The organism is Amycolatopsis sp. NPDC114484 (assembly GCF_055633755.1).
The window spans coordinates 168472-282783 of the sequence record NZ_JBVKDQ010000010.1 but is presented as its reverse complement, the minus strand read 5'-3'; the positions used below and the strand labels follow the sequence as shown (position 1 = coordinate 282783).

At 69.6% G+C, this 114312-nt stretch carries 103 protein-coding genes (1 of these 103 only partly in view); 44 read left to right on the top strand and 59 right to left on the bottom strand.

Going from position 1 to position 114312, the window contains the following annotated elements:
* Positions 1 to 315 precede the first annotated feature (315 nt).
* The gene (locus tag ACZ7SW_RS25210) at positions 316 to 729 is read right to left on the bottom strand and encodes a DUF2000 family protein (RefSeq protein ID WP_470232810.1); all 414 of its coding nucleotides are present in this window, start codon (positions 727 to 729) and stop codon (positions 316 to 318) included.
* A 50-nt stretch (positions 730 to 779) separates the two neighbouring features.
* Here ACZ7SW_RS25210 and ACZ7SW_RS25205 point away from each other — a divergent pair, with 50 nt between their 5' ends.
* Complete coding sequence (locus ACZ7SW_RS25205; RefSeq protein ID WP_470232809.1) at positions 780 to 1541, top strand: AraC family transcriptional regulator; 762 nt, start codon at positions 780 to 782, stop codon at positions 1539 to 1541.
* Between the two features lie 28 nt (positions 1542 to 1569).
* Complete coding sequence (locus ACZ7SW_RS25200) at positions 1570 to 2151, top strand: HhH-GPD-type base excision DNA repair protein (protein ID WP_470232808.1); 582 nt, start codon at positions 1570 to 1572, stop codon at positions 2149 to 2151.
* A gap of 1 nt (position 2152) precedes the next feature.
* Here the strand turns inward: ACZ7SW_RS25200 and ACZ7SW_RS25195 are convergent, their stop codons facing one another.
* Positions 2153 to 2797 (bottom strand): spermine/spermidine synthase domain-containing protein, encoded by a 645-nt coding sequence (locus ACZ7SW_RS25195; RefSeq protein ID WP_470232807.1) that lies wholly within the window; start codon positions 2795 to 2797, stop codon positions 2153 to 2155.
* Positions 2798 to 2810: 13 nt separating this feature from the next.
* A complete protein-coding gene (locus ACZ7SW_RS25190; RefSeq protein ID WP_470232806.1) occupies positions 2811 to 4010 on the bottom strand; it encodes an MFS transporter in 1200 nt (399 codons plus the stop codon).
* Between the two features lie 109 nt (positions 4011 to 4119).
* Between ACZ7SW_RS25190 and ACZ7SW_RS25185 the strand changes: the two genes are divergently transcribed.
* Positions 4120 to 4443, top strand: coding sequence for an ArsR/SmtB family transcription factor (locus ACZ7SW_RS25185; protein ID WP_470232805.1), 324 nt, complete (start codon positions 4120 to 4122; stop codon positions 4441 to 4443).
* 185 nt (positions 4444 to 4628) lie between these two features.
* The gene (locus tag ACZ7SW_RS25180) at positions 4629 to 5807 is read left to right on the top strand and encodes an MFS transporter (RefSeq protein ID WP_470232804.1); all 1179 of its coding nucleotides are present in this window, start codon (positions 4629 to 4631) and stop codon (positions 5805 to 5807) included.
* Between the two features lie 9 nt (positions 5808 to 5816).
* Here ACZ7SW_RS25180 and ACZ7SW_RS25175 read toward each other — a convergent pair whose 3' ends face one another.
* Both ACZ7SW_RS25175 and ACZ7SW_RS25170 read right to left on the bottom strand, forming a co-directional pair.
* Positions 5817 to 6128, bottom strand: coding sequence for a DUF3017 domain-containing protein (locus tag ACZ7SW_RS25175; protein ID WP_470232803.1), 312 nt, complete (start codon positions 6126 to 6128; stop codon positions 5817 to 5819).
* Positions 6128 to 6982 carry a bifunctional methylenetetrahydrofolate dehydrogenase/methenyltetrahydrofolate cyclohydrolase gene (locus tag ACZ7SW_RS25170; protein ID WP_470232802.1) on the bottom strand — a complete coding sequence of 285 codons (855 nt, stop codon included), beginning with the start codon at positions 6980 to 6982 and terminating at the stop codon, positions 6128 to 6130. The genes ACZ7SW_RS25175 and ACZ7SW_RS25170 overlap by 1 nt, the downstream gene beginning before the upstream one ends.
* Before the next feature lie 274 nt (positions 6983 to 7256).
* Between ACZ7SW_RS25170 and ACZ7SW_RS25165 the strand changes: the two genes are divergently transcribed.
* On the top strand, positions 7257 to 11858 hold the full coding sequence (locus ACZ7SW_RS25165) for a glycohydrolase toxin TNT-related protein (protein WP_470232801.1): 4602 nt from the start codon (positions 7257 to 7259) through the stop codon (positions 11856 to 11858).
* A 59-nt stretch (positions 11859 to 11917) separates the two neighbouring features.
* On the opposite strand, the gene ACZ7SW_RS25160 is transcribed toward ACZ7SW_RS25165, so the two are convergent.
* From ACZ7SW_RS25160 to ACZ7SW_RS25145, 4 genes are all read right to left on the bottom strand, one after another.
* Entirely contained in the window at positions 11918 to 12505 is a 588-nt protein-coding gene (locus ACZ7SW_RS25160) for a pentapeptide repeat-containing protein (RefSeq protein WP_470232800.1), read from the bottom strand.
* Positions 12506 to 12595: 90 nt separating this feature from the next.
* Complete coding sequence (locus ACZ7SW_RS25155; protein WP_470232799.1) at positions 12596 to 15928, bottom strand: error-prone DNA polymerase; 3333 nt, start codon at positions 15926 to 15928, stop codon at positions 12596 to 12598.
* A gap of 177 nt (positions 15929 to 16105) precedes the next feature.
* Positions 16106 to 17692 carry a DNA polymerase Y family protein gene (locus ACZ7SW_RS25150; RefSeq protein WP_470232866.1) on the bottom strand — a complete coding sequence of 529 codons (1587 nt, stop codon included), beginning with the start codon at positions 17690 to 17692 and terminating at the stop codon, positions 16106 to 16108.
* 50 nt (positions 17693 to 17742) lie between these two features.
* Positions 17743 to 18336 carry a hypothetical protein gene (locus ACZ7SW_RS25145; protein ID WP_470232865.1) on the bottom strand — a complete coding sequence of 198 codons (594 nt, stop codon included), beginning with the start codon at positions 18334 to 18336 and terminating at the stop codon, positions 17743 to 17745.
* Positions 18337 to 19929: 1593 nt separating this feature from the next.
* Here ACZ7SW_RS25145 and ACZ7SW_RS25140 point away from each other — a divergent pair.
* The gene (locus ACZ7SW_RS25140) at positions 19930 to 20442 is read left to right on the top strand and encodes a GNAT family N-acetyltransferase (protein ID WP_470232798.1); all 513 of its coding nucleotides are present in this window, start codon (positions 19930 to 19932) and stop codon (positions 20440 to 20442) included.
* A 44-nt stretch (positions 20443 to 20486) separates the two neighbouring features.
* Here the strand turns inward: ACZ7SW_RS25140 and purH are convergent, their stop codons facing one another.
* From purH to sucC, 6 genes are all read right to left on the bottom strand, one after another.
* The gene (purH, locus tag ACZ7SW_RS25135) at positions 20487 to 22049 is read right to left on the bottom strand and encodes a bifunctional phosphoribosylaminoimidazolecarboxamide formyltransferase/IMP cyclohydrolase (RefSeq protein ID WP_470232797.1); all 1563 of its coding nucleotides are present in this window, start codon (positions 22047 to 22049) and stop codon (positions 20487 to 20489) included.
* Positions 22046 to 22663: a phosphoribosylglycinamide formyltransferase gene (purN, locus tag ACZ7SW_RS25130; protein ID WP_470232796.1), complete on the bottom strand. Its 618-nt coding sequence runs from the start codon at positions 22661 to 22663 to the stop codon at positions 22046 to 22048. The genes purH and purN overlap by 4 nt, the downstream gene beginning before the upstream one ends.
* Before the next feature lie 74 nt (positions 22664 to 22737).
* On the bottom strand, positions 22738 to 24294 hold the full coding sequence (locus ACZ7SW_RS25125) for a cell division protein PerM (protein ID WP_470232795.1): 1557 nt from the start codon (positions 24292 to 24294) through the stop codon (positions 22738 to 22740).
* A gap of 143 nt (positions 24295 to 24437) precedes the next feature.
* The gene (locus ACZ7SW_RS25120; protein WP_470232794.1) at positions 24438 to 25154 is read right to left on the bottom strand and encodes a DUF5336 domain-containing protein; all 717 of its coding nucleotides are present in this window, start codon (positions 25152 to 25154) and stop codon (positions 24438 to 24440) included.
* Between the two features lie 216 nt (positions 25155 to 25370).
* Complete coding sequence (sucD, locus tag ACZ7SW_RS25115; RefSeq protein WP_470232793.1) at positions 25371 to 26261, bottom strand: succinate--CoA ligase subunit alpha; 891 nt, start codon at positions 26259 to 26261, stop codon at positions 25371 to 25373.
* A gap of 1 nt (position 26262) precedes the next feature.
* On the bottom strand, positions 26263 to 27432 hold the full coding sequence (sucC, locus tag ACZ7SW_RS25110) for an ADP-forming succinate--CoA ligase subunit beta (RefSeq protein WP_182894576.1): 1170 nt from the start codon (positions 27430 to 27432) through the stop codon (positions 26263 to 26265).
* A 151-nt stretch (positions 27433 to 27583) separates the two neighbouring features.
* Here sucC and ACZ7SW_RS25105 point away from each other — a divergent pair, with 151 nt between their 5' ends.
* Positions 27584 to 27850, top strand: coding sequence for a hypothetical protein (locus ACZ7SW_RS25105; protein ID WP_470232792.1), 267 nt, complete (start codon positions 27584 to 27586; stop codon positions 27848 to 27850).
* Positions 27851 to 27867: 17 nt separating this feature from the next.
* On the opposite strand, the gene ACZ7SW_RS25100 is transcribed toward ACZ7SW_RS25105, so the two are convergent.
* Positions 27868 to 29409: a hypothetical protein gene (locus ACZ7SW_RS25100; RefSeq protein WP_470232791.1), complete on the bottom strand. Its 1542-nt coding sequence runs from the start codon at positions 29407 to 29409 to the stop codon at positions 27868 to 27870.
* A 2457-nt stretch (positions 29410 to 31866) separates the two neighbouring features.
* Here ACZ7SW_RS25100 and ACZ7SW_RS25095 point away from each other — a divergent pair.
* The gene (locus ACZ7SW_RS25095; protein ID WP_370940578.1) at positions 31867 to 32556 is read left to right on the top strand and encodes a M23 family metallopeptidase; all 690 of its coding nucleotides are present in this window, start codon (positions 31867 to 31869) and stop codon (positions 32554 to 32556) included.
* A 1495-nt stretch (positions 32557 to 34051) separates the two neighbouring features.
* On the opposite strand, the gene pcrA is transcribed toward ACZ7SW_RS25095, so the two are convergent.
* Positions 34052 to 36463, bottom strand: a complete 2412-nt coding sequence (gene pcrA, locus ACZ7SW_RS25090) for a DNA helicase PcrA (RefSeq protein ID WP_470232790.1) — start codon at positions 36461 to 36463, stop codon at positions 34052 to 34054.
* Between the two features lie 134 nt (positions 36464 to 36597).
* Between pcrA and ACZ7SW_RS25085 the strand changes: the two genes are divergently transcribed.
* From ACZ7SW_RS25085 to ACZ7SW_RS25055, 7 genes are all read left to right on the top strand, one after another.
* The gene (locus ACZ7SW_RS25085) at positions 36598 to 37032 is read left to right on the top strand and encodes a DUF1707 SHOCT-like domain-containing protein (protein ID WP_470232789.1); all 435 of its coding nucleotides are present in this window, start codon (positions 36598 to 36600) and stop codon (positions 37030 to 37032) included.
* A gap of 164 nt (positions 37033 to 37196) precedes the next feature.
* Entirely contained in the window at positions 37197 to 37493 is a 297-nt protein-coding gene (locus ACZ7SW_RS25080; protein ID WP_009072470.1) for a chorismate mutase, read from the top strand.
* Between the two features lie 57 nt (positions 37494 to 37550).
* Complete coding sequence (locus tag ACZ7SW_RS25075; protein WP_470232788.1) at positions 37551 to 37856, top strand: hypothetical protein; 306 nt, start codon at positions 37551 to 37553, stop codon at positions 37854 to 37856.
* Positions 37857 to 38203: 347 nt separating this feature from the next.
* Positions 38204 to 39952, top strand: coding sequence for a hypothetical protein (locus tag ACZ7SW_RS25070; RefSeq protein ID WP_470232787.1), 1749 nt, complete (start codon positions 38204 to 38206; stop codon positions 39950 to 39952).
* A 254-nt stretch (positions 39953 to 40206) separates the two neighbouring features.
* Positions 40207 to 41106, top strand: coding sequence for a hypothetical protein (locus ACZ7SW_RS25065; RefSeq protein ID WP_470232786.1), 900 nt, complete (start codon positions 40207 to 40209; stop codon positions 41104 to 41106).
* Between the two features lie 212 nt (positions 41107 to 41318).
* Positions 41319 to 42956 carry a serine/threonine-protein kinase gene (locus ACZ7SW_RS25060; protein ID WP_470232785.1) on the top strand — a complete coding sequence of 546 codons (1638 nt, stop codon included), beginning with the start codon at positions 41319 to 41321 and terminating at the stop codon, positions 42954 to 42956.
* A 17-nt stretch (positions 42957 to 42973) separates the two neighbouring features.
* Positions 42974 to 44140: a serine/threonine-protein kinase gene (locus ACZ7SW_RS25055; RefSeq protein ID WP_470232784.1), complete on the top strand. Its 1167-nt coding sequence runs from the start codon at positions 42974 to 42976 to the stop codon at positions 44138 to 44140.
* 7 nt (positions 44141 to 44147) lie between these two features.
* Here the strand turns inward: ACZ7SW_RS25055 and ACZ7SW_RS25050 are convergent, their stop codons facing one another.
* Positions 44148 to 45050: a LysR family transcriptional regulator gene (locus ACZ7SW_RS25050; protein ID WP_116206532.1), complete on the bottom strand. Its 903-nt coding sequence runs from the start codon at positions 45048 to 45050 to the stop codon at positions 44148 to 44150.
* Positions 45051 to 45155: 105 nt separating this feature from the next.
* On the opposite strand from ACZ7SW_RS25050, the gene ACZ7SW_RS25045 reads away from it, so the two are divergent.
* On the top strand, positions 45156 to 46064 hold the full coding sequence (locus ACZ7SW_RS25045) for a DMT family transporter (protein WP_470232783.1): 909 nt from the start codon (positions 45156 to 45158) through the stop codon (positions 46062 to 46064).
* Here the strand turns inward: ACZ7SW_RS25045 and ACZ7SW_RS25040 are convergent.
* Together ACZ7SW_RS25040 and ACZ7SW_RS25035 are read right to left on the bottom strand one after the other, a co-directional pair.
* Positions 46061 to 46729 carry a response regulator gene (locus ACZ7SW_RS25040; RefSeq protein WP_370932133.1) on the bottom strand — a complete coding sequence of 223 codons (669 nt, stop codon included), beginning with the start codon at positions 46727 to 46729 and terminating at the stop codon, positions 46061 to 46063. The genes ACZ7SW_RS25045 and ACZ7SW_RS25040 overlap by 4 nt on opposite strands.
* 44 nt (positions 46730 to 46773) lie before the next feature.
* Positions 46774 to 48048 carry an ATP-binding protein gene (locus ACZ7SW_RS25035; protein ID WP_470232864.1) on the bottom strand — a complete coding sequence of 425 codons (1275 nt, stop codon included), beginning with the start codon at positions 48046 to 48048 and terminating at the stop codon, positions 46774 to 46776.
* 239 nt (positions 48049 to 48287) lie between these two features.
* Here ACZ7SW_RS25035 and ACZ7SW_RS25030 point away from each other — a divergent pair, with 239 nt between their 5' ends.
* The 6 genes from ACZ7SW_RS25030 to ACZ7SW_RS25005 all read left to right on the top strand — a co-directional run bounded on the left by ACZ7SW_RS25030 (position 48288) and on the right by ACZ7SW_RS25005 (position 53684).
* Positions 48288 to 49745, top strand: a complete 1458-nt coding sequence (locus ACZ7SW_RS25030; RefSeq protein ID WP_470232782.1) for a hypothetical protein — start codon at positions 48288 to 48290, stop codon at positions 49743 to 49745.
* Positions 49746 to 49785: 40 nt separating this feature from the next.
* Positions 49786 to 50277, top strand: a complete 492-nt coding sequence (locus ACZ7SW_RS25025; RefSeq protein ID WP_470232781.1) for a hypothetical protein — start codon at positions 49786 to 49788, stop codon at positions 50275 to 50277.
* A gap of 50 nt (positions 50278 to 50327) precedes the next feature.
* On the top strand, positions 50328 to 50834 hold the full coding sequence (locus ACZ7SW_RS25020; RefSeq protein ID WP_470232780.1) for a hypothetical protein: 507 nt from the start codon (positions 50328 to 50330) through the stop codon (positions 50832 to 50834).
* A gap of 233 nt (positions 50835 to 51067) precedes the next feature.
* Positions 51068 to 51550, top strand: a complete 483-nt coding sequence (locus ACZ7SW_RS25015) for a DUF3558 family protein (protein WP_470232779.1) — start codon at positions 51068 to 51070, stop codon at positions 51548 to 51550.
* Between the two features lie 618 nt (positions 51551 to 52168).
* A complete protein-coding gene (locus ACZ7SW_RS25010; RefSeq protein ID WP_470232778.1) occupies positions 52169 to 53461 on the top strand; it encodes a PspC domain-containing protein in 1293 nt (430 codons plus the stop codon).
* The gene (locus tag ACZ7SW_RS25005; RefSeq protein WP_344270437.1) at positions 53454 to 53684 is read left to right on the top strand and encodes a hypothetical protein; all 231 of its coding nucleotides are present in this window, start codon (positions 53454 to 53456) and stop codon (positions 53682 to 53684) included. The genes ACZ7SW_RS25010 and ACZ7SW_RS25005 overlap by 8 nt, the downstream gene beginning before the upstream one ends.
* A 44-nt stretch (positions 53685 to 53728) precedes the next feature.
* On the opposite strand, the gene guaA is transcribed toward ACZ7SW_RS25005, so the two are convergent.
* Entirely contained in the window at positions 53729 to 55285 is a 1557-nt protein-coding gene (gene guaA, locus ACZ7SW_RS25000) for a glutamine-hydrolyzing GMP synthase (protein WP_470232777.1), read from the bottom strand.
* 119 nt (positions 55286 to 55404) lie between these two features.
* Between guaA and ACZ7SW_RS24995 the strand changes: the two genes are divergently transcribed.
* Positions 55405 to 55950 carry a DinB family protein gene (locus ACZ7SW_RS24995; RefSeq protein WP_470232776.1) on the top strand — a complete coding sequence of 182 codons (546 nt, stop codon included), beginning with the start codon at positions 55405 to 55407 and terminating at the stop codon, positions 55948 to 55950.
* Here the strand turns inward: ACZ7SW_RS24995 and ACZ7SW_RS24990 are convergent.
* Complete coding sequence (locus ACZ7SW_RS24990; protein ID WP_470232775.1) at positions 55883 to 56530, bottom strand: rhomboid family intramembrane serine protease; 648 nt, start codon at positions 56528 to 56530, stop codon at positions 55883 to 55885. The genes ACZ7SW_RS24995 and ACZ7SW_RS24990 overlap by 68 nt on opposite strands.
* 128 nt (positions 56531 to 56658) lie before the next feature.
* Between ACZ7SW_RS24990 and ACZ7SW_RS24985 the strand changes: the two genes are divergently transcribed.
* Positions 56659 to 58104, top strand: coding sequence for an aldehyde dehydrogenase family protein (locus ACZ7SW_RS24985; RefSeq protein WP_470232774.1), 1446 nt, complete (start codon positions 56659 to 56661; stop codon positions 58102 to 58104).
* A gap of 5 nt (positions 58105 to 58109) precedes the next feature.
* Positions 58110 to 58562, top strand: coding sequence for a GNAT family N-acetyltransferase (locus ACZ7SW_RS24980; RefSeq protein ID WP_470232773.1), 453 nt, complete (start codon positions 58110 to 58112; stop codon positions 58560 to 58562).
* Here the strand turns inward: ACZ7SW_RS24980 and ACZ7SW_RS24975 are convergent.
* On the bottom strand, positions 58550 to 60013 hold the full coding sequence (locus ACZ7SW_RS24975) for an FAD-binding oxidoreductase (RefSeq protein ID WP_470232772.1): 1464 nt from the start codon (positions 60011 to 60013) through the stop codon (positions 58550 to 58552). The genes ACZ7SW_RS24980 and ACZ7SW_RS24975 overlap by 13 nt on opposite strands.
* Positions 60010 to 60654 carry a TetR/AcrR family transcriptional regulator C-terminal domain-containing protein gene (locus ACZ7SW_RS24970; protein WP_470232771.1) on the bottom strand — a complete coding sequence of 215 codons (645 nt, stop codon included), beginning with the start codon at positions 60652 to 60654 and terminating at the stop codon, positions 60010 to 60012. Before ACZ7SW_RS24970 ends, ACZ7SW_RS24975 begins: the two co-directional genes overlap by 4 nt.
* 75 nt (positions 60655 to 60729) lie before the next feature.
* On the opposite strand from ACZ7SW_RS24970, the gene ACZ7SW_RS24965 reads away from it, so the two are divergent.
* Complete coding sequence (locus tag ACZ7SW_RS24965) at positions 60730 to 61176, top strand: ester cyclase (protein ID WP_470232770.1); 447 nt, start codon at positions 60730 to 60732, stop codon at positions 61174 to 61176.
* Between the two features lie 2 nt (positions 61177 to 61178).
* On the opposite strand, the gene ACZ7SW_RS24960 is transcribed toward ACZ7SW_RS24965, so the two are convergent.
* From ACZ7SW_RS24960 to ACZ7SW_RS24945, 4 genes are all read right to left on the bottom strand, one after another.
* Positions 61179 to 61868 (bottom strand): maleylpyruvate isomerase N-terminal domain-containing protein, encoded by a 690-nt coding sequence (locus tag ACZ7SW_RS24960; protein WP_470232769.1) that lies wholly within the window; start codon positions 61866 to 61868, stop codon positions 61179 to 61181.
* A gap of 14 nt (positions 61869 to 61882) precedes the next feature.
* Entirely contained in the window at positions 61883 to 63589 is a 1707-nt protein-coding gene (locus tag ACZ7SW_RS24955; protein WP_470232768.1) for a GMC family oxidoreductase N-terminal domain-containing protein, read from the bottom strand.
* A gap of 60 nt (positions 63590 to 63649) precedes the next feature.
* The gene (locus ACZ7SW_RS24950) at positions 63650 to 63832 is read right to left on the bottom strand and encodes a hypothetical protein (RefSeq protein WP_470232767.1); all 183 of its coding nucleotides are present in this window, start codon (positions 63830 to 63832) and stop codon (positions 63650 to 63652) included.
* A gap of 157 nt (positions 63833 to 63989) precedes the next feature.
* Positions 63990 to 65129 (bottom strand): GuaB3 family IMP dehydrogenase-related protein, encoded by a 1140-nt coding sequence (locus ACZ7SW_RS24945; protein WP_470232863.1) that lies wholly within the window; start codon positions 65127 to 65129, stop codon positions 63990 to 63992.
* A 171-nt stretch (positions 65130 to 65300) separates the two neighbouring features.
* Between ACZ7SW_RS24945 and ACZ7SW_RS24940 the strand changes: the two genes are divergently transcribed.
* Positions 65301 to 66536 carry an MFS transporter gene (locus tag ACZ7SW_RS24940; RefSeq protein WP_470232766.1) on the top strand — a complete coding sequence of 412 codons (1236 nt, stop codon included), beginning with the start codon at positions 65301 to 65303 and terminating at the stop codon, positions 66534 to 66536.
* On the opposite strand, the gene ACZ7SW_RS24935 is transcribed toward ACZ7SW_RS24940, so the two are convergent.
* Both ACZ7SW_RS24935 and guaB read right to left on the bottom strand, forming a co-directional pair.
* Positions 66488 to 66907 (bottom strand): DUF3574 domain-containing protein, encoded by a 420-nt coding sequence (locus ACZ7SW_RS24935; protein ID WP_470232765.1) that lies wholly within the window; start codon positions 66905 to 66907, stop codon positions 66488 to 66490. The genes ACZ7SW_RS24940 and ACZ7SW_RS24935 overlap by 49 nt on opposite strands.
* Positions 66908 to 66986: 79 nt before the next feature.
* On the bottom strand, positions 66987 to 68498 hold the full coding sequence (gene guaB, locus ACZ7SW_RS24930) for an IMP dehydrogenase (RefSeq protein WP_470232764.1): 1512 nt from the start codon (positions 68496 to 68498) through the stop codon (positions 66987 to 66989).
* A gap of 139 nt (positions 68499 to 68637) precedes the next feature.
* Between guaB and ACZ7SW_RS24925 the strand changes: the two genes are divergently transcribed.
* Positions 68638 to 69033, top strand: a complete 396-nt coding sequence (locus tag ACZ7SW_RS24925; protein WP_020662715.1) for a DUF5319 domain-containing protein — start codon at positions 68638 to 68640, stop codon at positions 69031 to 69033.
* A gap of 133 nt (positions 69034 to 69166) precedes the next feature.
* Here the strand turns inward: ACZ7SW_RS24925 and ACZ7SW_RS24920 are convergent, their stop codons facing one another.
* The 6 genes from ACZ7SW_RS24920 to ACZ7SW_RS24895 all read right to left on the bottom strand — a co-directional run bounded on the left by ACZ7SW_RS24920 (position 69167) and on the right by ACZ7SW_RS24895 (position 74300).
* Positions 69167 to 69460: a hypothetical protein gene (locus tag ACZ7SW_RS24920; RefSeq protein WP_470232763.1), complete on the bottom strand. Its 294-nt coding sequence runs from the start codon at positions 69458 to 69460 to the stop codon at positions 69167 to 69169.
* A gap of 63 nt (positions 69461 to 69523) precedes the next feature.
* The gene (locus ACZ7SW_RS24915) at positions 69524 to 70465 is read right to left on the bottom strand and encodes an anti-sigma-D factor RsdA (protein WP_470232762.1); all 942 of its coding nucleotides are present in this window, start codon (positions 70463 to 70465) and stop codon (positions 69524 to 69526) included.
* Positions 70466 to 71038: a sigma-70 family RNA polymerase sigma factor gene (locus tag ACZ7SW_RS24910; RefSeq protein ID WP_101435961.1), complete on the bottom strand. Its 573-nt coding sequence runs from the start codon at positions 71036 to 71038 to the stop codon at positions 70466 to 70468.
* Positions 71039 to 71361: 323 nt separating this feature from the next.
* Positions 71362 to 71958 carry a response regulator transcription factor gene (locus tag ACZ7SW_RS24905; protein WP_020662719.1) on the bottom strand — a complete coding sequence of 199 codons (597 nt, stop codon included), beginning with the start codon at positions 71956 to 71958 and terminating at the stop codon, positions 71362 to 71364.
* A 131-nt stretch (positions 71959 to 72089) separates the two neighbouring features.
* A complete protein-coding gene (locus tag ACZ7SW_RS24900) occupies positions 72090 to 72470 on the bottom strand; it encodes a hypothetical protein (RefSeq protein ID WP_470232761.1) in 381 nt (126 codons plus the stop codon).
* A 930-nt stretch (positions 72471 to 73400) separates the two neighbouring features.
* The gene (locus ACZ7SW_RS24895; protein WP_470232760.1) at positions 73401 to 74300 is read right to left on the bottom strand and encodes a MerR family transcriptional regulator; all 900 of its coding nucleotides are present in this window, start codon (positions 74298 to 74300) and stop codon (positions 73401 to 73403) included.
* 247 nt (positions 74301 to 74547) lie between these two features.
* On the opposite strand from ACZ7SW_RS24895, the gene ACZ7SW_RS24890 reads away from it, so the two are divergent.
* Positions 74548 to 74850, top strand: coding sequence for a WhiB family transcriptional regulator (locus ACZ7SW_RS24890; protein ID WP_037716465.1), 303 nt, complete (start codon positions 74548 to 74550; stop codon positions 74848 to 74850).
* A 6-nt stretch (positions 74851 to 74856) separates the two neighbouring features.
* On the opposite strand, the gene ACZ7SW_RS24885 is transcribed toward ACZ7SW_RS24890, so the two are convergent.
* On the bottom strand, positions 74857 to 75516 hold the full coding sequence (locus tag ACZ7SW_RS24885; protein ID WP_470232759.1) for a TetR/AcrR family transcriptional regulator: 660 nt from the start codon (positions 75514 to 75516) through the stop codon (positions 74857 to 74859).
* A 94-nt stretch (positions 75517 to 75610) separates the two neighbouring features.
* On the opposite strand from ACZ7SW_RS24885, the gene ACZ7SW_RS24880 reads away from it, so the two are divergent.
* Positions 75611 to 76351, top strand: coding sequence for an SDR family NAD(P)-dependent oxidoreductase (locus ACZ7SW_RS24880; RefSeq protein WP_470232758.1), 741 nt, complete (start codon positions 75611 to 75613; stop codon positions 76349 to 76351).
* A 117-nt stretch (positions 76352 to 76468) separates the two neighbouring features.
* On the opposite strand, the gene groL is transcribed toward ACZ7SW_RS24880, so the two are convergent.
* Both groL and groES read right to left on the bottom strand, forming a co-directional pair.
* Positions 76469 to 78085 carry a chaperonin GroEL gene (gene groL, locus ACZ7SW_RS24875; protein ID WP_470232757.1) on the bottom strand — a complete coding sequence of 539 codons (1617 nt, stop codon included), beginning with the start codon at positions 78083 to 78085 and terminating at the stop codon, positions 76469 to 76471.
* 98 nt (positions 78086 to 78183) lie between these two features.
* Positions 78184 to 78477 carry a co-chaperone GroES gene (gene groES, locus ACZ7SW_RS24870; RefSeq protein WP_009072407.1) on the bottom strand — a complete coding sequence of 98 codons (294 nt, stop codon included), beginning with the start codon at positions 78475 to 78477 and terminating at the stop codon, positions 78184 to 78186.
* A gap of 379 nt (positions 78478 to 78856) precedes the next feature.
* Between groES and ACZ7SW_RS24865 the strand changes: the two genes are divergently transcribed.
* Entirely contained in the window at positions 78857 to 80779 is a 1923-nt protein-coding gene (locus ACZ7SW_RS24865) for an N-acetylmuramoyl-L-alanine amidase (RefSeq protein WP_470232756.1), read from the top strand.
* A gap of 46 nt (positions 80780 to 80825) precedes the next feature.
* Here ACZ7SW_RS24865 and ACZ7SW_RS24860 read toward each other — a convergent pair whose 3' ends face one another.
* Positions 80826 to 82154, bottom strand: coding sequence for a glycosyltransferase family 2 protein (locus ACZ7SW_RS24860; RefSeq protein ID WP_470232862.1), 1329 nt, complete (start codon positions 82152 to 82154; stop codon positions 80826 to 80828).
* Positions 82155 to 82207: 53 nt separating this feature from the next.
* A complete protein-coding gene (gene xrtP, locus ACZ7SW_RS24855) occupies positions 82208 to 82714 on the bottom strand; it encodes an exosortase P (protein WP_470232861.1) in 507 nt (168 codons plus the stop codon).
* A 377-nt stretch (positions 82715 to 83091) separates the two neighbouring features.
* On the opposite strand from xrtP, the gene ACZ7SW_RS24850 reads away from it, so the two are divergent.
* From ACZ7SW_RS24850 to wecB, 3 genes are all read left to right on the top strand, one after another.
* A complete protein-coding gene (locus ACZ7SW_RS24850) occupies positions 83092 to 83859 on the top strand; it encodes a choice-of-anchor P family protein (protein ID WP_470232755.1) in 768 nt (255 codons plus the stop codon).
* 20 nt (positions 83860 to 83879) lie between these two features.
* Complete coding sequence (locus ACZ7SW_RS24845; RefSeq protein ID WP_344270349.1) at positions 83880 to 84059, top strand: LPXTG cell wall anchor domain-containing protein; 180 nt, start codon at positions 83880 to 83882, stop codon at positions 84057 to 84059.
* A gap of 69 nt (positions 84060 to 84128) precedes the next feature.
* Positions 84129 to 85292: a non-hydrolyzing UDP-N-acetylglucosamine 2-epimerase gene (wecB, locus tag ACZ7SW_RS24840; protein ID WP_470232860.1), complete on the top strand. Its 1164-nt coding sequence runs from the start codon at positions 84129 to 84131 to the stop codon at positions 85290 to 85292.
* On the opposite strand, the gene tsaD is transcribed toward wecB, so the two are convergent.
* The 3 genes from tsaD to tsaB are packed head-to-tail and all read right to left on the bottom strand — an operon-like array spanning position 85273 to position 87463.
* Positions 85273 to 86319 (bottom strand): tRNA (adenosine(37)-N6)-threonylcarbamoyltransferase complex transferase subunit TsaD, encoded by a 1047-nt coding sequence (gene tsaD, locus ACZ7SW_RS24835; RefSeq protein ID WP_470232754.1) that lies wholly within the window; start codon positions 86317 to 86319, stop codon positions 85273 to 85275. The genes wecB and tsaD overlap by 20 nt on opposite strands.
* On the bottom strand, positions 86319 to 86801 hold the full coding sequence (rimI, locus tag ACZ7SW_RS24830) for a ribosomal protein S18-alanine N-acetyltransferase (protein ID WP_470232753.1): 483 nt from the start codon (positions 86799 to 86801) through the stop codon (positions 86319 to 86321). The genes tsaD and rimI overlap by 1 nt, the downstream gene beginning before the upstream one ends.
* Complete coding sequence (gene tsaB / locus ACZ7SW_RS24825; protein WP_470232752.1) at positions 86798 to 87463, bottom strand: tRNA (adenosine(37)-N6)-threonylcarbamoyltransferase complex dimerization subunit type 1 TsaB; 666 nt, start codon at positions 87461 to 87463, stop codon at positions 86798 to 86800. Before tsaB ends, rimI begins: the two co-directional genes overlap by 4 nt.
* 246 nt (positions 87464 to 87709) lie before the next feature.
* Here tsaB and ACZ7SW_RS24820 point away from each other — a divergent pair, with 246 nt between their 5' ends.
* The 7 genes from ACZ7SW_RS24820 to ACZ7SW_RS24790 all read left to right on the top strand — a co-directional run bounded on the left by ACZ7SW_RS24820 (position 87710) and on the right by ACZ7SW_RS24790 (position 95518).
* The gene (locus tag ACZ7SW_RS24820) at positions 87710 to 88201 is read left to right on the top strand and encodes a hypothetical protein (protein ID WP_470232751.1); all 492 of its coding nucleotides are present in this window, start codon (positions 87710 to 87712) and stop codon (positions 88199 to 88201) included.
* Between the two features lie 4 nt (positions 88202 to 88205).
* Positions 88206 to 88802: a DUF3558 domain-containing protein gene (locus ACZ7SW_RS24815; protein WP_470232750.1), complete on the top strand. Its 597-nt coding sequence runs from the start codon at positions 88206 to 88208 to the stop codon at positions 88800 to 88802.
* Positions 88802 to 90124 carry a WXG100 family type VII secretion target gene (locus ACZ7SW_RS24810; protein WP_470232749.1) on the top strand — a complete coding sequence of 441 codons (1323 nt, stop codon included), beginning with the start codon at positions 88802 to 88804 and terminating at the stop codon, positions 90122 to 90124. Before ACZ7SW_RS24815 ends, ACZ7SW_RS24810 begins: the two co-directional genes overlap by 1 nt.
* 4 nt (positions 90125 to 90128) lie before the next feature.
* Complete coding sequence (locus ACZ7SW_RS24805; RefSeq protein ID WP_470232748.1) at positions 90129 to 90875, top strand: ESX secretion-associated protein EspG; 747 nt, start codon at positions 90129 to 90131, stop codon at positions 90873 to 90875.
* A gap of 109 nt (positions 90876 to 90984) precedes the next feature.
* A complete protein-coding gene (locus ACZ7SW_RS24800; RefSeq protein WP_470232747.1) occupies positions 90985 to 92406 on the top strand; it encodes an acyl-CoA synthetase in 1422 nt (473 codons plus the stop codon).
* Positions 92403 to 93719, top strand: a complete 1317-nt coding sequence (locus ACZ7SW_RS24795) for a carboxyl transferase domain-containing protein (protein ID WP_470232746.1) — start codon at positions 92403 to 92405, stop codon at positions 93717 to 93719. The genes ACZ7SW_RS24800 and ACZ7SW_RS24795 overlap by 4 nt, the downstream gene beginning before the upstream one ends.
* Before the next feature lie 389 nt (positions 93720 to 94108).
* Positions 94109 to 95518 carry an MFS transporter gene (locus ACZ7SW_RS24790; protein ID WP_470232745.1) on the top strand — a complete coding sequence of 470 codons (1410 nt, stop codon included), beginning with the start codon at positions 94109 to 94111 and terminating at the stop codon, positions 95516 to 95518.
* A 75-nt stretch (positions 95519 to 95593) separates the two neighbouring features.
* Here ACZ7SW_RS24790 and tsaE read toward each other — a convergent pair whose 3' ends face one another.
* From tsaE to glmS, 8 genes are all read right to left on the bottom strand, one after another.
* Positions 95594 to 96049 (bottom strand): tRNA (adenosine(37)-N6)-threonylcarbamoyltransferase complex ATPase subunit type 1 TsaE, encoded by a 456-nt coding sequence (gene tsaE / locus ACZ7SW_RS24785; protein ID WP_470232744.1) that lies wholly within the window; start codon positions 96047 to 96049, stop codon positions 95594 to 95596.
* Positions 96046 to 97134, bottom strand: coding sequence for an alpha/beta fold hydrolase (locus ACZ7SW_RS24780; protein WP_470232743.1), 1089 nt, complete (start codon positions 97132 to 97134; stop codon positions 96046 to 96048). Before ACZ7SW_RS24780 ends, tsaE begins: the two co-directional genes overlap by 4 nt.
* Positions 97131 to 98252 (bottom strand): alanine racemase, encoded by a 1122-nt coding sequence (gene alr, locus ACZ7SW_RS24775; RefSeq protein WP_470232742.1) that lies wholly within the window; start codon positions 98250 to 98252, stop codon positions 97131 to 97133. Before alr ends, ACZ7SW_RS24780 begins: the two co-directional genes overlap by 4 nt.
* A 29-nt stretch (positions 98253 to 98281) precedes the next feature.
* Complete coding sequence (locus tag ACZ7SW_RS24770; RefSeq protein ID WP_470232741.1) at positions 98282 to 99382, bottom strand: ABC transporter ATP-binding protein; 1101 nt, start codon at positions 99380 to 99382, stop codon at positions 98282 to 98284.
* A gap of 3 nt (positions 99383 to 99385) precedes the next feature.
* Entirely contained in the window at positions 99386 to 100819 is a 1434-nt protein-coding gene (xylB, locus tag ACZ7SW_RS24765; protein ID WP_470232740.1) for a xylulokinase, read from the bottom strand.
* Positions 100809 to 101633, bottom strand: coding sequence for a DeoR/GlpR family DNA-binding transcription regulator (locus ACZ7SW_RS24760; protein WP_470232739.1), 825 nt, complete (start codon positions 101631 to 101633; stop codon positions 100809 to 100811). The genes xylB and ACZ7SW_RS24760 overlap by 11 nt, the downstream gene beginning before the upstream one ends.
* Positions 101634 to 101858: 225 nt before the next feature.
* A complete protein-coding gene (locus ACZ7SW_RS24755; RefSeq protein ID WP_470232738.1) occupies positions 101859 to 103304 on the bottom strand; it encodes an NAD(P)H-hydrate dehydratase in 1446 nt (481 codons plus the stop codon).
* A 12-nt stretch (positions 103305 to 103316) separates the two neighbouring features.
* Positions 103317 to 105179 (bottom strand): glutamine--fructose-6-phosphate transaminase (isomerizing), encoded by a 1863-nt coding sequence (glmS, locus tag ACZ7SW_RS24750; RefSeq protein WP_470232737.1) that lies wholly within the window; start codon positions 105177 to 105179, stop codon positions 103317 to 103319.
* Positions 105180 to 105373: 194 nt separating this feature from the next.
* Here glmS and ACZ7SW_RS24745 point away from each other — a divergent pair, with 194 nt between their 5' ends.
* Complete coding sequence (locus tag ACZ7SW_RS24745) at positions 105374 to 106210, top strand: dienelactone hydrolase family protein (protein ID WP_470232736.1); 837 nt, start codon at positions 105374 to 105376, stop codon at positions 106208 to 106210.
* Between the two features lie 14 nt (positions 106211 to 106224).
* Here the strand turns inward: ACZ7SW_RS24745 and ACZ7SW_RS24740 are convergent, their stop codons facing one another.
* The 6 genes from ACZ7SW_RS24740 to rplM all read right to left on the bottom strand — a co-directional run bounded on the left by ACZ7SW_RS24740 (position 106225) and on the right by rplM (position 112293).
* Entirely contained in the window at positions 106225 to 106677 is a 453-nt protein-coding gene (locus ACZ7SW_RS24740; protein ID WP_470232735.1) for a hypothetical protein, read from the bottom strand.
* Between the two features lie 16 nt (positions 106678 to 106693).
* On the bottom strand, positions 106694 to 109354 hold the full coding sequence (locus ACZ7SW_RS24735; RefSeq protein WP_470232734.1) for a WXG100 family type VII secretion target: 2661 nt from the start codon (positions 109352 to 109354) through the stop codon (positions 106694 to 106696).
* Entirely contained in the window at positions 109354 to 109668 is a 315-nt protein-coding gene (locus ACZ7SW_RS24730; RefSeq protein WP_354748171.1) for a hypothetical protein, read from the bottom strand. The genes ACZ7SW_RS24735 and ACZ7SW_RS24730 overlap by 1 nt, the downstream gene beginning before the upstream one ends.
* A gap of 128 nt (positions 109669 to 109796) precedes the next feature.
* Complete coding sequence (gene glmM, locus ACZ7SW_RS24725; protein ID WP_470232733.1) at positions 109797 to 111134, bottom strand: phosphoglucosamine mutase; 1338 nt, start codon at positions 111132 to 111134, stop codon at positions 109797 to 109799.
* Positions 111135 to 111340: 206 nt separating this feature from the next.
* Positions 111341 to 111829, bottom strand: coding sequence for a 30S ribosomal protein S9 (gene rpsI / locus ACZ7SW_RS24720; RefSeq protein WP_037816243.1), 489 nt, complete (start codon positions 111827 to 111829; stop codon positions 111341 to 111343).
* Between the two features lie 11 nt (positions 111830 to 111840).
* Positions 111841 to 112293, bottom strand: coding sequence for a 50S ribosomal protein L13 (gene rplM, locus ACZ7SW_RS24715; protein ID WP_009072361.1), 453 nt, complete (start codon positions 112291 to 112293; stop codon positions 111841 to 111843).
* Positions 112294 to 112545: 252 nt separating this feature from the next.
* On the opposite strand from rplM, the gene ACZ7SW_RS24710 reads away from it, so the two are divergent.
* Complete coding sequence (locus tag ACZ7SW_RS24710) at positions 112546 to 113451, top strand: hypothetical protein (protein ID WP_470232732.1); 906 nt, start codon at positions 112546 to 112548, stop codon at positions 113449 to 113451.
* A gap of 52 nt (positions 113452 to 113503) precedes the next feature.
* Positions 113504 to 114205: a DUF4333 domain-containing protein gene (locus ACZ7SW_RS24705; RefSeq protein ID WP_470232731.1), complete on the top strand. Its 702-nt coding sequence runs from the start codon at positions 113504 to 113506 to the stop codon at positions 114203 to 114205.
* Positions 114206 to 114287: 82 nt separating this feature from the next.
* On the opposite strand, the gene ACZ7SW_RS24700 is transcribed toward ACZ7SW_RS24705, so the two are convergent.
* On the bottom strand, positions 114288 to 114312 hold the final stretch of the coding sequence (locus tag ACZ7SW_RS24700; protein WP_406640596.1) for a WXG100 family type VII secretion target. Its footprint extends 266 nt past the window's final position; only the last 25 of its 291 coding nucleotides appear in the window; its start codon lies off the right edge, out of view; it ends in the stop codon at positions 114288 to 114290.

Below are 114312 nucleotides of genomic sequence, written 5' to 3'. Positions count from 1 at the left end.
GGTCACGGTGAAGTCGGCGGTCGAACCCGGCTCGGCGCAGGCGCCCGTGCCACCCGCCCGGGTCCCGCGAAACGCGATGAAGCCGGGCGTCGCGAGCTGCGGCCGCCGAGCTCCAGCCGGACCCAATCCCAGCCGTCAGCCGACTCGGCGTCCACCTTCGCCGCGTCGCCGTACTCCCACGCCGTGACCTCGCCCGCACCCCACGAAGCACTGCCTTCGAACGGGTACGCGCCGGCTTCCGCAGGTGCAGCTGAACCCGATCTGGTCGGCGTGCGCGACCGAGGATTCCCTGCGCTGCGGCGAAAAATCCCCCGTTCAGCCGTGTAGCCGCGCGCCCTTGAGGATCTTGTCCACCGCGTTCTTCGGCCCATGCACAGCCATCCCGGCCAACGCCAGCTTCTCCTGCGGCACCGCCCGCACCGCTGCGCGATTGTCGACGTCATTGCCGGTCTGGAACAGCTCGTCGGTGAAGATCGAGAACCGCAGACCTCGCGTGAGCGCCCGGCGGTGCGCCAGCGCGAGCGTCTCGGCGGTGCCCGCGAACACGAGTACCGGCTGGCGGAACATCGGCAGGTACTCGGTGTCGTCGGCGTCGAGGTAGGGCTCGCCGATCAGTTCGGGCGTCGTGTGGGCCACGCCGCTCACCAGGAACGCCGTGACGTTCAGCCGTTGCCACGAGGCCAGGTCGTCCCGCAGCAGCACGGCGATCTTCGTGTCGAATCGGTTCATGCGAGCCAGCATCGGCGCGGTGCCGCGTGCGGGTCTTGTACGTTTTGAACATGACGGTGTCGGCCTGGCGCCCTTCGGTGCCTGGAATCGCCGAGGCGTTCCACGCCCGGTTCACCGACCACGCCTACCCCGCGCACACGCACGACACCTGGACGCTGCTGATCGTCGACGACGGCGCGATCAGCTACGACCTCGACCGCCACCACCACGGCGCACTCGGCACGGCCGTCACGCTGCTGCCGCCGAACGTCGCGCACGACGGTCGCGCCGCGACCAGCCAAGGCTTCCGCAAACGCGTGCTCTACCTCGACGCCGACGTACTCGGCGACGACCTGATCGGAGCCGCCGTCGATCAGCCGAGCCTGCCGGATCCGTTGCTGCGCACCAGAATCCACCAGCTGCACCAGTCGCTCGCCGAACCGCTGGAAGCCGAAAGCCGCCTCGTCCTGGTCGCGCAGCGGCTGCGCAGCCACCTCGGCCGCCCGGACGTCGCGCCACCCGATCGCACCCTCGCCGACGACCTGCGCGACCTCCTGGACGAACGCTTACCCGATTCGCTGACCCTCGCCGACGCCTCCGAGGTACTGGGCGCGCACCCGGTCCACCTCGTCCGCGCCTTCGGCCGCCGCTTCGGACTGCCGCCGCACCGGTACGTCACCGGCCGCCGCGTCGACCACGCCCGCCGCCTCCTGCTCGACGGCACCCCGCCCGCCGCCGTCGCCACGACCGCCGGGTTCACCGACCAGGCACACCTGACCCGCCACTTCCGCCGCTACCTCGGCACCACCCCGGCCCGCTTCGCACGCGGCTGACCGGGCGGTTTGTGCGAAGATGACCCCCATGCTGCGCGAACTGCACCTGACCGGCGACCCGGCGGCCGACAAGCTGCTCAACGACGACCCGTTCGCCCTGCTCACCGGGATGCTCCTGGACCAGCAGTACCCGATGGAGCACGCCTTCGCGGGCCCGCGGAAGATCGCCGACCGGATGGACGGGTTCTCGCTGCAGAAGATCGCCGCCACCGACGTCGAGGCATTCGTCGAGATGTGCGTCGTATCGCCCGCGATCCACCGCTACGGCGGTTCGATGGCCCGTCGCGTGCACGCGCTCGCGCTGCACATCATCGAGAACTACGACGGCCGCACCGAAGGCATCTGGCTAGACGGCCGCCCCAAGCCGGACGGCGAAGAGGTGCTGAAGCGGCTCAAGGCACTGCCCGGTTTCGGCGAGCAGAAGGCGAAGATCTTCCTGGCTCTGCTGGGCAAACAGCGCGGCGTGGCCCCGAAGGGTTGGCGAGAAGCCGCAGGCGCGTACGGAGATCGCGGCTCCCGTCGGTCCATTGCGGACGTGACGGACGCGAAGACGCTCGGCGAGGTGCGCGCGTTCAAGAAGGCCGCGAAGGCTGCCGCCAAGGCGAACTGACTCAGCCCCGCGCGAACCAAACCACGTCCGGTTCCCCGCGCGGCACCGGAATCTCCACCACGTCCACCTCGGCGAACCGTTCCCGCAACCGAGCCGTGAACCCCGGTGCCGCGCCCGCGCTCCACACCGCCAGCACCCCGCCCGGACGCAGCAGCTGAGACAACCGGGCCAGGCCGGAAGCCGCGTACAGCGAGGCATTCCCCTCGGTGACTGTCCACTCTGGACCATTGTCGATATCCAGGCACAGCGCGTCGAACGTCTCGCCGGTCGTCCGCAGCCACTCCAGCAGATCCGCCTCGACCACCGTCACGCGCGGATCGTCCAGCGCCGCACCGTGGACCTCGCGCAGCGGGCCGGTGCGGTTCCAGGCGATCACCGCCGGTTCCCGTTCCACCACAACCACAGAACCGACCGCACCGTGATCCAGCGCGGCGCGCAGCGAGAACCCGACGCCGAGGCCGCCGATCAGCACTCGCGCGCCGGGCGCGAGCCGGTCGGCCGCTCCGGTCACGAGCAGCCGCTCCGACTCGCCGTTTCGGGTGTCCATCAGGAACATCCCGTTTTCGATCACCTCGAACTCGGCGCCGTCGCGCCGCAGCACCAGTTCTCCGCCGTGCCCGGGCACGGTCTCCAGTACCTCCGCCACGCCCGGCAGCTTCTCAGACCGCGACCTCCTCGCGGACCTCAACCCGCTTCCTCGTGCCCCAGAAGAACACGACCACCAGCGCCGCCGCGGCGGCGAGGATCGCGGCGATCTCCGGCAGGACTGTCGCCCCGGCCGAGGTCAGCACCGCGCCGCCGACGACGCCGGACAGGCCGACGCCCAGGTAGATCGCCGACGCGTTGAGCGACAGCGCGAGACCGGCGTGCCCCGGCGACAGCTCGATGAGCCGGTGCTGCAGCGGCGGGCTGAACGACCAGTTCGCCAAGCCCCACACGAACAACGTGATCCCGGCCCCGACCACAGTCGTCGCGGTGAACGGCAGCAGCACCATCACCGCGGTGAATCCGATGAGCACGATCAGCAGCGGCTTCCGCGCGCCCCACCGGTCGGCCGCGCGGCCACCGGCGAAGTTGCCGATCGCGCCGCCGATGCCGTAGCAGAACAGCAGCACCGTGATCGTCCCGCCGGAAACGCCCGCGGTGGCGGTGAGGACCGGCGACACCAGGGTGTAGACCATGAACGCGGCGAGGCAGGCGAGCGTGGTGGTGACCAGCAGCGCGACGACCCGCTTGTCCCGCGCGACCGCGAACCGCTCGGCGAGCCCGACCACCGGCGGCGGCGCGACCTTCGGCAACGCGACCCGCACCCCGAGCGCGCCGAGCGCGGAGAGCGCGGAGAGGATGCCGACGAACAGGAACGCGCCCTCGTAGCCGAACTGCTGGGAGATCACGCTGCCCAGCGGAACGCCGAAGATCAGCGCGATGGTGAGTCCCCCGAACACCAGCGAAACGGCTCGGCCGCGACGTTCCGGCGTGGTCAGCTCCGCGGCGACGGCGGTGGCGGCCGGGGTGTAGACGGCGGCCCCGACCGCCGTGACGACCCGCGCGATCAGCAACGTCGTGTACCCCGGCGCGACGGCCGCGAAGATGTTCCCGACCGCGGCCACCGCGAGCGCGGCGACCAGCAGCGTCCGCCGTTCCCACCGGCCGGTGGCGGCGGCGAAGAGCGGCGAGCCCACCGCGTATGCGATGGCGAACGAAGTGACGAGCTGCGCCGCGGCCGTCGCGGAGATGTGCAGCTCAGAAGTCAGTGCCGGCAGCAACCCGGCCACGATGTAGCCGCTGGTGCCGACGCCGAAGGCCCCGAACGCGAGCACCGAGTTCCGGGCCGCCGCCGAGGACGAGACGCTGGACATGAATGTCCCCCCAATGAGACCTGAACGGATAGTTCGACGAACGTCGTAGTTCGATGACGACCGTACACGGCGCGGGCGACAATTTCGACAGCCGTCGTACTATGGACTCATGCCCGCCTCTGTGCCCCTGCCGCCGCTCGCCTATCCGGACCGCGACGAGATCACGGTCGAAGCGGTGCTGCGCGCGCTGGCGGACCCGGTCCGCCTGGCGATGGTCCGGCAGCTGGCGAACTCCGGAACGGAGATCTCGTGCAGCGGTTTCGAGGTGCCGGTGACCAAGTCCACACTCACCCATCACCTCGCGACCCTGCGCCAGGCCGGGGTGATCGTCGGCCGCCAGGAAGGCACCACCCGGTACAACTCCTTGCGCCGCAACGATCTCGACGCGCTGTTCCCCGGCCTGCTCGACGGCGTGCTGGCCGCGCCGCGCTGAGCGGTCGCGCTACGTGGCGGGCCTCACCCGAATACCGGGATGACAAGGCCGCCCTCCATCGGTTCAACTAGAGCGAGACAGCACGACGACGTCGGGGCTGTCTAGTTTTTTGCCCTCGTTCTAAAGCGCTTCAGAAGCCTGTGACCCAGGCGCTGAGCAATCGATTTCTCCAGGAAGGGAGAGCCGTGCCCGTCGCGTTGCTCGCGCTCGCCGTCGGTGCCTTCGGCATCGGTACCACCGAGTTCGTGATGATGGGTGTGCTGCCCCTGACCGCCGCGGACTTCCACATCGACATCCCGTCCGCGGGCTACTTCATCTCCGCCTACGCGCTCGGCGTGGTGATCGGCGCGCCGCTGCTCACCGCGCTGGCCGTCCGGTTGCCGCGCAAAACGATGCTGCTGGCGATGATGGGCCTGTTCACAGTCGGCAACGCGCTGTTCGCGCTGTCGCCGAACCAGGACTTCGGCATCGCGTTCCGGTTCCTCGCCGGCCTGCCGCACGGCGCGTTCTTCGGCGCGGGCGCGGTCGTCGCGTCCAGCCTCTCGCAGCCCGGCCAGCGCGCGAAGGCCGTGTCGATGATGTTCATGGGCCTCACGCTGGCGAACGTCATCGGCGTTCCGCTCGGCACGCTGCTCGGCCAGCAAGTCGGCTGGCGCGCGACGTTCGGCGTCGTCGCGGTGATCGGCCTGCTCGCCATCGCCGCCATCGCGAAACTGGTGCCGCACCAGGGCCGCCCGGACGACCCGTCGCTCCGCGGCGAACTCGGCGCGTTCCGCCGGCCGCAGGTATGGCTGGCGCTGGCGATCGTGATGTTCGGACTCGGCGGTGTGTTCGCCTGCATGTCCTACATCGCGCCGATGCTGACCGATGTCGCCGGATACTCGCCCGCCAACGTCACGGTGCTGCTCTCGCTGGCCGGCGTCGGCATGACGATCGGCAACTACCTCGGCGGACGGCTCGCGGACAAGAAGCTGATGCCGAGCCTGTACGTCGCGCTGCTCTCGCTGGCGACCGTGCTCGCGATCTTCACCGTGACCGCGCAGGGCAAGGTCGGCGCGGCGGTCACGATCTTCTTCGTGGGAGTCGCGGGCTTCATGATCGGCCCGATGATGCAGGCGCGGATCATGGAGAAGGCGGGCGGCACGCCGTCGCTGGTCTCGGCCGCGGTGCAGTCCGCGTTCAACATCGCCAACTCGATCGGCGCGTACCTCGGCGGCCTGGTCATCGCGGGCGGGCTCGGCCTGCTGGCCCCGAACTGGGTCGGCGCGCTGCTGGCCGTGCTCGGGGTGTCGATCGCGGCGGTGTCCGGACTGCTGGACCGGCGCGAGGCGCGGGTCCAGAAGGAACTCGCGCTCGCGTCCTGACTGGCCCCGTTAGGAGGAGGCGTCGAACGGGCCGCCGACGATCGACAGCGAGATGTAGAGCACCGCGGCGCACAACGCGCCGTAGGTGAGGATGTCGACGGCCTTGCCGCGAATCGCGAGCAGCCCGACGCGCTCCTCCGGCAGCACCGCGCGCAGCACACCGGCCACGAACAGGGCCACGCCGACCAGCGCCGCGCCCTCGCGCCAGTGGTACTGAAGGGCGCGTACCACTGCCGCCGCCAGCAGCAGCATGATCACCGCGAACGGCACGTGAACGAGCCAGGGACGATCGCCGCGCTGCCGTTGACCGGTCATCGCCATCAGCGGACGGCCGCGCGTTCCGCGGCCTCGACGACGTTGGTGACCAGCATCGCCCGCGTCATCGGGCCGACGCCGCCGGGGTTCGGCGACAGCCAGCCGGCCACCTCGGCGACCGCCGGGTCGACGTCGCCGGTGAGCTTGCCGTCCACATGCGAGACGCCGACGTCCAGCACTGCCGCGCCGGGTTTGACCATGTCCGGCTTGATGATCCCGGGCACGCCCGCCGCGGCGACCACGATGTCCGCGCGGCGCACCTCGGCGGCGAGGTCACGGGTGCCGGTGTGGCAAAGCGTGACAGTGGAGTTCTCGCTGCGGCGGGTGAGCAGCAGGCCGAGCGTGCGGCCGACGGTGATGCCGCGGCCGACCACGGTGACCTGCGCGCCGTTCAGCTCGACGCCGTGCCGCTTGAGCAGCTCGATGATCCCGTACGGCGTGCACGGCAGCGCGCCCTGTTCGCCGAGCACCAGCCGGCCGAGGCTGATCGGCGCGAGACCGTCGGCGTCCTTCTCCGGGTCGATGCGCTCCAGCACGCGGTTCGCGTCGAGGTGCTTCGGCAGCGGCAGCTGGACCAGATAGCCGTGGCAGGCCGGGTCGGCGTTCAGCTCGTCGATGACGGCTTCGAGCTTCTCCTGCGAGATGTCCGCGGGGAGGTCGCGGCGGATCGAGTTGACGCCGATCTTCGCGCTGTCCGCGTGCTTCATCTTCACGTAGGAGTGGGAACCGGGGTCGTCGCCGACCAGCACCGTGCCCAGCCCAGGGGTGATCCCCTGCTCCGCGAGCGCGGCCACTCGCGGGCGCAGCTCCGCGAAAATGGCGTTCTTCGTGGCCTTGCCGTCGAGAATCTTCGCCGTCACGGCGGCCATTGTCGCAGAGCCGCCGCGGGCTGCCGGTCAGGAGTGGGTTCTGCACTCTGTGTGTCCGCGACACCACCCGATCGGCCCGCGCGTCTTCCGTCGAATCAGCCGTCCCGGGTCTTAAGCTGGAGAGGCTCCACCGCATCACCCACCCTGGCGTGTGACCCGTGCCATATCGCGTCCGCCGAGGTCAGCGGGCTCGTCTACCGGCCCGAGGGTGGCAAAAGCCCTATGCGGGGTGCGTTCGCGCGCGCGAACAGTCAAAATGTTCTCTGTGGCACAACCGACGACGCAGCTGAACGCGACGGAGCAGGACACTCTGGTCAAGCAGATCGGACTGGCACTGCTTCGCGCCGCCCCGCGCGACTGGCGCAAAGTCTCCGCGGAGTACCGAGCCGTCGGCAGGTACCACGAGCTGACCGGCGAGATCGTGCTCGAAGACGGATCCGCCCAGGAATGGATCGCGACGCACGACATCGCGACCCTCTTCGGCAGGCTCCGCGCGGGCATGTACCGAGACGGCCGCGGCACCTGGTTCAACGCGCGGTACCAGCTGGACCACCCCTCCAGCTACAACCTCGAGTACAACCGCGACGAGCCGCACTGGCACCTCGCCCCGCCGCCCCAGGCGTACTCCGACGAGCTGCGGATGTTCCCGCGCACCGAGGAGAACGTGCCCGAGTGGCTGATCCGCCGGATGTCCGGCCTAGGCCCGGAACAGCCCGGACCGCACTTCCGCATCGCCCGGATCTTCGACACCATCGGCCCGGCCGGCCGCCCGGTCATCAACCGTCCTGATCTGGACGTCGACGAGCAGGACCGGCTGCTGGAGTACCTGGACCACGCACCCGTCGTGGTCCAGGACCGCGGCTACGACATCGACCGGCTGGCCCAGACTCCGGAAGCGACGGTGCCGGTCGCCTTCCACAGCGACGGCCACTGGATCTGGCCCGCCGCGGTGAACTTCTACCTCCGCACGTACGGCGTCTCGCCGGAAGCGGACCTGATCGAGCACATCCGGGCCAACGGGTTCCAGCTTCCGCAAGTGGACGAGCTGACCCTGCAAGGGGCGGCGGGGTATCTGACTCGCGGGAGCCAGACTCCCCAGCAGCGGCCCGCTCCTGGGGCTGGTGGGCCTGGCGCTGGTGGGCCGGGCGGGGCCGGTGGACCTGGCTCCGGCGGACCTCTCGCTGGCGGCGCCGGTGGTCCTGGTGGACCTGGTTCCGGTGGACCTGGCGGTCCTGGTGGACCTCTCGCTGGCGGAGCCGGTGGGCCTGGCGCTGGCGGACCGGGCGGGCCCGGAGGTGCTGGGGCGCCGGGCGGTCCTGGCGGGCCGAACGGCCCCGGCGGAGCGGGTAATCCCGGCGGCGCAGGCGGACCGAATGGCGTTAGCGGACCCGGCGGATTCGATTCCCACGGGCCTGGTTCCGAGGGACCGGGTGCTGACGGCCCCGGTTCCGGCGGCGCTGGTTCCGGCGGACCCGGTGGCCTGGGCGCAGCCGGAGTCGGCGCAGCCGCGGCCGGACTCGGCGCGGCCGGTCTGGGCGCAGCCGCGCTCGGTGCGGCCGGTGGAAGGGGCGGCAGCCCCGACAACTTCCACCCGGCCGACGACTTCGGCGCTCCCGATTCCGGCAGGCCCGGCACCACCAACCGACCCGACGGTCCCGACAACTTCCGCCCAGCCGACGACTTCGGTGCCGCCGAGCCCGGCAGGCCCGGCGGCTCAGGTTCCGAAAGGCGCGGCCCAGCCGACGAATTCGACAACCGCAACTCCGGCAGGCCCGACGACTTCCACGCAGCCGAGGACTTCGCCGGTCCCGGCAGGCCAGCTGGCCCCGACAGCTACGACTCGGCAAACGAGTTCGGCGCCCCGGGTTCCCGCAGGCCCGGCGCAGCCAACGACCCCCGCGAGGCAAGCGGCCCGGACGATTTCGGTCACGACGGTCACGGTCACGACGGTCTCGGCGCGGCCAACGAGTTCGACGCCCCCGATTCCGGGAGGCCCGGCACGGCAGGCGGCCCAGAAGGTCTCAACCAAGCCAATGAATTCGGCCGCCCCGGAACAGCCGGCCGACCGGACGGGCCTGACGGGTTCAGCCGAGCCGACGAATTCGGCAGGCCCGGCGAACCCGGCGCGATGGACGAATCCGGTTTCAACGACCACGGCGGCCCCAGCGCACGTGGCGCGATGGACGAACCCGGTTTCAACGACCGCGGCGGTCCCGGCGCACGTGGCGCGATGGACGAATCCGGTTTCAACGACCGGAGCGGTCCCGGCGCACGTGGCGGTTCGGAGGATCCCTTCGAGCCCAACGGGCCAGCCGCACGCGGTTCGGACAGGCGCGACCGGCCTGGTCCGCAAGGCCCGGGCGGGCAGGACGGTCCCGGCGCGTCGAGCGATCCGCAGGGCACGCGAGTGTCCGGGCCGGACAGTCCCGGCGGGTCACACGGACTGGGCGTAGCCGCTGCGGCGGGAGTCGCCGGTGCGGCAGGAGCTGCCGGGTTCGTCGGCTCGCGCGGAGCTGACGAGCAGGCCGACCCCCGCGACGCCGACGGCTACGACCAGCACGGTCAGACCGGCGGTTACGACCAGCCCGGCCACGCCGAGGGCTACGACCAGCACGACCAGGGTTACGACGAGTCCGGCCACGCCGGTTACCGCGACTCCGCCTCCCACGGCGACTACGACGAATCCGCACCGCACGACGGCCGCGGATACGACGCCGAACCGCACGGGTACGACGAGCACGAGAGCGGTTACTCCGACCAGCACGGGTACGAGGACGCCGCATCCCACGAGCAGTACGCCGAGCCGCACGGATACGACGAAGCCGCCGGTCAGCACGGTCACGACGAAGCGGCTTACGACGAGCCCGCGCGCCACGGCGACGCGGCAAGCGGCTACGACGACGCCCACGGGTACGACGAGCACCTCGACGCGCACGGGAGCAAGGTCCCCAGCGCGTTCGAGCAGCCTGCCGCTCCGCACGCGGAGGACGGGCTTGTCGGCGCGGATGGCCTCATCGGTGCCGACGGGCTCATCGGCGCGGACAGCTCCGCCGACGAACCCGCTGCCTCGAACCGGCACGACGCCGAGCCGGACACAGGCCGTCGCGGTGCGGTGCCGGAGGAGGGTCGCCCCGGTGACCAGGAGGGTGGCCGTCGGCGGGCCCAGCCGGATGCCGAGTCGGACGACAGCCGTCGGGAAGACGTGCGGCTGAACGCCGAGGACGGCGGACGGCGCGGCGCGGAACCCGACAGTCAGGCCGAACCGGCGGACGAGCACGGCAGTCACGTCGGCGCGGCCGCGGCCGGGATCGCCGCGGCCGGCGGCTTGGCCGCGGCGGGGATCGCCGCCGCGCGCGGCCGGGGTCGCGAGAAGGAGGCCGAGGGTCGCCACGGCACCGCGCCGGAGCATCCCGCGGAGCCGCCGTTCGAGCAGGACTTCGACGGCGCGCAGTACGACCGCTACGACGACGGTCATTACGACGACGAGGACCACACCGACGTCCACCACGACCTCGTCCCCGGTCGCAACGGCACCGGTCCGGGACACCCGGACGACGACGAGGACCAGACCGACGTTCACCAGCCGGTCGACGCCGGGCACGACGAACCGGTGCTCTTCACGCACGGCAACGAACCGTCCCGCGACGACGACGAGCAGCGGGCCGAACTGTTCACGCACTCCAGCGCGTACGAGGACGACAACCGCCACGAGGCCGAGTACGACTCGGGCCCGCCGACCGCGATGATCATGCCGGGGGCGGAGATCCCCGGCGGGCTTCCGGTGCCGGAGATGCCGATGCCCGCGCCGTCCGGCGGGCGGCGCGCGGCACGGGAGCAGGCCGAACCGGCTCCGGTGGCGCGGCGGGAGCAGCCGGCCGAACCGGAGCTGGCCGAGCTGCAGGCGAAGCTCGACGAGCTGGACGTGCCCGAGGCCGCGTACCGGCTCGGCGGCCCCACCGAACGCGGATGGAGCGTCGAGCAGGTAGGCGAAGGGTGGCGCGTCGGCTGGTACGACGGCGAGCTGATCAACCCGGCGGTGTTCGGCGACGCGGAGGACGCCGCGGCGTTCATGCTCGGCAAGGTGCTGCTGTACCCCGACGGGTATGTCGCGCCGGAAGCCCCGGCACCGGCTGAGCCAGTCGCGGACGCGCCGAAGCCGCCGGTGGTGGCGACGTTGTCGCCGGAGATCGCGACGGGCTCCTTCCCGGTGCGGCCCCGCGAGAACGTGCCGCCGCAGGAGCAGACCGCGTTCACGCCTGCCGATCAGCTGCTGGCCGACGACGAACCGCCGGTCCGGCAGTCCCCGCCGCCGGCTCCGCCGACGCAGATCGCGGCACCCGTGAGCCCGCCGACCCAGGTGGCCCCTCCGGTCAGTGCCCCGCCGACGCAGGTCGCCTCGCCGGTCAGCGCTCCGCCCGCCCAGGTCGCGCAGCCGGTCAGCCCGCCGCCGCGGCGGGAACCGCCGGTGCGGCGCGAGGAACCGGTGCGCGCCAACGGAACCGGCGGCAGCGGGCAGTGGCCGATCGTGCCGCTGTCCGGGGAACCGCCGCTGACCCTGTTCCGAGGCAAGGAACTGCGCGAACTGCCCGCGGGCAGCGAACTGGACCGCTTCGGCGGCCCGAACGGCAACCTGACCTACGCGGCGGGCACCCCGTTCGAGGAGCGTTCGCTGGTGCCGGAGTGGGTGAACCGGCCGTACCACGTGTACCGCGTGCAGCGGCCGCTCGAAACCCTTGCCGGGGTGGCGATCCCGTGGTTCAACCAGCCGGGCGGCGGGTCGGCGTACCTGCTTCCGGCGAGCATCGAAGAGCTGCTCGCCGAGGGCGACCTGATCGAACTCGACCCGGGCGAACCGCCGATCGACTGAGGACGCGGAGAAGGGGCGGGGCCTGCGGGCTTCGCCCCTTTTTCGTGCCTGGAAGCGAGCTACTTGACGACCAGGCCGTGAGCCGCGGCGAACGACACTGCCAGTTCGACGTCCACGTACGCGCCGCGCAGATCTGCCTGCACCAGCCCGTTCGCATCGACGACCGCGCCGCGCAGGTCGGCTCCGGGAAGTTTCGCGCCGATCATCCGGGCCCCGGACAGATCCGTGCCCCGCAGATCGGAATCCGTCAGATCCGTCTCGTTGAGGTTCACTTCCCGCATCCGCAGACCCGACAGGTCCAGTTTCCGCAACCGGCCGCGCGCGAACGACGCCAGCGACAGGTCGCATTCGGTGAGCGCGATCCCGGTGTACCGACAGTCCACAAAGGACGAACCAAGCAGCGAGCACGACGACCAGCGACTGTCGGCGAGCACTGTCCGGTCGAACGTGCACGAGCGGAACGCCGACGCGTCGTGCCGCGAGCCCGCGAGGTCGACCTTGGTGAAGTCGCAGTTGTCGAAGGTGCAGCCGCGGGTGCGCAGGTCGCGCAGGTCCGCCTCGGTGAAGTCGCAACCCACGAACTGGCGTTTTTCCCACCACTGGCCGGAAAGTCGTGCTTCGGTGTAGTCCTCGCCGGTCTCCGTCACCCCGACAGGATGACATCAGCCCCGGCGCCGCCTCGTCGACGGGGTGGCTGCGAGCCGCCGGAAGGCGTGTGTCCACGAGCTGCCCGCCGGTCATCGGAAGTCCCGCGATCTCGTGGGAATCCGCAGCGTCAGCTGCTCGAGTTTCTGCGCGCGCACGCTCGCCACGCCATCCGCTTTTTCGAGCACTCCGTGCACCAGCAGCGCCGCGCTGCCCCGCGCGATCCGGTGGAACCGTTGCCACAGCCCGAGTGTGCAGATCACGTTCACCATGCCGGTTTCGTCCTCGAGGTTCAGGAACGTGACCCCACCGGCCGTCGCCGGACGCTGGCGGTGCGTGACCGCTCCCCCGACGAGCACCCGTTCCCCGTCGTCCCGGTCCAGCAGCTTGTCGGCGGTGAGCACCCCGAGCGCGTCGAGCCGGTCGCGGATGAACTCCGTCGGGTAGCTGTCCGGCGAGATCCCGGTGGCCCACACGTCGGCGGCGGCGAGGTCGAGCCCGTCCATCCCGGGCAGCATCGGCGCGTCCACGCCGACTCCGGTGCCGGGCAGTTTCTCCGGCCGGTCCTGCGCGACCGCGCCCGCGGACCACAACGCCTGCCTCCGGTCCGGGCCGAACGCGCTGAACGCGCCCGCGGTGGCCAGCGCCTCCAGTTGCGGCGTGGTGAGCCGGACACGCCTGCCGAGGTCGGACATGCTCTCGTACCGGCCGTTCGCCTGCCGTTCCGCCACGATCTCCTCGGCCAGCGTTTCGCCGATCATCCGGACCGTGCTGAGCCCGCCGCGCACCGCGTGGAGTTTTCCGTTGTCCGGCAACGCTTCCAACGTCGCGTGCGGGAGACTCCGGTTGATGTCCGGACCGAGCGTGGTGACGCCGTGCCGGCGCGCGTCCGCCACCAGCGACTGCGGCGAGTAGAACCCCATCGGTTGCGCCCGCAGCAGGCCCGCGCAAAACGCGTCCGGGTGGTAGTGCTTGAAGTACGCGCTCGCGAACACGAGATGCGCGAAGCTCAGCGCGTGGCTTTCCGGGAAGCCGAAGTTGGCGAACGCCTTGAGCTTCTGGAAGATCTTCTCCGCCAGCTCCGCGTCCAACTTGTTGGCGATGGCTCCGTCGAGGAACCGTTTGTGCAGCCGTTCCATTTTCCGCTGCGACCGTTTCGACCCCATCGCGTGCCGCAGCTGGTCGGCCTCGGCCGGGGTGAAATTCGCGACGTCCAGGGCGATCTGCATCATCTGCTCCTGGAACAGCGGCACCCCCAGCGTTTTCTCCAGGGCCTTCTCCAGCAGCGGATGGTCGTACTCCCACTCCTCCCGCCCCTGTTTGCGGCGGATGTACGGGTGCACCGAACCGCCCTGGATCGGGCCGGGGCGGATCAGCGCGACTTCCACGGCCAGGTCGTAGAACTTCTTCGGCCGCAACCGCGGCAACGTCGCCAGCTGGGCCCGGCTCTCCACTTGGAACACGCCGATCGCGTCGGCGCGGCAGAGCATTTCGTAGATGTCCTCGTCGTTGAGGTCCAGCTCGGCGAGATCGATCACCTCGCCCTTGTATTCTTCGACCAGGTCGAGCATGTAGTGCAGCGCGGAGAGCATGCCGAGCCCGAGCAGGTCGAACTTCACCAGCCCCGCCGCCGCGCAATCCTCCTTCTCCCACTGCAGCACGCTGCGGTTCTCCATCCGCGCCCATTCGACCGGGCACACCTGGCTCACCGGTTCCCGGCACATCACCATGCCGCCGGAATGGATGCCGAGGTGCCGCGGGAAGTCTTCGAGCGCGAAGGCGAGTTGCACGACATCGCGCGGGATGTCGTGGTCGTGGTCTTTTTCCGTGCTTTGCAAGGCACCCCAGCGGTCGATCTGCTTGCTCCACGCATCTTGCTGGCCGGGTGAGTAGCCGAGCGCCCGGGCGGCGTCGCGGATCGCGGAGCGGGCGCGGTAGGTGATCACGTTCGCGACCTGTGCGGCGTTGAGCCTGCCGTGTTTGCCGTAGACGTACTGGATCGCCTCCTCGCGCCGGCCGGACTCGATGTCGATGTCGATGTCCGGGTAACCGTCGCGGTCGGGCGCGAGGAACCGTTCGAAGAGCAGCTGGTACTCGATGGGATCGACCTTGGTGATCCCGAGCGCGTAGCACACCGCCGAGTTGGCCGCGGAACCCCTTCCCTGGCACAGGATTGCGCTTTCCCGGCAGAACCGGACGATGTCCCAGACGATCAGGAAGTACCCGGGGAACCCGAGCTCCTCGATCACCTCCATCTCGTGCTGGATCTGCTGCCAAGCCTTGTCTTCGTGGGCCTTGCCCGAGTAGCGCTCTTCGAAGCCAGCCTTGACGAGGTTTCGCAGGTGCGTGGTCTCGGTCTCGCCGTCCGGGACGTCGAACGGCGGCAGCTCCGGCGCGAGAAGCTCAAGCGGGAAGGCGCATTCCATGCCCAGCAGTGCCGACCGCTGCACCGCGCCCGGGTACCGCTGGAAGACTTCCGCCATTTCGTTGCCAGAGCGCAAGAACGCGGTGGCGTCGCCGGGCAGCCAGCCTTCGAGGTCGTCGATGCCGCGCCGGGCGCGGATGGCGGCCAGCGCGTCCGCGAGGCGGCCGCGTTCCGGGCGGGCGTAGTGCGCGGCAGTGGTGGCGACGGTGGGCAGGTTGAGTTCGCCGGCCATCTCGGCGAGCAGATCGTTGTGCACGCTGTCGAGCGGCTGGCCGTGGTCGATCAGTTCGACGTACACCTGGGTTTGGCCGAAGAGGTCGACCAGCCGGCGCAGTTCGGCGATCGCGGCGTCCGGGCCTTCGCGCACCAACGCCGAACGCACGGATCCCTTGCGACAGCCGGTAAGCACCGCGCATTTCCCCGCGACTTCCTCCGCCACCGCGGACAAGTCGTAGATCGGACGGCCTTTTTCGGCCCGCTCCGCTTTTTTGTCGTCGTGGCCGCGCAGCTGTCCGGCGGTAATCGCGCGGCACAGGCTGCGGTAGCCGTCGTCACCGCGAGCCAGCAGGAGGAGGTGTTCGCCTTCGGGGTCGGCGACGCCGTTCTGCGGCCCGGACAGCCCGAAGCTCAGCTCAGTGCCGAATACCGTTGCGACGCCTAGCTCCTTGGCCGCTTCGGCGAAGCGGACCACACCGTACATGCCGTCGTGGTCGGTGAGCGCGATCGCGTCGAGCCGCAGCCGCGCGGCTTCCTCCACCAACTCCTCGGGATGGCTGGCACCGTCGAGAAAGCTGAAGTTGGAGTGGCAGTGCAGTTCGGCGTACGCCACTCGCGGCCCGGATTCCAGGTCGCTGCGCGGCGGCGGGATGTCGGCGGGGCGGCGATACGCCTCGCGTTTGCGGCCCCACGCGGGACTGTCGCCGTGATCGCCGGGCGGCATCCCGCCCGACAACGCCCGCGCGAGGTCCTTCCACGGAACCGGCGGGTTGTTCCAGCCCATCGTCAGTCCACCCGGTTCTCAGGCGATCTGCGGGGTTGCGGGATCAGCAGCGCGACCGGCACCGGGTCGAACGGGCACGGCGGCTCCGCTGGGACGCGGGGCGTCGGCAGGTCGTGGTTCATCAGTTTCCTTTCACTGTAACAAAATATTTACGAGCAGGTGCAGATCCTTGCCTCGTCAGTCGTAACTTCCCTCCACTGTCCACACTGGATTTTCAGTTCCGGAGCAGAGGACGAGCACCGCCTCCGGCGCCTCGTTTTCCCCTGCCGCGAGCAACAGTTGCAGCCGGGCTTGCTGCGGCCCGGTCGAACGACGACCCGACGTGACCGGCCACGGACCGGCCCATCCGGTGATCGGCCGCGGCGGCCCGCCTGCGACGCGAAGTCCGTGCGGCGGCGCGGTCAACCGTTTGCGCGCGGTGAGGCCGACCGGCCGCCCCTGATCGTCGACGACCTGGACTGGCAACGGTTGTTCCAGCACCGTCGCCGGGGACGGGGAGGGCAGCCGGGCAGGCCACGTGGCGTCCGGCGGCCCGACGGGTTCCCGCGGATCGCCCCACGGAATGAGCCGGACCCGGCTCGCCGGATCGCGTCCGCCGTCGAGCAGCGGTGTGACCACGCCTTCCGGGCCGAGCAGACCTTGCACCCGCACGAACGCGCGGCCAGCCCGTTCGGCGGCCAATTCCTCGTCCTCGCCGGGGCCGGCGCCGGGATCGCTCCCCCGCCACAGCCCCAGCTGCAATGACCTCCCTTCGACAGTCTCTTCCGGTTCGAGCCGCAACCGCGCGACCCCGGCCGTGGGCCGTTCGCCGGGCGCGGCCTTGAGCCAGCCCTCGAACTGCCACCGAACCCGGTCCGCGACCCCTTGCGGCGTAAGTGGTTCCGCACAACGCCAGACGCGACCGAGCTGCTCGCCGTTCTCAGTGGTCGCGTATATACCCAATCGAGTGCACGCGAGCCCGCGATCAGCGAGCGCGGCATGGAACCGTGCGCCGAGTTTTTTGGCCATGAACGCGGCGACATCCACCCGGGCAAGCACCGGATCGAACGACTCGGCGAGCGACAGCTCCGGCGGCGGGCTGCGGCGCAACGGCGGCCGGTCGGACAGCCCCCGGGCCAGTCGATGCGCGAGCACCCCGGTGCGCCCGAACCGAGCGGCGACGTCCCGCTCGCCGAGTCCGGCGAAGGCACCGAGCGTGCGCAACCCGAGCCGGACGAGCAGGCCGACCAGATCCGCCCGCTCAGAGCCTGGCTGGTCCAGTTCAATCACCGGCAACGGGGCGAGGAATTCGGCTGTCCGCCCAGGTTCGACCAACGCCCCCTGCCGCGCGGCGAGGGTCGCCGCGAACAATCCCTCCGCCACACCGACCTGACATTCGACCCCGGCCGCCGCGGCCGCCTGGTCCACCAGTTTCTCCGCGAGCTGCGGTTCGCCGCCGAAGTACCCGGCCGCACCCGCGACGGGAACCGCGAGGAGCCCCGGCCGCACCACTTCCAGGCCGACGACCAGCTCCTCCACCGCCGCCGCGACATTCTCGAACAACCGCGCGTCCCGAGCGTCGTCCACGCCGAACACCGCCAGGTCCGGGCATTGGGATTCCGCTTCTCGCCGCCGCATGCCGCGCCGGATGTTCCGCGTCCGCGCGACCGCGGTGCACGCGACGACCCGGTTGGCGTGGAACACCGCCGCCGGCCGGGTAAGCACGCTCCCCGCCGCGGCGACGGCAGCGACCGCGGGCCAGTCCGGGCACCACAGGACCAGCATCCGCGTCGGATGACGGCGTGGATCTGCTTGTCCTTTGTGGACGTTCCCGGTCACCCGACTGCCTCTTCCCGCGCTGCGAGGTGCTTCTCGCCCCGGGAAACCCGCCCGTCCGGGCCGGGCAGAAACACCGACGCCGACCGAGGCCGAGCCGCTGCGCCACGTCCGCGAGCGTGCACCTCGACCGGGCGGGAACGGAGGTGTCCGGCACCGTGTTCTCCCACCCCGGTCCAGGTGCCGGGGGTGCAGTGCAATTCGACGTCGGCGGAAGGCCAGGGCCCCAACGAAAGCAGCACCGCCCCGCGATGCCTCGCCCGCGCCGCGAGCCGACGTGCGACATCCGGGCGGACTGAACGAGGCTCGGTGACAACGAGGTCGACGCCGTCGAGCAAAGCGGCCATCACTGCCTGGTATTCGGCCCCTGGCTGAGAAACCAACGCGAGCCGCGAAACGGCGACCCCGTGCTCAGCCGCCGCGACAATCCCCAGCGACGGAGCACCGACCACCGCGGCCCACGCCCCGGCGACGGTCGCCTCCGCGAGCAACGCGAACAGCAACGAGGTGGAGTGGTGGACCGCGATGATGCTTCCGCGGCGCAACCCAGCCTCGGGGAGGAGATCGGCCAGGGCGGGGGCCACGGGGAGCAGCCGCCCAGCGGCACGGCCCCAATCGGCCCGGGAAGCCCGCTCGGCCGCGACGGTGCTGGCAGTGCTGACGCCGGGGAGAGCGGTCAGTTTGGCCAGCGGGTGCGACGGATCCGCGGGATCGGGCGAGGGCGGGTCGGCGGGGTGGAGCCGGGTTGGAGGGCGGAGTTTCGGGGGGTCGGGAGTTTCTGAGGCGGATGGGGGTGCCGGGCCGGATGGGGTTGCTGAATCGGGTGGAGTTTCTGAGTCGGGTGGGGTTGCGAGGTTGAGCGGAGTCGCAGGGTGCAGCTGGGTTGGAGGGGTGGGCGGGGTTGTCGGCTCAGGCGAAGTTTCCGGGTCTGAGCTGGCTGAGACCAGTGAGTGAAGAGGAGTTGGCGGCTCAAGCGCAGTCTCCGGATGAACAGCTGAGCCAACCCGAGCCGACGGCTGTTGGGTCGCCGGTTTGAGCGGAGTCGGTGAATCAGACCCGCTGGAGACGCGCACGTCAGCAGACGCGGCAGCACTGGGAAAAAGTTCACGACCGGACTCGGCTGACGGACCTGACCGTGCCTGCGAACGAAGCCCCGTCGAGTCGTCTCCTGCCGTCCCGCCGGAGCTGGCTGGCATCCATGGTTCGAACGCCACGTCCGGAGAACTCAGCCGGGATCCGTTCTCTCCCCACGAGAACATCGACCTCGGCGAACCCGCGGACATCGCGGCGACCGGCGTTCGTTCCTTCGCCAACGCTTCGATCGCCGACCACGGCACCGATACTTCCCACGAGCGTGCCGGCCGCGCCTCCGGCACGCTCGTGGGGGCGGAAGCCGCGACTTCCGCGTCGGAGAAGTTCTTCCGCGACGACCGGGCGGGCTTCTTCTTCGCTGAAATCCCCGCAATGCCAAGGAGATCAGTCGGGGCAGAGCTAGCAGGCAGCATCGGCACGTCTTGGCCCTCGGCCATTGCCGAAGAACCGCCTGTCCCGGGGACGGCCTCGGTCAGAGGCCAAACGCCGTCCACCCCAGCCGGAGCACCCCGCGTCCCCGAAGCCCCCACAGCCAGAGCCCAAGTGCCGCTTACCCCCACAGCTTCCCCAGCCGAAACGCCCCACGCCCCGGAAACCCCCGAGGCCATCCCCGCCAGAGCCGAAGCATCCCCCGCTCCGGAAAAACCAGCCGCGACCGAACCGTCCGCAGGAGTCCCCCCGGCCTCAAAGGCCCCCGCAGCCCCTGAAGCTCCCGTCCCTCCCGCGATCTCCGAAACAGCCCCCGAACAAGCGAGCTCCGAAGAAGCAGCCCCCGAAGCCACTCCGGTCGTCACCGGTTCCCTCCTTCCTCCGTGATCGGCCGACAGTCCGCCCCGGAGCAAGGTCGTCAAACCAAGCCGGGACGGACGTCGGCACACCGCGGGGAAGGCGGTTCCGCATCCTCAGCCGTGCGGAATCCGCACGGTCACCCAACAATCGCACCCAAAAACACATCACTGCGCCGAACAGTATCGAACACCCGTTCGACTTCACTCAGTTTCACTCGCCCCCTCCCCAGCTGTCAAGCGCGGACGGAGAAAGAACCCGGAAGATCACCGGACACCAGGAAAACGGCTCTTTACACTGGAACCCTGATGAAGACAGGACACATCGCCCTGCGGGGTTTCGCCGAAGCTGACCTGCCGGTGCTCGACCGGTTCTCCACGGACCCGGACGGCGCCGGGACCTTCCAGTGGACGAGGTTCACCGGACCGCAGGCACGGCGCCGGTTCGCCGAGGACGGGTTCCTCAGCCCGGCCTCGAGCGCGGTCGCCGTGACAGTCGACTCGGCCGTCGCCGGGATGGCGACCTGGGAGGCGGCCGACCGGGGCGGGCCCGCCGGCGGGTGCTTCCGGGTCGGCGTCGCGTTGCTGCCCGACTACCGCGGCCACGGCACCGCCGCGAAGGCGTACCAGCTGCTCGTCGACCAGCTCTTCCGGCACACCCGCGCGCACCGGCTCGAAGCCTTCGTCGACAGCGAGGACGTCGCCGGGCAGCACACGCTGGAGAAGACCGGTTTCCACCGCGAAGGGCTGCTGTGCCAGGTCACCTGGCGCGACGGCGGCTACCGCGACGAGGTCGTCTACGCGATCCTGCGCGAGGGATGAAAAAACCGGCCGGGACCCGAAAGTCCCGGCCGGCTACCAAAAAATCAGTGCGCGAAGTGGCGCGTACCGGTGAGGTACAGCGTGATCCCGGCGGCCTCGGCGGCGGCGATCACCTCGGCGTCGCGGATGGACCCGCCGGGCTGCACGACAGCGCGCACGCCGGCCTCGATCAGCACCTCGAGTCCGTCCGGGAACGGGAAGAACGCGTCCGACGCGCCGACCGAGCCCTTCGCCCGGTCGCCCGCCCGCGAGACCGCCAGCCGCGACGAGTCGACGCGGTTGACCTGGCCCATGCCGACCCCGACGGTCGCCTGCTCGTGTGCCAGCAGGATCGCGTTGGACTTCACCGCGCGCAGGGCCCGCCACGCGAATTCCAGGTCCGCCAGGGTCTGCTCGTCGGCGGGCGAGCCGGTGGCCAGCTCCCAGTTCGCCGGGTTGTCGCCGGGGGCGTCGATCGCGTCGGCGGTCTGCACGAGCACGCCGCCGGAGATCGGCCGGAACTCCACCGGGGCCGCGTTTTCGATCGCGGGGAGCTTCAGCAGCCGCACGTTCTTCTTGCGCTGCAGGATCTCCAGCGCTTCCGGCTCGAAGTCGGGGGCGAGCACGACCTCGGTGAAGACCTCGGCGATCTGCTCCGCCGCCGCGACGCTCACCGGACGGTTCGTGGCGATCACGCCGCCGTACGCGGACACCGGGTCGCAGGCGTGCGCCTTACGGTGCGCTTCGGCGATGTCCGTGCCGACAGCGATCCCGCACGGGTTGGCGTGCTTGATGATCGCGACGGCCGGCTCGGAGAAGTCGAAGGCGGCCCGACGCGCGGCGTCAGTGTCGACGTAGTTGTTGTACGACATCGCCTTGCCGTGAAGCTGCTCCGCGTGCGCGAGGCCCGGCTGCGCGCTGCGGTACAGCGCTGCCTTCTGGTGCGGGTTCTCGCCGTAGCGCAGTACGTCCGCACGGTCCCACGTCGCGCCGAGGAAGTCCGGGAAGCCGCTGTCGTCCGAAGGCGCGTACGCGTTGGCGAACCAGGAAGCGACGGCAGTGTCGTACGCAGCCGTGTGCGCGTACGCCTGCGCAGCGAGCCGCTTGCGGTCCGAGAGTTCGAAGCCGCCCGCGGAGACCTGCTCGAGCACCCACGCGTACCGCGCCGGGTCCACGACGACAGCGACGCTGCCGTGGTTCTTCGCGGCCGCGCGCACCATCGCGGGACCGCCGATGTCGATGTTCTCGACGCAGTCCTCGGGGCTCGCGCCGGACGCGACAGTCGCCTGGAACGGGTACAGGTTCACCACGAGCAGGTCGAACGCCGCGATGTCGAGCTGCTTGAGCTGTGCGACGTGGTCCTCGTTGCCCTGGTCGGCGAGCAGTCCGGCGTGCACGCGCGGGTGCAGCGTCTTGACCCGGCCGTCGAACGATTCGGGGAACCCGGTGACCTGCTCGACCGGCGTGACCGGAACACCGGCGTTCGCGATGACCTTCGCCGTGCCGCCGGTCGACACGATCTCCACGCCGGCCGCGTGCAGGCCGGTCGCGAGCTCGAGCAGGCCGGCCTTGTCCGAGACGCCGATCAGCGCGCGCCGGACCGGGCGCCGCCCCTGTGCTGTGCTCACGAAAACCTCACCTTTCGTCCGTCCACGGTGCACCCACCACGGCCGAGTCGCTCGATCGTTTCAACCAGCAGCCTGCGCTCCACGGCTTTGATCCGCTCGTGCAGGACGTCTTCGGTGTCGTCGGTCTCCACCAGCACCGCCTCCTGGGCGATGACCGGGCCAGTGTCCACCCCGGCGTCGACGAAATGCACCGTCGATCCGGTGACGCGCACGCCCGCGGCCAGCGCGTCGGCGACCGCGTGCATCCCGGGGAACGACGGCAGCAGCGCGGGGTGGGTGTTGATCACGCGGCCCGCGAACCGCGACAGGAACTCCGCTCCGAGGATCTTCATGAAGCCCGCGGACACCACGAGGTCGGGCTGGTAAGCCGCGACGGCCTCGGCGAGCGCGCGGTCCCACGCGGCCCGGTCCGGATGGTCGGCGACGCGCACGGTGAACGACGGCACGTCGGCCCGTTCCGCCCGCGCGAGCGCCTCGATTCCGGTGCGGTCGGCTCCGACTGCGACGACGGAAGCCGGGAACCCGGGCTGCCCGACCGCGTCGAGCACAGCTTGCAGCAGCGTGCCGGAACCGGACGCGAGCACGACGATCTTCACCGGAGTGGGCAGTTCCAAGCGGCTGGCCAGAACGGGCTCCTTGCACGGCGGTACGCCTCGGGCGCACGGCGCTTCACCAGGTCGCCCCAACCCTAACGGTCGTCCTCGGCGGGCTTCGCGTCGCCGGAGTCCTCGGTGGACTCGGTCACAGCGTCCGGCTCCTCGGCGGGGGTTTCCGACTTGTCTTCGGGCTTCTCTTCGTGCTTGTCTTCCGCGGTTTCCGGCTCGTCCTCGGGCAGGTCGAGGCCCAGTTCCGCGTCGGCCTCCGCGTCGAAGTCCTCGTCTTCTGGCGAGTCTTCGGCCAGGTCCGAGTCTGCCTCGGCGTTCTCGTCCGCGACGTCCTCATCGGACTCGGGCTCCTCCGACTCAGCGTCCTCAGCCTCATCCGACGCGGACTCGGTCTCGGATTCCGGCTCAGCCTCGCCCTCGTCTTCCACCTCAAGCGAGCCGACCGGCCGCATCGGAGAGTGCGCCCCCGCGAAGAACGCCACGAACCCAGCAGGAATCACGATCCAGCAGAACGCGACGATCGACGCCACCCCGACCGGCACGCTGACCGGGTCGAACGGACCGTCGCCCAGTCGTCCGCCAGCGAGCGTGCCGAGCAGCACGCAGCCGAACCCGACGACCGCGCCCGCGACGACCACGGCCCGCAGCCGCGCCGCTGGATCGTCGTCCACCGCGCGGACCGACCAGCCGACCAGCACTCCGACCGCCAGCGGCAGCACCAGCAGCACCGGCCACCACGACGCGGCGTGCTCCGGAATGCCGCCGAGCAGCGGAACCCCGGGCACGGAACCGCCGCGGTAGCCGACGAGGTGCACGTCGAGACTGCCGATGCTGAAGCCGGGCCCGCTCACGAACGACATCGCGGCGACCACGGCGTTCGGCAGGTACAACACGGAAAGCAGGAACAGGCCGAAGCTGCCGCCGAACGACGGCTCGAACAGGCTGGACACCGTGCGCGCGGACAGCGCTGTGGCGGCGGTCAGCGTCAGAGCGCCGGCCGCCAGCAGCGCGAACAGCCCGAGCAAGCCTGCCCGCAAACCGCGAAGAGCCAACGGGTCGAGCCGTTCGGCGAGCACCTGCGGCATCCCAAAACGCCGAAGCACCCCACCGGTGGCCGCGAGTCCGGAAATCACCGCAGGCACCACCGCGGCGAGCCAGAAGTTCGCCCGTACCGGTTCTCCGATCGACAGCAGCGAAATCAGCACGCCGAACAGCAAATGCGCGCTGAAAATCGCGGCGATCAAGGGGACCGCGTGCCGCAGCCGGGCGCAGCGAAGCCGTCGCACGGCCTTCGCCGCCGCTCGCGCGATCAGCAGCACCACGCCGATCGTCGGCAGCAGCGGCAGCATCCCGAGCGGATGGCCGCCGATCCCGAGTTCGACCTGGTAGGCGGCCAGCCAGCCGGGTCCCGCGGACAGCAGCACCCCGCCCGCGGAGAAGATCGCGTGCTGCGCGGTCAGCGTGACGAGCGCGAGCAGGGTGGCGACCACCGCGTAGCCGGTGACGATCGGGCCGAGGGCCGCGACGAGCAACACCCGCAACCGGGGTGCCTGCGGGACATCCTGGCCAAGGGAGTCGCCCACCGGCTCGTCGCCCGCGGGGCGTCCGGGACTGGTGAGCACCTGCATGTCCTCGACCATGACATCCGCGCTCGGCCGTCCGGGTGAGGCACGCCGCCCGGCGGACGTGGCGAATCCAACGCCCACCCGGTCGTGGCACGAGGGCAATAAAAACACCCGCTGTGACACGGAGAGTCACAGCGGGTGGGTAATGCGAAGGGGTATCAGCCTTGCTGTCCGAAACCTCCGGGCGGCGTGCCCGGTTTGTTCTGATCGGCCGGCGGCTGGAAGAACTGGCCCTGCTGCGGCGCGTACGTCGTGGCCTGTCCGCCCGGAGGCGGCGTCGCCGGCGGCTGCTGCCCCGGAGCAGGCGGCTGCTGACCCTGCTGCCCGGGAGCCGGCTGGTACTGCGTCGGCTGGTACTGGCCCTGCTGACTGTAGGGCTGCTGGTACGCCGGGGCGGACGGCTGCGGAGCCGGCGGCTTGAGCACGCCGTACTCGAACAGCAGCACGGCGACCGACGCCGCCATCTGCAGCAGACCGAGGATCAGCACCACGATCACGATGGCGGACGACCGCCCGGAGATGACACTGTCGAGCGCGCCCAGCCCGCCGAGCACGCTGAACAGCGCGGCGAACGGCAGCGTCTTCGGTCCCTTGGGCAGCAGGTTCATCGCCGACAGCAGACCGCCGACGAGCAGGAACAGAATGGCCTGTCCGGCGGTGCCCGCTTCGGCGGCGAAGCCGAGGAAGTACTGCACCAGCCCGAGTCCGGCGACGCCGAGGGACAGCAGCAGCGGAAGGTTCGGCGGCGTTCCGGCACCCGCGGCAGGCGGGCCCTGCTGCGGCTGGGGCTGCTGCGGGAACCCGCCCGACGGGGGCGGTCCCTGGGACGGCTGGCCCTGCTGGGGGTAGCCGGGCCCGCCACTGGGGAAGGTCATCGGAAGGTCTCCTGTCTCATCGACCGGCGGTTCGAGATCCTGCGGTGCCCGGGCGCGCCGGCGGCGTCCCCCGCTCACGAGTGACTGCACGCTAGCGCATTCGCCCTCGGCGTCCGCGACGTTGGACGCACCGAGCGCCGGATCGGTTGCGGGCGGAAACGACGAAGGCCGGGCACCGTGTCGGTGCCCGGCCTCCGCCAGTGGAGTCGCTGCTGGTCAGCCGAGGCTGTTGTACAGCTCGCGAGCGAGAACCGCGGTCTCGCTCGGGGTCTTGCCGACCTTGACGCCCGCGGCCTCGAGGGCCTCCTTCTTCGCCGCGGCGGTGCCGGACGATCCGGAGACGATCGCGCCCGCGTGGCCCATCGTCTTGCCCTCGGGGGCGGTGAAGCCCGCGACGTAGCCGACGACCGGCTTGGTCACGTTCTCCTTGATGTAGGCCGCGGCGCGCTCTTCGGCGTCGCCGCCGATCTCGCCGATCATCACGATGACCTTGGTGTCGGCGTCCTTCTCGAACGCCTCGAGGGCGTCGATGTGGGTGGTGCCGATGACCGGGTCGCCGCCGATGCCGACAGCGGTCGAGAAACCGATGTCGCGCAGCTCGTACATCATCTGGTAGGTCAGCGTGCCCGACTTCGACACGAGGCCGATCGGGCCCGCGCCGGTGATGTCGGCCGGGATGATGCCCGCGTTCGACTTGCCGGGGCTGATCACGCCGGGGCAGTTCGGCCCGATGATCCGGGTCTTGTTGCCGGTCGCGACCGCGTGCGCCCAGAAGTAGGCCGAGTCGTGCACCGGGATGCCCTCGGTGATGACGACGGCCAGCGGGATCTCGGCGTCGATCGCCTCGATGACCGCGTCCTTGGCGAACTTCGGCGGCACGAAGATGACCGACACGTCGGCGCCGGTCTCCTTGATGGCCTCCTCGACCGTGCCGAACACGGTGAGGTCCTTGCCCTCGATGGTGACCGTCTGGCCGGCCTTGCGGGCGTTGACGCCGCCCACGATGTCGGTGCCGGACTTCAGCATCTTGGTCGCGTGCTTCATGCCCTCGGAGCCGGTGAGCCCCTGGACGATGACCTTGCTGTTCTCGTTGATCAGGATCGACATCTCACGCACCTGCCGCGGCGAGCTCGGCAGCCTTGTCGGCCGCGTTGTCCATTGTGTCCACCACGGTGACCAGCGGGTGGTTCGCGTCGGCCAGGATCTGGCGACCCTCGACGACGTTGTTGCCGTCCAGGCGGACGACCAGCGGCTTGGTGGCCTCGTCGCCCAGGATCTTCAGCGCCTCGACGATGCCGTTCGCGACCGCGTCGCACGCGGTGATGCCGCCGAAGACGTTCACGAACACGCTCTTCACGTCGGTGTCGTTGAGGATGACGTCCAGACCGGCCGCCATGACCTCCGCCGACGCGCCGCCGCCGATGTCGAGGAAGTTGGCGGGCTTCACGCCGCCGTGCTTCTCGCCCGCGTACGCCACGACGTCCAAAGTGGACATCACGAGGCCCGCGCCGTTGCCGATGATGCCGACCTCGCCCTCGAGCTTGACGTAGTTGAGGTTCTTGGCCTTGGCCTTCGCCTCGAGCGGGTTCTCGGCCTGCTTGTCGACGAGTTCCTCGTGCGCCGGGTGGCGGAAGGAGGCGTTCTCGTCGAGGGTGACCTTGCCGTCGAGGGCGATGATCTTGTCCTGCGGGTCGCGGACCAGCGGGTTGACCTCGACCAGGGTGGCGTCCTCGGAGACGAAGGTCTCCCACAGCTTCACCACGACGTCGGCGGCCTCGTCGATGATCTCGGCCGGGAAGTTGCCGGCCTTCAGGATCTCGAGCGCCGTCGCCTTGTCGACGCCCTTGATCGCGTCGACCGGGATCTTGGCGAGCGCGTCCGGGCGCTCGACCGCGAGCTGCTCGATCTCCATGCCGCCCTCGGACGACGCCATCGCGAGGAAAGTGCGGTTGGCGCGGTCGAGCAGGAAGGAGAAGTAGTACTCGGACGCGATGTCCGAGGCTTCCGCCACCAGCACGCGGTGCGTGATGTGGCCCTTGATGTCGAGGCCGAGGATGGCTTCCGCCTTCTCCTTCGCCTCGTCGGGCGTCTGGGCCAGCTTGACGCCGCCCGCCTTGCCCCGGCCGCCGACCTTCACCTGCGCCTTGACGACGACCTGGGTGCCGATCTGCTCCGCGGCGGCCTTGGCTTCTTCCGGGGTGCTTGCCACGGCGCCCGGCAGAACCGGTACTCCGTGGGCGGCGAAGAGATCCCTCGCCTGGTACTCGTAGAGGTCCACTACTCCAGTCTCCTGACGACACGCCACTGTGGTGGTCCGTTTTCCGGACCGCGCTGTCGGACCAGTCGAGGTTAGCGACCAGCGCAGACGCAGGGGACGCCGCACCTGGTGAAGTCGGTCACCGTGCGCGGTCAGAGGGTGTGCCGAGGGTGTGAGACCGCCCACCGACAAGCATTTCGGCGGCCTTTTCCGGGCTTTCGGAGCCCAGTTCGACCACTTCGGTGCCGGGAAGCGCTTCAGCGACGCCTTCGGGGACGGGACCGCCGAGGAGGCCCAGAATGTCTGGATCCTCCTGTTCGGTGGTGCGCACGATCTTTTCCGTCGTGTCGAGGTGTCCTACGTGGACGACTTCGAGACCGGCGTCGCGGAGCATTCGCGCCAACGGAATCGCGGCGGTTTCTCCGGCCAGCTCAACTAGGACGACGCGCCGCGGACTCACTTCTTCGCACTCTTCGCACCGGCGGCCGCAGTGGCGACAGCGATCACTGCCGCCACGACCGCGGCGAGCCCAAGCCAGAATCCCGCGCCCGGCTTCGCGCTGGAGAACAGGGAACTGACCAGTGGAATCTCGGCGACGTGCAACGCGAGAAGCACCGCCGCTCCAGTCAGCCCCGCCGCCGCGGCACCGGGCCGCGAACGCACGCTCAATCCGAGCGTCCCGAGAACGACGAGCAGCGCGGCGAGCAATCCCCACGACGGAGTGTCGAAATCGGACCAAAGACCGGGCGTCGAGTAATCCTGCGCGGTGAAAACCGGTGTGCCGAACGTCGCGATGGCCAGCACCGCGGTGATTACTGCCGGAATCAGAACTGGGGATCGCGGCCCTTCGGTACCGGTGTCATCGCGTTCCACGACGCCGGTCACCACTGCGGCCAATCCGGCAAGCCCGGCGAGACCGAGCGCGATCGCGGTGAAAACGGCTCCCGCGCCGAGGTGGTAATTGATCGCGCCGCCGAGTCCGCCGAGTCCAGTCGCTTCGGAGGCGGTGATGGCCGTGCTGAGCACAGCCGTTCCGGCGAGAACGACACCGGCCCACAACACCGCGAGCACCCCGCGCGCGAACGGCGCGGTACGGCGCGACAGAAGGAAAGGTGCTGGCAACACAACAAGAATTGCCGCGATCAGCAGTTGCGAGCGGGCCGGGCTATCGGTGCTGTCCGTGCTGTTGCCGAGTTGCGGAGCGTACGCGCCGATCGCCGCCGCGATTCCGGTCAGCAATGCGAGCAGAGCGGTGAGCGTGCGCCAGATGGTGAGCCCCGGGACGCGGGCCTCGCCGGCCAGGTCGGTGCGTTCGGTTTGCGTCTGCTGCGGTGTCGCAAGTGGAGTGAGGACGAGGACCATCACCATCGGCACGACTGCGAGATACGCGCCCGTCGAGACTTCCAGCCCCGACACGGCCAGCCCAGCAACGAACGTCGGCAGCGCGACGGCCAGCACCGCCGCGACGACCCCGCCGAGCGTCCCCCGGGCGACGCCGTCGGATCCGGCGGAAACCCCGAGCACCGCGGCTACTGGCAGCGCGCCAGCGAGGAGGAGGTAACCGGCGAGCGCCAGGCCGGGTCCCTCGAATGCCGACCGGGCAAGGAGAAACGGATCGTCCGAGAGGACCGGGGTCATCAGCAGTCCGACCGCGGCGACTACCGCGAGCAGCGGAATGATCAGCCGCCAGCGGCGTTTGTCGTTCCCTCCGGCGATCTCGTTGCGCTCGCGCACGACCTGCGCGGCCACGATCCCGGCGACGAGCGTGAGCACGTGCCCGGCGATCAGCAACCAGAACCCGACGCCTACGCCACTGCGGTCGAGCAGGCGGTCCGGGAGGTACAGCTCGGGGCGGATGGTTTTGGAGCCGTTGACGAGGAATTGGAGATCGAGGACCAGCCGCCCCGGCGCGAGAGCGGCGAGGCCGGTGACGAGACCGGCGGCCAGGCCGTGCCGCCCGCTGCGAGCCGCCGCGAACGCGATCCCGGCCGGGACCACGGCGAGGATGACGAGGAGCGGCCAGGAGAGATAGCCGGGCCCGGCGTCGGGCGAGACCGGGGCGATGGCTCCGGCGGCGAGGGCTAGGGCGGCGAGACCGAGGAGGGCGGTGGCGGCTCGGAGCCTTGGGGAGGGGGTTTGGTCGGTGAGGTCTAGGAGGGGTGGGGCCTCGCGACCGCTTGGGTCTCGGCGGCTCGAGTCTTGGCGGCTCGAGTCTTGGCGGCTCGAGTCTTGGCGGCTCGAGTCTTGGCGGCTCGAGTCTTGGCGGCTCGAGTCTTGGCCGCCGGAGTCTTGGCGGCCTGAGTCTCGGCGGCCTGAGTCTCGGCCGCTTGAGTCTCGACCGCCGGAGTCTTGGCGGCTTGGGATGGTGCGGGGTGCCGACCTCCGCTCGCCCGGGTCAGCGTCGGGGTTTTGGCGGCTGGTCACGCCTGCCTCGTCGCGAGGGCGTTCGGAGGTCTCAGGTGACGAGGCGGACGCATCTCCTCGACCGGGTGGGACGGCCGGGCCACCCGCTGCCCCCGGCTCCTCGCGACCGGACGAGTCAGCCGGACTCCCAGCGGAAGCCTTTCCACGGCGACGGGATGCGTCGGCGGGGCTGTCGGCGGAGTCCGATGGGTCCGATTTCGCGCGACCGGCGTCGCGGCGGGCTCGGGCGCGGGCGGCGGCCTTGCGCTCGGCGAGGCTGGGACGCCGGGATCCGGCGGGAGGGCCTGGGGTGTCCGGGGCGGAGTCGCCGTCGGGAGGCTCTGGGGTCGGCGGAGTCATCGCTCGCGACGCTAGCAAGGACCGGTCCCGGCAGGCGGACGGCAGGGCCGCCTCGACCAGGCCGGAACGCACTTCCAGGTGAATTCCGCGTCGGATGAACCTCGGGCCGTGCCCGCGCGTCTGACAGGTGCGAAGAAAAAATCCCCGATTCGCGTAAGAGGGGCGCGGACCGGAGGTCTCGACGGCAGAGGGACCGAACCGTGCCGGAGGGAGCGTCGGGAAAAAACTTCGGGGAAGTCGCGTAAGGGAGTGGCGTTCGGGGCGTCACTCCGGCGCGGGACGAAGCACGGGGACACATCGCGGGGGCGATGGACGAGGTCGGATACCTGTTCGTGGCAGGTGCCCGACCAGGTCGCGGAGGGGAGCCGCGACGGGTGCCGGCAGGTCGTGGGGACGGCTTGCCGGGACTGAGGTGGAGAGGGCCGAGATCTGCCGGGGAGGGCAGGTGACGGCCACGTCGCGGAGGGGAGCCGCGAGCTCCGTCCCTGTCAGGCCGGGGAGGACCTGACAGGGACGGAGACGGCCAGGGCTTGCCGGAGGGCAGGCACCGGCCGGGGTCGCGGAGGGAGTCGCGACAGGCACTGGCAGATCGTGGGGACGATCGGCCGGGGACGGGGGTGGCCGGGACCTGCCGGGGAGGGCAGGTGACCGGCCGCATCTCTCAGGGGACGACCGCATCTCCGAGGCAAGTTGTGAGGGGCTCCGCCTGGCCGGGGTGCCGTGAGGGGCTTCGCCTGGTCGGAGCATCCTGAAGAGACTCCGCCTAGCCGGGGTGTCACGAGGAGCTTCGCCTGGCCGGAGCGTCCTGAAGAGACTCCGCCTGGCCGGGGTGTCACGAGGGGGCTCCGCCTGATCGGGGTAACAGGTCCGCAGGGAATGGCCTGGACCTGCCGGTGGCGCGTAGCCCAGCTACATCTCCGAGCAGAGCCGCGAAAGAAACCCCCAGGCAGAGCCGCGAAAGGCACCGCCCAGGCAGGGTGACGGCTCGCGAGTGGGCGGCCCGGGCCTGCCGGGAGCGCGTAACCCAGCAGCATCCAGGACCCAACAGCCTCCAGGGCTCTGACGGACCCGGTCTCGGCCTGCGGTCCAGGCGGCTCTGGGCGGGAAAGATCCATCGCCGGAGAGTGGGCGCGGAGTGTCGCGAGACGAAGCCGTCGAAGAGTGACTGCGGGCCCAGCGTGAGTGAGCGTCATCACAATACTCGGCGTGAAACTGCTTCAACGCGCCCGGGCAGCCGGTTATTTCGTCCGCCAGGCCGCCAGGAGGGCCCCGACGGCGCTGGGCCATCCGAACGTATGTGACTCAGGCCACATCTAGTGAAGTAGTTCCCGATTAACTTTGGGTAGTTTCCACAGCTAGAAGCTCGATGCGCGCCACTCGTTCGGCCGAAAGCCCGGTCGCGTCTTGCTCATTGAGGCGCCGCTTCGTTACTGTCCTGCGGTCCCCATTACAGTCAGGTCACGAAGCAGAACGCTGAGCGAATCACCCCCGAGGTTCGTTCACGGGATCCCCCGCCCGAGTTCGCTTCCGCCCGACTCCCCGACGATGGAAGGCTCTGTCTTGGCTTCACACCGCTCCCCCGGCGGCCAAGCCCCTTCCCCGGCGCTGAAAGACGCACTGGACGGTGCAGTCATCCGCGTCCGGGGACAGCACCGCATCGCCCCGCCCTCCTCCGCCCTTCGCGGGCGGGTCGTGGTCGCCGCCGTCGCGGCCGGCGCGTTCGCCGCAGCCGCCGCCGGGCAGACCCTCAAGTCCACCAGCGGCGGAGACTCCGACGCCGCGGTCACCCCGCTCGCCAACGCACAGAACGCGAGCGCCTCGTTCACCCTCGGCAGCGCGGGCTCCGGGGGAGCTCCCGAACTGCTGCCGACCGGCCACGCCGTCGACGCCTCCGCCGAAGCCGCGAAGATGGCCGACAGCGCCAAGGTCACCAAGGCCCGCGTGCAGGCGGAAACCGAAGCCGCGCGCCAGGCCGCCGAAGAGGCTGCCCGTCCGAAGACCTGCATGCCCGCTCACGGCACGTTCACCTCCGGCTTCGGCGCCCGCTGGGGCACGAGCCACCTCGGCATCGACATCGCCAACTCGATCGGCACCCCGATCTACGCCGCCTCCGACGGCACCGTCATCCAGGCCGGCCCCGCCAGCGGTTTCGGCCTCTGGGTACGCGTCCAGCTCGACGACGGCACCATCCAGGTCTACGGCCACATGAACAGCTTCTCCGTCCGCGAGGGCCAGAAGGTCAAGTGCGGCGAGCAGATCGCCGAGATCGGCAACCGCGGCGAGAGCACCGGCCCGCACCTGCACTTCGAGGTGTGGCAGGACGGCAGCAAGAAGATCGACCCGCGCCCGTGGCTCGCCGCCCGCGGTGTGAACGTCAGCTGACCTGCACATTCTCGCTCGCCGGGCAACCAGTGCAGTGACAACCTGCTTCTGCACGGCGGTCGCCACCTGAGGCTGAACCGCAGGTCTCGCTGGGTCAGGCAACTGGTGCACCTAGCACCTGCCACCGCACGACGATCGCCGTCCGAGCTCGGCCTGCACGCCTCGCCGGTCAGACATCGCTGCGCTCGCATCTGCTGCCGCACGACGGTCACCGCCGGGGCTTGAATCGCACGTTTCGCTTGCTAGGCAACCGGTGCAGTGACAACTGCCGCGGCACGGCCGTCGCCGTCTGAGCTTGAACTGCACGGGTCACCCTGGCGAGTAGCAGCGGAATCTGCTTAGCACGCAGGAAATCTGTGGGCGCTGAGCCGTACCGCGTGTACGCAGTCCGCGTGGCGCAGCAGAAAATCGGTCAATCGGGCCTGCTTTCGTCGTAGTGCACCGTGTGGAAGCCGCTCCGCGACCCGGCCGCAAGGAAGCTGCGGCGGACCATGCGTAAACGTCTGAGCTGACCTAAGGCGTCAGGTGTGAGCGATGCTGATCGACGGGCATCACGGATCGCTGCCGGGAAGGCGGCGAACGAAATAGGCGACGGCTACCTGCCATACCGTGCACAGATCCGCGCGTCTTCGCCACGGCATCCATCGCGCGATCCCCTCGTCGGCGCGCGACACTCCTCCGCAGACGACACATCTGCCGTCTGGTCCCAATGCGTGCTGCCTCAGCAACGCACGCCACGCCGCGGCCAGCCGTGCCACATCCCCTGGCACGTCCCGAGCTGGCCGGGTCGCCGTCCCCACAGCAACCGTCCCCGCGACTCTCCTCAAGTACTCCTGTACCCCAGCGGCAAATACCCCAAACAGCACCGCGTCCATCCCCCTACGCCCCTTCCACAGCATACCGCACTTCATCGAACTTGTGTTCGATATAGCCAAGTATGCCGGAGGGGACCGACAAGATCGGGCGGACCGCTGGGGAGTTCACTCGGTCCGGCGAAAAATGTCCAGAACGGAGGCGGGACAAGGCATCGGGCGCGGACGGCTTGTGTGCGCTGGGAGCGCTCGCGCGCTAGAAGTTCAAGGGTTAGCGCTCAGAGAGACATCCAGTATCGGCGCTACGGCACCGCGCGGAAGCAGAAGGGCAGACCGGGGCTGTGCCGGTTATCGGCGCAGCAAGTCGCTGCCGAGGTGAACCGCCTTGGAGCAAACCCGCGGAGTAGTCGTGGCACGGGTACGAGATTGGCGAGCGCAGCGGGCGGGCTCTGGAAGCTCGGCCCCGGCTTGTTCTGCCCGCCCTGCTGGCGAACAGGATCGGAAATCCGGCCCAGGCGACGGGGCTCGCTAACAAGAAGCCAGATCGAACGGCACCCCGGCACCCCGGCACCCCGGCACCCCGGCACCCCGGCACCCCGGCACCCCGGCACCCCGGCACCCCGGCACCCCGGCACCCCGGCACCCCGGCACGGAGGATCACACCTCCGAAACCGCGGCAGCCGTCAGAGTTTCACCATGGGCACGCTGCCGATCAGCATCAGCCGGACCTTGCCCGAAGCTCCGAAGTCGATCGTTGCCGTCGCGCGCGGGCCGATGCCGTCGCAGGAGATGACTGTGCCCAGGCCGTACTTGTCGTGACTCACCCGGTCTCCGACGTCCAGCTTCAGTGCCACCGTCTCCTTCCAGCCCTTCCCGAACGGCGAGCTCGAAGACGTCGACGTCGAGGACCGGCGACCCCACGTCGTCGCGGCTCGGGGGCCGGAGGAGGAACCAGAAGAGGAGCCGAAGTTTCCGAAGCCGGGCGAGGACGGTTCGAGACGACGCCAGTCGACGAGGTCCGGGGGCAGCTCGTCCAGGAAGCGGGAAGCCGGGTTCATCTGCGGCTGTCCCCAAGCCGACCGGGTGAGGGCCCGCGACACGTAAAGCCGTTGCCGCGCACGGGTGATCGCCACGTAGGCCAGTCGGCGTTCTTCGGCCAGCTCCGCGGGATCGCCCAGGGCGCGCATGTGCGGGAAGACTCCGTCTTCCCATCCGGTGCAGAAGACGACCGGGTACTCCAGGCCCTTGGCGGTGTGCACGGTCATCAGCGTGACCACGCCCGCACCGCCGTCGCCTTCCTCGCCGCCGTCTGAGGCGGGGATCGAGTCGGCGTCCGCGACCAAGGAAACCCGTTCCAGGAAAGCCGGGAGGGAACCGGGAGCGGGGACGCCGTCGTCCAGGACCAGTTCCGCGTTCTCGTCGTTGGTGACCTCGGCGGTGAACTCCGCGAATTCACGCGCCACCGTCACCAGTTCGGTGAGGTTTTCGACGCGCGACGCGTCCTGCGGGTCGTCCGATTCCTCGAGCTCCGCGCGGTAGCCGGTGCGCTCCAGGACCGCTTCGAGCAGGTCGTGCACCTCGGTGCCGGACGACGCCATCTCCTGCAGTTCGTCCATCAGCGTCACGAATCCGGTGATCGCCTTGGCCGAGCGCGGGTTCAACAGCGCCACCTTGTCCTCGACCGCGTCACGCAGCGCGGCCCAGAACGAGATCCGCTCCCGTTCCGCGTGGGTGGCCACGACTGCCTCGGCACGGTCGCCGATGCCGCGCTTGGGAACGTTGAGAATCCGCCGCAGGCTGACCGTGTCGTCCGGGTTCGCGAGGACGCGCAGGTACGCGATCATGTCCCGCACTTCGCGCCGCTCGTAGAACCGCACCCCGCCGACGACCTTGTACGGCAGGCCCAGCCGGATGAAGATTTCCTCGAACACTCGCGACTGGTTGTTGGTGCGGTAGAACACCGCGACGTCGGAGTAGTCCGCCTCGCCCTTCTCCGCCAGCGAGTCGATCTCCCCGGCGACGAACGCGGCCTCGTCGTGGTCGTTGTCCGACACGTAGCCGACGATCTTCTCGCCGTCGCCCGAATCGGTCCACAGCCGCTTGGCCCGCCGGTTGGGGTTGCGCGCGATCACCGCGTTGGCCGCGGACAGGATCGTTTGCGTGGAACGGTAGTTCTGCTCCAGCAGAATCGTGTGCGCGTTCGGGAAGTCGCGTTCGAATTCCTCGATGTTGCGGATGGTCGCGCCGCGGAAGGCGTAGATGGACTGGTCCGCGTCGCCGACCACGCACAATTCGGCGGGCTCGATGCCGGTGTCCGTCGCTTCGGTGCCGGCCAGCACGCGCACCAGGGTGTACTGCGCGTGGTTGGTGTCCTGGTACTCGTCGACCAAAACGTGCCGGAAGCGCCGCCGGTAGTACTCAGCGACGTCCGGGAACGCTTGCAGCAACGACACCGTCCGCATGATCAGGTCGTCGAAGTCGAACGCGTTCGCGCTCGCCAGCCTGCGCTGGTACTCGGTGTAGACCTCGGCGACCCGGCGTTCCAGATCGTTGGCCGCCTTCGAGGCCGCCTCGTCCGGATCGACCAGCTCGTTCTTCAGGTTCGAGATGTGCACCGCGAGCGTGCGCGCGGCGTACTTCTTCGGGTCGATGTCGAGATCGCGCGCCACGAGCGTGATGAGCCGCTTCGTGTCGTCCGAGTCGTAGATGGAGAAACTCGACGACATGTCGAGCGTTTTCGCCTCGCGGCGCAGGATTCGCACGCACATCGAGTGGAACGTGGACACCCACATCGCGTTCGCGCGTTTGCCGACGAGCGCCGCGACGCGTTCGCGCATCTCGGCGGCGGCCTTGTTGGTGAACGTGATCGCCATGATCTCGCCCGGATGCACGCCGCGCTGGCCGAGCAGGTAGGCGATCCGGCGCGTGAGCACACGTGTCTTGCCCGATCCGGCTCCCGCGACGACCAGCAGCGGACCTCCGGCGTGCGTCACCGCCTCGCGCTGGGCGGGGTTGAGGTCCTCGAGCAGGTCTGCGGTTCCCGGCCGGGCAGCGCGGGCGGGCGGGTCTGCGGGGAGATCGAAGAGGGTGTCCATCGTCTGTCAACGCTACCCCGGGGGTACGACAGTCCCGGAACAGCCACGGGGTCGGCCTGCGCTTCCGGACGTACGCCGCAGTGTCGCCTCGCGTCCGACGCGCGAGGCCGTCGCGACGCGGAGCATCGAACGGTATGGACGACAAGATTCCCGCCCGGCTGAGGGCTTCCGACGGCGACCGCGAGCGCGTCGCCGAGACCATCCAGGCCGCCGGTTCCGAAGGACGGCTCACTCTCGAAGAGGTGGAGGAGCGGCTGCGCGCGGTCTACGCCGTCCGCTACACCGACGAACTCGGCGAACTCACCTCCGACCTTCCCCGCGCGGAGCCAGTACGACCGCGCGGCGGCGGCTGGCCGCTCACCCGGGCCGCCCTGCGCGAACATCCGGCGTTGCGCGTCCATCTCGGGATCGTCGCGGTGCTCGCGACCTTGCTGATCGTGCGATGGGCGATCGGCGGCGCGCTGTTCTTCTGGCCGGCGATGCCGTTGTTCTGGCTGTTCATCAGCCTTGTGCTGCACGCGCGGGTGCGGGCGTTCCGGCGGCGACCGGGCGCGCCTGTGCCATACTGAACCCGTGCGGCACAGCAGCGAGCGATTTTTTTACGGGACCCGGACTCCGGCTCCCGTGATCGCGTAGTGCCCCACCCGCCATCACCCGCAGCCCCGGAGTCCACTGGACCCGGGGCTTTCGCCGTCCCTGGGCCACAGGGAGTCCGGACTTCAGAGAGGTCCCGATGAACGCGCAGACGCAGAACGCCGACGGACAGCCCGCCGAGCACACCCCGGCGGGCGAGGACATCTCTTCGCTTCGCGAGGAGATCGACTGGCTCGACTCCGAAATCCTCCGGCTCGTGAAGCGCCGGGTAGAGGTGTCGAAGACCATCGGCGCGGCCCGGATGGCCGCGGGCGGCACGAAAATCGTCTACAACCGCGAGATGGACGTGCTGGCGCGCTACCGCGAACTGGGTCCGGAGGGCCGTCAGCTGGCGATGCTGCTGCTGAACCTCGGCCGCGGCAGGCTGGGCCGCTGACCCGGTATCCGGGGCATCCCCGATTCGCTCCGCACGGAAACCGGGCAGACTGGACACATGATTAACCTCATCGCCGTCATCATCGCGATCGCGAGCGTGCTGGCGTCCCTCGGCCACGTCGGCTACCTGGCAATGCTGAACAACGCGGCGGGCAAACGGGCGGGCGGGGCTCCGGTGGCGCAGTACGTGCGCGGCCGCTGGGCGCTGGCCGGCGGTGCGACCGCGGCCTCGCTGTTCGCCTGGCTGCTCACTTCGGGCAACGTCGTGCTGGACATCCTCGCCATCGTCATCGCGGTCGGTAGCGGCGCGACGTCGGTGAAGGCCCTCCAGTCGACGCAGGCGAAGTACCGCAGCGGCGGCTGATTAGCCCCCGAACTGGGGAAATACCGGGCGTCCTGCTGCGCTGCGTGACGTGCCGCCCGTTCGGGCGCGCCCGGTCGAGTGAAACCGGTGCAAGTTGCAGGATGGGTGAAGACATTCGCCTGCCGGTTTCCTACTGTGAAGTCCGTGAGGACCCTGGCGTCTATGCCGGGCTATGCCCGGAGGACGCGCGGGAGCTGCGGCTCCGCGCGCCGTTCTCCGCGTGCGCGTGCATTTGCTCGGGAGTTCGCAAGTGTGGACGCAAGCGCCGTTCTCCGGATCCCTGCTCCGTTCGGGTTGACGATCGCCCCGGTGCCGTCACGCCCCTCTCGCGGAGGGGTCGGACCGGCATGACGGGAAACACGATGGGCGGTTCGCGGCACGCTGACCGTCCCGGCGCGGTGTCGGACGCCGAGGTCACCGTCCCCGGACGGCACCGCGTTCGCGCCGACGGCACTTGGACTCCCGTGGTGCCGCCTCGCGCCGCCGGGCATCACCGGCACCGCACCGGCCCGGCCGCTCCGGCGCAGCGGCAGCGAGGCAGCGAGAATCCGCAGCAGCGCGGCGCACCGGCTCCGCGCGCGAACCGGGTGCCCGATGACGGCAACCGCCCGGCCCCGAACCAGCCGGCTTTCCCCACCGCGAGCGGCACGTTGCCGATCGGCGAGCCCCCGCTGCCGCAGCCGCAGCGCCGCCGGGCACCGGTCGAGCCGCAGGGCCGCCGGATGCCAGTCGAACTGCAAGGTCGCCGAGCGCCGGTCGAGCCGCAAGGTCGCCGGATGCCAGTCGAGCTGCAAGGCCGCCGAGCCCCCGTCGAGCTGCAGGACCGCCGAGCGTCCGTCGAACCCGCACGCCGCCAGGCCGCCGTCCCGGATCGGCTGGCCGAACCCCGTCAGACCGTCGTTTCCCCTGGCCGGCCAACCGAATCGCAGAGCCGCCGAGCCGCTCCGACGGCCCGGCAGGCGGAATCCCCGAGCCGCCGGACCGAATCCCGCGCCGCCTTCGCGCCCCCGCAGGACCAGATCCCCGAGGAGCACCGCGCCTTCGCCCCGTCGGCGAGCGCGCTCCCCCAGCCGACCCGACGCACCCGCCAGGAACGAGTCGCCACCACCTCCGCCGCGCTGGCCAACCGGCCGGACAGCCCCCGCGAACGCGTCGAGCTGAACGCGGTCGCGGAAGAGCCGCCCCGGCGCCAGCGCGTCACCCTCGGCGAGCCCGCCGTCTCGACGCAGGAGAAAGAAGAGCAGCAGGACGACGAGGTGCGCGTGTACGCCGCGCCGCTGCTGGACGGCCTCGGCACGTTCGATCTCGGCTCGGTGCCCGCGTCGGTCACTCCGCCGAAGACCTGGCGCAAGGCCGCGTGGTTCGCCACCGGCGCGTCCGGCGCGGTGGTCGTCGGACTGCTGTTCGCCGGAACGTTCCTGGTCGGCGGGCCCACCACCACGACGACCGACGCGGTCGGCGGCGGCGGCTGGCCCGGCAGGCAGAACGGCGGCAACCCGAACCTCAGCGCGCTCATCCCGAACGGGCAGCACGGCGGCGTCGGCGGCTCCGGCCCGCGCGACGGCACCAGCACCAGCCCGGACGGCGTCACCTCGGACAACGGTACGTACCCGCAGCAGGGCACCGGTCCGAGCAGCTCCGCGAGCAGCAGTTCCGCCGACGTGACCACGTCGCCTGGACCCGGCACCGGCAGCAGGACGTCCGCGCCGACCACCACGGACTCGCCCTCGTCCAGCGAGCCGCCGCAGAAGCCTCCGGTCACGCCCGCTCAGCGGGAAACGAAGGACCCTTATTTCACGGCCGCCGATCCGAACACGATGGGCAACAACTCGGAGAAGTTCTTCAACAACGTCACCACCGACCCGTCGGAGGCCTCGTCGGTCACGTCCGGCGACCTCAAGCAAGAGGGTCCGCAGGGCCTGCGCAAGCGCTACGCCAACGTCGCGTACTTCGAGGTCAAGAAGGTCACCATCGACCCGCAGCACGGCACCACGGTGAACACCGTCGAGGTCACGCACCAGGACGGCAGCAAGAGCACCGAGGAGCGCACGCTCGCCTTCGACGACAACGGCAAGATCACCGACGACGGCCACTGACCAGCACACTGTCTGCAAATGCCGATGCACGTGCGGAGCGGTGAGCGGTTGTTCCCTCGTCCGGTTGGGTGACATAAGCTGCCGTTCGTCGTACGACGGCGGCATTCCGGCGACGGAGTCTGGCGGCCGACTGTCGGCACAGGGTTACCTGGCGACTACCAGGTTCGGCGCCGACCACGAATCGGCTGTCCGGGCCGCCCGGGGACACCGCCACCGTGTCGGGTCCCGCCCCGAACCCCAGAGCGAGGATTTTCGTGCTTGAACGGCAGCGAACCCGGCGAGAACCCGACGCCGTGCGCGTCGAGGACGTGATCCCGCCGGAACTGCTCGAGGACGTGGCCGAAGCCGACCGCGAGTATCTCGAGCAGGTGTTCCGCGAACCGCAGAAATACCTGCCGCCGCGCACCCACCGCCCGGTCGTCCGGTCCGAGGAACCCGTCGAAGAGCCCGAAAGCAAGCTCGCCCGCCGCGCGAAGCTGGCCGGGCTCGTCGGGGCGGGCGCGCTCGTCGCCGGTGCCGTCGTCACCGCCTCGCTGCTCAGCGGCGGACCGCGGCCCACAGTTCCGATCGCCAAGGAAACCGCGATGCCGGCCGGGTTCAGCGGCGCGGCAGCGCTCGGCGGCCAAGCCGTGCCGCAGCAACGCAAGAGCCACTCGTCCGGCGGCACGACGTCGGGGCAGAGCGAAAGCACGACGCAGTCCAAGCACACCGACTCCGCGGCGACTACGCCGTCGAATTCGGGCACCACGACTCCGCAGACCACCTCCGGCACCTCGTCGTCTTCTTCGCCGAGCGCCCCGTCCTCTTCGGAGTCGCACAACAAGTCCGCCACCTCGTCGGCGGCCGCGCCGGGTCCGGTGAAGCTCGAAGCGGTGCGCAAGTTCTACGCCTCGATCGACCACCACCCGGAGAACGCGCTTTCGCTGCTCACGCCGAGCGTCGCGCGCGGCGAAACCGGCGACCTGGTCCGCGCGTGGAGCGGCGCCGACTCGATCGACGTCCAGGAATTGCACGTCCAGGACGACGGTTCGGTCTTCGCCGTGGCGCTGGTCCACCAGGCCGACGGCACCCTGGTGCGCGTGACCCAATTGTTCGACGTCGTCGAGCAGGATGTGATCTCCCAGGCCCGCGTCCTGTCCGCGGTCTACTCCTGACCTGCGCGAACGTGGTTATGCCGGGTCGTCGGAAGTGTGCCGCGTGCGTGTGCGCAGAGTGAGCGCCTAGCCTTGTCACGGGTCGGTCTCGGCAAAACCGGCGCACGGTCCACAGCAGGTGCCTACGCTCCGGTGCTGCGGCGGGTTCGAACTCACCCCTTTGGGGTAGACAAGTCCCGCCCCGGGAAGTCGGAGCCCCAAAGGGAGGTCGCGTGAGCGACGAGGGTCGTCTGGTCGCCGACCGGTACCGGATCGTCGGAAAGATCGGTTCCGGCGCGATGGGGGCCGTCTGGCGCGCCCACGACGAGGTGCTGGGCCGCACGGTCGCCATCAAGCAGCTTCTTCTCCAGCCCGGGCTTGAGAACCACGAGGCGGAGGACGCCCGGCAGCGCACCATGCGCGAGGGCCGGATCGCCGCCCGGCTGCACCACCCGAACGCGATCTCCGTGTTCGACGTCGTCACCGACGACAACGGCCAGCCCTGCCTGATCATGGAATACCTGGCTTCCACCAGTCTGGCGCAGGTGCTGCAGGAAAAGGGCACCCTGCCGCCGATCGAGGTCGCGCGGATCGGCGCGCAGATCGCCGCCGCCCTTCGCGAGGCGCACGCGGTCGGCATCGTGCACCGCGACATCAAGCCGGGCAACATCCTGCTCGCCGGCAACGGCACCGTGAAGATCACCGACTTCGGCATCTCGCGCGCCAAGGACGACGTCACGGTCACCAAGACCGGGATGATCGCGGGCACCCCCGCTTACCTGGCCCCCGAGGTCGCGATCGGCGGCGACCCCGGCCCCGAGTCAGACGTCTTCTCCCTCGGCTCCACGCTGTACGCCGCTTGCGAGGGACAGCCGCCGTTCGGCCTGTCCGAGAACACGCTGAGCCTGCTGCACGCGGTCGCGGCCGGGCAGATCAACCCGCCGCGTCAATCCGGTCCGCTGGCGAGCGTGCTCGCGGTGCTGCTGCACCCGGAGACCCAGCACCGGCCCACCGCCGACGAATGCGAGGAGCTGCTGTCCGCCGTCGCGCGCGGCGAGACCCCGCTCGGCGGCCCGGCCGGCGAGACGATGCTGGCCTCGTCCTCGGGCACCCTCGGCTCGGCTGCGCTCGGTGCGGCGGGCGGCGCGGCGGCGGCCGGTCTGCTGCACCCCGACGACGAGCAGGCCAGCCACTCCGGCACGTTGCTCGACGACCCGGGCGTCACGCAGCAGTACGACCCGAGCGCGCAGCAGTACTACGGCGAGGACCCGTACCCGCCGGGCTCCGGTTACCCGGAGGACGACTACGACGACCGCGGCTACCAGCAGGACGGCTACCAGGAGCCGCCGCTCTACGGCGACCCGAGCCGCAACGGCCTCGCCGCCACGCGCGCGGTCCCGGTGCCGGAGCACTACGAGGACAACCCGTACGACGAGGAACCCGCACCTCGGACCCGGGTACAGACCGCGCCCGAGGACGACGATGACGAGAAGCCCGGCGCTTGGAAGAAGCCCGCGCTGATCGGCGGCGTCGTGGTGGTCGGCCTGGTCGCGCTCGGCGTGTGGCTGCTGACTCCGGGCAATCCGCCGGACGCCTCGCAGCCGGCCCCGCCTGTTTCGTCCTCCGCGGTCGCGCCGACTTCCGTCACACAGCCGCCTTCGGAAGCAACCACTACGTCCCCGCCTACGTCTTTCCGGGAAAGCGCGACCCGCGAGACCCAGTCGACGCGGCACTCGAAGCGGTCAACTACGGCGGAGGACACTCCGACGCAGGAACCGTCTCAGACTCGGGTGTCTCAGACCAAGCAGTCGCAGACCAAGCCGCCGCAGTCGGAGACCTCGGCGACAGCGCCGCCGACAGCGACCAGCTAAGCGATCCAGGGACAGCATTGAGTTCAGAAGGCAGCATCGTCGGCGAGCGGTACCGGCTCGACCAGCCGATCGGACGCGGCCGCGCGGGCATCGTGTGGCTCGCGTTCGACACGCGGCTGTTCCGGACCGTCGCCGTCAAACGCATGTACCTGCCCGTCGGCCTGCCGCCGGAGCGCGCCGAACAGGCCCGCGCGATGGCGATGGAAGAGGGTAAGGCCGCGGCCCGGATCGACCATCCGTGCGCGATCACGGTGTACGACGTGCTGCCCGACGGCCAGGACGTGTGGCTGGTGATGGAGTACATCCCTTCGCGCGGGATGTCGGTGTTCCTCGCCGAGCACGGCCGCCTCACCCCGGAGCAGGCCGCGTTCCTGGGCATTCAGCTCGGCGACGCGATGGCGTCGATCCACTCGGCGGGCATCGTCCACCGCACGCTCGAACCGAACACTGTCCTGCTCGCGGACGACGGCAGCGTCAAGCTGACCGACATCGGCATCACCGGCGGCGGCCCGCACGCCGCTTACCGGGCTCCTGAGGTCACCCGTGGCGCTCCCCCGTCGGCAGCTGCAGACGTGTTCTCCCTTGGCGCGACGCTGTACACGGCGGTCGAGGGGGTGCCGCCGTTCGGCGACGACGGCCAGTCTCCGGAACGGCCTGCCGAGAACGCTGGCCCGCTCGCCGGGGCGTTGCAGAAGATGCTGCGCCCCGACCCGTCGGCCCGGCCGACCATGGACGACACCGTGCACGCGCTGAAGGCGATCACCGTCGGGCGCGAGCAGACCGCGTTCATCCCGCCGACCGCGCCCGCGCTGCCGCCCGTTCCGACGTCGCGGCCGGTGCCGGCGCAGCAGCCCAATCCGGCCGAAGCCACGCAGCAGATCCAGCCGGACGCCACCCAGCGGATCCTGCCGCCGCAGCAGCCGATGCCCGCGCAGCAACCGGCTCCGCTCATGCAGCTTCCGGTCCAGCAGGTGCCGCAGGCTCCCGCACCGGCGCAGCCGATGCAGCAAGCGATGCAGCAGCCGACCGCCCGCTACATGCCCACCCCGGCGCAGCAGGCCGCGTCCGCTCAGGCCGCTGCTCGCGAGAAGGCGGCCGCACGACGGCGGATCATCCTCACCGTCGCGGCGATCCTGTGCGCGATCCTGATCGGGATCGGCGTCTCGCAGCTGCTTTTCGTCTGAGCCTGTGTCAGGCGACGTTCTCGGTCGCCTCTTGCATGGCTTCGAGGAATGTCTGCACGGCCGGGCTGCCCGCGACCCGTGCGGCCACCGCGGCGTGAATGTGCCTGCTCGGCTGCGGATTGCGGACGCGGCGCACCACCACGCCCGGATGCGGCGTGCCCAGCCCCAGCTCCGGAACCAGCCCGACGCCGAGCCCGGCGGCGATGAACCCTTGCGCCGACGGATAGTCCTCGGACTCGACCACGACGTTCGGGTGGAAACCGGCCGACGCGCAGGCACCTTCCAGGATCGCCCGGCACGCGCCGGGGATCGGATCGACGCCGACCCACGGTTCGTCGGCGAGGTCGGTCAAGTCGAGCACGCGTTTGCGGGCCAGCCGGTGCGCACGCGGCAGCACCGCGCGGTACGGATCGTCCAGCAGCGGCACCAGCTCGATGCCCCGGCCCGGCTCCGAGGGCCGCGGGTACACGATGATCGCCAGGTCAGCGCGGCCTTCTTCGACCTCGGTGAGCGGGTCGCCCGGGTCGATGAGCTTGAGATCGAGCCACACGCCAGGGTGTTCGCGACGCAGCGCGGCCACCGCGTACGGCACCATCGTCGCGCCAGCGGTAGCGAAGTAGCGGATGGCGAGCTTGCCGGTACGGCCTTCCTTCAGCTCGGTGAGCGCGGCCTCGGCTCGGGCTAGCTCCGCGCTGAGCGTCTCGGCGTGTTCGGACAGCAGCGTCCCCGCCGGGGTCGGCTGGACGCCGCGGCCGACGCGTTCCAGCAACGGCGTGCCCGCTTCGCGTTCGAGCACCGCCAGCTGCTGGCTGATCGCCGACGGCGTGTACCCGAGATTCCTTGCCGCAGCAGTGATCGAACCGCTCGTGATCACCGCGCGCAGCACCTGCATGCGCCGCACATCGAGCATGGCTTCAATCCTACAGCTTTGCTTAATCGTCCCTGCAGTTATTTTCGCTTGTCCTTACACCTCACCGCGGCAAAGCTGGCTAGTGAGGCGAAGGAGGAACCTGGGGTGGGCGAGACGAAGACGCTGCTGAGGATCGCGGCGCTCGCGTTGATGTGGGGATCGAGTTTTTTCTGGATCAAGCTGGGGCTGGAAGCGTTTTCACCGGTGCAACTGGTGCTCGCGCGGCTCGTCCTCGGCGCGGCGGCGCTGCTGGCGCTGTGCCTGATCGGGCGTCGGAGCCTCCCCGCGCAGCGGAGCACCTGGGGACATCTGCTTGTCGCGGCGTTCTTCCACAATGCCTTGCCATTCCTGCTTTTCGCGGTCGGCGAGACCACTGTGGACTCCGGAATCACCGGGGTGCTGAACTCCACCACCCCGCTCTGGGTGCTCGTGGCGGCCCCGTTCCTCGGGGCGTCGAGCCGGATGAACGCGACGCGGATCGCCGGTCTGGTGATCGGGCTCGGCGGGATCCTGCTGATTTTCGCGCCGTGGCAGGCGTCCGGACTACTAAGCTGGGGTGCGCTGGCCTGCCTCGCCGCCGCGGCGAGTTACGGGTTCGCGTTCGTCTACGAAGGACGGTACCTGTCGAGCACCGGCTCCTCGCCGTACGCGATCGCGGCCGGGCAAATGCTGCTGGCCACGGGGTTTCTGGTGCTGGCCATGCCGTTCGGCGGGTTCACTCCGGTGCATCTGAGCCCGGTCGCGCTGATCGCGGTGGTGATCCTCGGCCTCGGTTCGACCGGGATCGCGTTCGCGCTCAACTACCAATTGCTGGCGAGCGAAGGCGCGGTGGCCGCGTCGGTGGTCGGCTATCTGCTTCCGGTGGTGTCGGTGTTGCTGGGCGCGGTTTTCCTGCACGAGCAGCTGAACCTGCGCGTGATCGCGGGCATGCTCGTGGTGCTCGTCGGCGTCGCGCTGACCAGGTTGCAGCGGAAACCGGCGGTGGCTCCGGAAGAAGAACTGACTCCGGCTTAGACGAGACGGCGGTCCGAGGCCCAGCGGGACAGCTCGTAGCGATTGGACAGCTGGGTCTTGCGCAGGACGCTCGACACGTGCGTCTCGACCGTCTTCACCGAGATAAACAGCTCGGACGCGATTTCCTTGTACGCGTAACCGCGGGCGAGCAGGCGCAGAACGTCGCGCTCGCGCGGGGTGAGCAGGTCCAGTTCGGGGTCGTTGATCGGCGCGGAGCCGGGACGGTCGGCGAAGGCGTCGAGGACGAAACCGGCCAGCCGCGGGGAAAACACCGCGTCGCCGTCGGCCACCCGGACCACCGCGCGGACGAGTTCCTTCGACGAGATCGTCTTGGTGACGTAGCCGCGCGCGCCGGCGCGGATGACTGCGATGACGTCCTCCGCCGCGTCGGACACCGACAGCGCGAGGAACACGACGTCCGGCAGCTCCGGGCGCACGCGGCGGAGCACCTCGGCACCGCCGCCGTCGGGCATGTGGACGTCGAGCAGCACGACCTGCGGACTGGTGCGCACGATGCCGGCGACCGCTTCGGCGACCGACCCGGCCTCACCGACGACCTGCACCTCGTCGGTGATCGAATCGAGCTCCGTGCGCACTCCCGCGCGGAACAACGCGTGGTCGTCCACGAGGAAGACCTTGACCGGTTCCCGCTGGCTTTCCGTCACGACTGCCCACTCCCTCGCTTCGCCTGCCCCCGAGCATAGCGAGGTCACGCCACCCCTTTGCTCGCTTTCACCGGCATGGCGAGCTGGACTTCGGTGCCTTCGCCGGGCGCGGTGCGCAGCTTGCAGGTGCCGCCGTGGCGTTCCATCCGGCCGCGGATCGAGTCGGCGAGGCCGTGCCGGTCGGCGGGCACGACGTCCGGGTCGAAGCCCTTGCCTCGGTCGCGCACGAACACGGTGACCTCGGTGGGCTCGACCTCGGCGAACACGCTGACCTCGTCGACGCCGGCGTGTTTGGCCGCGTTGACGATCGCCTCGCGGGCGGCCTGCACCAGCGCGGTGAGCGGCGGGTTCAGCTCGGCGTCGCCGACCACGACCTGGCCGACCGAGATCGCGAACTGGTCCTCGACCTCGCCGCACGCCGCGGCGAGCGCCTCGGACAGCTGCTGCCGGACGCCTTCTTCCTCTTCCTTGGTCCGCTTGTCGCTGGGTTTGCCGTAGCCGCCGGGGCCGTACAGCCAGCCGCGCAGCTCGCGTTCCTGGCCGCGGGCGAGGCGGGCGACCTCGGCGGGCTGGTCGGCCTGGCGCTGGATCAGCGCGAGGGTCTGCAGGACGGAGTCGTGCAGGTGCGCGGCGATCTCGGCGCGTTCGTCGGTACGGATGCGGGCCTGGCGTTCCTCGCCGAGGTCGCGGACCAGCCGCAGCCAGAACGGGATGGTGAGGACGGCGACGCCGATCAGCGTCGCGAGCACCGCGATCAGGGCGAACTTGACCTGGTCGAAGTCGCCGCTGGCGAACACCACGAAGCCGATGCCGGTGGCCACCAGCGCGACCCCGGCGAGGATCCGGACGATCGCCGCGAGCCTGCCGCCCTCGCCGACCAGTCCGTCCCGGGCCCCGACGCGCCAGCGCCGCCGCTGCGACTCGTCCGCCTCCCGCCAGACGACCGCCGCACCGAGCGCGGCGAGCGCGAGCGGCACCGCGACCCAGCCGCGGATGGCGCCGGTGAGCGTGCTGCTGGCGATCGCGAGACCGATACCGAGCGCGATCAGCCCATACGCCTGCTGCCGGTCGCGGGGCTTGGGCGCGGTCTCGTTCTCCTCCGAGCTCTGCGGGACGAACACCCAGAGCAGGCCGTAGGCGAGCAGCCCGGCCCCGTTGAGCGCGGCCAGCAGCGCGAACACGACGCGGACCCAGCCGACCGGGACCCCGAGGTGATCGGCGAGCCCGCTCGCGACGCCCGCGACCGCCCGTCCGGAGCGTCGCCGGTACATCTTGGGCCGCGGTTCGGGTTCGGCGACCTCCATCGCCTGGGCGGACATGAGTGCCGAGGGCTCCTCGTCGGCTGAGGAAACCCGCCCTGGGGCACTGATGTCGAGAAAGTCCTGCACGAGTCCCATCGTCACACGCGAGAGCGGCACGGACATCGGGGAAGGCCCTGATCAATTCCCCCAGACGGCCGCCCGAGGGGAAATTCCGCGAACCTCCCTGCCGCCCGCCGGGACTCGGTACGATGCAGGGGGCGAGCGATCACAGTGCGTACACGGGGCGGGGAGGCCGGATGACCGAGCAGCATCGCGCGGAGCACGTCGAGTCCGCAGGCGATTACTACGCCCGGACGCAGGACGTGAACCAGATCTTCTCCGTGGGCGTGGACTCGCCGGAGACGCGCGGCGCCACCGAGCGGGACGCCTCGCAGTACTCGGTCCAGCAGGGCCAGCAGCTGCTCCAGGGCCAGCAAACCCGGGGCGACGCACCCGCGCCGGACGCGAACTACGCGTCGTACAGCCACGAAGACCTGCACAAAATGGTCAACGAGGGCTTGAACTTCGAGGGCATCAACGACCGCAGCCGCGTGACGAACACGTACGGCAACTGGCTCGCCGACGCGTCCAACCAGTTCCGCGACGCGGCCAACACCGCGGGCGCGGAGTGGCAGGGCACGGCCGCGACGCAAGCGCACTCGTTCTTCCAGAGCACGGCCGAGCACACGGAGAAAACCGGCAGCGCGATGCAGCTGGTGTCGAACCGCTACTCCCAGCAGTCCGCGGCGGCCGACTACGCGCACAAGAACATGCCGGAGCCGACCGGGTTCAATCAGAAGGCCGAGATGGCCAAGGCGACCGAGCAGTTCCAGAACGGCAACCCTCTGCAGGGCGTGATCGCGCTGAACGACGTGGCGGTCAAACAACAACAGGCCGACGCGGCGCACCAGCAGGCGGTCCAGGTGATGCACGGGCTGGACACGACGTACCACGAGACGTCGACCACGCAGCCGGTTTATTCGCCGCCGCCGCAGATGAACAACGACAGCACACACGCGAGCAGTGCCGCGCCGGTGACTGTGCCTGGTGGGGCTTCCAGCGGACCTTATGCCGGACCTGGCGGGTCCGGTCCGGTGGCTGGCGGGCCGGGGAATGGGTTCACTGGTACGAATCCGCCGCTTGGCGGTCCTGCTGCGGTCAACTCCTTCCCACCTGGGGGCGGCGGCAACCCTCCGAGTGTCCCTTACAGCCCCGGGCCGGGGCTCAACACCGGTACTGGGCCGCTCAGCAACCCCGCGGTATCGGGGGGCGGGAACAACCTGCGGACCACTTCGAACATCGGCGGCCGTCTCTCTCCGGAGGGGCTCGCTATGGGCGGCGGCGGCGGGAACTCCGGTTCCGGCGAAGACACTCCGCGTAGCCGATCGGGCGGCGCTGGCCGGGGCGGTGCGGGCGGCCGGGTGACTGGCGGTGCTGGTTCGGGTGGTTCCGGGAAGCCGGGCGAGTCCGGCGGCAAGGGTGCGGCCGAACGGCTTGAGCGCGGGGCTACTGCTGCCGCGAACGCCGGGAAGGGCGGGAAGCCGGGTGCCGCTGGTGCGGGCGCGGGTGCGGCGGGTGCTGGGAAGAAGAAGGAAGAGGACAAGGAACACAAGAACAAGATCCCGACGCAGATCGATCCGGACGAGGTCTTCGAGGTCAAGCCGGAACGAGGACCGGACGGGGAGAAGATCACTCCTCCGGTTCTCGGCGGCTGATTCTTTCCCTCCCTTGAATCGACAGACCTAGGAGCAATCGATGCCAACCGTCTGGGACCCGAAACCCTCGGCCGGAAGCTCTCCCGCCGCGGGCACCGCAGGCAACGACTTCCTGGCTGGGCTAACCGAAGGCCCGGGTAGCCACGAAGCCGCGGAGAAGATGAAAACCGCTGGGAACACGCTGAAGACACTGGCTCAAAACGGCTCTTTCGCAGTCAATGAGGCTGGCTTCAACGCATACATGAAAGCATGCGATTTTTTTCTCAGCGGATACAATCAGATGGCGCATGACTTGGCCATCCTCACTCAATTCGCCGAGATGGGAAGCTCCCAGTACTCAGTCTTGGTAGCTGGGTTCAATGTTGAAGTGGCAGCCGTAGGCGACGACGCGATGCTGCCCAACTTGATCCTCATGAGGGACGCCGTCGAATCCGCGAAAGAAGCACTTGCCATTGCGCGCAAAAACTACCGGGAAGCCGAAAGCGCGCACACCCAGTCCTTCGAACAGCTGAACAGGAAAATTGACAACTAGTGATCACATCGCGAACCTCTAGGCTCCTGGTTCTGCTCAGTGCGGCCGCGATGGCGCTGGCTGCGTGCGACAACTCTGTCGGCGGCACCGCCGCACCAGGGCAAACGACCCCCACGACTCCTTCCGCGCCCCCGCCCTCCTCCGGAAATCCCTTCTCCGCAAGGAACCAGTGCGCCCTGCTTGACCAACTGCTCGCAGGGCAGGGCTACCCGAAAGCAATCCCTTCTGTCGCTGATTCAAAACGCTCCTGCGCCGCCCAGAAGCCCGGAGGCGGTCTAGACGCCACTGTTGTCGGCCTCACCCTGCAAGACGGTCAGCGCTACACCGACAATGTCGCCGACCCCAGCAAAACCCGCACCGGCAAGGTCAATGGCACCCGACCCGTTCTCGAAGAGCGGGAGCCGCTGGGTTCAAGCGGCCAATGCATGCTGAAGATGGCCGTTGAACCCAATTCGCGAGCAATCATCGACGTCACCAGCGGAACCGACACCGACGCCGCGTGCAAGACCGCCGAAGGCCTGGCTGACAAATTGGATCCGCTACTCCCGAAAAGCTAACAGCCGCGCCGTGACGAACCCGGCATCACGCTTCACAAGCGTCAAAGCACAGGGGTAGCGTCCAAAATCTCGCCTCGTCGCACGTCGGATAGCTTATCGAGCAACGCGCGCGCCTTGGCCACCGCGCTGGACGAGCGACTTCCCTGGAACGAGAATCCGCCTCGCGCTCAGCATGTCTGGAAAGCAACTTGCGAACCTTAAAAATATTCGTCTTTCTCGGCGCAATCACGGGAATGCTGACCGCATGCGACAGCACCGTCCACGGTACCGCAGAAACAGGCCAGGCAGCTCCGCCTGCCTCATCCGACAACCCCTTCGCCGCAAGGAATCAGTGCGCACTGCTGGATCAGATCCTGGCTGGCCGCGGCTACCCCAAGGCGATTCCCTCCGTCGCTGATTCGAAACGCTCCTGCGTCACCCAGAAGCCAGGAGACGGCCCGGACGCTGGGGTCGTCGGCCTCACTTTGCAGAACGGCCAGCGCTACACCGACAACATCGCCGACCCGAGCAAGGCCCACCCCGGCAACGTCGATGGCCGCCCTCTGATCGAACAGCGGCAGCCAATCGGCTCGAGTGGATCATGCCTGATCGCCTTGGCGGTCGCGACCAACTCTCGCGCGCTTATCGATGTCACAAACGGCAGTGACACAGACGCAGCATGCGAGGCGGCCCGAAAGCTGGCGGTCAAGCTGGCTCCTCTTCTTCCGAAAAACTGATCCAGCCGCACGGGAAGTTGCATTGCGAAACCTTAGGGATCTTCTCCTTTGGGCTCTGCGGCCATCCTGGTCACCGCGTGCGACAACTCCGTCAACGGCAAAGCAGCTCCGAGCACACCAGCTTCCTCCGCCGCATCCGGGAATCCCTTCGCCGCCCGAAACCAATGCGCCCTCTTGGACCAGATTCTCAGCGGGAAGGGCTTCCCGAAAGCGGCACCCACGGGAGCCCAATCAAGAAGGTCCTACGCCTCCCAAATCGGAGAAGAAACGAATTCCACTACCATCGGACTTCTGCTTCAAGAAGGACAGCGGTGCCCGGAACCGCTGGGATCCTCTGGCCAGTGCGATATGTTCCTGGCGGTCGAACCCGACTCGCGCGCAATCCTCGACGTAACCGGCGGTACGGATACCGCGGTCTCATGCTGGCCAGCAAGCTGGAGCCTCAGCTGCCGAATGGCTGACCCCATCGCCGAAGCCCGCTCGCAGAAGAGACTGACAGCGACATGAAGTCTCCGGCAGCTCCTCGGCCAGGTAGCCCCAGTTAGGGGCTCATCTCGGGGACAACCTCAGGGACCTTCCCCGATGTGCCCTCCCCCTCCATCGACCATGCTGTGAAGCATGAGTGGTGCGAACGACGTGCGGCCTCCTCGGACCAACCCGCTGAACGGGTTCGAGGAGACCGTCAAGGACTTCTGGGCCAGCAGGCCTCGGCGGCCGCACTCGGGGCGGAAGGTTGCGGGGGTCGCGGCTGGGCTGGGGGATCGCTACGGGATCGATCCGGTGGTGATTCGGGTCGCGTTGGCGGCGGCGACTGTCTTCGGGGGGTTCGGGCTGGTTCTTTACCTGCTCGGGTGGCTGTTCTTCCCTTCGGAGGGCGACGAGGTTTCCGGCTTCGAGGCGTTGCTCGGGCGCGGTCGGTCGAGCATGACGAAGGCCTTCGCGGGCGTGCTGACCGTCGCGGTGATTCCGGTGGTCGGGTGGACGTTCGGCGGCGGCTGGTTCGACGGCGGCGGCCTCATCGGGTTCGCGTTGCTCGCCACGTGCCTCTATCTCCTGCATCGCACCCGCGGGCAGGACAACCGACCGGCGCCGGTCGTCGCGTTCGCGGCGGACGGAACCGCTTCCGGAACCGGAGCTTTCACGATGAACAGCGACACCCCGACTCCCGCGGCGGCGGCGCCGGGCTGGGATCCGCTGGCCGCCGACCCGGCGGGCTGGGATCTGCCTGATCCGGCGGCGCCGACTCCGCCGCCCCCTCCGACCGGCGACTACAACGACCACGAACCGAGGCCGCCGCGGCGGCGGTCCAAGATCGGGGCCGCCACGTTCGGTGTCGCGGTGATCGTGGCCGGCATCGGGGTCGCGCTCGCGCTGAACGGGTTCGACTGGTTCTCGCTGCGGCACATCATCGGCATGACGCTCGCCGTGCTGGGGGTCGGGCTCGTGGCCGGGGCGTTCGCCCGCGGTGCCCGCGGCCTGATCGGGCTCGCGATCCCGCTGTCGATCGCCGGGCTGGTGCTCACCACCAGCACGTTCGACAACCTCGACGTGCGCGGCGGCTTCGGCAACCTGTCGGCCGCCCCGCGGTCAGTCGCCGAATTGCAGCCGGAGTACCGGCACGCGGCCGGGAACATGAAGATCGACCTGACCCAGCTGCCCGCGAGCGACCCGATCACCACGACGGTCTCCAACGGAGCGGGCAACACCGAGATCATCGTGCCGAGGACCGCGGACGTGACCTTCACCTGCGAGAACTCCGCCGGCGAGGTCGACTGCCTGAACCGCACGTCCAACGGCGTCGACCAGCCGACCATCACCGGGACCGACAACGGCGACGACAACGTCGGCGGACAGAAGATCACGCTCCACGTCACCAACGGCGTGGGCCAGGTGGAGGTGCGCCGTGGCTGAGAACCCTTACTCCTACGACGAGCCCGAAGCCCCGGTCCGCCGCCGCGGGGTCGACTGGATCACGCTGATCGTCGGGGTCGCGACGCTGCTCGTGTCCGGCTACGTCCTCACCGACGGCTCCAGCTGGCTGCCCACCTTCGACTTCCGCTGGATCATCGCGGGCGGCGCGGTGTTCTGCGGGGTCCTGATGCTCGGCGCGTCGTTCCGCAAGCGACGACCCTGAAACACAAAAAACGGGGCCCGGAAATCCGGGCCCCGTTTCCTATGTCATTCCCATTCGATGGTGCCTGGCGGCTTGCTCGTCACGTCCAGCACCACGCGGTTGACCTCGGACACCTCGTTCGTGATCCGGGTCGAGATCCGCTCCAGCACCTCGTACGGCAGCCGCGTCCAGTCGGCGGTCATCGCGTCCTCCGACGACACCGGGCGCAGCACGATCGGGTGGCCGTAGGTCCGGCCGTCGCCCTGGACGCCGACGCTGCGGACGTCCGCGAGCAGCACCACCGGGCACTGCCAGATCTCCTGGTCCAGCCCGGCCGCGGTGAGTTCCTCACGGGCGATCGCGTCGGCCTCGCGCAGGGTCTCCAGCCGGTCCGCGGTCACCTCGCCGATGATCCGGATGCCCAGGCCCGGTCCGGGGAACGGCTGGCGCTGCACGATCGTCTCCGGCAGCCCCAGTTCGAGCCCGACGCGGCGGACCTCGTCCTTGAACAGCAGCCGCAGCGGTTCGACCAGCTCGAACTGCAGGTCGTCGGGCAGGCCGCCGACGTTGTGGTGGCTCTTGATGTTCGCGGTGCCCTCGCCGCCGCCGGACTCGACGACGTCCGGGTACAGCGTGCCCTGCACGAGGAACCGGTAGTCGCCCTGTGCCTTGAGGTCACGCTCGGCCTGCTCGAACACGCGGATGAACTCGCGGCCGATGATCTTGCGCTTCTGCTCCGGGTCGGTGACGCCGGCCAGCGCGTTGAGGAACCGCTCGCGCGCGTCCACGGTGACCAGGTTGACGCCGGTCGCGGCCACGAAATCGCGCTCGACCTGGGTGCGCTCCCCCGCGCGCAGCAGGCCGTGGTCCACGAACACGCAGGTCAGCCGGTCGCCGATGGCGCGCTGCACGAGTGCCGCGGCGACCGCGGAGTCGACGCCGCCGGACAGGCCGCAGATCGCCCGTCCTTCGCCGATCCGCGAAGCGACCGCAGCGACCTGTTCGTCCACAATGGACGAGGTGGTCCAGCCGGGCTGGACGCCGGCGATCTCGTACAGGAACCGGCGCAGCACCTCCTGGCCGTGCGGCGAGTGCGCCACCTCCGGGTGGTACTGCACGCCCGCGAAGCGCCGTTCGACGTCCTCGAAACCGGCGACCTCGGCACCGTCGGAGCTGGCCGTGACGACCGAGCCCTCGGGGGCCTTGGTGACGCTGTCGTTGTGGCTCATCCACGCCGTCTGGTGGTCGGGCAGCCCGGTGTGCAGGACACCGCCCTCGCCGACGATCCGCACGTCAGTACGGCCGAACTCGCGCACGCCGGTCGGCTCGACGACGCCGCCGAGCGCGCGGGCGAGCAACTGGTGGCCGTAGCAAATGCCGAGGATCGGCACGCCGGCCTCGACCAGCTTCGGGTCCATCGCGGGAGCGCCCTCGGCGTACACGCTCGACGGGCCGCCGGACAGGATGATCGCGGACGGGTTCTTGGCGAGAAGCTCCTCGACGGTCGCGCTGGACGGCACGACCTCGGAGAAGACCTGCGCCTCGCGCACGCGACGGGCGATCAGCTGCGCGTACTGCGCCCCGAAGTCCATGACGAGTACCGGACCGGTGGGAGTGGCCACCTACGACCTCCAGGCGAATGAGCGCTTTTGCCACCATCGTCCCAGGTGGGCTCGGTCACGTCGGCAATGCCCCCGGAATGAGGACAGCCACCGTCCGCGAACCGGCTTACCGTCCCTCCATGACCAACGACTGGACCAACGAACTGGCTGAACAGCTCGACTGGCACTGGCAGCACCACGTACGCCCGAAGCTGGAGGGTCTCACCGACGACGAGTACTTCTGGCAGCCGGTCGCGGACTGCTGGACGGTGCGTCCCCGCACCAACGACACCGAACCCGGCACCGGCGACTTCACCATCGACTTCTCGTTCCCGGAGCCGACTCCCCCTCCGGTGACCACGATCGCGTGGCGGCTGGGCCACATCATCCCGGGCGTGCTGGGGATGCGCTCTGCCTCGCACTTCGGCGGGCCTCCGACGTCCTATCAGGACTTCCCGTACGCGGGCACTGCCGACGAAGCGCTGAAGCAGCTCGACGACGCGTACGCGACCTGGATCGCCGGCGTACGCAGTCTCGACGCCGAAGCGTTGGCCCGTCCGTGCGGTCCGGCTGAAGGGCCGTACGCGGAGCTGTCGATGGCCGCGCTGGTCTTGCACATCAACCGAGAGATGATCCATCACTGCGCGGAGATCCTGCTGCTGCGCGACCTTTACCGAAACCGCTGACCAGCAGTCCCAGCAAGATCCCGAGCAGCGCGGGCATGCCGTGGTTGTCGTGCAGCACTGTGTCGAGCACAGCCAGCGGCACGATCAACAGCGCGGCGAGGTACAACCCCTGCGGCGGCTGGGCGGCGCGCGCTCGCAGCACGACCACGGCGAGCGCGCCGAGCAGTCCGGCGACGCACATCGAGTTCCCCGCCCCCACCGGATTCAGCCAGACGTAGCTGAGGAACTGGCCGAACAGTCCGCATCCGAAGTAGAGGACGAACCAGGAGACGCGGCCGAGGCACCATTCCGCGAACGTGCCGACCACGGCGAGGGCGACCAGGTTGAAAATCCCGCCGAACAGCTTGCCGTCCTGGAAGAACATGCCGGTCAGCAGCCGCCACCACTCCCCGGCGTCGATCGCGGTGGCGTCGCGCTTGAAGAGGTCGAAGAGGGACGGGTCCGCCAGCTGGGCGACGAGCACCGCTGCGGTCACGAGGAACACCGCGCCGGTCAGCACCGGACGGCGCGGTGTTCCGACGCGGGCGAAGAAGGCCCCGGCCGGACTGGCGGACCAGCGAGAGGCAACCGAGTTGGTCATGGGCTGACGATATGGCGGCGGCCCGCCGGAGACCCCCGACAAATGTCATCTCCGAGCCAGGACAGGTGCCACAAAAGAAGGACCGAGTCCGGCGTGCCGGGCCTGGTGCTGCCTAATACCTTGAGCGCATGGACACGATCACCCCACAGCCGCGGGCCGCGTGGATCGCCGGTCAGGCTGAGCAGGGCGCGAGCACCCTCGTGGTGCACCACCCGTTCGACGGCAGCGAAGTGGCGACGGTCGCGGTGCCCGGCGCGGACCAGGTGGAACGGGCGGTGGCCGCGGCGGCCGCGGTCGCGAAGGAGTTCCGGCGCACTCCCGCGCATCAGCGCGCGGCCGCGCTGGAGCACGTTTCGCGCGGGCTCGCGATGCGGGCCGAGGAACTCGCCGAGGTGATCACGGCCGAGAACGGCAAGCCGTTGAAGTGGGCCGAGGCCGAGGTGAAGCGTGCGATTTCGGTCTTCCGGATCGCGGCTGAGGAAGCGCGCCGGTTCAGCGGCGACGTCCAGCGGCTCGACGCCGACCCGTCCGGCGACGCCCGGCTCGCGCTGACCCGCCGGGTGCCGCGCGGGCCGGTGCTCGGGATCGCGCCGTTCAACTTCCCGCTGAATCTGGTGGCGCACAAGGTCGCGCCCGCGCTCGCGGTCGGCGCGCCGATCATCGTCAAGCCCGCGCCGCGCACGCCGCTGTCGTCGCTCGTGCTCGGCGAACTGCTCGCCGAGACCGACCTGCCGGAGGGCGCGTTTTCCGTGCTGCCGCTGGGAAACGAGGAAACTCAGGCACTCGTCGCCGACCCGCGGCTGCCGGTCGTGTCGTTCACCGGATCAGGTCCGGTCGGCTGGTCGATCGCGGACGCGGCGGCGCGCAAGCACGTGGTGCTCGAACTGGGCGGCAACGCCGCGGCCGTCGTGCTGCGGGACTGGCCGGACGTCGAGGGCGCCGCGCAGCGGATCGCGACGTTCGGGAACTACCAGGCCGGCCAGTCGTGCATCGCGGTACAGCGGGTGATCGTGGACGCGGCGATCGCGGACGAGTTCGTGCCCGCGCTAACCGAGGCCGTCGAAGCGCAGGCAACCGGAGACCCGTACGACCGCAACACTGACGTCGGCCCGGTCGTCGATGAGGCGGCCGCGGAACGGATCGTCGCGTGGGTCGAGGAAGCGGTGGCCGGTGGCGCGCGGGTGCTGACCGGCGGAACCCGTTCGGGCGCGACGGTGGCGCCGACCTTGCTGACCGACGTGCCCGCGGATGCCAAGGCCTGGTCGGAGGAAATCTTCGGGCCGGTGCTGGCGGTGTCCATTGTGGATGGCGTGGACGAGGCTTTCGCTTCGGTGAACGCGTCCGCGTATGGGTTGCAGGCTGGGGTGTTCACCAGCGACGTGCAACTGGCGTTCCATGCGTCGGCGGAGCTGGAAGTCGGCGGGGTGATCATCGGCGATGTGCCGTCGTATCGCGCGGATCAGATGCCTTACGGCGGCGTGAAGGGTTCCGGCGTCGGCCGGGAAGGCGTGCTGTCGGCGATGCACGACCTGACCGAGGAACGGGTCACGGTTTTCACCGGGGTCGACCTCTGACCACAGTGGACCTGCGACCGGCAACGGCCGCGGACGCACGCGACATCGCCGACGTGTGGCTGCGGTCGTTCTCCTCCGCGCTGCCGACCGTCCGCCGCGCCCATGACGACGATGCGGTGCGTTGGTGGTTCGCGAATATCTTGGTGCCGCAGCAGGAAACCTGGGTGGCGGTTGCCGAGTCCACTGTGGCCGGACTGCTCGTGCTCGACGGCGCGGAACTGGCGCAGCTCTATCTTGACCTTCCGTGGCGCGGGCGCGGCATCGGCGATCAGTTGGTGGACTTGGCCAAACAGCTCCGTCCCGACGGGCTGACACTGTGGACGTTCCAGATCAACGAGTCAGCACAACGGTTTTACCGCCGCCACGGTTTCGTCGCCGTCGAATACACCGACGGACAGCGAAATGAAGAGCGCGAGCCAGACGTGCGTTACGTCTGGCCCGCACCTCAAGCGGACTGAGCGAACTTGAAAACCCCGTTGGGATCGTACTTTTTCGCCACCTGGTCCAGCCGGGCCGCGTTGTCGCCGTAGTAGGCCGACTTCCAGTCCGGCAGGTCCGGGTCGATGTAGTTCACGTAGCCGCCGCGCGCGCCCGCGTCTGCCAGCCCAGAGACCACAGTGGACACAGACTTGCGCGCGCTCTCCTGACTGCCCGCGGTCGCCGGGGCGTAGACCTGGATGCTGGCCAGCGCTTTCCGGTGCGGAAACGCGGTGGCCGTCGGCGCGATATCCCCCACCGCGCCGCCAAGACCGTCGATCAGCAGGTCCATTCCCTTGTGCCCGGACGCGAGATCGGCGATCTTGCCGCCGTCGACCGGATCCGTGATGATCCGCGAAGACGCCACGAACGTCTGCCGTTCCGAACTGCCGGAGAAGTAGTTCATCGCCGCGCCGTAGCCGAGAGTTTTCATCGTGCGACTGGACGGCGTCACCGACAATCCGCTGAGCGCCGACGTCAGCCCCGCCGAACTGCCCACGAGTGCCCCGCCGATCCGGCACGCCCCGCCCGGACCGCCGGAAACCACGCAGTTCGACCACAATTCGGGCGGAGCGCTCGGCAGCCAGCGCTGCCACGCGTCGACCACGTCGCTCGCCGAACCGGACGGGAACTTCAGCGAAAACACCGTGACGGTCGGCGCTTCCACGGTGCTGAAGGTGAACGACGTGACCACGCCGAAGTTTCCGCCACCTCCGCCGCGCAGCGCCCAGAACAGGTCGTCGTCCGCTTGCGCGCTCACCGTGCGCAGTTTGCCATCCGGCGTGACGATTTGCGCGGACCGCAGCCGGTCGCACGTCAAACCGTATTTACGGGTCAATACCCCGATTCCGCCGCCGAGCGCGAGCCCGGCAATGCCGACAGTCGGGCACGAACCGGCGGGCAGGCAACGGTCTGCTTTCGCCAGTTCCGAATAGACGTCCCCGAGTTTCGCGCCCGCGCCGATGACGACCTGGTCGCCCTGGACGTCCACGCCGGCCATGCCGCCGACGTCGATGACCAACCCGCCGTCCGGCGCGGAATACCCGGCATAGCTGTGCCCACCGCTGCGCGCGGCGAGCGGGACCCGGCCGCCAGCCGCTTCAACGCACGCCTGCACGTCCTCGGGCTTCGTGCATTTCGCGACCGCCGCGGGATTACTCCCGTCGAAAAGCGGGTTGAACGCACGTTTCGCGGTGGCGAATCCGCCGTCGCCGGGCAGCACGAGATCCCCGGAGAGCTTGCCGCGCAACGCGTTCCAGTCCGGCGGCCCGGACGGCTTCGAGCTGGTACTCGGCGGCACGGTCGTTCTGGACGTCGGGCTGGTCTGCGGCACCGACGGTCCCGGTTTCGCCGTGCAGGCCGCGGCCACCGCGCCGACCGCCGTCAATCCGGCGGCGCGCAAAAACGTCCTTCTCCCGACTGTCATGTTCATTCAGACGCCTCAGACCTCGGGTCGGTTGCGAAAAGTCCGGTCAGCAATGCCGCGAGGGCGAATTCGAACCGCTCGGCGTGCCGGGCCCCGTCCCGCAGCGCTTGCGCGAGCAGCGGAAAGCGGTCCTCGTCGAGGTGCGCCATACTGTCCACATCGGACTGTGCGCCGGGCGTGCGGCCAGCCTCGGCGAGCGTGTGGCCGAGGACGAAAGTCATCACGGCGTTCACCATGTCGAGTCCGCGCGCCGGCGGCAACTCCAGCAGCCCCAATGCGGTTTCGATCACCCGCAGCGAGTCCGGGGTAGCCGCGGGACGGGTCGCGGCGAGCGGCAACACCCCCGGATGGGCGAGCAACTGCTCCCGGTACGCCCGGGCCACCCGGCCCAGCCACCGTTGACCGGATTCTCCGGGCTCCGGTTCGATCCCGGCCAGCGCCGAGACGAGCCGGTCGACCAGGGCGTCGAACAGCGCTTCCTTGTTCGGCACGTAGTGGTAGAGCGTCATCGCCTCCACGCCGAGTTCCGCGCCGAGCTTGCGCATCGACAGTGCGGCGATGCCGTGCTCGTCCACGAACGCGAGCGCGGCGTCCACGACCCGCTCCCTGGTCAGCCCGGCACGCGGCCGGGCCCTCCGGTCGGACACTGGTCCCCCTTGACGTTTCTTACAGCGTAAGGTACCACTGTCCTCGTCTCTTACAGTGTAAGAATCGAGGAAGCGATGACTGGCCCCAAGACTGTCCTGAGGCAGTTCCTTTCGATCGTCAACAGCCACGACCTGAGCGAACTGGACACCGTGGTTGCCGACGACGTAACCGAATCCGGCCCCGTGGTGGTCGACGCGCCGACCGGCGGACTCGCCGCCTTCCGCACCGGCTGGACGCAAATGCTGTCTGCCTTCCCGGACCTGCGAGTGGACCTCGATTCGCTGCTCGCCGAAGGCGACCGGGCCGCGGCCACGGTGACACTCACCGCCACCAACACCGGCTACTACCGAAGAGGCTTCGCGACCTGCAAGCGCGGAACGTGGCGCGGCTTCCTCCTGGCGCGGGTGACCGACGGCCGGATCTCCGAGCTCGACATCCAGACCGACCGGCTCGCCATCCTGCAGCAGTTGGGCATCGTTGGCGACGACGACGAACTCGCCGCCGCCCGCCAGGCCGGCTGAAGTCAGATCAGCGGAGCCATCTCCGGCACCGGCCCGGAAAGCGCCGAACCATCGCTGCGGCCGGTCAACCACGCCAGCACCGTTCCCGGCGTTCCGGTCACGAGATCGCCGCCCTCGCCGAGAGTCCAGGTACGGACGCCGTCGGTAATACGGAACGAAGGCAACGCGCGCGGGCACATCCGGATCAGGGTGGCGACGACCGCGTCGAGATGCTCGCCGAGCAACGCGGTGGCGCTGGCGAAATCATGGCCAGCGTCAAGGTCAGCAAGGTGGATCGTGGTCTCGGACAACCGTAACGTGAGTACGTCCGCGCCGGTCAGCTCGCCGCCGTGCCGGTGCCGGACGCGCGCTGACCAAGTCTCGTCCGACAGCCGCGCGGCGTGGTCGGTCAACCGTTTCCCGGACGCCACCAGGTCGGCCACGATTTCCGCCGGAGCGCGACCGGCACCGGCCTCGATGTCGTCGTCCCGGGCGTTGCCGGGGCCGTACATCGACCGCTCGACCCCGGTTTCCGCCCAGCTCAGCAGGTTCCCGAGGGCGTCCGCGTTGCGCGCGAGGTGGGTGAGCAGATGCGCGCGCGTCCAGCCGGGCAGCGCACTCGGCTCGGCGAACGCCGCCTCCGGCATCGCCTCGGCGACTCGTGCCCATTCGTCGTGCAGTTCCCGGATCCGGTCCAGCGCCGCAGTCGTCACCGGGCGATCTTAGGTCAGCGACGCAGTGCCGCGGGCGCGTTCGCCGGAACCGCCGGGTTCTTCGGCGCGACCGGCTCCATCAGGGCGTACCCGCTGCTCTGTTCGGGCCGCTCGTCGGCCTCGCCCTTGTTGGGCCAGAACGAGAACGCCCGCTCGGCCTGCGCGGCGATGGTGAGCGACGGGTTCACGCCGAGGTTCGCGGTGATCGCCGAACCGTCCACAACGGACAGTCCGGGATAGCCGTACACCCGGTGGTACGGGTCGATCACGCCGGTGTCGGCGCTGTCGCCGATCGGCACGCCGCCGATGAAGTGCGCGGTGAGCGGAATGTCGAAAACCTCGCCCCAGGTGCCGCCCGGCATGCCGCCGATCCGTTCCGCGGTAAGGACGTTCGCCTCGTGCCCGGCCGGGATGAAGCTCGGGTTCGGCTCGCCGTGGCCCTGTTTCGACGTGTACTTCCGCCGCCCGAACAGACCGGGCCGCGTGTAGGTGGTGATGGAATTGTCGAGGCTCTGCATCACCAGCAGAATCACCGTGCGCTCGCTCCACCGGTACGCGTTCAGCAGTTTCGCCGACTGCACCGGGTGTTTGACCAGGAACGTGAGCGCCTGCCGCCAGCGCGGAACGCTCGAAGAACCGTCGGTGGCAACGGTTTGCAGCAGGCTCATCGCGTTGCTGCCCTTGCCGTAACGCACCGGCTCGATGTGCGTGTTCTCGTCCGGATGGATCGACGAGGTGATCGCGACACCGCGGCTGAAGTCTCGTTCGGGGTCCACAGTGGTCCGCGCCGCGCCGATGATCGCCTCGGAGTTCGTCCGGGTCAGCTCGCCGAGCTTGCCGGACAATTTCGGCAGCGCGGCCGTGTCCTTCATGCGGTGCAACAGGTTCTGCGTACCCCAAGTGCCAGCGGCGAACACCACTTGCGACGCGGTGACCGTCGTCCGGAAACGCCGCGAACGGGTCCCGGTCTTCTGCAACGTGATCGCGTAGCCGTTGCTGCGCGGGCTTACCGACGTCACCGTGGTCAGCGGAATGACCTTCGCGCCGTCCTTCTCCGCGAGGTACAGATAGTTCTTCACCAGCGTGTTCTTCGCGCCGACGCGACAGCCGGTCATGCACGACCCGCATTCGGTGCAACCGACCCGGTCCGGCCCGGCACCGCCGAAGAACGGGTCCTTCACCGTCTCGCCGGGCTTGCCGAAATACACCCCGACCGGCGTGGCGTGGAACGAATCCTCGACGCCCATGTCCTTCGCGACGTCCCGCATCACCACGTCGGACGGCGTGATCGTCGGGTTCGTGACGACGCCGAGCATCCGGCTGGCCTGGTCGTAGTGCGGCGCGAGTTCGCTTTCCCAGTCGGTGATGTGCGCCCACTGCCGGTCTTGGTAGAACGGCTTGAGCGGCCGGTACAGCGTGTTCGCGTACACCAGCGAACCGCCGCCGACGCCAGCGCCGGCCAGTACCATCACGTCGTTGAGCATGTGGATGCGCTGAATGCCGTAACAGCCGAGCTGCGGGGCCCAGAGGTAGCGCTTGAGATCCCAGGACGTCTTGGCGAACTCGTCGTCGGCGAACCTCCTGCCCGCCTCGACCACCGCGACGCGGTAGCCCTTCTCGGTCAGCCGCAACGCCGCGACGCTGCCGCCGAACCCGGACCCGACGACGAGGACGTCGTAGTCGGGTTCTTGCCGCGCGGTGGTGGTGTTACTGGCAGTCACAGGAAAGAGGGTAACCCCCGGGGAGCCGCCAGACCAGAGGTAAGTTACTGACGGGTTACATCACCGCGCCTTGCGCCGCGGGGCGAAGCGGAACAGCTCGCCGAGCGCCCGGATGATGGCCGGCCGCTCCGCCGGTTTCGTCCCGCGCAACGCCACCACCAGCGCCAGCAGCCGGATCAGCAGGCTGCCCACCACGATCCCGCCGAGCCACCACGCCGACGCGGACTCCCCCAGCAGTGCCATCCGCTCACCCTTCAGGCGTGCCCCCGGATTCAAAAGATAACGAAAGCATAACGGAGTCTGGCGCGAACGGTGCGAAAAAGTCCTCCGACGTACGTGAAGGGCCCCTTGAGGGAATCTGATTCCCTCAAGGGGCCCTTCACGGCCGATCAGGCGAAGTTCAGCCGCGCACGGTGAGCCCGACGCGCTGGAACTCCTTCAGGTCCGAGTACCCCGTCTTCGCCATCGCGCGGCGCAGCGCGCCGAACAGGTTCACCACGCCCTCCGCGTCCGAGGACGGGCCGAACAGCAGCGTCTTCAGGTCCACCGCGTAGTCCGAGTCCGGGCCGGCCACCACGCGCGAACGCGGCAGCGACGGGTGCGCGGCAGCGGCCGTCCAGTACAGGCCCTGCCCCGGGGCGTCCGACGCGGTCGCCAGCGGGGCACCGAGCATGACCGCGTCCGCGCCGCAGGCGATCGCTTTCGCGATGTCGCCGGACGTCGTGATGCCGCCGTCGGCGAGGACGTGCACGTAGCGGCCGCCGGTCTCGTCCAGGTAGTCGCGGCGCGCGGCGGCCGCGTCCACGATCGCCGTCGCCATCGGGGTGCCGATGCCGAGCACGCGGTCGGTGCTGGTGACGCCCTCGGTGGAGCCGTAGCCGACGATGACGCCCGCCGCGCCGGTGCGCATCAGGTGCATGGCGGTGCGGTAGTCGCTCACGCCGCCGGCGATCACCGGCACGTCGAGGCGGCCGATGAACTCCTTGAGGTTGAGCGGTTCCGCGTCGCGCTGCACGTGCTCGGCGGAGATGATCGTGCCCTGCACGACCAGGATCTCGACGCCCGCCGCGATCAGATCCGGCGTCAGCTCGGCGGCGTGCTGCGGGCTGACCCGCGCGGCCACCGTCACGCCGGATTCGCGGACCGTCTTGATCGCCTCGGTCAGCAGGTCGAGCCGGATCGGAGCGGCGTGCAGCTCCTGCAGCTCGCGCACAACCGCGGCCGGGTCGTCGCTGTCCTCAGCCGCGCGGACGAGGCGGAAGATCGCTTCTTCGACGTTCGCGTGCCGGGCCCAGAGCCCTTCGGCGTTGAGCACGCCGAGGCCGCCCAGCTCGCCGATCGCCACCGCGGTCCCCGGCGACACGATCGCGTCCGTCGGGTGGGTGACCAGCGGCAGGTCGAACCGGTACGCGTCGATCTGCCAGGCAGTGGACACCACCGACGAGGACCGCGTCCGCCGTGACGGCACGATCTCCACGTCATCGAGGTCATACGCCCGCCGCGCGGTGCGGCCCATGCCGATCTCGACCAGATCCCGCACGTGATGTCCCTTCTCGCGCCTGACGCCTTCGCGGTCCATTGTCGCGAGTCGGCACGGGTGACCTGCGCGCGGGGGACCGTTGCGGTGGCGACAACCACCGGTTGTGCGCACGGTTGTTTGCCACCGGCGCGGACGGATGGTTGGCTGCCCGGCTGAACGAGGGGGACGGATTTGGCGCTGGGCAAGGACTTTCACCGGCTGTGGCTGGCCTACGCGGTCAGCATCGCGGGCACCTACTTCGCCCTCGACGCCTTCTCGATCATCGCGGTACGGGTGCTGCACAGCAGTGCCGCGCAGGTGTCGTTGCTGGCCGGAGCCGGGCTCGCGGTGGGCTCGCTGGCCGCGCTCCCGCTCGGTCCGTGGGTGGAATTCCGGCGGAAGCGGCCGGTGCTGATCGCCATGGATCTCGTCCGGTTCGCCGCCCTGCTCACGCTGCTGCCCGCGTATCTGCTCGACCTGCTGACGTTCGCCCAGCTCGTAGCGGTATCGGTACTCGTGGCGGCGGCGAACATCGCGTTCACGTCGGCGAGCGGGGCGTATCTGAAGGCGCTGGCGACTGGTCCAGACCTGCTCACCGCCAACGGCCGGTTCGAGACGACACTGTGGACCGCGACCGCGCTCGGCCCGCCCGCGGGCGGCGCGGCGATCGGGTTCTTCGGCCCGCTGGCCACTGTGCTTCTGGACGCGATCAGCTATCTGCTGTCCGCCCTTTCGCTCTCGACGATCCGCACCCTCGAGCCCAAACCAGTCCGTCCCGCCGCCTTCCGCGCCGCCGACCTGGTCGAGGGCTGGCGATACCTCTTCCGGCACGCCCGGCTGCGGATGCTGTTCCTCAACAGCTGCCTGGTCAACGGCCTGATCATGACCACCGCGCCGGTGCTGGCGGTGCTGCTGTTAGGCGAACTCGGCCTGCCGACCTGGCAGTACGGGCTCGCGTTCGGCGTCCCGTGCCTCGGCGGCCTCGTCGGATCCCGGCTCGCCCGCCGTCTGGTGCCGCGCCACGGCCGGGTGCGGCTGCTGCCGATCCTCGCCACCGTCCGGACGGTCTGGGTCGTGCTGCTGGCCTTCGTGCCACCCGGGATCGCCGGGCTGTTCTGGGTGATGGCAGTGGAGTTCGGCCTGATCGTCTGCGCGGCGGCGTACAACACGGTCCTCGCGACGTACCGGCTCGAGGAGACCGAAGACGGATACGTGAGCCGGATGTTGTCCGCGTGGCGGATCAGCAGCAGTGCCAGCACCGCGGGGTTGACGCTGCTGTGGGGTTTGGTGGCGACGTGGCTAGGCACGCGCGGCGCACTGGGCCTGGCGGGTGCGTTGATGCTGGCGACGCCGTTGCTGCTGGCCGGATGGAACCGCGCTCAGAACGAGACGCGCGCGGTGGAATCGGTCCGCAGCACGGATTCCTGATCGAAGAGGTGCTTGTAGTCGGTGCGGATCTGTTCGAGATCGGCGTTCGCGTGCTGGTTCGTCGGCGGATACAGCACGACGAGCACGATCGAATGCTCCCGGACGACCGCGCCGGTGCCGGATCGCCATTGACCGGTGCCCTCGAGCTGGGTGAAGCCGTCCGGGAACCGCGGCGTGATGTCCTTCGCCGAGAAATTCGCGAACTCCTTCTCGGTCACCTCGCCGCCGCCGGGCTTGGCGGTGCCGAAGTACAGCTCGGTGCGTTTCCACAGCGAGCTGTCCGGTGAATCCGCCGCGGCCGCGGAAGCCGCCCCTCCCCCGAGCACCATCGCCGTAGCCGCCGTCAGCACGAACCGCCGGGAAAACTGCATTCGCCCGCTCCCCTCGCCGTCACCTGGAGATCCAGTGTGGCGGGAAGGAGGAGCGGGCGAACAGGGCGGATCGGGTCGATCAGCGGGTCGTGTAGTTCGGGGCCTCGACCGTCATGGTGATGTCGTGCGGGTGGCTTTCCTTGAGTCCGGCCGCGGTGATCCGGACCAGCTGCGCCTCCTGCATCGCCGCGATCGTCTCCGCGCCCGCGTAGCCCATGCCCGCGCGCAGGCCGCCGACGAGCTGGTGGACGACGTTCGACAGCGGACCGCGGAACGGGATCCGGCCCTCGATGCCCTCCGGCACCAGCTTGTCCTCGTTGAGCACGTCGTCCTGGGCGTAGCGGTCCTTGGAGTAGGACTTCGCCTGTCCGCGCGACTGCATCGCGCCCAGCGAGCCCATGCCGCGGTAGACCTTGAACTGCTTGCCGTTCACCAGGATCAGGTCGCCCGGCGATTCGGCGGTGCCCGCGAGCAGGCTGCCCAGCATCACGGTGGACGCACCGGCCGCGATCGCCTTCGCGATGTCGCCGGAGTACTGGATGCCGCCGTCGCCGATCACCGGGACGCCCGCCGGGCGACAGGCCTGGTCGGCCTCGTAGATCGCGGAGATCTGCGGCACGCCCACGCCCGCGACGATCCGGGTGGTGCAGATCGAGCCGGGGCCGACGCCGACCTTCACGCCGTCCACGCCCGCGTCCACCAGCGCCTGCGCCCCGGCCCGCGTGGCCACGTTGCCGCCGACGATGTCGACGGTCTCGCCCAGTTCCTTCTTCAACAGCCGCACGGTTTCCACGACCGCGCGCGAGTGGCCGTGCGCGGTGTCCACCATCAGCACGTCCACCCCGGCCTCGGCCAGCGCCATCGCGCGCTTGTGGCCGTCCGGGCCAACGCCGACCGCGGCGCCGACGACGAGGCGGCCGTCCGGGTCCTTCGAAGCCCGCGGGTACTGCTCCGTCTTCACGAAGTCCTTGACCGTGATCAGGCCGCGCAGCTTGCCCGCGCCGTCGACGATCGGCAGCTTCTCGATCTTGTGCCTGCGCAGCAGCCCGAGCGCGGCCTCCGCGGTGACGCCGACCTGCGCCGTCACCAGCGGCGTCCTCGTCATGACCTCGCTCACCAGGCGCGTGTGGTCGACCTCGAACCGCATGTCGCGGTTGGTGATGATGCCCACGAGCGCGCCGGAGGCGTCGGTGACCGGGACGCCGGAGATCCGGAACCGCGCGCACAGCGCGTCGACCTCGGCGAGGGTGTCGTCCGGGGAGCAGGTGACCGGGTCGGTGACCATGCCCGCCTCGGACCGTTTCACGACCTCGACCGCCGCCGCCTGCTCCTCGATCGGGAGGTTGCGCTGCAGCACGCCGATCCCGCCCTGGCGGGCCATGGCGATCGCCATCCGCGCCTCGGTGACCGTGTCCATCGCCGCGGAGACCAGCGGAACGTTGAGCTTGATGTTGCGGGTGAGCTGCGTGCTCGTGTCCACCGCGCTGGGCACCACGTCCGATTCCGCGGGCAGCAGCAGCACGTCGTCGAAGGTCAAGCCGAGCATCGCGAACTTGCTGGGCACTGCGGGGGTGATGCTTTCGCTGGTCATGAGGGGCGAAGGGCCTTCCTGGCGGGAGCGGGCTGGTGTCGCGGGCGGCGGTGCCTGGCGTGGGCCGAGACTGGTCGGACCTTCCCCTCATGATATCCGGGCCGGGGCCCTGGCCCGGGTGGGTGGCCCGCCGGGTACCGTGCAGGCCGTGCCGCACGATGTGTTGCCCCCCGATCCGTTCGCGGACGACCCGGACGATCCGGCCCGGGCCATCCCCGACCCCGACGACCACCTCGAAGAGCCGATCAGCGCGGACGAGCGCACCGAGCTGCTGGCCGACCTGTCCGACCTCGCCGTGTACCAGGCTTTGCTGGAGCCTCGCGGGGTCCGCGGCATCGTGGTCGACTGCGGCGAGTGCGACGAGCCCCACTATCACGACTGGACGCTGCTGCGCGCGAGCCTGGAGCAGCTGCTGTCCGACGGCCGGATGCGCCCGCACGAGCCGGCCTTCGACCCGAACCCGGCCGACTACGTGAGCTGGGACTACTGCCGCGGATTCGCGGACGGGGTCACCGCGAACGAGAGCGCGTACTGATCGTTCGGTCCTGAACAGCTGGAAAGAAGGTCCTGGTGAGCTTGACCACCAGGGCCTTCTTCGCGTGTGCGGACGTGTGCGGACAAGTTGTCCACAGAGTTGCCCACAAGTACGCGGTCCTGTGGGCAACCGGTCAACGACGGTTCTTCACGTTCTCCGCGTAGGCGATCATCACGCGCTCAGTCATGTTCGGCCACGGCGGACGGTGCACCACGGCCAGCGTCGCGAGCGCAGCCGCCACGAAACCGGTGCACGCCCCGATCAGCGCCATCCGGCCCCCGTCGACGGCGGGCGTCCACGTCACGCCGTCGGAGTCGATCGTGTACAGCCCGACCGCACGCCCCGGCCCGCCTCGACGGCCTTGCCGGGTGACAGTGATCAGCACCGTCCCGCCGGTGGTCTCGTAGGGCTCCCCGAAAACCAGCACCGCGCCTCCCCCGTTGAAAACGAAAAAGGTCCCGGCACTGTGCGTGCCGGGACCTTCGTGAACCTATGAGCCGCTGGTGCCGTTCGGCGCCTGTACCCCTTGCGACGACTCGTTGCGCGGGCTGCTGCCCGTGCCCGGATCGTTCGGGGTGGCGCTCGGCGACGGCGGCGGCGAACTCGGCGGCGACGTCACCGGCGGAAGCGGCGTAACCGACGTGACCGGCGGCGGATTGGTGTGCCCGCCCCCGGTTCCCGGCAGCGACGTCGACTGGCCAGGCGGCTGCGCCGCGCTGCTGACCGGGTCGTGCACCGGCGGGACGGCCGGCGGCGTCGACGACTTCTGGTCCGCGGGCGGGGCCGTCGGCTGGCCGAGCTGTGCGGCCAGTTCGCGGTGCTGCTGCAGGAGCTGGTTGCGGTTGTCCGCGTCGGTGACCTGGGTGAGCGCGGCCTGAGCATCGGCGAGCGCGCGCCGGGCGTCCGCGAGCCGGTTGTCGGCCAGCGCCAGGTTCGCCTTCTCCAGGTCGAGCTTCGCCGCGGCGGCGGCCTCGACCGAGCGGGCGTGGTCGCCGTAGAGCACCTTTGTGAGGCCCCACAGCGTGTCGCCGGGCTGGGCGTCGCGCGCGGCGAGACCGGTGCCGGTGAACGCGATGGCAGCGGCGGCGCACGCGGCGGCCACCGGCACGAGATAGCGGCGGCGACGGCCGCGGCTTTGGTACTTGCGTGCCAGCGTCGCGGTCTTCACCGTGGTGACCGCGGTTTCGACGTCGACCAGCTCGGCGAGCGGCTCACTGTCGATGTCGCGGCGCCACGCGAGCAGCAGCGCGTTCAGTTCCTGGTCCCCGAGCCCGTCGGCGACCGCCGGATCGGTCCCGCCGAGCGCGTCGAGCAGCGCGTCGTCGGCCTGGATGGCCGTGAGGTCGCCGTCGGCTTCCGCTTCGTACCCGGTCAGGCCGCTGGCCTGCGCGGAAGGTGACAGGTCTCTGTCCCGGTCCTCGCGATCGGTCACTCAGATCACCTCCTCGGCGGCAAGCACCTTGCGCAGCCGGGCGAGTGCCCGGTGCTGGGCGACGCGGACGGCGCCCGGCGTGGAACCGACGGCTTCCGCCGTCTCCTCCGCCGACAGTCCGACCACGACCCGCAGAACAACGATTTCCCGCTGTTTGTCCGGCAGCACCTGCAGCAACTGCGCCATCCGCTCGTTCAGCTCACCCTGCAGTGCACGTTGCTCCGGGCCGACGCCGACCTCGATCTCGTCGGGGATCTCGGCGACCGGCTCCGCCCGGTTGCGAGCCGCGGCGCGGTGCGCGTCGGCAACCTTGTGCTGGGCGATGCCGTAGACGAACGCCAGAAAGGGGCGACCCTGGTCACGGTAAGAAGGCAATGCCGTAAGCACCGCGAGACACACCTCCTGCGCGACGTCGTCTGCCGAAGCGAACGAACGCTCCTGCCTGCCAACCCTGGCACGGCAATACCGCACCACAAGGGGACGAATGGCGGCCAGCAACCGCTCCACTGCCTGAGGGTCTCCCTCGACAGCAGCGGCGACCGGCTCGTCCAGTCCATCCCCCACAGTGGCCATCGCAGACAACAGTCCCAGCGTTACGTGTAGGCGTGCAAAGAGTCCGGCGCGTGGTCGTCCCCGTCCTGCGCCGGTCACAGCTACCGTACCGTCGGAGTCCTACCAGACAACCGCCAGAGGTGGTGACCGGCGCGCCGGGCGCGGCCGGGCGGCGATTGTCGCAGGCAGACGGGGTGGGGCAGTGCCGTCACGCGGTGGGGACGCGGGCGACGACGCGGAGCAGGGGCCAGGACAACAGGTACGGGCCAGGGCTTGGCTGCCCTGGCCCGTTCGTCACCGCGGGAATCGGATCGGAAGTCCCGTACTGGCTTGCTCGGCCTCGGTCAGGACACGAGACCGCGGCGGAAGCCGTGCGCGACGGCCTGCGCGCGGTCGCGGACGCCGAGCTTGCGGAACAACCGCCGCGCGTGCGTCTTGACCGTGTCCTCGGAGAGGTACAGCTCACGGCCGATCTGGCCGTTGCTCTTGCCCTGGCTCATGCCGCGAAGCACTTGCAGCTCGCGCTCGGTGAGCTGCACGCCCGGGTCGGACGGCTGCCGCGGCGCGGGCACCGAGGTGCTGGCCAGGGTGTGCGCCAGCGCGGCGACCAGTTCGGGCCGCGAGGCGTCCCAGCGCAGGTAGCCGCGCGCTCCGCCGGCGATGGCGGCCGCGATGCTGCCCGCGTCGTCCGGGGCGCCGAACACGATGACATTCGCCTGGGGGTTCGCGGAGACGAGCCGGCGGGTTGCCTCGACGCCTGTCGGGACCGCGCGTTGCGTCCCGACCAGCACGACGTCGACCGGCTGACGGGTGTACCGGGCCAGCAGCTCGTCACCGTGCGCTACGCAGTCGATGCGACTGACCCCAGGCACCGCGGACATCACACGGGTGAGCCCTTCGCGGACACTGCGTCGGTCGTCGCAGATCAAGACCGTCGTCACGGGGTTTCCTTCCTGCAGCCGGGTGACATTCCACTTCCCCTATCGGACGCTTTAGTCCGAACCTTGACACGATCCGGTGGCTTTTTTTGAAGTTTCTTAGCCCGGATGCCGGAACGCCCGTTCCCGCAGGCCTACCCGGGTCCGACGGGCACCCACGGCGATTCGTGTGCGATGCGCATCACGCAAGGATCCGCGTGCCGTAACACTGCGTGCAACACCTGACGGCTCCTGAATCGATACTCCTCGGCCCGGTCGGGTTCCAGGTCAGCGGCGACGCGGGTGGCCACCCAATTAAGTGAATCGAGTTCATACTTTTCGCCGTCGGCGACGGCGGCGAGGACGAGTTCCCGCGCGCCTGGTTGTCCGGCGGCGAGGAGGGCGACGCCGAGGACGATGCCGGACTTCACGACGTGTCGCTGAGCGTGACGAGCGACGGCGGTCTCGTAGGCCAGGCGGGCCGGGGCGACGGCTGCTTCGGGCCGACCGTCGGCGAGTTCGATCTCGGCGCCCACCCAGCCGCCCCGGACGGTCGCCCGCCAGCGACGGTCGGCTTGGGCGGCCCTGACGGACAGGCGACGGGCGGCGGAGATGCGACCGAGGGCGAGGTTGTCGGCGGCCAGGCCGAGGAGGGCGTCGGCTCTCGCGCCTTGGAGGTCTAGGCCGTGGGGGTCTTCGAGGCCGCTTGAGCTGATGGATGAAGCGGGCGCGCCGGGGCTCGCGGTGGCGGGCGGGGTTGGGGTTCGCGTCTCGGCGGCTGTGGGAGTTGATCGCGGGGCAGACGAATCCGCTCCCCTGCCAGGTTGGCCTGAGTCAGCGGCAGTCCCGCGCGAGTCCGTGCGCACAGCAGCTGACCCGGCTCCGGTGCCAGCTCGGACCGAGCCAGCAGCGAGCGACCTTGAGCGAGCCGCTGACAAGCCGCCGACTGCTGTGTCCGAACCGCCGCCAACCGTTCCTGGACTGCCGTCGAACGTCCCCGCGCCGCCACCAGCCGTCCCGGCACCGCCCGCCAGCTCAGCCGTGCGTTCCCCCAAGCCGCCGCCAGTCGTCCCCGTGCCGCCGCCAGCCGACCCCGAACCGCCGCCCGCTAGCCCAGCCGCGCGTCCCCCCAAGCCGCCAGCCGACCCAGCCCCACGCTCCCCCGCTCCCCGCAGCCCGACAGCCAGCAACGCCTCCCCGTCCAGCTTTCGTGCCGCCGCGTGTCCGCCCAGTTGTCGCCGATGCGACGCGAGCGTGCTCGCCGCCAGCGAGGCCGTCAGCGGATCCCGGCCGCGTCGAAGCGGGTCGAGCAAGGTCGCGGCCGCCGCGTACTGGCCGCGGGCGCCCAGCACGATCGCCGCCAGGAGGCGTTGCCTTGGCGAGCCGTCGCGAGGTATCGAGTCCGTCGGCCCGGCGTCCGAACCGAACGCGAGGGCCGTCAGCGCTTCTTCGTCCACCTCACCTTTCTAGCGTGGAGCACCGACAAGAACGTGCTCCACGCGATCGGCCGCGGCGGAAAGATCCGCCAGCAGCTCGACTTTCGGCGGCAACAGAGCCGGATCCCAGCCGGGGCCGCAGGCGAACAGGCGCGTCCGCTGCCGTCCGCGCGACACGCGCGCGAAGAGCCGAGGGTCAGCGTTCGCTCGATTCGCCCACAGCACCACCGCGGCAGGCGCGCTCCGCCGTACCGCTACTGCCAGCACTTCTTGCGGCAGCGCAATGCCGAAGAGCTGCGCGCCGATCCGCCGTCCCGCGAGAGCGGCCGCGAGCGCGTACACCGGCATGTTGTCCCGTTCGTCCGGCACACACGCGAGAAGGACCGGCCGTTGGTTTCGAGGCTCGTCGAGGACCGGCGTCGCGCGCACTAAAGCCGCGTACACGCACTCGGCAAGCAGGTACTCCACTTCCGCACCCGCGTGCACCCCTCGCCACCGAGCACCGAGCGCAGTGAGAACGGGGTCAATCACGCCGGTCCACGCCTGAAGCACGCCTAGCTCGCCGATGGCGTCCACGAGCATTCGCTGTACCGCGCCGACGTCCATCGCCAACGCCGCAGTACTCAGCCGACGCGCGAGTCGCGAAGGGACTTCAAAGTCAGCGGCCTTCGCTTCCGCTGCCTCGGCAGGCTCCGCAGGCGCTGGCACGAAGTCCGCGCGCGGCATCTGCTCTAACGCGTACTGCGCGGCCTCCGCCGTCGAAGCGCCGCGAAGGAGCGCGCGCTGCATAAGTTCGAGACGACCGATGTCAGAGCTGCCGTAGCGGCGATGTCTGCCGTCGGTGTGGCGACTGGGGCCGAGACCGTAGCGGCGATCCCAGGTTCGCAGGGTGGACGGCGCGACACCGAGCCGGCGGGCGACCGAGGCCACCGGCAGGGTGGGTTCTCCATCGCCTGATCCGGATCCCACCCGGTCAATATCCAGCCCGCTCGCGGTCCCGGCAACCCGAGCCAAAAGCCCTGCTCACACATCTGGGGGATGCCTAACGGCTGAATCGCCGCCGATCTATTGAACAACTATTGGCGCGCTTCTAACGTTACCGCCGTTGCACCGAATGGAGTATCGGCACCACAGCAGAGCAGCTAATGGCATCGACCGGATGACGGAGGCGGTCAGGATGGCAGACACGCGCAGGCTCCCCGGCCCCAACGCAGACATGTGGGACTGGCAGCTGGAGGGGTCGTGCCGGGGGATGGACAGCGGATCCTTCTTCCACCCGGACGGAGAGCGGGGACCGGCGAGGGCACGGCGCGAGGCCAGGGCCAAGGCGATCTGCCTGTCGTGCCCAGTGCTGGAGATGTGCCGCAAGCACGCGCTCGCCGTGCACGAGCCCTACGGCATCTGGGGCGGACTGTCCGAATCGGAACGAGACCACATCATCAAACAGGACAAACGCGCGTTGACCATGGCGCACGTCTGACTTTCCTCACGGCGCGGAAGGGGCGGGGTCCACAGTGTCCATCGTGGACACCGTCGACGCCGCCCCTCCGCCGTTTTCAGGCCACATCGAGAGCGCGAGGTCGATGACGGTCATCAGCGAGTCGAGGCTGACGCCGTCCCGCGCCTGCATGGTCAGTCCATAAAAGACAGTCGCGTAAAGCGCGCCGAGCGCCTCAGTGTCCACAGTGGCCGCGAGGTCGCCTTCTTCCACTCCGCGGCGAAGGCGCGCACAGAGCTGGCGTCGCACATTGTCGCGCGAAGCGGCGAGGAACTCCCACACGGAAGCATTGGCTGGCGTGCAATTGGTTGCCGCGAGAACGACCATGCATCCCTTGGGGTGGCCGGGTTCCACGTACGCGCAAGCGTTGTTGCGAAGCATCGCTTCGACCGCCGCGCGGGCTGTCGGCTCTTCGTTCAACGCGCGCATCGTGTGCCGTCCGTGCGCAGATTGGTAGTGCTCGACCGCTTCGCGGAACAGTGACTCCTTGTCCCCGAAGGCCGCGTACAGACTCGGCGGCTTGATCCCCATCGCCTCAGTCAGCTCCGCCAGCGAAGCGCCGTCGTAACCGCGCTCCCAGAACACCAACATGGCCTGGGTGAGCGCGTACTCGCGGTCGAACGCGCGTGGGCGGCCGCGGGGTGACATGGACCACCTTCTTTAGTGAGCGATACAAAAATCTTGACCCAGCCCATCGTACGCGGCTATTTATGTAGTCATCACTAAAGAAAGAGGTGGGGGCATGGGCGCCCTGGACGGCAAGGTCTCGCTGGTCACCGGCGGAAGCCGCGGGATCGGCGCGGCGATCGCGCTCCGGCTGGCCGAGGACGGCGCGGACGTCGCGATCACCTACGAACGCGCCGCGGACCGGGCGGCGGACGTGGTCGCGTCCATCGAAAAACTCGGCCGCCGCGGCCTCGCCCTGCAGGCAGACGCCGCGGACGCGGACGCCGTGACCAGTGCGGTCGACCGGACCGCGGCCGAACTGGGCGGACTGGACGTGCTGGTGAACAACGCCGGGGTGTTCCAGGTGGCACCGATCGACGAACTGACGACAGAGGCGATCGACCACACGCTGGCGATCCACGTGAAGGCTCCGCTGGTGGCGGCCAGGGCAGCAGTGCGGCACATGACCCGGGGCGGCCGGATCGTGTCGATCGGCAGCGATCTGGCCGAACGCATGCCGTTCGTCGGAATGAGCCTGTACGCGGCTAGCAAGTCGGCGGTGATCGGGATGACCAAGGGCCTGGCGCGAGACCTGGGACCGCGCGGAATCACCGCGATGGTGGTCCACCCGGGCTCGACGGACACGGAGATGAACCCGGCGGACGGGCCGCATTCCGGGGACCAATTGGCGCACATCGCGTTGGGGCACTACGGAAATCCGGCGGATGTCGCGGCGGCGGTGGCGTACCTGGCGGGTCCGGACGGCCGGTATCTGACGGGGACGTCGATCACGGTGGACGGCGGATTCACCGCCTGATCAACGGAAAGCCGCGGCCCCAGCGCCGCGGCTTTCCCCAGCACCGCAACAAAAGCGGGGCGGCACTCCCCAAAGGAAGTACCGCCCCGCCAAAACGCAAGCGCAGCCGAAACTACGTCAGTGCGAGTGTCCGTGCCCGTGTCCGCCGTCCGGCTCCTCCTCGACCGGCTTCTCGACCACGGAGCTTTCCGTGGTGAGCACCAGCCGGGCGATGGACGCCGCGTTCGCGACGGCCGAGCGGGTGACCTTGACCGGGTCGACGATGCCGCCCGCGATCAGGTCGGTCAGTTCGCCGGTGGCCGCGTTGAAGCCCTGGCCCCAGCTCTGCTCCTGGACCTTGTTCACGATGACCGCGCCCTCGTGGCCCGCGTTCGTCGCGATCCAGAACAGCGGGGCGGTGAGCGCGTCGCGGACGATGCGCACACCGGTGGCCTCGTCACCGGTCAGGCCGAGGTCGCCCTCGAGTTCCTTGACCGCGTGCACCAGCGCCGAGCCGCCGCCGGGCAGGATGCCCTCTTCGACGGCCGCCTTGGTCGAAGCCACGGCGTCCTCGATGCGGTGCTTGCGCTCGTTCAGCTCGGTCTCGGTGGCCGCGCCGACCTTGATCACGGCCACGCCGCCGCCGAGCTTCGCGAGCCGCTCCTGCAGCTTTTCGCGGTCCCAGTCGGAGTCGGTGGTCTCGATCTCCTTGCGGATCTGCGCGGTCCGCCCGGCGATGGCGTCCTTGGTGCCGCCGCCGTCGACGATCGTCGTGTCGTCCTTGGTGACGACGACCCGGCGGGCCTTGCCCAGCGAGCCGAGGTCGACCTCGGACAGCTTGCGGCCGATCTCCGCGGAGATGACCTCGCCGCCGGTGACGACCGCGAGGTCGTCCAGGAACGCCTTGCGGCGGTCGCCGAAGAACGGGGCCTTGACCGCGACCGCGGTGATCGTCTTGCGCAGCGAGTTCACCACGAGGGTGGACAGCGCCTCGCCGTCGACGTCCTCGGCGATGATCAGCAGCGGCTTCTTCGCCTCGACGACCTTCTCCAGCACCGGGAGCAGGTCGGCCAGCGACGAGATCTTCTCGCGGCTCAGCAGGATGTAGGCGTCCTCGAGGATCGCCTTCTGGTCCTCCGGGTTGGTCGCGAAGTGCGCCGACAGGAAGCCCTTGTCGAACTGGACGCCCTCGGTGATCACCAGCTCGGTCGCCAGGGTCGACGACTCCTCGATGGTGATGACGCCGTCCTCGCCCACGCGCTCGACGGCCTCGCCGAGCAGCTGGCCGATCGCCGCGTCACGCGAGGTGACGGTGCCGACCTGGGCGATGTTGTCGCGGCCCTTGACCGGGGTGGCCTTGGCCTTGAGGACCTCGACGACCTTCTCCGCGGCCGCCTCGATGCCCTTGCCGACCGCGGTCGGGTTGGCGCCGGCGGCGACGTTGCGCAGGCCGTGCTTGACCAGCGACTGGGCCAGCACCGTGGCGGTGGTGGTCCCGTCGCCCGCGACGTCGTTGGTCTTGGTGGCGACGCTCTTGGCGAGCTGCGCGCCGAGGTTCTCGAACGGGTCGTCGAGCTCGATCTCGCGAGCGACGGTGACGCCGTCGAGGGTGATCGTCGGGCCGCCGAACTTCTTGTCGAGGACGACGTGGCGACCGCGCGGGCCGAGGGTGACCTTGACCGCGTCGGCGAGCTTGTTCACCCCGCGCTCGAGCGCGCGACGAGCGTCCTCGTCGAAACTGATCTGCTTGGGCATAACGCTTTCCGCTTACCTTTCGGTTGTCGTGCGACGCAAAACGCCCCGCACCCCGGCATGAGCGGGGCCCGGGGCGTCCTTGCGCTGCGAGTGACGCGTCAGTTGATGACGGCCAGCACGTCGCGGGCGGAGAGGATCAGGTAGTCCTCGCCGTTGTACTTGACCTCGGTGCCGCCGTACTTGGAGTAGATGACGACGTCGCCGACAGCCACGTCCAGCGGAACGCGGTTGCCCTTGTCGTCGATGCGGCCCGGGCCCACGGCCAGAACCTTGCCCTCCTGGGGCTTCTCCTTGGCGGTGTCGGGGATGACGAGGCCGGAAGCGGTCGTCTCCTCGGCCTCGCTCGTCTGGACAACGATCTTGTCCTCGAGCGGCTTGATGTTCACGCTCACCGGGTTGACCTCCACGGTCGTCGAAAGCGTCGGCATGATGACTGGTTACGGCTCATACCACCCCCGCCGTCGCGGGTGCCGGGGCGTGTCCGGGCCGTTCATTTAGCACTCTAGCCATGGGAGTGCCAGCTTCGCAAGGAGGGTCCGCTCACGAGCCGCGACCGCGGACGGAAGCCGCTGACCGGCGGCTTTGTTCCAGGCGGATTCCGCACCCCGTCCCGGCGCGCCAATCCGCTGCTCACCGCGCCTTGTCTCCCGTCCCAGGCCCCCTGGGCACCGCCGCGTGCCCGATCGGCCCCCATCCGGCGGACAAACCCCACCAGGTCCCCTCGCTACTGGTTGGATCCGCACAGACAGGCATCTCACTCCTGGAGCCCCTATGCCCCGCTCACTCCCGTGGCGCCTGGCCGCCGCGACGACCGGGTCGCTGGCACTCGCCGCGATCGCGGTCACCGTCCCGGCCTCCGCCCAGCCAGCCAACGAGGCCCGCCAACGCACCTTCGCCGACGCCGCCTCCGAATTCGGCGTCCCGCTCGACGTCCTGCTCGGCGTCTCCTACCTGGAATCCCGCTGGGACACCCACTCCGGCGCTCCCAGCACCGCCGCCGGTTACGGACCGATGCACCTCACCGACGTCCGCACCACCGGCCTGCGCACCAGCGAATTCGACAACCCCGACGAAGACCCCCGCGGAGACGACTCGCGCCCGACTCTCCGGCTGAAGGCGCTCAAGCCCCCGACTCCCCCGTCCGGCAGCCAGACCATCGACAAGGCCGCCGAACTGCTGCACACCGACGCCGCGAAGCTCCGTACCGACGCCGAAGCGAACATTCGCGGCGGAGCGGCACTGTTGGCGGAGTACCAGCGAGAGCTAGGCGTCAAGAGCGACAACGCGAAGGACTGGTACGGAGCCGTCGCGCGTTACAGCGGTTCCGAAGACGTCACCGGTGCGCGCACCTTCGCCGACGAGGTCTTCGCCACCATCAGCAGCGGCATCGCGCGTACGACCGACGACGGCCAAGCCGTCAAGCTTGCCGCGACGTCCGACGTCACCCCGGATCGCGCCCAGGCGGAGCGCCTCGGGCTGCGCGCCGGGAAGCCGCCGGCCACCGAGTGCCCGCGGTCGATGTCCTGCGAGTCGGTGCCCGCGCCGTTCCAGAAGATCGGCGACAGCTACGGCAACTACGACAAGGCCGACCGACCGCGCGACCAGAAGATCGACTACATCGTCATCCACGACACCGAGGGCACCTGGGACTCGGTGATGAACCAGGCCCAGACTCCTGGCCAGACCGCGTGGCACTACACGGTCCGCTCCTCGGACGGCCAGGTCGCCCAGCACGTGCCGACCAAGGACGTCGGATGGCATGCCGGGAACTGGTACCTGAACGCGAAGTCCCTCGGCGTCGAGCACGAGGGCTTCGCCGCGCAGGGAACCTGGTTCACCGAGGCGATGTACCGCCAGTCCGCGAAGCTCGTGCGCTACCTCGCACACCGCTTCGGCGTTCCGCCGGACCGCGCGCACATCCTCGGCCACGACAATGTGCCAGGCCCGAACGCGGACAAGATCAAGAGCATGCACTGGGATCCAGGCCCGTACTGGGACTGGGCGCACTACTTCGACCTGCTCGGCTCGCCGCTGAAGCACGACGGCGCGCCGGATTCCGACCTGGTGACGATCGCGCCGGAGTACTCCGCCAACCGGCCGGTGTTCACCGGCTGCGACAAGATCGGGTCCGGAAACCCTTGCCCGGAGCGGAGTTCGGGATCTGTCGTGCTGCACACCGAGCCGAGCGAATCCGCGCCGCTGCTGTCCGATGTGGGCATGCACGGACCTAATCCGTCCACAATGGACGTCGCGGACATCGGCAGCCGCGCGGCCACCGGCCAGAAGTACGCCGTCGCGGACACCCGCGACGACTGGACCGCGATCTGGTACCTCGGCCAGAAGGGCTGGTTCCGCAACCCGGGCGCCGCGCCCACCGCGTATCCGGCCGACGGATTCGTCGCGACTCCCAAGGAGGGCAAGGCGACCGTGCCGGTCTACGGGAGCGCGTACCCGGAGGCCGGGGCGTACCCGAAGGACATTCCGGTGCAGGAGCTCAAGCCGTTGCCGTATCAGCTCGGCGCGGGCCAGAAGTACTCGGTCGGCGGACTGACCGGCTCGGAGTACTACTCGGCGTCCTTCGACGTCGCGACCAACAAAGTCGTGAAGGGCAAGGCAAGGTACGTGGAAATCCAGCTCGGCCACCGCGTGGCGTACGTCAGCCGCGACGACGTCGATCTCGAACCAGCGTCCTGACCGCTCGCTGAATGCCCGGGCCGGGGAAGCTTCCGGCCCGGGCAATTCACGCGTCCAGGGCCACCTTCACGCCAGCGCTCGCCTCGGTGTTGCGCCGAGTCTTGGCCCAGCCGTTGCGCCCGCGCACCAGCCGGAACAGCGCGCGCCAGGACGTGATGTAGAAGGTGTAGATGTAGGCCGCGTACAACAGGCCCATGCCGATGCCGCGGAAGATGTTCTTGCTGCGCAAGCATTTCATCTGATAGATCGGGCCCCACACGACGAACGGCAGCAGCCCGAACGAACCGTAGATCGCGAACAGGATCCAGGCGCCGCCGGCGAACCACGTCCACACCTGGCCCGGATCGCCCGCGGTGGTCACGAGAAGCAGGATGAACGGCACCGGGTACAGCAGCGAGCCGAGCAGCTGCATCCACGGCTGCGCGAGGTAGTACATCATCTCCGCGGCACCCAAAGTGGACACATGCGGAGAGTCCCAGATCCGGCGCAGGTACCGCATGCATTGCATGGTCCCTTGGCCCCAGCGTGTGCGCTGCACCAGGAATCGGCGGAGGCTGTACAGACCTTCTTGCGCCACATGCGAATCCGGCGTGAACCCAGTGCGCCAGCCCGCGGTGAGCAGGTGGACGCCGAGTTCGAAGTCCTCCAGCAGCGAGCCGCGCCACGGAGCCAGCTCCTCGCCGGCGATCGAGTCCAATGCGGACAGTCGGGTGAACTGTCCGTTGCCGCCCATGGAGATCGTGCCGGTGAAGCCGCGGGAGGTCTGGATCGCCGCGATCGCGGTACGGAACTCCAAGTCCTGCAACTGGGCGAGCTTGAGCCCGAACGCGCGGGAGAACCACGTACGGCCGGGCGGACGGCTGCGGAAGTTGCTCATCCGCACGTCGAGCTGGACCGCGCCGACGGTCTCGTCGCCGAACAGGTGGTCCGCCGCGCACACTTCGAGACAGTTGGCCGCCGGGCGGCCGTCCGCGTCGACCACCACGACCACCACCCGGTCCCGATCCGCGTCGGGGCCGAGCCAGTCGTCGAGCTCGCGATAGGCGGCGTTGAGCGCGTCTCCCTTGCCAGTACGCGCTTCCGGGCGCTGGCGGGCGACGAGGTGCAGATTCGCGTCGTAGCCGCCGTTGCGCCGCCACACCGAGCGCACGACGCGGGCGGTGCGGTCGTCGGAGTCGTCGTCCACGACCCACACGTGCGCGCGGCGGAAGGTGCCGCGCAGGTACTTCACCGTCTCGCGGATCACCACCTCCTCGTCGCGGCAGGGGACGAAGAAGTGCCAGGAGAAGTCGTCCGGATCGCCGACCGGAGCGGGCTTGCGGCGCAGGTACGGCACGACGATCACCACGACGTACACGAGGAACGCGACGCTCATGGTGAGCGCGAACGCCTGCGTGATCGACAGCAGGACCTTCAGGCCGGAGCCGCTCACGCCGCGGCCCGCTTCTCGGCCTTCGTCTTCCGCGTCGCCAGCCAGACGAACAGCACCAGCGAGATCGCGCCGCCGATGACGCTGACCAGGGAGCCGAGCAGGGTGTGGCCCCAGTAGTAGCCCTCGTCGGTGCCGAGGCCGTTGACCAGCCCGACGATGGTGAGAATCCGTAACTGATTAACCAGTATCACCGCGATCGCGGAAATTCCCAGCGAGAAAAAGAGCCTGCGGGCATTCTGTGGCCGGAACCACAGAAGTGCGGCGGTAACCAATAGCAACGGCAGGAGAAGGAAAGCCGACGAGCATTCCGGAGTCATCCGCAACCCGAATGGAGTATCGCTAGACAACCCGAAGTAGACCGATTCCCGGTTTCCGGCCACATAGACCCCCGATGAGGTGACGACCCGGAGGATGGCACCGGCCAGCCGCACCTCCAGTTCCCGGTACCCGCGTTCCACGAGCACCAGCACCACCCCCGCGGCGAGCACCCCGAACACCGCCATACGCAGCGTAAACCGGGATGCGCCGGACACCGGCGCGTTGACTGCTGTCACGACGACCCTCTCGAGAAGAAACCCAGCGGAACCGGGGCGGGTCCGGCCACGGTCGTGTCCGCGACGGTGCCCGCCCTTCGCCGGGCAGCCCCTTTCCGGGGATACCCGAGCAGCTTTCGGCATATTCTTACCCAAGCTTGCTACGCCATTCGAGTGATACTTCACCCGGCCTGGGAAAAACCGGAATTTATATCACCCGATGTGGTGATCCAGCGAAAAAGCTGTGCCATTTCTGAAACGTCCACCGATAACCGATCCGCGTGCCGACTCTTGCTCAGCGGGTTTAGTCCGCGCAGCGGCTCGCCCTGAGAAAAATCGGAGGACCAGTGAAGAGACACCTCGTGCGACGAGGCGGCCTGCTCGCCGCTGTCGTGGCGAGCATCGCCCTGGCCGGAGCCGCTCCGGCCAGCGCCGCTCCCGGCGACGGGTCGGCCTACGGCGTCGACGTCAACGTCACGCTGCTGGGCCAGCCCGCGGTGCACCTCGGCCCGCTCGCGGCCGCGAACACCAACGGCCCGACGGAAAGCACCGCGGTCTCCGCGAACGTTCCCGGCGTGCTGACCACCGGCGTGATCAACACGTCCGCCGTGCGCGACGACAACTCCGGCGCGGTCACGGCGAAGGCGTCCGTCGCCGACGTCGGGCTGCCGCTGCTCAAGGCCGCCGCCGGCGATGTCGGCGTGAAGGCGGTCGAGGCCGTCTGCACCGCGACCCAGGAAGGCGTCAAGGGCAGCAGCACGCTGGTCGGCGCGAACCTCGGCAGCCTCGGCAAGGTCGACGCCAACCCGGCGGCGAACACCGAACTGAAGGTCCAGGTCGGCCCGCTGCACGTGGCGACGCTGATCCTGAACGAGCAGATCAAGAACAAGGACGGCAGCCTCACCGTCAACGCCCTGCACCTCAAGCTGCTCGGCGGCGACGCGCTCGGCGCGCTCGGTTCGGGCGACGTGATCCTGTCGTCGGCGACCTGCGGTCCGGCCGCTCCGCCGATGCCGCTCGCCTCGGGAGCAGGCATGTGGATCGGCTTCGGCGTGCTCGCCGCCGTCGCGGTGCCGGTCGGCCTGCGCTTCACCCGGCGTCGTTCGGCTGCCTGACCCGGTGAGGTGATGGATCGATGTACAAGATGCCTGGCGCCGGGGTCGGCGTGGCCGGTGGCGGGGTGGGCACCCTCGCCGCCACCGGCGCCGACGTCGGCTGGTGGCTCGCGGTCGGCATCGCGCTGGTGATTCTCGGGATCGCCGCGCTGATCGCCGTCCGCCGCCGGAATCGGCGGTTCTCCCGCCTGGACGGCTGAAGAATCCGGGCTGCCGGCGTGATCCCGCCGGCAGCCCGGATTTCCGGGACACTCGAAAGGGTGAAAACGTTGGACGTGATGCTGCTGGCCGGGACGCGCCCGGAGGCGGTGAAGCTCGCGCCGCTCGCGCTGGCCCTGGACGCCCGCCCCGGGCTGCGGCCGCTCGTCGTGCACAGCGGTCAGCACCAGGGCATGGTCGAACAGGCGCTGGCCCCGTTCGAGGTGGCGATCGACGCGTGGCTCGACGTGCCGCCGCGGGTGTCCGGCACGCAGGCGGAACTGGTGTCCGGCCTGCTGCCCGCGCTCGACGCCGCGCTGCGCCGGTACCAGCCGTCGGCGGTCGTCGTGCAAGGCGACACCACCACCGGTCTGGCCGGCGCGCTCGCCGCGTTCTGGCTCGGAATCCCGGTGGTGCACCTCGAAGCCGGCCTGCGCACGCACGACCTGGCGTCGCCGTTCCCCGAGGAGGGAACGCGGCAGATGATCTCGCGGATCGCGGCCCTGCACCTGGTCCCGACCGCGGCCGCGGGCGCGGCGTTGCTGGCCGAGGGCGTGCCGTCGGAGCGAATCACGCGTACTGGCAACACTGTCGTCGATGCCGTACTGGCGGTGGCCGCGCGCGATTTGCCCGCTCGCGATCCGGCGCTTGCCTTGCTGGAGATGGGAATCGCCGAAGCGGGCGAGCAGCTGGTGCTGGTCACGTCGCACCGACGCGAGTCGTGGGGCGAGCCGTTGACGCGCACGCTGACTGCGGTGCGTCAGATCGTCGATGCCCATCCGCGAGTGCAGGTGCTGTTCCCGGTGCATCCGAATCCGGCTGTGCGGGAACAGGTCGAGGAAGTGCTGGGCGGGGTCGCGCGGGTGACCGTCACTGAGCCGTTGGAGTATCCCGATCTCGTGCGCGCGCTGCGGTTGGCGTCGCTCGTGCTGACGGATTCCGGTGGGATACAAGAGGAAGCGCCGACGTTCGGTACGCCCGTGCTGGTGCTGCGCGACACGACGGAACGGCCGGAGGCTGTCGAAGCCGGTTGCGCTTGGCTGGTCGGCACCGATACGGAGCTGATCACCGACACTGCAGCGCGCATCCTTCGCGGGGAGATTAGCGCTGCCGCGTCAGCGAATCCGTACGGAAACGGCTCCGCTGCGGCACGGTCAGCTTTGGCGATCGAGGCTTTGCTGGGCGTGCCCGTTGACTCCGCCGCTCTGGTGAGTCCTAAAGGGACACAATGTTGACCGGCAGGCCCGGGTTCGCCGAGAAGTCCAACGGAGCCACGGCCCGGCCCGCCGCCACCACATGCGCGCCCAACGCCGCGATCATCGCACCGTTGTCCGTGCACAACCGCGGTCGCGGCACGCGCAGCTCGATACCCGCCTCCGCGCAGCGCTCCGCCGCCAGCTCCGAAAGCCGCGAATTCGCTGCCACCCCACCGGAAATCACCAACGTGCCGATGTTCTGTTCACGCGCGGCACGGATCGCCTTCGAGGTGAGGACGTCCGCGACCGCCTCCTGAAAGGACGCCGCGACGTCGTTCACCGGCACCTCGTCGCCAGCCCGCTCGGCGTTCTCCACCCAGCGCGCCACGGCCGTTTTCAAGCCAGAGAAGGAAAAGTCGAACTTCGCGTCGCGCGGACCGGTCATCCCGCGCGGGAACGCGATGGCCTTCGGGTTGCCCTGCTTGGCCGCCTTGTCAATCGGCGGCCCGCCCGGATACGGCAGCTCCAGCACGCGCGCGACCTTGTCGTACGCCTCGCCCGCCGCGTCGTCCACAGTGGACCCAAGTTCGGTGATGCTCGACGCGATGTCGTCCACTCGCAACAGTTGCGTGTGGCCGCCGGAAACCAGCAACGCCAACACCGGCTTCGGCAACGGGCCGTGCTGCAATGTGTCCACCGCGATGTGCCCGGCGAGGTGATTCACGCCGTACAGCGGCACATCCAGCGCGGTCGCATAGGCTTTCGCGGCCGAAACCCCCACCAGCAACGCCCCAGCGAGACCCGGCCCGGCCGTCACCGCGATCGCGTCCACATCGGACAGTTTCAACCCGGCCGTGGCGAAGGCCCGCTCCGCCGTCGGCACCATCGCTTCGAGATGCGCGCGGCTGGCGACCTCGGGCACGACCCCGCCGAAGCGGGCGTGCTGGTCCACACTGGACGCGACCTCGTCGGCGAGCAGCTCCACCGTGCCGTCGTCGTGCAGCCGGACGAGGCCGACTCCGGTTTCGTCGCAGGAGCTTTCGATGCCCATGATGACGCGCGCCATCAGCCGGCCACCTCGTCTCGTGCCGGGGCCTGCGCGGGGCGGGCCATGGTGAACGCGTCGGCACCGGAAGGCTGGTAGTAGCGCTTCCGAATGCCAAGTGTTTGAAAACCGTGCGCCTCATACAGCTTCACGGCGGGGTCGTTGTCCGTGCGCACTTCGAGGAAGACCGCCGCGTGCAGCTCGTCGGCGCGCGTCAGCAACGCACGCAGCAGCGCCTTGCCGATTCCCTGCCCCTGCGCTTCCGGCACGACGCCGATCGTGTGCACGCTCGCTTCGTAGTCACCGCGTCGCCCGACCACCGCGAGGCCCGCGTAGCCGAGCAGCGTCTTCTCGTCGTCCGACCGCGCGGCCAAGTAGTAATGCCCCTGGTCAAGCTCGGAATGAAACGCGCGCGCACTCCAGGGATCGTCGCCGGGAAAGAGGATCTTCTCGATCTCCGCACACCTCGCGACGTCAGCGCGGCGCAACTGGTCAAGCTTCACAGCGCGGTCACCCTCTTGCGCGCCGTGGGCTCAACAGCGTCCGGACGACGCAGATACAGCGGCGTCAGCGGCTCCGGCTCCGCGCGCTCCAGAAGCGCCGTACGCGCGACGCGCACCAACCCAGCCGGCGACGGAAACCGCGGCTCGATCGGCACCACGCCCACCGCCGCCGCGTACTGCAACGCCCCGTCCCCCGCCGCGACGCGAATGTCAGTGTCGACCTCCGCGGGCCGCTGTACGTGGGGACCGTCTGTGCGCGCGCCCGAAGCGTCGTACGCAGCCCAGTAGACCTCGCGGCGCCGCGCGTCCGTGAAGACGAGAACCGGCTTCTCCGTGCGCACCACGTCAGCAGCGATCGCGTCGAGGCTGCACACCGGGTACGCCGGAATGCCGAGCGCGTGCGCGTACGCAGCCGCCGTGGCCATGCCAGCCCGCAGTCCCGTGAAGGGCCCAGGCCCGACGCCGCACACGATCGCGTCGAGCTCGCGGAGCGTGACCCCGGCCTCTTCCGCAGCCGCGAGGGCATGCGGGGTGATCAGCTCGCCGTGCGCCCGAGGATCCACCGTGACGCGGTCCGCCCGAGTGACGAGCTCAGCCTCGTCGACGGCAACGATGCCCGCCGTCACCGCCGGAGTAGCCGTGTCGATCGCCAATACCAGCACGATTTCCCAGGATAGCTCTGGTCCGAAGGGGACCCGGGAGCGGGTTTGAGGTCCAGGAAGACACGCTCCGTGACGGAGGTGTCTCTTGTGGCCTCGCTGGGCGGGCGTGCCGACCCTTCAAGGCAGGCTCCCGGCAACTGCCCGGCTTGGGGGATTTTGTCCGCACGCGGAACCTCGACCGATTAAGCTCAGTCAGAGCATCGGTAGTCGCAGACAGTGCCGCCGGGAGCGAGGGGGAGCGTCATCGTGGGCAATGGACAGTCGTCCAGCAGCAGCCAGCCGGTGGACGGGCGCGCTGGGTATGTCGACCCGGAAGAGCAGGCCAGGCGCGACCGCCAGGACAAGCAGTTCGGCGAAGCGATGAACTCCAACGGCGTGCGCGTCTACCAGCAGCGCGCGGCCGAGGACGCCAAGGTGAACGCAGCCGCGGCGGGCGGCGGGTTCAACATGGACATCGATGCGATGAAGAAGCTGCAGCCGAAGTGGCAGGGGATCGCGGAGAAGCTCAGCGACGCGACCCAGCTGGCCACTCAGCTCCAAGCTGTGCAGAAGCCAGCCAATGACGACGCCAGCGGACTTCAAAAACAAGCTGCCGACCGGCACGCCGCAGCCTACTTGTCCAGCCTCCAGCAACAACTCAAGTACGCCCAGGGTTACGCCGATCAGTTGAAGAACGCCATCGCGAAATACGAAGGCCAAGATCACGCCAACACGGCCAGCCTCCGTAAGCAAGGATGACCCGGTGAAACCGATCGCCACCGCTGCGAGCGCCGCCGGCGTCCTGCTGCTCGCCCTTACCGCGTGCTCCTCGCCGAACGGCGGCCAGCCTGCTCCGGCGTCGTCGAACCCTCCCGCGTCCTCCAGCAACGCCGCGTCCGACGTGCCCAAGGTGGCAAACCCCCTCGACGTCGCCAAATACGAGCAGGACCCCTGCTCGGTTCTCACCCAGGCCCAGGCGACGCAAGCGTTCAACGCGGTCCGCAACCGCAAAATCGCAGGCAACGTCGCCCCGGTCTGCACCTGGAACGACAGCGAGAACAGCTCCCTGGCCATCGGCTTCCTCCCCGGACAGGGCGGGCTCGCGACCGTCTACCAAAACCGGAGCAGCGGCGGCTACTTCGAGCCGGCCCCCTCGATCGACGGATACCCGGCCGTGTTCACCAACGTCCTCGACAACCGCCAGGACGGCGGCTGCCAAGTAGCTGTCGGCGTGCGCGCCGACGAGGCATTCACCAGTTCGGTCATCCTCTTCAAACAGTCGCCGTCCTATGGCGACCCGTGTTCGGTCGCACTCAAAGCGGCCGGAGCGGCTTTAGCCACGGTCAAGGCGGGTGCGTGATGGGAACGGCTTACACCCCTCAGCAAATTGTCGATCTGATCAAGAGCGGGAGCGGCTCCGGCGGCATGTTCGCAGGCGGCGGCACGAGCAGCCAGCTTTCGGAATTGCACCAGGACATCGCCAACGAAATGCGGCAGCTGCAGGGCTCGATGAGCGAATACTGGCAAGGAGACGCCGCCGGTCAGGCGTACACCGGGGCTGGACCGTTGGTCCAGGCCAGCCAAGTCAGTGGCCAGCACTTGCAGCAGGCGCAGAACCTGTACCAAGGCCAGGGCGAGTCCTTCAACACCCTGCAGGCCAAAGTCCAGTCAGTCGGCGACATCGGCGACGAACCGGCAGGCGACTGGGTTTCCGGAACCCCTCTCTCGTTCCTTTCGAACCGGCAGGACGAGATCGACGAATGGAACCGGAAAGCCCACGAGGTCACCGAAAGCTACGACGCTTACCACCAGCAGTCGACGGACAATTCGAGTCGCTGGGCGGACTCGTCCCAATACGGTCAGCTCGCGATGCCCTCCGCGGGCGGTGACTTCACCATCACCCAGCCCGGCGGCACCGGCACCGCTCATCTGCCCACTCACTACACCCCGGGCGGCCCTGGCGGCACCGCTGGCACGTACTCCGAGGGCGGCTACGTCGGCGGCGACAACACCAACAGCACCGGCAGCACCGGCGGCAACACCAGCCACCGCGACCACACCAACGATCGCACTGGGCCGCCGGGGGTGACGCCTCCTTCGGAGAATCACCGGTGGGATCCGGGGTCCTATCCCCCGCTGCACAACGAGACGCCGGGCAAGTACCACCCGCCGCACAGCGATCTGCCGGACGACACCCGGACGTCCAGCTACGTTCCGCCGGACCTGACGAGCACCAACAACCCCAACACCACCAGCAACCCCAACTCCTGGTCGTACAACGGCAGCAACTCCAACCCCAACGGCGGTGGCAGCAGCAGCCTGTACACGCCGGGGTTGCCGGGAACCGGCGGCGACGTGAGCGGACGAGGCGGCAGCGCGGGCGGCAATGGCAACACCGGCAACGGCAATACCGGCAATGGGAACAGCGTCGGCCGAGGAGCGGGTACCGGTACCGGTCCCTTCGGGAACGGCGAAGCCGCCGGTCGGGGTGGAGCAGCGGCCGGAGCCAACGGGCGTGCGGGGGCGTCGGGCATGGGCGCGGGCGCGATGGGGCGCGGGCAGAAGGGCGAGGGCGAAGAGGACCTCGTCCACGAGACCGCCGACTACCTGGTCGAGCAGGACCCGGACGCGGCGCTCATCGGGGACCTTCCCAAGGCGGTTCCGCCGGTGATCGGGCTCTGACGGGATGCTCGTGCTCGCTCGCGAGGTGGTGCTCCCTGCCGACTGTCTTCCCGTCGCGGCGGGGCTGGCTGGGGTTTCGCTCCCGGCGGCGCTCTCGCCCGATCCACTCTGGCGCGACCCTGAGGAGACGCACGCTTACCGCGAAGCCGCGGTAAGCGCTATGGCCGACCAAGGTGTGTGGGGTCGTGGCGGTCCGGACGAGACATTCGTCCGGACCATGACCGTGTTGTGCCGTGGGGCCAGTGAGCTGTCGGCGACCGTCGAAAGCGGGCGGGATCGGCGGTATCGGCTGGTCGTCGCGGCGCGGGGGAAGGACGCGGTGCTCGCCTGTCACATGCCGTCGACCAGCACTGTCGTGTTGCGACCGGCCCGGCCGGAAGCGCTGGCGGAGGACTTGATCCGGGAGTTGCCGCGCGTCCGGCCTGCGGAGGGTCAGGCGGTGTCGGTGCCGGAATCAGCGTTGAACCTGGCGATCGACGGCGGGCCAGCGAGGCAGGACGTCCGGCATTTGCTCGACGTCGCCGCGCTGCCCCGGGAGGGCGGCGGGCAGATCACCGCAGCGGTCCGCGACGGGCTCGGCGGACGGCGGATCAGCGGCCGCGACATCTGCACGTATTACGACACCGCGCGCGGGCGCTACCTGTTCTCGTTCTCCGAAACCGACGGCGGCGAGCGGTATGTGAACGTCGCCCCGGCCCGCCACGAAACGATGGTCGAGCGGGTGCGCGCGCTGCTCGATAATCTCGCCTGAACCTGGGTACCCCTGACAATCGGGAGCTGTGAATCGCGTCGCAGGTGGCGACCGGCACAAGGCGGTACGGTGCGATTCCAGGTGCCGGTGACGCAGGAGGTCCGCGAAAGTGCCCGATCCGCTGTTCCCCGCAATCACCGCCGGATCCGGCAAGGAAGCGCTGCGCTTCGGCGACCGGAAACTCACCTACGCCGAACTCGGCGCGGTCGCCGGGGCGCTGGCCGCCGAACTGCCGCGAGACCGCCGGGTCGCGGTGTGGGCGACGCCGACGCTGCACACCAGCGTCGCGGTGGTCGCCGCACTGCTCGCCGGGGTTCCGGTGGTGCCGCTCAACCCCAAGATCGGCGAACGCGAACTCGGGCACATCCTCGCCGACAGCGAACCCGCGCTGGTGCTCGCCGAACCCGGTGTCGAACTGCCCGCCGCGCTCGATCTGCCGCGGCGCGACATTCCGTTGCAGGGCGCGGGGAAACCGCCGGCCGGCGAGCCGGATGCCGAAGCTCCCGCGTTCATCGTCTACACCTCCGGCACGACCGGCCCGCCCAAGGGCGTCGTGCTGCCTCGCCGGGCGATCTCGAGCACTCTCGACGCGCTTGAGGACGCTTGGCAGTGGACGGCCGACGACGTGCTCGTCCACGGGCTGCCGTTGTTCCACGTGCACGGCCTGATCCTGGGCATCCTCGGCCCGCTGCGCCGCGGCGGCTCGGTCCGGCACCTGGGGCGGTTCTCCCTCGAAGGCGTCACCGAGGAACTCGCGAACGGCGCGACGATGCTGTTCGGCGTCCCGACGATGTACCACCGGATCGCCGAGACGGTCGCGACCGACGAAGCCCTCGCCAACGCGCTCAAGACCGCACGGCTGCTGGTCTCCGGCTCGGCCGCGCTGCCGGTGCACGACCACCAGCGGATCACCGCCGCGACCGGACAGCAGGTCGTGGAGCGCTACGGCATGACCGAGACCCTGATGAACACCAGCGTCCGCGCCGACGGCGAGCGCAAGCCGGGCTCGGTCGGCGTCCCGCTCGCCGGGGTCGACCTGCGGCTGGTCGACGAGGCCGGTGCCGAAATCGGCGAGCCGGACGCGGTCGGCGAGATCCAGGTCCGCGGGCCGAATCTGTTCACCGAATACCTCAACCGGCCGGACGCGACGGCCGCCGCGCTCGACGGCGGCTGGTTCCGCACCGGCGACATGGCCACTCGCGACCCCGACGGCTACGTCCGGATCGTCGGGCGCAAGGCCACCGACCTGATCAAGAGCGGCGGCTACAAGATCGGCGCGGGCGAGATCGAGAACGCGCTGCTGGAACACCCGAACGTCGCCGAGGTGGCGGTGACCGGCGAACCGGACGACGACCTCGGCGAGCGGATCGTCGCCTGGGTCGTGCCGGACGGCGAGCGCCCGGCGCTCGAGGAACTCGCCGACCACGTAGCGAAGCTGCTCGCGCCGCACAAGCGGCCGCGCGTCGTGCGGTACCTGGATGCGTTGCCACGCAACGACATGGGCAAAGTCATGAAGCGAGCGCTGGGATGAGGACCACCGCGCGCGAGCTGCTTGCCGCCATCTCCGCCGGGTTCACCGACCTGTCCCTCGCAAACACTCCGGCGGACGATCCGCTCGGCTGGCCGGGATATCCGGAGGCCAGGGCAGCGGCAGCCGCGCGCACCGGCGAGACCGAATCGGTCGTCGTCGGGGAAGCCCGGATCGGCGATGTGCCCACGGTGCTGATCGCCTGGGAGTTCGGGTTCCTCGGCGGTTCGATCGGTCAGCAGACCGGCGACCGCGTCGAAGCCGCCTTCGCCCATGCGAAAGAGCGTGGACTGCCGGTGGTGTCGCTCGTCGCGACTGGCGGCAGCCGGATGCAGCACGGCATGCGCGCGCTTTCGCAGCTCCAGCGAATCGCGCGCGCCGCCGCGGACGCGCGCGCGGCGGGTGTCCCACAGATTTCCGTTCTGCGCGACCCGTCCACCGGCGGCGGCTGGGCGACGCTCGGCGCCGGTTCGGACGTCGTATTAGGACTGCCAGACGCGCAAGTGGGCTTCGCTGGCTCCCGCGTACGGCCTGCGACGTCGCCTGCGGAGGCGTACACCGTCGAAGCGAAGCTGGAGTGGGGTCAGGTCGACCGTCTCGTTGCGACGGATGAGCTGGGTGCCGTACTCGCGCGATGGCTGCAGCTGTTGGCTTCGCCGTCGACAGAGCCCGCGCCCCCGCCTAACGCCCGTCGCGAAACCGCGCTGCCAGAAACCGGCTGGGACGCTGTGCGAACGGCGCGCGCTTCTTCGCGAGCGCGGGCGCCCGAGTACCTCGACGCGTACTTCGACTGGCGAGAGAACGTACAAGGCGACCGCGCCGGTCACGTCGACGAAGGCGTGCAGTGCGGCTTCGGCTGGCGAGAAGGCCGCGCGATCGCGTACGCAGCACAGTGCGGCACCGCGACGCGTCCAGCAGGCTTTCGCACTGCAGCACGACTCGTCCGGCTGGCGTCCCGGCTAGGGATTCCGGTGTTGACGCTTGTGGACACTCCCGGCGCGGCAAACGACGCCGAAGCGGAAGAAGGCGGGATCGGACCAGCGATCGCGGAACTGTTCGAGGCGATCGCCACCGCTGCGGTGCCGGTCACCACGCTGGTGATCGGTGAAGGCGGTTCCGGTGGCGCGCTGGCTTTCGCCGCTCCGGGCGCGACCTGGATCGCCCCGGACGCCTACTTCTCGGTCACTTCGCCGGAAGCCGCGTCGGCGATCCTGAAACGCCCGATGACCGACGTGCCGACCGTGGCCGACCAGCTGCGGTTGCGTCCGCAGGATCTGGTCGGCCTCGGCCTGGCAGTCGGAATTGTCGAACCCTAGAACCCGAGAGCCCTAGAGTCCTCAAAGGTCACGCCTCGACGGCGCGGACCCGCCACTTGCGCTGCGCGTAGGACGCGAGGGTAGCCGCGACAGCGACTCCCGCGGTTGCACAGCTTGCGATGGCCACGAATACTGCCGTCATTGCGGCTCCTCCTCACGGGGTGCGCGCGTCGAATGCCGTCGGCGAATCCGGATGATCCGCTGGCCGACGCGTGCGAGTTGATGGGGTTTTACAGGTATCTACCTGCTATAACGCATGGTCCCCGCTACGCGTTACCTCCGCTACCCCCGTGCGGGAGTGAGACGTATCACGTTAGGCTTCGGGTCGATCGCGGTAGGTGACGTCGGGGGCTCTGCGCAGTGAGTCCTGCAAACGCGAAGGGAGCGATGTGACAGAGGCAGCAGACGGGAGGGGGCCGTCGGGCGGCGCCACCGTCACGGACGACGCGACAATGCGCCGGGCGGTCGGCGCGGCCGCGGTCGGCAACATCACCGAGTGGTTCGATTTCGGGGTCTACGGCTACCTCTCCACCACCATCGAGGCGCAGTTCTTCCCGCCCGGCAATCCCGCGCTGGCCCAGCTCGCGACGTTCGCGACCTTCGCGGTGGCATTCCTGGTGCGTCCGCTCGGCGGCCTGTTCTTCGGTCCGCTCGGCGACAAGATCGGCCGGACCAAGGTCCTCGCGGTGACCGTGATCCTGATGGCGACCGGCACGTTCCTCATCGGACTGATCCCGTCGTACTCGTCGATCGGGCTGGCCGCGCCGATCCTGCTGGTCTGCGCGCGGGTCCTGCAGGGCTTCTCGACCGGCGGCGAATACGCGGGCGCGATGACGTTCATCGCCGAGTACAGCCCGGACCGCCGCCGCGGCTACTTCGGCAGCTTCCTGGAGTTCGGCACCTTCATCGGGTACGCGCTGGGCGCGACCGTCTCGTCGGTGCTGCCGCTGGTTTCGACCCCGGCCTTCATGGACACCTGGGGCTGGCGGATCCCGTTCATGGTGGCGCTGCCGCTCGGCATCGTCGGCGTCTACCTGCGGACGAAGCTCGAGGAGACGCCCGCCTTCCAGCAGCTGCTCGACGAGTCCGGCAAGCGCGAGGACGCCGAGGCCCAGCACGTGGTCCGCACGATCTTCTCGAAGTACTGGCCGACGATGCTGCTGGCCGGCGGGCTCGTGGTGACCTGGAACGTCACCAACTACATGCTCACCAGCTACATGCCGACCTACCTCAAGGACGACCGCACGATGTCCGCGAACGGCGGGCAGGCGATCTCGGCCACCGCGGCGGAATGGCTGCAGATCGGCGTGCTGTGGCTGGGCGTGCTGCTGATCCCGTTCCTCGGCAAGCTCAGCGACAAGTACGGCCGCAAGCCGATCCTGTGGGTCGGCGCGGGCGGGCTGATCGTGCTCGGCCTTCCGATGGTGCTGCTGCTCAAGAGCGGTTCGCTGATCTCGGTGCTGCTCGGCCTGATCCTGATGGGACTGCTGCTGATCTGCTTCTCCTCGACCTGCCCGTCCACGCTGCCCGCGCTGTTCCCGACCGAGGTCCGGTACGGCGGGTTGTCGATTTCGTTCAACATCTTCGTGTCGGCGTTCGCCGGGACGGTGTCGCTGGTGATGAGCGCGCTGGTGCTGGCCACAGGGGATCTCAAGTGGCCTGGGTACTACCTGATGATCGCCGGGGTGGTCGGCGTGATCACGCTGCTGAAGCTGAAGGAAACCGCGAAGAAGCCGTTGCCCGGATCGGCTCCGGCATTCTCCAGCAGTGAAGAGGCTGCGGCGAAAGCCAGCCAGTAACCGGCCGATGCTGCCGCCGTCCGTGAGGGGAACCCTGAGGGAATCAGAGTCCTTCAGGGTTCCCTTCACAGCCGGTTAGGCGGCGATCAGCTCGGTGACTCGTTCGGTCCAGGAGCCGTGCGGTTCCAGCACGACGGTCCTGGTGTCGTCGTCGTGGCGGGTCAACCGGACGACCAGGTGGTCCTCCGACAGCCGCTCCGCGCTGCCCTCGCCCCACTCGACCACGACCGCGGACGACTCCAGGTCGGTGTCCAGATCGAGGTCGTCCAACTGGGACAGATCGCCGCCCAGCCGGTACGCGTCCACGTGGATCAGCGGCACCCCGGCCGCCCCCGCGGCGTGCACTCGCGCCAGCACGAACGTCGGCGAACTGACCCGCCCGCCGACGCCGAGACCGTCCGCGATCCCGCGGGTCAGCGTCGTCTTCCCGGCCCCGAGCGGACCGTCCAACAGCACCAGATCGCCCGCGCGCAGCGCCGCGCCCAGCGTCCGCCCGAAGGCCATCGTGTCCTCGGGGGTTTCCAGAATCACCTTGTCCACCACCAGTTTCGCCGGTTCGGCGCGGCGCTGCCACCACAGCGCTGCAGCAGGTCGATGAGATGGCTGTTCACCAGCTCGGGCTGTTCGAGCTGCACCATGTGCCCGGCTCCGCGCACGCGCGCCAGTTCGGCGTCTGGCAGCTCGGACGCGATTCGCTCGGCGTGCGCGAACGGCGTGAAACGGTCCGAGTCACCGCCGATGACCAGCACTTGCGCGTGTTTCAGCCCGGCCAGCACAGCGTAGCGATTGTGGCTTCCGAGAGTGTCGACGAAGTTGATCAGCCCGCGTACCGGCGTGACAGCCAGCATTTCCAGCATGAAGTCGACCAGGCGCGGCGAGACGTCGCGGCTGCCGAACGCGAGACGTCGCACTGCCTGCCGGGTCAGCTGACCGCCCGCCGCGCGCACGAACTCCACCAACCCGGGTTGCCATCCGGCCAGCTCGCCGACGCCGCGCGTGAGCGGGTTGTACTTGGACAGCAGCGGCCTCGGCAACCCGTGTGCGCCGACTTCGCCCGCCGCCGTCGCGATGAAGGCGACGCCGCATACGCGATCCTCGAAGAGGTCTGGCCGTTGCGCGGCCAGCTCCATGATCACCATGCCGCCCATGGAATGTCCCATGAGGACAATCGGTCCTTCGGACACCATCGCGCGCAGCACGCTGTCGAGGTCGTGCGCGAGCTGTTCGATCGTTGAGGTCTCAGTGGACGCTTCTCCGGACAGACCGTGGCCGCGATGGTCGTAGTAGACCTGCCGTACGCGCGGCAGACGCAGCGAAGCGACGTCGCGGCGCTGGAAGTGCCACGAGCGCCGCGAAAGCGCGAAGCCGTGTACGCCGACGAGAGTCAGATCCGGCTTTTCGCAGTCCTCAGGGTCGATCTCCTCGACCGACAGCGGCGTACCGTCTTCAGCGGCGACAGTGGACGTACGGTCCGGTTTCAGCTCGCCCAGCGGCTCGTCGGCGAAGGGGTCCTCAATCGGTTTACGTTGCTGCGTCGCCACAACTGCCGCTGCGGCACCTGTCACTACCGCTCCGACTCCGCCGACGATCGCCCACAGCCGTGCCGAAGGAGTCACGCCCGCTCCCCCACGTACCGACGGTGTACGCGCGGCCGGTACATCGATGTGACGATCTCGTAGTCGATGGTGCCGAGCTTGTCCGCCCATTCGCGCGCGGTCGGCTCGCCAGCCCAGCCCGGCCCGAACAGCACGACCTCGTCACCGACCCGAGGCACGTCCTCGTTGCCGACGTTCACCACGAGCTGGTCCATGCAGATCCGCCCGACGACCGGCCGCCGCCGCCCGCCCAGCCAGACGTCCATCCGCCCGGACAGCGTGCGCGGCACCCCGTCGGCGTACCCGGCGGGCACGAGCGCGAGCGTGGTGTCCTCCTGCGCGGTCCAGGTGTGACCGTAGGAGACGGATTCCCCGGCCGCCAGCGGCTTCGTGAGGACCACGCTGGAGCGGAACGTCATCGCCGGGCGCAGGTCGTCCTCGGTGGGCACCGGGTTGAGGCCGTACATCGCGATGCCCGGGCGGACCAGGTCGAAGTGCAGGTCGGGCCGGGTGAGCGTGGCCGCGGAATTGGCCAGGTGCCGGATCGGGTCGAGGCCGGCCGCGCGGGCCGCGTCGTACGCCTCGGAGAACAGCTTCGCCTGCGCGTCGATCGACGCGTGCCCCAGCTCGTCGGCGCAGGCCAGGTGCGACCAGATGGCCACTACCTCGACGCCGCGCGCCTTGGCCGCCGCCTCGACCAGCGCGGGCCAATCGGCGGGCGGGCAGCCGTTGCGCGACAGCCCGGTGTCGATTTTGAGGTGCACGCGGGCGCGTTTTCCGGCGCGCTCCGCGGCGGCGTCGACCCGGGCCAGCTCACCGAGGGAGCTGACGCCGAGGTCGATGTCCGCCTCGATGCCGGGCGTGAAATCCAGCTCCGGCACGTCCAGCCAGCTGAACAGCCGCACCGACAGTCCGGCGGCCCGCAGGTCGAGGCCTTCCTGCAGCGAGCAGGTGCCGAGCCAGGCGGCCCCGGCTTCGACTGCGGCGCGGCCTACCGGAACCGCGCCGTGGCCGTACGCGTCGCCTTTGACCACGCACATCACGGCCGCACCGGGTGCCCGGGCGGCCAGCAAGGAAACGTTGTGGCGCACTGCGCCGAGATCGACCACGGTCTCGGCGTGCGGAGAACTGGCAGTCATAACGACTGCCAGTTTCCCACGTCATCGGCTCAGGAGAGACGCTGCCCGGACGTGCCGGAGAACACGTGCAGCTCGTCCGGACGGATCCGCAGGTGCAGGGTGTCGCCCATGCGCGGCGGCGTACGCGGGTCGACGCGCGCGACCACGTTGCGTGACGAACCCTCCGCGGTCTCCTCGACGCCCGCGCCGAGCTTGCCGTAGACGTAAGCGTCCGAGCCCAGCTCTTCGACCAGCTCGACCTTGATCGGCAGGGCGCCGTCGGCGTCGGTGGTGACCTCCAGCGACTCCGGACGGAAACCGATGGTGACCGTGTCGCCGTCGGCCGCGGACCGGACCTCGGGCTTGAGCGGCACCTGCACGCCGCCGACCTCGGCACCGTCCGCGGTGAGCTTCGCGGCGACCAGGTTCATCGCCGGCGAACCGATGAAGCCCGCGACGAAAACGTTTGCGGGCCGGTCGTACAGCGCGCGCGGGGTGTCGCACTGCTGCAGCAGACCGTCCGACAGCACCGCGACGCGGTCACCCATCGTCATGGCCTCGACCTGGTCGTGGGTCACGTACACGGTGGTGACGCCGAGCCGGCGCTGCAGCGCGGCGATCTGCGTACGGGTCGAGACACGCAGCTTCGCGTCGAGGTTCGACAGCGGCTCGTCCATGAGGAACACCTGCGGCTCACGCACGATCGCGCGACCCATCGCGACACGCTGGCGCTGACCACCGGACAGCGCCTTCGGCTTGCGGTCCAGGTACTGCTCGATGTCCAGCAGCTTGGCCGCGTCGAGCACCTTCTGCTTGATCTCCGACGCGGGCCGCCCGGCGATCTTCAGCGCGAAGCCCATGTTCTGCGCGACCGTCATGTGCGGGTACAGCGCGTAGTTCTGGAACACCATCGCGATGTCGCGCGAACGCGGCGGCAGCTGCGTGACGTCGCGGTCGCCGATCCAGACCGCGCCGTCGTCGATGTCCTCCAGGCCCGCGAGCATCCGCAGCGCGGTGGACTTGCCCGAGCCCGACGGTCCGACCAGCACCAGGAACTCGCCGTCGGCGATCTCCAGGTCCAGCGCGTCGACGGCGGGACGCTCGGTCCCGGAGTAGCGCCGGGTCGCCTTGTCGTAGGTGATGCTGGCCATCGGTCAGTCCTCTCCCAATTTCGCGGAAACCCCGTGCGCGGCCTCGCGCGCCTCGAGGTGGCGTTGCTGGATCTCGATGCCCGCGGCGCGCTGCGCCCCGGTCGGCTCGTCCAAAACGAGCTGGTTCTTGGTTCCGGTCCACGCGGGCGGCTCGGCGGTGCCCGCGAGCGCCCAAGCTGCCTGTCGAGCGGCACCGAGCGCGACGTACTCGCCGACCTCGGGAATCACCACGGGAAGGCCGAGCACGATCGGTGCGATCGCCCGCACCGCGGCGGACTGCGCGCCGCCGCCGATGAGCAGCACTCGCTTCACGGCCATGCCCTGCGCGCGCACCGCGTCCAGCCCGGCGGCCAAGCCGCAGACCATGCCCTCGACGGTCGCCCGCGCGACGTTCTCCGGCGTCATGTTCGCCCTGGTCAGACCGTGCAGCGAACCGGTCGCGCCGGGCAGGTTCGGGGTGCGCTCGCCGTCGAGGTACGGCAGCAGCGTGAGCCCGCCCGCGCCCGGTTCGGCGGCCATTGCGAGCCGGTCGAACTCGGCTAGCTCGACCCCGAGCATCGCCGCGCCCGCGGTGAGCACGCGGGCGGCGTTGAGGGCGGCGGTCAGCGGGAGGAAGCGGCCGGTGGCGTCGGCGAATCCGGCGACCAGGCCGCTCGCGTCGGCCGCGCCGGTCTCGGTGACGCCGAAAACCGTGCCGCTGGTGCCGATCGAGATCACCGCGTCGCCCGGAGCCAGTTCGAGGGCGAGCGCGGCGGCCATGTTGTCGCCGGTGCCCGCGGAGACGAGCATGCCGTCGCTGGTGTGCCCGGCGACGTCGGAGGGACCGAGCACCGTCGGCAGATCCGGAGTGCGGCCGCCGAACGCGTGCGCGAGGACGTCGGGGCGATAAGTGTTGTCCGTCGGGGAGAAATAGCCGGTGCCCGAGGCGTCGCCGCGATCGGTCACCGCGGTTTCCGGACGGCCGAGCAGCCGCCAGGTGAGCCAGTCGTGCGGCAGCAGGACGCGGGCGACGCGGTCGGCGTTCTCCGGTTCGTGCTCGGCGAGCCAGCGGAGCTTGGTGACTGTGAAGCTGGCGACCGGCACCAGCCCGACCGACTTCGCCCACACGGCGGGTCCGCCGAGTTCGTCGGTCAGGTCCTTGGCCGCCTGCGCGGAGCGGGTGTCGTTCCACAGCAACGCCGGACGGACTACCTCGCCAGCTTCATCGAGCGTGACCATGCCGTGCTGCTGACCGCCGACGCCGATGGCCTTGACGCCGTCGAGAACGTCGCGAGTGGCGTCCGCAAACGCTTGCGCCCACGCTGCGGGGTCGACCTCGGTGCCGTCTGGGTGCGGTGCCCGGCCGGCGCGCACGATCTCGCCCGTGCGCGCGTCGCAGACCACGACCTTGGTCGACTGGGTCGACGAATCGACCCCGGCCACCAGCTCAGCTGTCATAGGGCTGCCCCTCCTCGACGTACTCCGCGGCCTCGACCGCCGTGCCTTCGTTCAGCGCGGCCTCGATCTCCTCGGTCGGAGTGGCTTCGCTGGTGATCAGGAGGTCGTAGTCGCCGACGGTGCCGTGCGCGTACGTCGCGGTGCGGCCGAACTTCGAGTGGTCGAGCACCAGCACGTTGCGGTTCGCGGCGCGCAGCACGGCCTTCTTCAGCTCGGCGTAGTCGCGGACCGGGTGGAACAGCCTGCCGACCGCGACCGCGCTCACCGAGACGAACGCGATGTCCACGCGAATCCGTTCGAGCAGCGCGAGCACGTCGGGGCCGGAGCAGGAGTCGTACTCGGGGTCGTAACGCCCGCCGGCGAGGACCACGTCAACGCCGGTGCCCAGCAGCCGCGCGGCCTGCAGCGAGTTGGTGATCACGGTGAGGCGCTCGATCTGCGCGAGCCGTTCGACCAGCGGGAACAGCGTCGTGGAGTCGTCCACGAACACGGCCTGACCGGGCTCGACCTGCTGGATCGCGAGGTCGGCGAGGGCTTCCTTCTCGGCCGAGTGCAGCGTGAACCGGCTGGCGGTCTCCATGGTGAGCGCGGGATACGCCTCGACCTTGCCGCGCAGCTTCCGCAGCATGCGCTTGTCGGCGAGTTCGTCGAGGTCACGGTGCATCGTCATGAGGCTGACGCCGAACCGGGCGGTGAGGTCGTCGATCCGGACTTCGCCCTGGTCGATGACGTAGTCGAGGATCTCTTGCCGCCGCTGCTCCACCGCGGCGTCGGACGGGCGCGTCTTCGGCCGTCCTGGCGTGTCTCGACTCACATCTCGTTCTTACCAGATATCGCGAGCCGAGTTAACACGTAACTCGATAACTCTTCGCATGGCTTCTCCGCTCTCGCCGACGTCCGTGAGGGGAACCCTGAGGGAATCAGATTCCGTCAGGGTTCCCCTCACAGACGTTCGCACCGGCCGGTGCTCCGCAGCGTTCTGGCAAGCGTCGCTACCGCACACCGCGCTACTGAGGCAACCTCATTGGGCCAGCGCTGGTCAGGGTGCGGTCGCGCGGATCAGCCGAAGCGCGGTCGGGATGGCATCGACCAGACCGGACGCCGACGTCGGCACGTCCTCGGCAGCGAGCGCGCCCGCCAGCGAATGCACCTGCGCGGCAGCCGCGGCGGCCAGCCAGGGGTCGAGCCCAGCGGCGAGCAGCGAGCCGACCAGGCCGGTGAGCACGTCGCCGGAGCCAGCGGTCGCCAGCCACGAACCGCGCGGGGTGTTGACCGCGACGCGGCCGTCCGGAGCGGCGACGACCGTGCAGTGGCCTTTCAACAGCACGACGGCGTCGTACTTCTTCGCCGCTTCCCGCGCCGCGGCGATCCGATCCGCGCCCGGGCGGCGGCCCATCAGGCGTTCGTACTCGCCAGCGTGCGGGGTGAGCACGAGCGGAGTGTCCGGGTCGCGGGCGTCGAGGACTTCGGGGGTGTGGGCGATGAGCGTGGTCGCGTCGGCGTCCGCGCACACCGGGACGCCCTGGCCGAGGATGTGCCGCAGGATCTCCCGGCCTTCCCCGCCGGTGCCGATGCCCGGTCCGACCACCCACGCCTGCACCCGGCCCGCGTCGGTGACCGAGCCGGTCGCGACGATCTCCGGCCAGCGCGAGCGCACGACGTCCGCCGCGTGCCCGGCGTAGCGGACCATGCCCGCCGTCGCGCGGACCGCCGACCCGGACGCGAGCACCGCCGCTCCCGGGTACGTCGCCGATCCGGCCGCGATCCCGACGACGCCTTGGGTGTATTTGTCGTCCTCCGGCCCGGGAATCGGCCACGCCTCGGCGACGTCGGCCAGATCCAGGCGTCGCAGATCCGGCTCGCCCAGCCACGGCCGCAGGCCGATGTCCACCAGCACGACCTCGCCACATTCCTGCGGGGCCAGCACGTGCACGGGTTTCAGCGCGCCGAACGTGACCGTGCGCGCGGCGGTGACATGCGGACCGTCGACCGCGCCGGTGTCCGGGTCGACGCCGCTCGGCAAATCCACCGCTACTACCGGCGCTTCGATCCGCGCGACCAGCTCGGCCGCGTCCGGACGCAACGGGCCACGGGCGGAAATACCAACGATGCCGTCCACCACGACATCCGCCCGCTCGATCCATTGTGGACTGTCTGCTATGGACACCACTCGACCGCCGGATCGCCGTAGCGCAGCCAATCCGGCCGGGTGCGCCTTCTCCGGCTTCAGCAATACCGCAGCCACCGCGACCCCGCGCCGACGCAGGAAAGCGCCAGCCCACAAGGCATCGCCACCATTGTTGCCCGAGCCGACCAGCAGCACGACCCGTCGACCGGAGACACCGCCGGTGTCCTCGGCCAGCAGTCCGGCCACCTCTGCGGCGAGGCCGAAGGAGGCCCGGCGCATCAGCTCGCCGTCCGGAGTGCGCGCGAGCAGCAGGTCCTCCGCCGCGCGAATCCGTTCCGTAGTCCAGATTCCTTGCACGGCGGCCCCCGGCTACTCGACAGTGACGGACTTCGCCAGGTTACGCGGCTTGTCGATGTCGTACCCGCGCGAACTCGCGATCTCCGCGGCCAGCACCTGCAGCGGCACGGTGGAAACCAGCGGCTGCAGCAGCGTCGGCACCGCGGGCACCTCGATGAGTTCGTCGGCGAACGGGCGCACAGTCTCGTCGCCCTCCTCGGCGATCACGATCGTGCGCGCGCCCCGCGCCTGGATCTCGCTGATGTTCGACACCAGCTTCGAGTGCAGCACCGCGCGGCCCTTCGGCGACGGCATCACGACGACGACCGGCAGGCCCTCTTCGATCAGCGCGATCGGACCGTGCTTCAGCTCGCCCGCCGCGAAGCCCTCCGCGTGCATGTACGCGAGTTCCTTCAGCTTCAGCGCGCCTTCCAGCGCCACCGGGAACCCGACGTGGCGGCCGAGGAACAGCACCGCGCGCGAGTCGGAGATGCGCCGCGCGATCTCGCGCGTCTGGTCCACAGTGGACAGCACCTTCTGCACCGCGGCCGGCATGGCCTCCAGCTCGGCGAACTCGCGAGCGACCTCGTCCGGGTACTTCGTGCCGCGCGCCTGCGCCAGCGCGAGGCCGACGAGGTAGTTCGCGGCGATCTGCGCGAGGAACGCCTTGGTCGAGGCGACCCCGATCTCCGGCCCGGCGTGCGTGTACAGCACCGCGTCGGACTCGCGCGGGATCTGCGCGCCGTTGGTGTTGCAGACCGCCAGGACGCGGGCCTTCTGCTCGCGCGCGTGCCGCACGGCTTCGAGGGTGTCCGCGGTCTCGCCGGACTGGGAGACGGCGACGACGAGCGTGTCGCGGTCGAGGACCGGGTCGCGGTAGCGGAACTCCGACGCCAGCTCCACCTCGACCGGCAGCCGACACCAGTGCTCGATGGCGTACTTCGCGACAAGGCCGGAGTGATACGCCGAACCGCAGGCGATGACGAAGACCTTGTCGACGTCACGCAGGTCCTGGTCGGAAATGCGCTGCTCGTCGAGGATGATCCGGCCGGCCTCGAAGTGGCCGCGCAGCGTGTTCGCCAGCGCCTCCGGCTGCTCCTCGATCTCCTTGAGCATGAAGTACTCGTGGCCGCCCTTCTCGGCGGCCGACAGGTCCCAGTCGACGGTGAACGGCTTGGCCTGCGCGGCGTCGCCGTGGAAGTCGGTGACCTCGTAACCGTCGCGGGTGATGACGACCAGCTGGTCCTGGCCCAGCTCGACGGCCTCGCGGGTGTGCTCGATGAACGCGGCGACGTCGGAAGCGACGAAGTGCTCGCCCTCGCCGACCCCGACCACCAGCGGCGACGACCGGCGCGCGGCGACGATCGTGTCCGGCTCGTCGGCGTGCGTCACGACCAGCGTGAACGCACCCTCCAGACGGCGGCACACCGCGGCGACGCTGGCCGGCAGGTCGCCCTTGGTGTCGCCGTCGGTGTAGGCGCGGGAAACCAGGTGCGCGGCGGTCTCGGTGTCGGTGTCGCTGGCCATCTCGATGCCCTCGGCCTCGAGCTCGGCGCGCAACGCGGCGAAGTTCTCGATGATCCCGTTGTGCACCACCGCGACGCGACCGGTGGTGTCCCGGTGCGGATGCGAGTTGCGGTCGATCGGAGCCCCGTGGGTAGCCCAGCGGGTGTGCCCCATGCCCGCGGTGCCCGCGAACGCGTCGCGGCCGACCTCGTCGAGCCGGGCCTCCAGGTTGGCCAGACGGCCGGCCTTGCGCTCGACAGTCAGCGCGCCGGCGCCGTCCAGCACCGCCACGCCAGCCGAGTCGTAGCCCCGGTATTCCATGCGGCGGAGCCCACCGAGCACGACGTCCAGAGCCGGGCGGTGTCCGACGTATCCCACGATTCCACACACGCGAACTAGCGTAACGAGACAAGTCCAGTCCCCTACTCCGGTCCCTAGAGCGGGGTTTTCAGTGCCGCTGAGCTGGGCGAGCGACCGCGCGGACAACCGTTGACCGGGTCTTCGCGCAGTGTGGCGGCGGACCCCTAAACCGATCGGGGTGGCGCACCGGGCCGGGGCGGGGCACGGGCAGTAAGGTCACGCGCATGGCCAGCAAGCCCAAGCAGCTGCTCACGGAGCTGTCCCACCCGGGACCCCACGAGGTTTTGCGCGGCAACCTCGCCCTGGTCGGACTGCCCGGCGTCGTGTTCACCCCGCGCCAAGGCCTTGGCCTGCCCGCCATCGCGTTCGGGCACGGCTGGATGCAGCCGGCCACCCGCTACCGGCAGCTCCTGCACCACCTCGCGAGCTGGGGAATCGTCGCCGCGGCCCCCGCGACCCAGCTCAGCCCGCTCCCGTCGCACCGCCTGCTGGCCGGCGACCTCCTGACGACGCTCGACGTCGTCACTACGGTCCGCCTGGGCCCGGACGGCATCAGCGTCGACCCGCGGAAACTGGGCCTCGCGGGCCACTCCACCGGCGGCGGTTCGGCAGTGCTGGCAGCCGCCCAGTCCGCCGGAGCAGACGACGAGGCCCGCCCGAAGGTCCGCGCGGTGGCGACGGTCGCCGCGGCGCAGACGTTCCCGCCCGCGACGGAAGCCGCGAAGGTGATCAGCGCCCCCGGCCTGCACCTCGCGGTGGACGGCGACCTGGTCGCCCCGGCGGTCGGCCACGCGGACGCCATCGCACAGGCTTGGGCAGGCCCGGTACAGCTGCGGACGCTGGCGAAGTCGTCACACCTGGCGGTGACGGAGGGCCGGCACTGGAGCCAACTGCTGCTGCAGGGCAAACCGCAGCGCGCGACTCAGCAGCTGACGAAGGCGCTGTTCACTGCGTTCTTCCTCACGCATTTGACGGGTACGGACAAGTACCTGCCGCTGCTGGACGCGGATGTGAAGCGCGCGCCGATCGAGGTTCCGGAGGACGAGGAACCGGCTGCCTGATCAGCCGGTTCGGCTCAGGTAGCCAGCCAATCGGTGTTCGTGTAGTCGTCCTCGTCGTGGTGCACGCCACGCCGATGCCGCCCCGACGCCGGAGCGGCGGGCGGTGCTGGAGCAGGAGCCGCCGGAGGCGTGCTCGGCCGTTCCGGAGCAGACTCGGCGGGCACGTAGCCGGCGCGACGTTCCTTCTCCGCCTCGTCATCCTCGAAGCCGAAGCTGACCTCGCCCTTCGGCTTGTCGCCGACGGTCGACTCCATCACCCAGCCACCGGCCTTCGCCGCACGACGGGCGCTCTCCTGCACCCGGACGATCACCTGGCCGACCGTGCGCAGCTGCTTGTCGCTGGCCTCTTTGCTTTCCTTGAGGTCTTTCCGGACCCGGCTGCCGATCAACGCGAGCCGTTCCTCCGCCTCGCGTTCGATCTGGGCCATCTTGTGGCGGAACCCCGCCCCCAGGTCTTCGCTGCTCACCGCGTCCTCCCCCGTTCTAACGGCCAGGCTGATCGTCGTCGAGCAACGAACCGCTGATCCGGTTCGAGTTGGACTGGGAACCGAAAAGACCGCCGTCGACACGGTACGCGCTCGACGCACGTTCCTGCTCTCCTCCGCCGCCCGGTGCGCTGCCGAGGCCGCCCATCATTCCGCCGCCCATCATGGCCGGGGTGCCGGAGCCGCTCGCCTCGTGGTGCACGGGCGCGGTGCCGAGCTGTGAGGTGTCGGTCGGCGGAGCGTCGCCTGCCGAGGCTGCCATCGGGTCGCCGGTGTCGCCGAGGCCGACGTGCGGAACGGTGCCGATCCCGGGGTCGGCGGAGAACGGGTCGAGCACGGACTGAGCACTCGTCGAGTCGTCCGGTCCGGACGCCGCCGCGGCCGGTGCTGGCTCGTGTGTCGCGGGCAGTTCGTGCGAGGGCGCCTGGCCGGGGACGATCTGATGCTCCCGCGCGGCTGGCTGATCGGGGACGGATTGGTGGCCTTGCGCGGCGACTTGATCCGGGACTTGGTGGCCTTGCGCGGCGACCTGGTCCGGGACCGCCTGGTTGGCGGCAGCGGCGACCGGCTGGGCCGGCGCCTGCGTCCCGGGAGGCGTCGGACCGCCCGGCGTGGCCTGCCCGCCGACCGCGGCTCCCCCACCGCCGGTTCCCCCGTTGTGGTTGCCGGGGTTCAGCGCACCGTCGTCGCCGAGGGTGTACTTCGTCGGATGACCGGAGCCGTCGTCGATGGTCACGACCGTCGGGCCGTCGGCCCCGGAGGGCCGCTCGGCCACGATCGACAGTTTGCCGTCCTGGATGTGGATCTTGCCGTCCGGACCCGGCTGGTACTTCTGCCCAGTCCCCTGCGCGCCATCGTGTCCTTGCGCCCCGTCGTGGTTCTTCGCGGCGTCCTGGCCCGGGGTTCCGTCGTGGCCCTGGCCGGTCCCTTGCGCACCGTCGTGGCTCTGCTGGCCGGGCGCGGTCGCCGGATCCGGATGCTGCCCCGGCACCGGGGTCCCCGGCGGCTGCGTCGCACCGGGCTTCGCCTGGTCGCCGAAGTCGAGGTCGTAGGTCTTCTGCTTGCCGGTGCCGTCGTCGACGTTGATCCCCATGTGCCCGTCCTTGCCGGGTTCGGACATGGAGATCTTGTGGCCGTCGTGCTCGACGGTCATCGTCTCGGGCTCTTCGGGCTTGAGCGCCGCGCCCGTCTTCGGATCGATCGGGTACGGCTGCCCGGTCTTCGGATCGACCTCAAGCGGCTGGTGGGTGACCGGGTTGAGGCCCTCCGCCGACTGCGGCTGGGTCTGTGGCTGGGTCTGCGGTGTTTCCGGCATCTTGGGCGTCTGCGCCGCGGCCGGGGTCGGTCCGGAGCCGCCGGTGCTCGGCATTCCCGAGTCCTTGCCGCCACCGCCGGAGGACGACGGCGTGGTCTGCTGGCCGCCCCCGTCCGACTGCTTCCCGCCGCCTTGGTCAGCGGGCTTCGACGACGTGGTGAAGAGATCCTCGCGGGCCTTGCCCAGCGAGGCGCCCAGCTCGTTCCACACCTGGTCGACGCTCGTCCGCGTGTGCTCGCAGACCTGCTGCCAGTTGGTGACGTGCTTGTCCATGAAGCCGCAGAACCCGGCGAGCCACTTCTTCGCCCACTCCTGCCCGGCGTCCTTGGTGTCGTCGCCGAGGTCGCAGTTGTCTTCGTTGACAGTGTTCTTCAGGTCCTCCGGCATGAACCGCACGAAGTGCTTGAAGTCGTCGTCGCTCGCGTTGCGCCCCATCTCGGCGACGCGGATCAGCCGGTCGATGTCGCCGGGCGAGAACTGGCCTTTACTGGGGTACTCGGTGATGTAGTAATCCTGCAGCCACTGGCATTTCGCCCGGATCAGCTTCGCGATCGAGGCGATGCTGCGGTCGATCAGACCCGCCCCGTCCTTCAGGGTCTGCTCGACGGTCTTGGTGCCGTCGGTAATCCCTTTCCAGGACTGCTGCGCCGCATCCCGAGCGTTGCCGGACCAGTTGGCGAACACAGTCGCCATCCGATTGTCCTGGTCCGCCGCGGCGTCCACAATGGACGCGTTGACGTCGGTCAATTCCTTGGCGGCGGCCTTGAATTTGTCGAACGGGATGTCCCGCTGCTCGTCGAACGGATCGCCGACGTGCGGCTGGAACGGATGGTCCGGCAGGTTCTGCGCGACCAGTCCACGAGCGCGGCTGTAGAGCGGCAACAGGTTCCGGAACGGCTGCAAGCCCGAGACTCCGAGGTCGAGAATCTCGTTCGAGTTCGCGACGCCCGGATCCGTCTCGGTGTTCTTGGCCCCCTGGTCTTTCAGCTTCTGCTTGTCGCCGTCGACCGCCTGCTGCTGTTTGTCCTGCTCCGCCTTCGCGCCTTTGTCGGCGTCGCCCTTCGCCATGCTGTACCACTTGTCGACGTCACCAGCGCTCGACGTCTCCCAGTCCATATCCCCTTCGGAGATATGGAACCGGTCCTTGTAGTAGTCCCGCCAGTGGTTGCGGTCCTCGTCGCCTTGGAAGCCGTAGCTCTGCGCGTCGCCCTCTTCTTCTTCGTCCTCGACGTAGTCGAAGTAGCGAAGCGCCAAACCCCGTTTGGTGTTCTCGGGAACGCTGGGGTCGTTCATCAACTGCTGGAACTCTTGGAAGGACGGGATGGTCCCGTTGCGCTCGGCCATCAGCGCTTGCCGCTCTTCGTGATGGAGTCCGAGCTGCTCGCCTCGTTGGACGTGTACTTCTTGCTCGCCGACCCGAGGTTGTTCCCGAAGTCCTCAGACGCCTTCACGTAGCTGTCGACGCATTTGCCGACCGCCTCGATGCCGGTCTTGTACAGCTGGAACGAGCCGTGGTGCTTCCGCCCGAAGTCCGCTTCGGTGATCTGCAGCTGCTTCAACGCGGGCAGCGTCGTCTGCAGACGGTCCTTCGCCGCGTCCCGCACGAATCCGCCCGCCGTCTCCAGCATCTGCGGATCGACATTCTGTCGGTTCCCCACGCTCGCCCCTCCTCGACTGCCCAGTGCTTCCGGACCTTGGACGCACGGAAGCCGTCGGCGGTGCCGGACACTCGTCTACGGAATGTACCCGGAGAGTGACGAGGGGCGCAGCGATTCGGGCAGTTCGGTCAGGAGACCGCGGACACCACCCCGGCCAGCCGATCCGCCGCGGCCTGGGCCGTGGCGTGGGCCGGGGCTTCCACCATCACCCGCACCAGCTGTTCGGTTCCCGAGGGGCGCAGCAGGACCCGCCCTTCCTCGCCGAGTTCGGCTTCGACCTCGCCCACCGCGTCGCGGACCTCGGCGGACCCGGCCACCGCCGCTTTGTCCGCCACCGGGACGTTGACCAGCACCTGGGGCAGCCGGTTCATCACCGCGGACAGTTCCGCCAGCGGCTTGCCCGTCGCGGCCATCCGGGCCATCAGCCGCATCGCGGTCAGGAGGCCGTCGCCGGTCGTGGCGTGGGCGGGGAGGACCACGTGGCCGGACTGTTCGCCGCCGAGGGCCAGGCCCGAGGCGCGCAGTTCCTCCAGCACGTAGCGGTCACCCACCGCAGTCGTGACGACCGTGATGCCGTGTGCCTTCATCGCCAGGTGCAGGCCGAGGTTGCTCATCACGGTGGCGACCAGGGTGTCCTTCACCAGCGCGCCTTCTTCGGCCAGCGCCAGCGCCAGGACTGCCATGATCTGGTCGCCGTCCACCAGTTCGCCGGCCGCATCGACGGCCACGCAGCGGTCGGCGTCTCCGTCGTGGCCGATGCCGAGGTCGGCACCGTGTTCGACGACTGCCGCGCGCAGCAGGTCGGGGTGGTTTGAGCCACAGTTGTCGTTGATGTTGATGCCGTCCGGCTCCGCGTGCAGAGCCACGACCTCAGCACCGGCCCGGCGGTACGCCTCCGGGGCGGCCGCGTACGACGCGCCGTTCGCGCAGTCCACCACGACCTTCAGGCCGGCCAGCGGGTGCGGCGTCGCGGCGACCAGGTGGTCGATGTACTTGTCGAGCGCGTCCGGGACGTCGGTCACGCGGCCGACGCCGTCGCCGGTCGGGCGGGTGATGCCGATCGCGTCGAGGCCGGATTCGATCTCGTCCTCGATGCTGTCCGGCAGTTTGTGCCCGCCGGCGGCGAAGAGCTTGATGCCGTTGTCCGGCATGGGGTTGTGCGAGGCGGAGATCATCACGCCGAGATCCGCGTCGAGCGCGCCCACGAGGTACGCGACAGCGGGGGTCGGGAGCACGCCGAGCCGCAGGACGTCCGCACCGGCCGAGGCGAGGCCCGCCACCACGGCGGCCTCCAGCATCTCGCCGCTGGCGCGCGGGTCGCGGCCGACCACGGCCACCGGACGGTGCGAACGGTCGTGCGCCGCCAGCACTCGGGCGGCGCTCGCCGCGACCGACAGGGCCAGTTCCGGGGACAGGTCGGCATTGGCCAGACCGCGTACCCCGTCGGTGCCGAACAGTCGAGCCATCTCGACCTCCTTGTCTTGATTCACCGGCCTCGGGGCGCGCCGGGCCTCGACAAACCTAGCGCCGGGCCCGGCAAGGGTGATCCCCTGCCCTACCCCAAGACAGTCGTGCCAGTGGCGAAGAACGCATCACCGGGCCCGGAAAACGCCGGAAGCGCCCATCCGATGGACGGATGGGCGCTTCCGGGGTTGCGCCAGAGTGCTGAAAATCAGCGCTTGGAGTACTGCGGGGCCTTACGGGCCTTCTTGAGGCCGTACTTCTTCCGCTCCGTGGCGCGCGCGTCACGGGTCAGGAAGCCGGCCTTCTTCAGGGCCGGGCGGTCGTCGGCGTCGACCTCGACCAGCGCACGGGCGATGGCGAGACGCAGCGCGCCCGCCTGGCCCGAGATCCCGCCGCCCTTGAGGTTGGCGAAGATGTCGAAGGAGTCCGGCTTCTCGACGGTGACGAGCGGCTCCTTGATGAGCTGCTGGTGCACCTTGTTCGGGAAGTACTGCTCAAGGGACTTGCCGTTGAGCTTGAACTCACCGGTACCCGGCACGACGCGAACGCGGACCACGGCCTCCTTGCGGCGGCCGACCGTCTGCGCGTTGCCACCGGCGGCACGCGACGGGCGCGGGGCGGCGGCGGACTCGCTGGTCGCCACGGCCTCGGCGGGGGTCTCGGTCGAAGCGACGACCTCGGTCTCGGTGCTGGTCAACTGTTCCTCACTCACTGCGCGACCTGCGCGATCTTGGTGATCTCGCGCGCCTGCGGCTGCTGCGCGGCGTGCGGGTGCTGCGGGCCGGCGTACACCTTCAGCTTCTTGGCCATGGCGCGGCCGAGCTTGTTCTTCGGCAGCATGCCCTTGACCACCTTCTCAACGAGGTGCTCGGGCTTGGTGTCGAGCAGCTCGCCGAAGGAGCGCTTCCGCAGACCGCCGGGGTAACCGCTGTGCCGGTACGCGAACTTCTGCTCGCGCTTGTTACCGGTGAGAGCGACCTTCTCGGCGTTGACGATGATGACGAAGTCACCGGTGTCCACGTGCGGGGCGTAGGTCGGCTTGTGCTTGCCGCGCAGCAGCGTGGCGACCTCGGTCGCGAGCCGTCCGAGCACGACATCCTCGGCGTCGATCACGTGCCAGGCACGAGTGACGTCGCCGGGCTTGGGGCTGTACGTGGGCAAGGGTCTACCTCGTCGTCATTGCGTGTGGGTAATGTGCGGGCCGAGCGCTGACGCGCCGCAACGCACAACGACATATGAAGATACCCCTGTGGTCCCGCCAGTTGTGCAGCGGGGGTGCGAAGGCGCCTCGTCGGCCGGTCACAGCGTACCTGACCGGTTCCCGGAACCACCACGCCGCCGCGCGGGTCGTACCAGGATGAGACGATTCCGACGCGCGGCCGCGCGAGCACGACGAGCATCTGGGGACTGCAGTTGAAGACACGAGCGAGGACGATCCGAGCCGTACGGACGGCGGGAGCCGTCGCCGCCGTGCTGGCTCTCGCGACCGCGTGCGGGCAGGCCCGCGCCGGCACCGCGCTGCCCGACGGCGACCAGGCCGCCGCGTACGTCGGCGCGAAGTTCGAGAAGGCCATGGCGAAGCTCGGGGACACGATCGTCGACCCGCGCAACGTGACGAACTCGGCGGACCGGTACTTCAAGTTCGACGACAAGTACCTGCACAACATCGTCACCTCCGCGCGCACCGGCAGCCCGGAGAGCCGCATCGTGCACAACCGGTCGCAGAAGAACCCCAACGAGTTCCTCGACTCGTTCACCCCGGCCGAGGGCACCGTCGAGTATCTCTACCTCGGGCCGGCCTACAAATCGCTCGCGCCGACGCCGTGGGTGTCGATGCCCAAGCCGGAGGCCGGGCTCGTCCAGCCGTGCGCGTGGGGCGGGGTGCAGATCGCGTGCAAGATGGGCGACTCGGTCGACAGCTCGTACAAGGCGGACAAGAAAGCGCTGCGCGGCGCGAAGAGTTCCGCGGACGGCACTGAGCAGCTGACCGTGAACGTGCCGTTTTCGATCTTCCTCGACCGGCGCGTCGAACTGCTGCCGGACAAGCTGGTCAACCAGGTCGGGCCGGAGCTGCGCAAGGCCGTCGTGCCGAGCACGATCACGCTGAAGCCGGACGGTTCGCTCGCCGAGTTCACGATGGCGGCCAAGTTCGAGGGCGACGGGCACAAGGTCGAACTGCGCTACGACTTCAAGTTCACCGGCGAGGCCACCGCCTCGGACCTGCCGACGGTTCCGGACGCCTCGCAGGTCACCGTGCTCGCGGACGACGCGGCCAAACAGGACTTCTACCGCCGGCTCGGCGAACTGCAGGGGCGCTGATGCGCACTCTCCCGCCGGCTCCCGCGCCCATCGAACCCCGAGGTGACCTCCGATGACCCAGCCTCCCGACCAGCAGCCGCAGGGGCAGCCGCAGTGGTGGCAGCCGGGGACGAACGCGCCGCAGCAGCAGGGTTACCCGTCCGAAGTGGACAGTTCCGGCTGGCAGGGCGGGCAGCCAGCGGGCGGCCAGTGGGCGCAACCTCCGGCGCAGCAACAGTTTCCGCAGGCGCAGTATCCGCAGCAGGGTTATCCGGCGCAGCCGTACGGTCAGCAGCCGAGCCAGCCGTACGGCGGGCCCGGGCAAGCGCACAGCCAGCCGACTCCGGCTCAGCCGCAAGGCCAGCCGGGACAGCAGCCGTCCGGAAATCCTTACGGCGGCGGGTTCCAGCCGTCCGAGTACGGCGGGCTCGGCGCGTTTTCCTCGGCCAAGCCAGGGAAACCGCGGTCGAAGAAACCGTTCCTGATCGGCGGCGCGGTCGTCGTGGTGCTGGCCGCCGCGGCCGGGATCTCGTGGGCGACCGGGGTTTTCAGCGGGGACACTTTGGACCAGAAGTCGTTGCAGGACGGCGTTTCCAAGGTGCTCAACGAGAACTACGGCGAGCCGGACGTGAAGAACGTCGCGTGCCCGTCGGGGCAGACTATCGAGAACGGTGCCACGTTCGACTGCACGGTGCAGGTCGGCGGGCAGCCGAAGAAGGTGACCGTGCGGGTGCTCAACGACAAGCCGGAATACTCCGTCGGCGCCCCGCACTGAGCGGCGCGATTCCTTTCCCGCACACGAAAACGGCGGGCCGACACCCGAAGGTGTCCGGCCCGCCGTGGTTTCGGAGCTTGGCTCAGAACAGGTTCTGCACCGAGCGG

What these genes read in the sequence shown, in the direction of transcription:
- xylB (WP_470232740.1), bottom strand. Translation starts at nt 100,819, where the DNA reads ATGACAGCTGAGCTGGTGGCCGGGGTCGATTCGTCGACCCAGTCGACC.
- ACZ7SW_RS24975 (WP_470232772.1), bottom strand. Translation starts at nt 60,013, where the DNA reads ATGAACATGACAGTCGGGAGAAGGACGTTTTTGCGCGCCGCCGGATTG.
- ACZ7SW_RS25085 (WP_470232789.1), top strand. Translation starts at nt 36,598, where the DNA reads ATGGACGACAAGATTCCCGCCCGGCTGAGGGCTTCCGACGGCGACCGC.
- ACZ7SW_RS24770 (WP_470232741.1), bottom strand. Translation starts at nt 99,382, where the DNA reads ATGGCCAGCATCACCTACGACAAGGCGACCCGGCGCTACTCCGGGACC.
- ACZ7SW_RS25175 (WP_470232803.1), bottom strand. Translation starts at nt 6,128, where the DNA reads ATGGCGATGACCGGTCAACGGCAGCGCGGCGATCGTCCCTGGCTCGTT.
- ACZ7SW_RS24805 (WP_470232748.1), top strand. Translation starts at nt 90,129, where the DNA reads ATGCTCGTGCTCGCTCGCGAGGTGGTGCTCCCTGCCGACTGTCTTCCC.
- ACZ7SW_RS24745 (WP_470232736.1), top strand. Translation starts at nt 105,374, where the DNA reads ATGGCCAGCAAGCCCAAGCAGCTGCTCACGGAGCTGTCCCACCCGGGA.
- ACZ7SW_RS24810 (WP_470232749.1), top strand. Translation starts at nt 88,802, where the DNA reads ATGGGAACGGCTTACACCCCTCAGCAAATTGTCGATCTGATCAAGAGC.
- ACZ7SW_RS24985 (WP_470232774.1), top strand. Translation starts at nt 56,659, where the DNA reads ATGGACACGATCACCCCACAGCCGCGGGCCGCGTGGATCGCCGGTCAG.
- ACZ7SW_RS25080 (WP_009072470.1), top strand. Translation starts at nt 37,197, where the DNA reads ATGAACGCGCAGACGCAGAACGCCGACGGACAGCCCGCCGAGCACACC.
- ACZ7SW_RS24735 (WP_470232734.1), bottom strand. Translation starts at nt 109,354, where the DNA reads ATGGCCGAGCGCAACGGGACCATCCCGTCCTTCCAAGAGTTCCAGCAG.
- ACZ7SW_RS25210 (WP_470232810.1), bottom strand. Translation starts at nt 729, where the DNA reads ATGAACCGATTCGACACGAAGATCGCCGTGCTGCTGCGGGACGACCTG.
- ACZ7SW_RS24890 (WP_037716465.1), top strand. Translation starts at nt 74,548, where the DNA reads ATGGCAGACACGCGCAGGCTCCCCGGCCCCAACGCAGACATGTGGGAC.
- ACZ7SW_RS24995 (WP_470232776.1), top strand. Translation starts at nt 55,405, where the DNA reads ATGACCAACGACTGGACCAACGAACTGGCTGAACAGCTCGACTGGCAC.
- ACZ7SW_RS25120 (WP_470232794.1), bottom strand. Translation starts at nt 25,154, where the DNA reads ATGACCTTCCCCAGTGGCGGGCCCGGCTACCCCCAGCAGGGCCAGCCG.
- ACZ7SW_RS24990 (WP_470232775.1), bottom strand. Translation starts at nt 56,530, where the DNA reads ATGACCAACTCGGTTGCCTCTCGCTGGTCCGCCAGTCCGGCCGGGGCC.
- ACZ7SW_RS24845 (WP_344270349.1), top strand. Translation starts at nt 83,880, where the DNA reads ATGTACAAGATGCCTGGCGCCGGGGTCGGCGTGGCCGGTGGCGGGGTG.
- ACZ7SW_RS25025 (WP_470232781.1), top strand. Translation starts at nt 49,786, where the DNA reads ATGCCAACCGTCTGGGACCCGAAACCCTCGGCCGGAAGCTCTCCCGCC.
- ACZ7SW_RS25015 (WP_470232779.1), top strand. Translation starts at nt 51,068, where the DNA reads ATGCTGACCGCATGCGACAGCACCGTCCACGGTACCGCAGAAACAGGC.
- ACZ7SW_RS24795 (WP_470232746.1), top strand. Translation starts at nt 92,403, where the DNA reads ATGAGGACCACCGCGCGCGAGCTGCTTGCCGCCATCTCCGCCGGGTTC.
- ACZ7SW_RS24965 (WP_470232770.1), top strand. Translation starts at nt 60,730, where the DNA reads ATGACTGGCCCCAAGACTGTCCTGAGGCAGTTCCTTTCGATCGTCAAC.
- glmM (WP_470232733.1), bottom strand. Translation starts at nt 111,134, where the DNA reads ATGGCTCGACTGTTCGGCACCGACGGGGTACGCGGTCTGGCCAATGCC.
- ACZ7SW_RS24880 (WP_470232758.1), top strand. Translation starts at nt 75,611, where the DNA reads ATGGGCGCCCTGGACGGCAAGGTCTCGCTGGTCACCGGCGGAAGCCGC.
- ACZ7SW_RS25050 (WP_116206532.1), bottom strand. Translation starts at nt 45,050, where the DNA reads ATGCTCGATGTGCGGCGCATGCAGGTGCTGCGCGCGGTGATCACGAGC.
- groL (WP_470232757.1), bottom strand. Translation starts at nt 78,085, where the DNA reads ATGCCCAAGCAGATCAGTTTCGACGAGGACGCTCGTCGCGCGCTCGAG.
- ACZ7SW_RS24705 (WP_470232731.1), top strand. Translation starts at nt 113,504, where the DNA reads ATGACCCAGCCTCCCGACCAGCAGCCGCAGGGGCAGCCGCAGTGGTGG.
- ACZ7SW_RS24885 (WP_470232759.1), bottom strand. Translation starts at nt 75,516, where the DNA reads ATGTCACCCCGCGGCCGCCCACGCGCGTTCGACCGCGAGTACGCGCTC.
- ACZ7SW_RS24935 (WP_470232765.1), bottom strand. Translation starts at nt 66,907, where the DNA reads ATGCAGTTTTCCCGGCGGTTCGTGCTGACGGCGGCTACGGCGATGGTG.
- guaB (WP_470232764.1), bottom strand. Translation starts at nt 68,498, where the DNA reads ATGACCAGCGAAAGCATCACCCCCGCAGTGCCCAGCAAGTTCGCGATG.
- ACZ7SW_RS25125 (WP_470232795.1), bottom strand. Translation starts at nt 24,294, where the DNA reads ATGGTCGAGGACATGCAGGTGCTCACCAGTCCCGGACGCCCCGCGGGC.
- ACZ7SW_RS25190 (WP_470232806.1), bottom strand. Translation starts at nt 4,010, where the DNA reads ATGTCCAGCGTCTCGTCCTCGGCGGCGGCCCGGAACTCGGTGCTCGCG.
- ACZ7SW_RS25030 (WP_470232782.1), top strand. Translation starts at nt 48,288, where the DNA reads ATGACCGAGCAGCATCGCGCGGAGCACGTCGAGTCCGCAGGCGATTAC.
- ACZ7SW_RS24860 (WP_470232862.1), bottom strand. Translation starts at nt 82,154, where the DNA reads ATGAGCGTCGCGTTCCTCGTGTACGTCGTGGTGATCGTCGTGCCGTAC.
- ACZ7SW_RS25035 (WP_470232864.1), bottom strand. Translation starts at nt 48,048, where the DNA reads ATGTCCGCCCAGGCGATGGAGGTCGCCGAACCCGAACCGCGGCCCAAG.
- ACZ7SW_RS25200 (WP_470232808.1), top strand. Translation starts at nt 1,570, where the DNA reads ATGCTGCGCGAACTGCACCTGACCGGCGACCCGGCGGCCGACAAGCTG.
- ACZ7SW_RS25205 (WP_470232809.1), top strand. Translation starts at nt 780, where the DNA reads ATGACGGTGTCGGCCTGGCGCCCTTCGGTGCCTGGAATCGCCGAGGCG.
- ACZ7SW_RS25020 (WP_470232780.1), top strand. Translation starts at nt 50,328, where the DNA reads ATGGCGCTGGCTGCGTGCGACAACTCTGTCGGCGGCACCGCCGCACCA.
- ACZ7SW_RS24950 (WP_470232767.1), bottom strand. Translation starts at nt 63,832, where the DNA reads ATGGCACTGCTGGGGGAGTCCGCGTCGGCGTGGTGGCTCGGCGGGATC.
- ACZ7SW_RS25185 (WP_470232805.1), top strand. Translation starts at nt 4,120, where the DNA reads ATGCCCGCCTCTGTGCCCCTGCCGCCGCTCGCCTATCCGGACCGCGAC.
- ACZ7SW_RS24910 (WP_101435961.1), bottom strand. Translation starts at nt 71,038, where the DNA reads ATGGCCACTGTGGGGGATGGACTGGACGAGCCGGTCGCCGCTGCTGTC.
- alr (WP_470232742.1), bottom strand. Translation starts at nt 98,252, where the DNA reads ATGACTGCCAGTTCTCCGCACGCCGAGACCGTGGTCGATCTCGGCGCA.
- sucD (WP_470232793.1), bottom strand. Translation starts at nt 26,261, where the DNA reads ATGTCGATCCTGATCAACGAGAACAGCAAGGTCATCGTCCAGGGGCTC.
- ACZ7SW_RS25010 (WP_470232778.1), top strand. Translation starts at nt 52,169, where the DNA reads ATGAGTGGTGCGAACGACGTGCGGCCTCCTCGGACCAACCCGCTGAAC.
- ACZ7SW_RS25155 (WP_470232799.1), bottom strand. Translation starts at nt 15,928, where the DNA reads ATGGGCTGGAACAACCCGCCGGTTCCGTGGAAGGACCTCGCGCGGGCG.
- ACZ7SW_RS25070 (WP_470232787.1), top strand. Translation starts at nt 38,204, where the DNA reads ATGACGGGAAACACGATGGGCGGTTCGCGGCACGCTGACCGTCCCGGC.
- ACZ7SW_RS25075 (WP_470232788.1), top strand. Translation starts at nt 37,551, where the DNA reads ATGATTAACCTCATCGCCGTCATCATCGCGATCGCGAGCGTGCTGGCG.
- ACZ7SW_RS25140 (WP_470232798.1), top strand. Translation starts at nt 19,930, where the DNA reads ATGAAGACAGGACACATCGCCCTGCGGGGTTTCGCCGAAGCTGACCTG.
- ACZ7SW_RS24865 (WP_470232756.1), top strand. Translation starts at nt 78,857, where the DNA reads ATGCCCCGCTCACTCCCGTGGCGCCTGGCCGCCGCGACGACCGGGTCG.
- pcrA (WP_470232790.1), bottom strand. Translation starts at nt 36,463, where the DNA reads ATGGACACCCTCTTCGATCTCCCCGCAGACCCGCCCGCCCGCGCTGCC.
- ACZ7SW_RS25150 (WP_470232866.1), bottom strand. Translation starts at nt 17,692, where the DNA reads ATGCTGGTCCTGTGGTGCCCGGACTGGCCCGCGGTCGCTGCCGTCGCC.
- xrtP (WP_470232861.1), bottom strand. Translation starts at nt 82,714, where the DNA reads ATGGCGGTGTTCGGGGTGCTCGCCGCGGGGGTGGTGCTGGTGCTCGTG.
- tsaD (WP_470232754.1), bottom strand. Translation starts at nt 86,319, where the DNA reads ATGGCGCGCGTCATCATGGGCATCGAAAGCTCCTGCGACGAAACCGGA.